Below are 99,854 nucleotides of genomic sequence, written 5' to 3' on the forward strand. Positions count from 1 at the left end.
GCGAGCAAGCCCGCTCCCACATTCGACCGCATTTCAAAGGTAGGAGCGGCGTGTATTACTTCTCGCGAATGGAGAAATTCGCCATATGCTCCAGGCCTTTGATCAGCGCCGAGTGGTCCCAGTTGCCGCCGCCAATCGCGGTGCACGTACTGAACACCTGCTGTGTACCGGCGGTGTTCGGCAGGTTGATCCCCAGTTCCTTGGCACCGGCCAGCGCCAGGTTGAGGTCCTTCTGGTGCAGGTTGATGCGGAAGCCCGGGTCAAAAGTGCCCTTGATCATGCGCTCGCCATGCACTTCGAGGATTTTCGACGAAGCAAACCCACCCATCAGAGCTTCACGCACCTTGGCCGGGTCGGCGCCGTTCTTGGAGGCGAATAACAGCGCTTCGGCCACCGCCTGGATGTTCAGCGCGACGATGATCTGGTTGGCGACCTTGGCGGTCTGGCCATCGCCATTGCCGCCCACCAACGTGATGTTCTTGCCCATGGCCTGGAACAGCGGCAGTGCGCGTTCGAAGGTCTGCGGCTCGCCACCGATCATGATGCTCAGGGTGCCGGCCTTGGCGCCGACTTCACCACCGGACACCGGGGCATCCAGGTACTGCGCGCCGGTCTCGTTGATCTTCGCGGCGAACGCCTTGGTGGCGGTGGGGGAGATCGAACTCATGTCGATCACCACCTTGTTCGGTGATAGGCCGGCCGCGACGCCGTCTTTGCGGAACAATACGTCGTCGACCTGCGGGGTGTCCGGCACCATCACGATGATGAACTCGGCTTCCTGCGCCACTTGCTGCGGGTTGGCCAGGGCCACGGCGCCTGCGTCGATCAGCGCTTGCGGCGCCTTGCCATGGTGCTCGGAGAGGAACAGTTGGTGACCTGCTTTCTGCAGGTTCGCGGCCATGGGTTGGCCCATGATGCCGGTGCCGATAAATCCGATTTTAGCCATGAAAAAATCCTCTTTTATTAGATGGCGTTGTGGGTCTTCAACCAACCCAAACCCGCCTCGGTGGTGGTCAACGGCTTGTACTCACAGCCGACCCAACCCGCGTAACCGATGCGGTCCAAATGTTCGAACAGGAAGCGGTAGTTGATCTCACCGGTGCCCGGCTCGTTGCGCCCTGGGTTGTCCGCCAGCTGGATGTGGTTGATCTCACCCAGGTGCGCGGCCATGGTGCGGGCCAGGTCGCCTTCCATGATTTGCATGTGGTAGATGTCGTACTGCAGGAACAGGTTGGCGCTGCCCACCTGTTCGCGAATCGACAGGGCTTGCGCCGTGTTGTTCAGGTAGAAGCCTGGGATGTCGCGGGTGTTGATCGCTTCCATCACCAGCTTGATGCCCACTGCTTGCAGTTTTTCAGCGGCGTACTTGAGGTTGGCGACGAAGGTTTTTTCCAGGGTTTCGTCGTCAACGCCGTGTGGCCGGATGCCCGCCAGGCAGTTGATCTGGGTATTGCCCAGTACCTGGGCGTAGGCGATGGCCAGCTTGACCCCGGCACGGAATTCTTCGACCCGGTCCGGGTGACAGGCCAGGCCGCGTTCGCCCTTGGCCCAGTCACCGGCCGGCAGGTTGAACAGCACCTGGGTCAGGCCGTGGGCGTCGAGTTGCGCCTTGATTTCGGCAGAGCTGAATTCATAGGGGAACAGGTACTCGACGCCTTGGAAGCCAGCGTCGGCGGCCGCTTTGAAACGGGCAAGAAAGTCCTGTTCGGTAAACAGCATGGACAGGTTGGCGGCGAAACGCGGCATAAGGTTCTCCTTAATCGAGCAGGGAAATGGCAGTCGGCGCATCGTTGCCGACCAAGGCCAGATCTTCGAATTCGTTGACGGCGTTGATCTCGGTGCCCATGGAAATATTGGTCACGCGCTCCAGAATAATCTCAACGATCACCGGCACCTTGAATTCTTCGATCATTTCCTCGGCGCGGCGCAGGGCCGGCGCGATCTGGCTCGGCTCGAACACACGCAAGGCCTTGCAACCCAGGCCTTCGGCGACGGCCACGTGGTCTACGCCATAGCCGTTGAGTTCCGGGGCGTTGAGGTTGTCGAAGGACAGCTGCACGCAGTAGTCCATTTCAAACCCGCGCTGGGCCTGGCGGATCAGGCCGAGGTAGGAGTTGTTCACCACCACGTGGATGTACGGCAGCTTGAACTGTGCGCCCACCGCCAGTTCTTCGATCATGAACTGGAAGTCGTAGTCGCCGGACAGCGCCACCACTTTGCGGCTCGGGTCAGCCTTGACCACGCCGAGGGCGGCGGGGATGGTCCAACCCAACGGGCCGGCCTGGCCGCAGTTGATCCAATGGCGTGGCTTGTACACATGCAGGAACTGCGCGCCGGCAATCTGCGACAGGCCGATGGTGCTGACGTAGCAGGTGTCTTTGCCGAACACCTGGTTCATTTCTTCATACACGCGCTGTGGCTTGACCGGCACGTTGTCGAAGTGAGTCTTGCGGTGCAGGGTGGCTTTGCGCTGCTGGCAGTCATTGAGCCAGGCGCTGCGGTCCTTGAGCTTGCCAGCGGCTTTCCACTCGCGGGCCACTTCAATGAACATCGTCAGGGCGGAACCGGCGTCGGACACGATGCCCAGGTCCGGGGTGAAGACGCGGCCAATCTGGGTCGGTTCGATGTCGACGTGGATGAATTTGCGGCCTTCGGTGTAGACCTCGACCGAGCCGGTATGACGGTTGGCCCAACGGTTACCGATGCCCAGCACCACGTCCGACTTGAGCATCGTTGCGTTGCCATAACGGTGGCATGTCTGCAGACCGACCATGCCGACCATCTGTGGGTGATCGTCCGGGATGGTGCCCCAGCCCATCAGGGTCGGAATCACCGGGATGCCGGTCAGTTCAGCGAATTCAACCAGCAGCTCGCTGGCGTCGGCATTGATCACACCGCCGCCGCTCACCAACAGTGGGCGCTCGGCCTGGTCGAGCAGCGCCAGGGCTTTTTCCACCTGCACGCGGGTGGCCAGTGGCTTGGCCAGGGGCAGGGGTTGGTAGGCGTCGATGTCGAATTCGATCTCGGCCATCTGCACGTCGAACGGCAGGTCGATCAACACCGGGCCTGGGCGGCCGGAGCGCATTTCATAGAAGGCTTTCTGGAAGGCGTACGGCACTTGGCCTGGCTCCAGCACGGTGGTCGCCCACTTGGTCACCGGCTTGACGATGCTGGTGATGTCGACGGCCTGGAAGTCTTCCTTGTGCATCCGGGCGCGGGGCGCTTGACCGGTGATGCACAGGATCGGGATCGAGTCGGCCGAGGCGCTGTACAGGCCGGTGACCATGTCCGTGCCCGCCGGGCCCGAAGTGCCGATGCACACGCCGATATTGCCGGCCTTGGTGCGGGTGTAACCCTCGGCCATGTGGGAGGCGCCTTCAACGTGGCGAGCAAGGACGTGATCGATGCCACCCACTTTCTGCAAGGCCGAATACAGCGGGTTGATCGCGGCGCCTGGGATACCGAAGGCGGTGTCCACACCTTCGCGACGCATCACCAGGACGGCGGCTTCGATTGCTCTCATTTTGCTCATGATATTGGTGCCTCTTGCGTTTTGTAATTGTATACAAGTGGTGTCTGGTCAAAGTGTATTCACGGCGAGCGGCGTAGGTCAATGCATTTTATAAACTGGCCTTTGCGTTCGTCGGAACGGCTTTTTTCGACGTATGGAGCCTTTGTGCGAAAATATTGTATACAAAAATAAAAGTCATTGTGTTCTATTTGTTTGATCGAGCATCTGATCATTCAGACCTCCACCGCTTTCCCAATAACAAAAGAAGGACGGCACCATGAGCGCTTTAACCTTGAAACTCGCCACCCAACTGGCCAGCCAGGCCCTCAGTGCAGGGCGCACCATCTCCGCTGCACCGCTGACCATCGCCGTGCTCGACAGCGGCGGCCATCTGGTCACCCTGCAGCGCGAAGACGGCGCCAGCCTGCTGCGCCCGCAAATCGCCATCGGCAAGGCCTGGGGCGCGATTGCCTTGGGCAAGGGCTCGCGCCTGCTGGCGCTGGACGCGCAGCAACGGCCGGCGTTTATTGCGGCGTTGAACAGTTTGGGGCAGGGCAGCGTGGTGCCCGCGCCGGGAGGCGTGTTGATTCGGAGTCAGGAGGGCGTGGTGCTGGGAGCGATCGGGATCAGCGGGGATACGTCGGATATTGATGAGCAGTGTGCGATTACGGCGATCGAAGGGGTGGGGTTGATGGCGGATGCGGGTGTGTCTGCCTAGTTTTTGCTGATTTTTCTGGCCCCTTCGGGAGCAAGTCTAAGCGTCGAACCGCCGCTCCCACACTTGATCGAGTTCCAGCATGAGAATGCGGTCCAATGTGGGAGCGGGCTTGCTCGCGAAGGGGGCAACTCGGTCTCGCCCCTACAACCAAACTGCATCCCACAGCGGATAGTCGCCAATCCGCTTCACCAGCCCCGCCCGCAGAGGATTGGCCACCACATACCGGGCCATCTTCACCAGATCATCTTCCTTGCGCAGCGCGCGGTCATGAAAGCTGGTTTGCCAAAGCCTGCCTTTGCGACCAGAAGCACCGTTTACGCTTCGGGTGCTTTTGGATTTTACTTGGCACATCAAGTCGCCCAGTGATCCTTTTTGTAACTCGACCAACCAGTGAAAGTGATCTGGCATTACCACCCAGGCCAGCGAGTTTGCCAGTTCTTGGTAGTGAGCAAGTCTGAATTGCCAAACCACCAGCCGACCCAGGTAAAAGTCACTGAATATCGGCACACGTTCGTGAGTATTGGTGGTGATCAGATAGATGCGATTGGGTTCGCTGAACCGCCCGATACGCAGGCGGTGTGAGTTGGCTAGATCAGGCATTCCTTGGCCTCTCTTTAGATGGTGTCCTGAGAGGCTAGATCTCGATGGCTGATACTGATTGGCAGGCTTTTGGCAGGATGTGTCTGGGAGGGCGCTTTCGCGAGCAAGCCCGCTCCCACGGGGGATCTTCAGTGTTTTGACAATTTATGTCTGGCGCAGACTCCACAGGCACCACATTTCCTCAGTCCGGCTCACAGCCCTTGAGCACCAGCCGGATGATGGTCTGCGCCGCCGCCTCATAATCTGCCTCATCCAGCTTGGCCTTCCCGGTCACCGCCGAGATCTGCCAGTCGAAATCCGCATACGTCTGCGTCGCCGCCCAGATACTGAACATCAAGTGATTGGGATCAATCGCCGCGATCAGGCCGCGATCCACCCAGTCCTGGATGCAGGCGATGTTGTGCTTGGCCTGGGCGTTGAGCTGTTCGACCTGGTCGGCGCTGAGGTGCGGGGCGCCGTGCATGATTTCGCTGGCAAAGACCTTGGAGGCAAACGGCAGGTCGCGGGAGATGCGGATTTTCGAGCGGATGTAGTTGCTCAGTACCACCGCGGGTTCGCCGTCTGGATTGAACGGCGTGGAAGCGGCCAGGATCGGCTCGATAATGCTCTCGAGCACCTCGCGGTAGAGGTTGTCCTTGGACTTGAAGTAGTAATAGACATTGGGCTTGGGCAGCCCGGCCTTGGCGGCGATGTCGCTGGTTTTGGTCGCGGCGAAGCCCTTGTCGGCAAACTCCTCGCTGGCCGCCCGCAGGATCTTTTCTTTGTTGCGCTCGCGAATGGTGCTCATAAACCTGGAGTTTCCTTGCCAAGACTGGCGGTTGCGCATGGTAGCACCGGCCATCTGCGAGCCTCAACAATCTGCCCGCAGGGCCTTGCGCCGCGCTATGCTCGCGTCATCCCACTCTTACGGAAGCCCGATTCATGGCAGGAAGCAGCTTGTTGGTGTTGATCGACGATATCGCCGCAGTACTCGATGACGTTGCCCTGATGACCAAAATGGCGGCAAAGAAGACCGCCGGCGTGCTGGGTGATGACCTGGCGCTCAATGCCCAGCAGGTTTCCGGCGTGCGTGCGGAGCGGGAAATTCCCGTGGTATGGGCGGTGGCCAAGGGCTCCTTCGTCAACAAGTTGATCCTGGTGCCGGCCGCGTTGTTGATCAGTGCGTTTGCACCCTGGGCGGTGACGCCGTTGTTGATGCTCGGCGGTGCCTACCTGTGTTTCGAAGGGTTCGAGAAGCTGGCGCACAAGTTCCTGCACAGCAAAGACGAAGACCAGGCGCAACATACGCAGTTGGTGGAGGCGGTTGCGGACCCGGCCACCGACCTGGTGGCCTTCGAAAAGGACAAGATCAAAGGCGCCATCCGTACCGATTTCATCCTCTCCGCCGAAATCATCGCCATCACCCTCGGCACCGTGGCCGATGCGCCTTTGATGCAGCAGGTGATCGTGCTGTCCGGCATTGCCATTGTCATGACCGTGGGCGTGTATGGCTTGGTGGCCGGCATCGTCAAGCTGGATGACCTGGGCCTGTGGCTTACTCAGAAGCCTGGCCAGGCGGCACGCAGCGTTGGTGGCGCCATCCTGCGTGCGGCGCCGTACATGATGAAGAGTCTGTCGGTGATCGGTACGGCGGCGATGTTCCTGGTGGGCGGCGGGATTCTCACCCATGGCGTGCCGGTGGTGCATCACTGGATCGAGACGGTCAGCCAGGGCGCAGGCGGGGTGGCGTGGTTGGTGCCGACGCTGCTCAATGGCGTGGCGGGGATCATTGCCGGGGCAGTGGTGTTGGCGGTGGTCAGCGGGGTGGGCAAGCTCTGGAAAACTGCTAAGGCTTGATCGCGCGACAATAAAAAAGGCCATTCAATCGAATGGCCTTTTTTGTGGGCGTTTACTCGGCAATCTGCAGCTTTCGCGATTCCGTATAGATGTAGCGCACCTTCTCGTACTCGAACGGCGAGTTCATCTGGCCATACCGGAAGCTGGTCTGATAACGCTTGTCCACTGCGCGCAATGCCCAGATTTCCGGATGGTTGGAGCTGACTTCGGACACGTTGAGGAAGTTGATCTGGGTTTCTGCGCCGTAGTCGACGATCAGGCCGGTGGTGTCGCGCAGGTTCGATGGGCCGAAGATCGGCAGTACCAGGTACGCGCCGCCAGGCACGCCGTAGAAGCCCAGGGTCTGGCCAAAGTCTTCGCTCTGGCGCGGCAGGCCCATGGCGGTGGCGGGGTCCCACAGGCCGGCGATCCCGATAGTGGTGTTGACCAGCAGGCGGCCGGTGGTTTCCAGGGAGCGATGCCCCTTGAGCTGCAGCAGGCTGTTCAACAGGTTGGGCACGTCACCCAGGTTGTTGAAGAAGTTGCTCACGCCGGTGCGCAGGAAACTCGGGGTGACGTAGCGGTAACCGTCGACCACCGGCAGGAACACCCATTGGTCGAAGCGGTAGTTGAAGTGGTACACGCGACGGTTCCACGACTCCAACGGGTCATACACGTTGAGCGCGGTGAGCGATGAACGTTCGAACTCGCGCTGGTCCAGGCCTGGGTTGAACTTGAGTTTGGTCAGCGGTTCCTTGAAGCCATCGGAATCGACTTTGACTGGCTCGTGGGCCTTGCTGTTGTCGGCATTGGCCACGCCTGCGCACATCAGGGCGGCAAGCAGCAGAAGATATTTAGCCACGGAAAAACTCCAGCATGGCGTCGGCGTTGACGCGGTAATTGAGGTTGCCGCAATGGCCGCCCAGCGGGTAGACGGTCAAGCGATCGCCGAAGGTTCTACGCAGGAAACCGAGGTCGCCCGGGCCGAGGATCACGTCGTCGGCGTTGTGCATCACGGCGATTTTCGGGCTGGTGTGCAGGTAGTCCTTGAGGGCGTACAGGCTGACCTGGTCGATCAGTTGCAACAGGCTGCCGCCGTCGGAGCGGGCTCGCCACATCGGGATCACCTGTTCGGTGAGGTAACAATCGAAGTCGCATTGCAGCGCACGCTTGAGGAACGGCGTGAGGCTGGTGCCTTCAGTGATCGGGTATTTGGGCGGGATGATCAGGCCGCGGCGGTTGATCAGGTCCGAGGTGAAGGCGATGTCGGCCGCCGAGAAGCGGAACGAGGTGCCGATCAGCATGGCCATCTGTTCGTTGCTCAGGTGCTGCTTGGATTGCTGGAAGTCGTAGAGCAGGGCGTCGTTGAGGTCGATGTAGCCCTTTTGCTGGAAGTAGCGGGTCAGTTTGTTCAGTACCAGCTCGTAGAAGGTGGTGGTGTTGTTGATGCCCTTCACCTCGGTCTGCACCAGCTTGTCGAGGTTGGTGATCGAGGTGTAGAGGTTGACCGGCGGGTTGAGCAGCAAGACTTTCTTGAAGTTGAAGCTGCGGCGGGTTTCGTCGAGTTTGCTGACAAACGCCGCATCTAGGGCGCCGAGGCTGTAGCCGGTGAGGTAGAAGTCAGTCACTGGCAGCGAGGCGTTCTGCGCGCGCACGGCCTGCATCACGCGGTACATGTCTTCGGCGTCTTCCTGGGTGATGCCCGGCGTGGCGAAGCGCGAGGCGGCGCTGATGAAGTCGAAGCTGGTGGGCGACGACAGTTGCACCACGTGGTAGCCGGCCTGGTAATACAGCTTTTTCAGGTATTCGTTGATGCTGCTGTCGAAGCGCGCACCGGTGCCCGCGATCAGGAAGATCAGCGGCGCGGCGCGATCCTGCTTGGCGATGCGGTAGGTGAGTTTCTTCACCGCCCAAAAGTTGTCCGGCAGGCTGAATTCGCGCTCGGGGCGCATGTTCAGGGTGTAATCGGACTGATTGATCTCGTCATCGCTCGGCAATTTGGGCCGAAGATCAGGCGGGGTGGTGGCGATGGTCGCTTCAAACGGGTTGGTCAAAGGGTAGCCATAGCTGGCTTGGTCAATGTCGACGGCCAGTGCTGACGCACTCAGAAAAAGGCTGCCCAGCAGGGCAGCACAGCGCAAGGAACGGAGCATGACTTAATCCCTAAGAGGAAACGTGCTTAATGAAGTTCGCAGGCTATGACCGCCGCCCTATCGCCGAAGTGCCATCACGCGGCACGAAAAGTCGGAAAATAACGTCGGAATCGGGGTAATAGTAGCCAGACGATACACTTTGACACGTGTGGGTAAACATTAATTGTGTGTATGCACCTTGCTAACGCCCACTGGCGCATTAAGCTGAGCGCCGTTTTTGCCTATCGGAGTGCCCCAATGTCCCGTCGTTTGCCGTTGATACTGCTGCTTATCGCCCTGCCGCTGTGGCTGGCCGCCAGTTATGGCGCGCGCTATGGCTTTATGGAAGATGGCCAGTGGGTGGGCATCTGCGCGGATGAGGCCAGCCGCTGGGAATGCCAGTTGCGTTCGAACCTGGGGTTGATGATTCACTTCAAGGTGCTGGGCTGGGCGGCGCTGATTACGTCGGTGTTGGCATTTTTCGTGCCGGGACGGGCGGGGTGGGGGCTGGCGGTGCTGGGGATGGTGTTCGGGTTGCCGGCACTGGCGTTGTACAACACCACGTTTGCGGTGTTTGCGGTGGTGATTGCGGGGTTGCGGTTGGTGCGTAAGCCTAAAGGCATGTGACCCACCTGTAGGAGCCGGCTTGCCAGCGATGGCGCCCCTGAGATCACATGTGATTTCAAAGGCCTCATCGCTGGCAAGCCGGCTCCTACAGTTAGATTTTGCGCTGGCGCAGGCAGCGCCACAAAGCCATGACCAATAATGCACTAATCACCGCCCAACCCCACGCCTGCTGATTCAGCAGACCTTCACGGTACAACTGCGGCGCAATGCCCGCACCGATGATAAAGGCCAGCAGCGCAATCTCCCGACGCGGTCCCGTCACCGGACGTATCACGTACACCAGCGCCGGCAACACCAGCGCCGCGCTCGGGAAGCTGCGGTAGCGCGGATCGAACACCAACGCCAGCATCATCACCGCCCCCGCAAATCCGGCAATCGCCACCAGCCAGCCTGCGCGTTGCTCCAGCCAGTTGAACGCCCGCTCACGCCAACCCTCCCTTGCGCTCAAGGCCAAGGCCGCATGGGCCAGCACCAGCAGGTTCAACACCAGCAGCAAGCCAGCCCACACCCATTCATCATTGAAGCGCGCCGTCACGCGGGTCAGCTCGGCCCAGGTGCCAATGGAGCAGGCTGCAACGGCGCCCAACAATGGCAGGGCAAGCGCGGCACGCGTGCTGCGTACGCGACCACCCAATGCCAGTGTGCCCAGCAGGATAATCCCGCCGACGCCCAACCACAGCGGCCAGTACGGCACATTGGTCACCGGCCCGGCGAGGATGCCCTTGTCCTGGCGATCCGCATCGAACAGGCCCCAGTAACCCCCTACGGCGCCTTCACTGGCACGCTTCCACGGCTGGTCAAAGGCTTCGATCAGGTTGTAGTGCCAGCCATTGGCCTCAGCCATGGCCACAAAACCACGCATGAATTTGGCCTCATTGACCCGGCTCGGCACGGCGGTTTCGCGCTGGCGGCCTTCGCTTGGCCAGCCGGTTTCACCGATCAGGATGTCCTTGGGGGCAAACTTGTTACCGAAGGTCTGGCGCACATCGCCCACGTGCTTGAGGGCCTGGTCGATGCCGGACGGGTCATCTTCCCAGTACGGCAGCAAGTGGATGGTGAGGAAATCCACTGCCGGGGCGATTTCCGGGTGTTGCAGCCAGAACTCCCATACGTCCGCGTAGGTTACCGGCTGCTTGATCTGGCTTTTGACGGTCTGGATCAGCTTTACCAGCTGTGTGGCGGTGACTTCCTTGCGCAGCAGCGCTTCGTTGCCGACGATCACCGACGTCACCACATCCGGGTGGGCGTTGGCCGAGGCGATCAATTCGTTGATCTCCTTTTCGGTCGCCACCGGGTCACTGCTTACCCAGGCGCCGGCCATCACCTTCAGCCCGTGCTTGCGCGCCATGTCCGGCAGGGCTTCCAGGCCGGTCATGGAATAGGTGCGGATGCACTCGAAGCGGGTCGCCAGCAGGGCGAGGTCAGCGTCCATGCGCTCCGGACGCAGCGTGAATGGCTGGTCGAACGGCGATTGGTCTTTATCGAAAGGGGTATAGGACGCGCACTGCATCTTGTGCGTGGCACTGGCGACGTCGGGCAATACCACCGGCCGGCCGAGGCCATACCAGTAACCGATCAGGGCCAGCAGGCCGAGGATCAAGGCGAAAAAATAGGGCAGGGCGGGGAAGCGGGCAGTCGCGGGCATGGTCGGCTTAACTGTAGGAGCAAAGGCGCGCATCTTAACCGGATTTGCCCCGTCCCAGTGGGGCTGCATAATTTTGACATGCAAAGTTCGGGCGGGATTTTGACGTCAAGTCCTACAAAGCGTCCTACTGGCTATGTGATGTCGTTTCCTGCTTGTATGAGGTCGCTGACAGAGCAGGTCGAAGGCCCCGGCAGGTTGATGATCGAAGTGTCAGCACTCCACTGATGTCACTGCAACCGGATCGATGCGCGTGAAGGGGGCGCGGTGCACCACATAACAACAGGTTGACGTCGCTCGGCATCCGCCGGGCGCAGCACTTTCGGGGAAGTACTATGAAGATGCGACGACTCTTGGGCGCAGCTGCCACTCTGGTAGTTGCGATGAGCTCCACACTGGCCAGCGCCGACAGCAAGACCCTGAGCATCGGCTATGTGGACGGCTGGTCCGACAGCGTGGCCACCACCCACGTGGCGGCAGAGGTGATCAAGGCCAAGCTCGGTTATGACGTGAAACTGCAAGCCGTTGCCACCGGGATCATGTGGCAGGGCGTAGCCACCGGCAAGCTCGACGCCATGCTCTCCGCCTGGCTGCCGGTCACCCACGGTGAATACTGGGCCAAGAACAAGGACAAGGTGGTCGACTACGGCCCCAACTTCAAGGACGCGAAGATCGGCCTGATCGTGCCGGAATATGTCAAAGCCAAGTCCATCGAAGACCTCAAGACCGACACCACCTTCAAGAACAAGATCGTCGGCATCGACGCCGGTTCTGGCGTGATGCTCAAGACCGACGAAGCCATCAAGCAATACGGCCTCGATTACAAGCTGCAAGCCAGTTCGGGCGCGGCGATGATCGCCGAGTTGACCCGTGCCGAAGACAAACAGGAATCCATTGCGGTCACCGGTTGGGTGCCACACTGGATGTTCGCCAAGTGGAAACTGCGTTTCCTGGACGACCCAAAAGGGATTTATGGTGCTGCTGAAACCGTCAACAGCATCGGCAGCAAGGGCCTGGAGAAGAAAGCCCCGGAAGTCGCAGCCTTCCTGAAGAAATTCCAGTGGGCCTCCAAGGACGAAATCGGCGAAGTCATGCTGGCGATTCAAGAAGGCGCCAAGCCTGATGCCGCCGCCAAGGATTGGGTCGCCAAGCACCCTGAGCGTGTCGCCGAGTGGACCGGTAAATAACCCCCGAAGCGTCTAAATAGTACCTTGCAAGCCTGCCTGGCGTTTTCGTCAGGCGGGCTTTGTCATTTGCGGTCCAAAGGCTGTCAATTCGATCAGTGCAAAACTGGCGACAACCCCGATGTCGTTCTAATACTAAGGTCGTCTGGAACCCTTTCCGCAGCCGCATACAGTGGATACGTTCCAATAATAAAAAAGCTGTGCTGCGAGGATAAAAACAATGAACGACAGCATTTACCTCTCGATTCAAAACAGCCCGCGTTTCAAGGAGCTGGTGAGAAAAAGGGAAAGGTTCGCCTGGATTCTCTCGGCGATCATGCTAGGGCTTTACTCCGCTTTCATCCTGTTGATCGCCTACGGGCCACAAGTACTGGGGGCCAAGCTCAGCCCCGGTTCGTCGATTACCTGGGGCATTCCCCTGGGCGTCGGGCTGATTGTGTCCGCCTTCATCCTGACCGGCATCTATGTGCGCCGGGCCAATGGCGAGTTTGACGACCTGAACAATGCGATTCTCAAGGAGGCTGCGCAATGATCCGGCGTCTACTGGCAATATTCGGCGCTTCGCTCTTTGCTCCGGCCGTTTGGGCGGCTGACGCATTGACCGGTGAAGTGCACAAGCAACCCCTGAACGTTTCGGCCATCGTGATGTTCGTCGCGTTTGTCGGCGCGACCCTGTGCATCACCTACTGGGCCTCCAAGCGCAACAAATCGGCGGCCGACTACTATGCGGCCGGCGGCAAGATCACCGGTTTCCAGAACGGCCTGGCGATTGCCGGTGACTACATGTCGGCGGCGTCCTTCCTGGGGATTTCCGCGCTGGTCTACACCTCTGGTTATGACGGCCTGATCTACTCGATCGGCTTCCTGGTGGGCTGGCCGATCATTCTGTTCCTGATCGCCGAGCGCCTGCGTAACCTGGGCAAGTACACCTTTGCCGACGTGGCGTCCTATCGCCTGGGCCAGACCCAGATTCGCAGCCTGTCGGCCTGTGGCTCGCTGGTGGTGGTGGCGTTCTACCTGATCGCGCAGATGGTCGGTGCGGGCAAGCTGATTCAGCTGCTGTTCGGCCTGGACTACCACGTTGCGGTGATCCTGGTCGGTATCTTGATGGTGATGTATGTACTGTTCGGCGGCATGCTGGCGACCACCTGGGTACAGATCATCAAGGCGGTGCTGTTGCTGTCGGGTGCCTCGTTCATGGCACTGATGGTGATGAAGCACGTCAACTTCGACTTCAATGCCCTGTTCTCCGAGGCGATCAAGGTTCACCCTAAAGGTGAGGCGATCATGAGCCCCGGCGGCTTGGTGAAAGACCCGATCTCCGCGTTCTCCCTCGGGCTTGCGCTGATGTTCGGTACGGCTGGCCTGCCACACATCCTGATGCGCTTCTTTACCGTCAGCGACGCGAAAGAAGCGCGCAAGAGCGTGTTCTATGCCACCGGTTTCATCGGTTACTTCTACATCCTGACCTTCATCATCGGCTTTGGCGCGATCCTGCTGGTCAGCACCAACCCGGCGTTCAAGGACGCGGCAGGCGCCTTGCTGGGCGGCAACAACATGGCGGCGGTGCACCTGGCCAACGCGGTGGGTGGCAGTATCTTCCTAGGCTTCATCTCGGCCGTGGCCTTCGCCACCATCCTCGCGGTGGTTGCCGGCTTGACCCTGGCTGGTGCGTCGGCGGTGTCCCATGACCTGTACGCCAGCGTGATCAAGAAAGGCAAGGCCAACGACAAGGATGAGATTCGCGTTTCGAAGATCACCACTGTTGCGTTGGGCGTGTTGGCGATTGGCCTGGGTATCCTGTTCGAAAGCCAGAACATCGCGTTCATGGTTGGCCTGGCGTTCTCCATTGCCGCCAGCTGTAACTTCCCGGTGCTGCTGCTTTCCATGTACTGGAAAAACCTCACCACCCGTGGCGCGATGATTGGCGGCTGGCTGGGCTTGATCAGTGCCGTTGGCCTGATGGTGCTGGGCCCGACCATCTGGGTCTCGATCCTGCACCATGAAAAAGCCATCTTCCCTTATGAGTATCCGGCGCTGTTCTCGATGATCATTGCGTTCGTCGGCATCTGGTTCTTCTCCATCACCGACAAGTCGGCGGCGGCAGAGAAAGAGCGTGCGCTGTACTTCCCGCAGTTTGTGCGTTCGCAGACTGGCCTGGGGTCGAGTGGGGCGGTTTCTCACTAAGGTTATAGCTGGATAGGAAAATACCCCGGTCGAAAGGCCGGGGTATTTTTTTGTCTATAAATTAGAGATTGATCTGACAAAACTGTTTCTCAAATCCTGCACAAATAAAAACGGCCTCCACTAAGGGAGGCCGTTTTCAGTGCAACTAAGCGAGGCTTACTTGCGATCTTCCAGCTTGGTGATGTCACGCGACTCGTAGCCGGTGTACAGCTGGCGCGGGCGGCCAATCTTGTACGGGCTGGAGAGCATTTCTTTCCAGTGGGAGATCCAGCCCACGGTCCGCGCCAGGGCGAAGATCACGGTGAACATGCTGGTTGGAATGCCGATCGCCTTGAGGATGATCCCCGAGTAGAAGTCGACGTTCGGGTACAGCGAGCGTTCGATGAAGTACGGGTCCGTCAGGGCGATCTCTTCCAGGCGCATGGCCAGTTCGAGTTGCGGATCGTTCTTGATGCCCAGTTCCTTCAACACTTCGTCGCAGGTCTGCTTCATCACGGTGGCGCGCGGGTCGCGGTTCTTGTAGACCCGGTGACCGAAGCCCATCAACTTGAACGGATCGTTCTTGTCCTTGGCCTTGGCGATGAACTTGTCGATGTTCGAGACATCGCCGATTTCATCGAGCATGGTCAATACGGCTTCGTTCGCACCGCCGTGGGCAGGGCCCCACAGTGCGGCGATACCGGCGGCGATGCAGGCGAACGGGTTGGCACCCGAAGAGCCGGCCAGGCGCACGGTAGAGGTCGACGCGTTCTGTTCGTGGTCGGCGTGGAGGATGAAGATCCGGTCCATCGCCTTGGCCAGTGTCGGGCTGATCGGTTTGATCTCGCACGGCGTGTTGAACATCATGTGCAGGAAGTTTTCCGCGTACGTCAGGTCGTTGCGCGGGTACATCATGGGCTGGCCCATGGAGTACTTGTAAACCATTGCGGCCAGGGTCGGCATCTTGGCAACCAGACGGATCGCGGAGATTTCGCGATGCTGCGGGTTATTGATGTCGAGGGAGTCGTGATAGAAGGCCGACAGGGCGCCAACCACACCGCACATGACGGCCATCGGGTGGGCGTCGCGACGGAAGCCGTTGAAGAAGGTCTTCAACTGCTCGTGAACCATGGTGTGGTTCTTCACGGTGCTGACGAACTGGGCTTTCTGCTCGGCTGTTGGCAATTCGCCATTTAGCAGCAGGTAGCAGGTTTCCAGGTAGTCCGATTTCTCAGCCAGTTGCTCGATCGGGTAGCCGCGATGCAGCAAAATGCCATTATCACCGTCGATGTAGGTGATCTTCGACTCGCAAGAGGCGGTCGACATGAAGCCTGGGTCGAATGTGAAACGGCCCGTGGCCGTCAGGCCCCGTACGTCGATAACATCGGGACCAACGGTGCCGGTTAAAATGGGCAGCTCGACGGGGGCTGCGCCCTCGATGATCAACTGCGCTTTTTTGTCAGCCATGTGGCCTCCTATTTATGCTTCAAATCATCAGACAGACCCCCCACGCAGGGCCCGCACCACTATATTGATATAAATCCAGATGTCAATTTGCCTAAAGTCTTGCAGCAGAAGGCTTTAACCGTACTTTTTCCTCGAAATTGCCTGCCATTTACGCCTTTTATTCCCCCAGCGCAATCCGCTATTAGGGTGAGGAGTGCGCGTTGTCATTAGTAACCTAACTGTCTATACTCGGCCACCGACCGCCAAGGGCTTTTGGGCTTGCTTTCATTGGGGGTCGCACTCCCTGGGTGGTGCTTACCTGACCAGTGCACTCCCCAACAACTTTGCCCTGATTGTTAGGGGCTCTTCAGTGTGAAAAAAAGCCGTGAATAGCCAACGACCTGTAAACCTAGACCTAAGGACCATCAAACTCCCCATCACCGGCGTTACGTCGTTCCTGCACCGTGTTTCCGGCATCATCCTGTTCCTGGGCTTGGGCATCATGCTTTATGCATTGAGCAAATCCCTGGGTTCCGAGGAAGGATACGCCGAGGTGAAGGCATGCTTGACCAGCCCGCTGGCCAAGTTCGTAGCATGGGGCCTCCTGTCCGCTCTGCTGTATCACCTGGTTGCCGGTGTGCGCCACTTGATCATGGATGCGGGTATCGGTGAGACGCTGGAAGGCGGCCGCCTGGGCTCGAAAATCATCATCGCCATTTCCGTGGTGCTGATCGTTCTGGCAGGAGTTTGGATATGGTAACCAGCGTTACGAACCTTTCGCGTTCGGGCCTCTATGACTGGATGGCACAGCGTGTGTCTGCGGTCGTTCTCGCGGCTTATTTCATTTTCCTGATCGGATACCTCGTCGCAAATCCAGGCATCAGCTATGAGCAATGGCATGGCCTGTTTTCCCACAATGCGATGCGAATCTTCAGTCTGTTGGCCCTTGTAGCCCTGGGCGCACACGCCTGGGTTGGCATGTGGACCATCGCGACCGACTACCTGACGCCGATGGCGCTGGGCAAGTCCGCGACAGCAGTACGTTTCCTCTTCCAGGCAGTCTGCGGCGTCGCGATGTTCGCTTACTTCGTCTGGGGTGTGCAGATTCTTTGGGGTATCTGATTCATGGCTAACATTCCAACTATTTCATTCGACGCCATCATCATTGGTGGCGGCGGTGCTGGCATGCGCGCTGCGCTGCAGCTGGCCCAGGGCGGTCACAAGACTGCCGTGATCACCAAGGTATTCCCGACCCGTTCCCACACCGTATCGGCCCAGGGTGGCATCACCTGCGCCATCGCCTCCGCCGACCCGAACGATGACTGGCGCTGGCACATGTACGATACCGTCAAGGGTTCTGACTACATCGGTGACCAGGACGCTATCGAATATATGTGTCAGGAAGGCCCTGCCGCGGTGTTCGAGCTGGACCACATGGGTCTGCCGTTCTCGCGTACCGAGCAAGGCCGCATCTACCAGCGTCCGTTCGGCGGTCAGTCGAAGGATTACGGTAAAGGCGGGCAGGCTGCCCGTACCTGCGCCGCTTCCGACCGTACCGGTCACGCGCTGCTGCACACCCTTTATCAGGGCAACCTGAAAGCCGGTACCACGTTCCTGAACGAGTACTACGCTGTCGACCTGGTGAAAAACGCCCAGGGCGAATTCGTCGGTGTGATCGCTATCTGCATCGAAACCGGTGAAACCACCTACATCCGCGCCAAGGCTACCGTGCTGGCGACGGGCGGTGCAGGTCGTATCTACGCTTCCACCACCAATGCCCTGATCAACACCGGTGACGGCGTCGGCATGGCACTGCGTGCTGGCGTACCGGTACAAGACATCGAAATGTGGCAGTTCCACCCGACCGGTATCGCCGGCGCCGGCGTGCTGGTTACAGAAGGTTGCCGTGGTGAAGGTGGTTACCTGATCAACAAGCACGGCGAGCGTTTCATGGAGCGTTACGCTCCTAACGCGAAAGACCTGGCGGGTCGTGACGTTGTGGCTCGTTCGATGGTTAAAGAGATCATTGCCGGTAACGGCTGTGGCCCGAATGGTGACCACGTGCTGCTCAAGCTCGATCACCTCGGCGAAGAAGTACTGCACAGCCGTCTGCCAGGTATCTGCGAGCTGTCCAAGACCTTTGCTCACGTTGACCCGGTGGTTGCTCCGGTGCCGGTTGTTCCGACTTGCCACTATATGATGGGCGGCGTGCCGACCAACATCCACGGCCAGGCGATCACTCAGAACGCCGAAGGCCAGGACGAAATCATCCACGGTCTGTTCGCCGTAGGCGAAGTGGCTTGCGTATCGGTACACGGTGCCAACCGCCTGGGCGGCAACTCGCTGCTCGACCTGGTGGTCTTCGGCCGTGCTGCCGGCCTGCACCTGGAAAAAGCGCTGACCGACGGCATCGAATACGATGACGCCACCGACGCCAACATCGAAGCTGCCCTGGCTCGTCTGAACGCTCTGAACGAGCGCACTGATGGCGAAGACGTGGCGACCCTGCGTCGCGAGCTGCAAAGCTGCATGCAGAACTACTTCGGTGTATTCCGTACCGGCGAATACATGCAGAAGGGCATCGCCCAGCTGGCTGATCTGCGCAAGCGCATCGCCAACGTCAAGATCAACGATAAGAGCCAGGCGTTCAACACCGCTCGTATCGAAGCCCTTGAGCTGCAAAACCTGCTGGAAGTCGCTGAAGCGACCGCAATCGCTGCCGAGGTTCGTAAAGAATCCCGTGGCGCCCACGCCCGTGAAGACTTTGAAGACCGCGACGACGAAAACTGGTTGTGCCACACCCTGTACTTCCCGGGTGACAAGCGCGTAACCAAGCGTGCCGTGAACTTCTCGCCGAAGACGGTTCCGACGTTTGAACCGAAGATTCGGACTTACTAAGGGTGGCTGCCATGTTGAAAGTCAGTGTTTATCGTTACAACCCTGATCAGGACGCTGCGCCGTTCATGCAGGAATTCCAGGTCGATACCGGTGGTAAAGACCTGATGGTGCTGGATGTATTGGCACTGATCAAAGAGCAGGACGAAGGTTTCTCCTATCGTCGCTCTTGCCGTGAAGGTGTGTGCGGTTCCGACGGCATGAACATCAACGGCAAAAACGGCCTGGCGTGCATCACGCCGCTGTCCGCCGTGGTCAAAGGCAACAAGCTGATCGTTCGTCCCCTGCCAGGTTTGCCGGTTATCCGTGACCTGGTCGTCGATATGAGCATCTTCTACAAGCAATACGAGAAAGTTAAGCCGTTCCTGCAGAACGACACGCCGGCTCCGGCCATCGAGCGTCTGCAGTCCCCGGAAGAGCGCGAGAAGCTCGACGGTCTGTACGAGTGCATCCTGTGCGCTTGCTGCTCGACCTCTTGCCCGTCCTTCTGGTGGAACCCGGACAAGTTCCTGGGTCCAGCTGCCCTGCTGCAAGCGTACCGCTTCCTGGCAGACAGCCGTGACACCAAGACGTCCGAGCGTCTGGCTTCGCTGGATGACCCGTTCAGCGTATTCCGCTGCCGCGGGATCATGAACTGCGTCAACGTATGTCCCAAAGGCCTGAACCCGACTAAGGCCATTGGTCACATCCGTAACATGCTGCTGCAGAGCGGCGTGTAACTGACGTTGTAGTAAAGGCAGGACCGTTGTGCCCGTAAATGCTACGGCGCAGGCTTCAACCGGCGCCGTAGTTTTAACTTGAGCAGCGACTTACAAAGCCGCGGCTCTTATTTTGAAGAAATGAGACAAGCAGGGGCATTCGGGTTGGTACCCGAACTATCAGCGTGATCCTAAGTGGCTTGTTTTGGTCGCTGCACTTGGCCTTTTGCAAGCAAACTCGGTGTTTTCGCCGGTGGTGTCCCCAAATCGAGGGTGACCAAGCATGCAAGAAAGCGTGATGCAGCGCATGTGGAACAGCGGCTATCTTTCAGGTGGTAACGCTGCCTATGTGGAAGAGCTTTATGAGCTCTACCTGCACGACCCTAACGCTGTGCCAGAAGAATGGCGCACCAAATTTCAGACGTTGTCTTCAGACGGCAACGCTGCCACCGATGTATCGCACGCCACAATTCGCGATCAGTTTGTGCTGCTGGCAAAGAACCAGCGCCGCGCCCAACCGGTTTCCGCCGGCAGCGTGAGCAGTGAGCACGAGAAGAAGCAAGTTGAAGTATTGCGACTGATCCAGGCCTACCGGATGCGCGGCCACCAGGCGGCCCAGCTTGACCCGCTGGGGCTCTGGCAGCGTCCTGCACCTGCTGACCTGTCGATCAATCATTACGGCTTGACCAATGCCGATCTTGATACGACCTTCCGTGCCGGCGACCTGTTCATCGGCAAAGAGGAAGCGAGCCTACGCGAAATTCACGAAGCGTTGCAGCAGACATATTGCCGCACCATCGGCGCTGAGTTCACGCACATCACCGATTCCGAGCAACGCCACTGGTTCCAGCATCGCCTGGAAGGTGTGCGTGGTCGTCCGGTGCTGTCCGCCGACGTACGCAGCCATCTGCTTGAGCGCGTAACCGCTGCCGAAGGCCTGGAAAAATACCTGGGTACCAAATACCCGGGCACCAAGCGTTTCGGCCTGGAAGGCGGCGAAAGCCTGATCCCGATGCTCGACGAGCTGATCCAGCGTTCCGGTTCCTACGGCACCAAGGAAATCGTGATCGGCATGGCCCACCGTGGTCGCCTGAACGTGTTGGTCAACACCTTCGGCAAGAACCCGCGTGAGCTGTTCGACGAGTTCGAAGGCAAGAAGAAGGTCGAGCTGGGTTCCGGTGACGTTAAATACCACCAGGGCTTCTCGTCCAACGTGATGACCACCGGCGGTGAAGTTCACCTGGCCATGGCCTTCAACCCATCCCACCTGGAAATCGTTTCTCCAGTGGTCGAGGGTTCGGTCCGTGCTCGCCAGGATCGTCGTAACGACACCACCGGTGAAAAAGTCCTGCCAATTTCCATCCACGGTGACGCGGCATTCGCCGGTCAAGGCGTGGTCCTGGAAACGTTCCAGATGTCGCAGACCCGCGGCTTCAAGACGGGCGGTACCGTTCACATCGTTATCAACAACCAAGTTGGCTTCACCATCAGCAACCCGCTGGATGCGCGCTCCACCGAGTACGCGACCGACGTTGCCAAGATGATCCAGGCGCCGATCCTCCATGTGAATGGCGATGATCCGGAAGCCGTGCTGTTCGTGACCCAGTTGGCCATTGACTACCGCATGCAGTTCAAGCGTGACGTGGTGATCGACCTGGTCTGCTACCGTCGTCGCGGTCACAACGAAGCGGATGAGCCTAGCGGCACCCAGCCGTTGATGTACCAGCAAATCACCAAGCAGCGCACCACCCGCGAGCTGTACGCCGAAAGCCTGACCAAGGCCGGTGTGGTTGACGACGCGCGTGTTCAGGCCAAGGTCGATGAATACCGCAACGCGCTGGACAACGGTCTGCACGTAGTGAAAAGCCTGGTTAAAGAGCCGAACAAAGAGCTGTTCGTGGACTGGCGTCCGTACCTGGGCCATGCCTGGACTGCGCGTCACGATACGTCGTTCGATCTGAAGACCTTGCAGGAATTGTCCGCCAAGCTGCTGGAAATCCCGGAAGGCTTCGTGGTTCAGCGCCAAGTGGCGAAGATCTACGAAGACCGTCAGAAGATGCAAGCCGGCGGCCTGCCGATCAACTGGGGTTACGCCGAAACCATGGCGTACGCAACCCTGGCGTTCGAAGGTCACCCGATCCGCATGACCGGCCAAGACATCGGCCGTGGTACGTTCTCGCACCGTCACGCGGTATTGCACAACCAGAAAGACGCGGGCACCTACATCCCGTTGCAGAACCTGTACGAAGGCCAGCCACGTTTCGACCTGTACGATTCGTTCCTGTCCGAAGAAGCGGTTCTGGCGTTCGAATACGGTTACTCGACCACCACGCCAAACGCGCTGGTGATCTGGGAAGCTCAGTTCGGCGACTTCGCCAACGGTGCCCAAGTGGTTATCGACCAGTTCATCACCAGCGGCGAGCACAAGTGGGGTCGCCTGTGCGGTCTGACCATGCTGCTGCCACACGGTTATGAAGGTCAGGGTCCTGAGCACTCCTCGGCCCGTCTGGAGCGTTACCTGCAGCTGTGCGCCGAGCACAACATCCAGGTGTGCGTGCCGACTACCCCGGCCCAGATCTACCACTTGCTGCGTCGCCAGGTGATCCGCCCGCTGCGCAAGCCGCTGGTAGTGCTGACACCGAAGTCGTTGCTGCGTCATAAATTGGCCATCTCGACCCTGGAAGATCTGGCGGATGGTTCGTTCCAGACCGTGATCCCGGAAATCGACACACTGGATGCGGCCAAGGTAACTCGCCTGGTCCTGTGCAGCGGCAAGGTCTACTACGACCTGCTGGAAAAACGTCGTGCCGAAGGCCGCGAAGACATCGCCATCGTGCGTATCGAGCAGCTTTACCCGTTCCCGGAAGACGACCTGATGGAGGCCATCGCGCCTTACACCAACCTCACCAACGTGGTGTGGTGCCAGGAAGAACCGATGAACCAGGGCGCGTGGTACAGCAGCCAGCATCACCTGCGTCGCAGCATGGGTAACCACAACAAGGCGCTGAACCTGGAGTACGCCGGTCGCGATGCTTCTGCTGCACCTGCATGTGGTTATGCGTCGATGCACGCCGAGCAGCAGGAAAAACTGCTGCAAGATGCTTTCACTGTTTAACGCCTTCGCGCTGACTGAAACCGAATTTTAAGGACACACAGATAATGGCTATCGAAATCAAAGCCCCGTCATTCCCGGAATCGGTTGCCGATGGCACCGTTGCCACTTGGCACAAGAAACCAGGCGACGCTGTAAAGCGTGACGACCTGATCGTTGACATCGAGACCGACAAAGTCGTTCTGGAAGTGTTGGCCGAAGCTGACGGCGTGCTGGGCGCAATCGTTGCTGAAGAAGGCGCTACCGTTCTGTCGAACCAGGTACTGGGCTCGATCGAAGAGGGCAGTGCTGCTGCCGCTGCTCCTGCTGCTGCACCGGCAGCCGCCGCTGCCCCTGCCGCCGCTCCGGCTGCTGGCGCTGAAGACCCGATCGCTGCACCGGCTGCCCGTCAGCTGGCTGAAGAGAACGGCATCAACCTGGCGTCCGTCAAAGGCACTGGCAAAGACGGTCGCATCACCAAGGAAGATGTGGTTGCTGCTGTTGAAGCCAAGAAAAACGCTCCAGCTGCCGCACCTGCCAAGGCTGCTGCCCCGGCTGCCGCTGCTCCAGTGTTCGCCGCTGGCGACCGCACCGAGAAGCGTGTACCGATGACCCGCGTACGTGCCACCGTGGCCAAGCGTCTGGTTGAAGCACAGTCGAACATGGCGATGCTGACCACCTTCAACGAAGTCGACATGACCGAAGTCATGGCCCTGCGTTCGAAGTACAAGGATCTGTTCGAGAAGTCCCACAACGGCGTACGCCTGGGCTTCATGTCCTTCTTCGTGAAAGCGGCCACCGAAGCGCTGAAACGCTTCCCGGCTGTCAACGCTTCCATCGACGGCGGCGACATCGTTTACCATGGCTACGCAGACGTCGGCGTAGCCGTGTCCAGCGACCGTGGCCTGGTGGTGCCGGTACTGCGTAACGCCGAGCTGATGAGCCTGGCTGAAATCGAAGGCGGCATCGCCGGCTTCGGCAAGAAAGCCCGTGACGGCAAGCTGACCATCGACGAGATGACCGGCGGTACCTTCACCATCACCAACGGTGGTACCTTCGGTTCGATGATGTCGACGCCGATCGTCAACCCGCCACAAGCCGCAATCCTGGGCATGCACAACATCATCCAGCGTCCGATGGCCATCAACGGCCAAGTCGTGATCCGCCCGATGATGTACCTGGCGCTGTCGTACGATCACCGCCTGATCGATGGTAAAGAAGCCGTGACTTTCCTGGTGACCATCAAGAACCTGCTGGAAGACCCGGCTCGTCTGCTGCTGGATATCTGATTGAAGCAGCTGCAAGTTGCGAGCTACAAGCTGTAAGAAAAAGCAGCTTGGCTTGCAGCTTGCGGCTAAAAGCTTGTCGCAAATAGAGGATCTATTTTCATGACACAGAAATTTGACGTCGTAGTGATTGGTGCAGGTCCTGGCGGCTACGTTGCTGCCATCAAGGCCGCACAACTGGGCCTCTCGACTGCTTGCATCGAAAAATACACCGACAAGGAAGGCAAACTGGCACTGGGCGGTACTTGCCTGAACGTCGGTTGCATTCCTTCCAAGGCGCTGCTGGACAGCTCCTGGAAATTCCACGAAGCCCAAGATGGTTTCGCGATCCACGGCATCAACCATGCTGGCGTTACCATGGACGTGCCAGCAATGGTCGGCCGTAAAGCCAACATCGTTAAAGGCCTGACTTCCGGCGTTGCCACCTTGTTCAAGGCCAACGGCGTGACTTCCCTGCAAGGCCACGGCAAGCTGCTGGCTGGCAAGAAAGTTGAAATCACCAAGCCAGACGGCTCGACCGAAATCATCGAAGCCGAGAACGTGATCCTGGCCCCAGGTTCGCGTCCAATCGACATCCCGCCTGCTCCAGTTGACCAGAACGTGATTGTTGATTCGACTGGCGCCCTGGAATTCCAGGCAGTGCCTAAGCGCCTTGGCGTGATCGGCGCTGGCGTGATCGGCCTGGAACTGGGTTCGGTATGGTCCCGCCTGGGTTCCGAAGTGACTGTGCTGGAAGCTCTGGACACTTTCCTGCTGGCTGCCGACACCGCAGTATCCAAAGAAGCGCTGAAAACCCTGACCAAACAAGGTCTGGACATCAAGCTGGGCGCTCGCGTGACCGGTTCGAAAGTCAACGGTGAAGAAGTTGTCGTCAACTACACCGACAAGGATGGCGAAAAAACCATCACTTTCGACAAGCTGATCGTAGCCGTGGGTCGCCGCCCAGTGACCACCGACCTGCTGGCAGCTGACAGCGGCGTGACCCTCGACGAGCGCGGCTACGTGCACGTTGACGATCACTGCGCGACCACCGTGCCTGGCGTCTACGCCATCGGCGACGTGGTGCGTGGCATGATGCTGGCGCACAAGGCTTCCGAAGAAGGCATCATGGTTGTCGAGCGCATCAAGGGCCACAAAACCCAGATGAACTACGACCTGATCCCATCGGTTATCTACACCCACCCGGAAATTGCATGGGTCGGCAAGAACGAACAGCAGTTGAAAGCTGAAGGCGTTGAAGTTAACGTCGGCACCTTCCCGTTTGCCGCTTCTGGCCGTGCCATGGCAGCCAACGACACCGGTGGTTTTGTCAAAGTCATCGCTGATGCCAAGACTGACCGCGTATTGGGCGTCCACGTGATTGGCCCAAGCGCTGCAGAACTGGTTCAGCAAGGCGCGATCGGTATGGAATTCGGCACCAGTGCCGAAGACCTGGGCATGATGGTCTTCTCCCATCCGACCCTGTCCGAAGCGTTGCACGAAGCAGCGTTGGCTGTGAATGGCGGCGCCATCCACATCGCCAACCGCAAGAAGCGCTAAGCGAGATAATAAGAAACCACGGCGGAGTTGCCCGTCGTGAGCCTTGCGCGCAAGACTCACCGCGGAATATCCGCTGGACGCAGTCTTGCGCAGCTTTACGGGCCTTGAGCCCCGCAAGTTGCGCAAGCAGCAGTCACAGGTGGCGCGGCACTCATAATGAGCGCAGCGCCGAATGCGCAGTACCTAACGAAGACGGTAAAAAGCATGAATCTTCACGAGTATCAGGGTAAGCAGCTGTTCGCTGAATACGGCCTGCCAGTTTCCAAGGGCTACGCAGTAGACACCCCGGAAGCAGCAGCAGAAGCTTGCGACAAAATCGGCGGCAGCGAGTGGGTTGTCAAAGCCCAGGTCCACGCCGGTGGTCGCGGTAAAGCGGGCGGCGTTAAGCTGGTTCGCAGCAAAGAAGACGCCAAGGCCTTCGCACAGCAGTGGCTGGGCAAGCGTCTGGTGACTTACCAGACTGATGCCAATGGCCAGCCAGTCACCAAGATCCTGGTTGAATCGTGCACTGATATCGCTAAAGAGCTGTACCTGGGCGCTGTCGTTGACCGTTCGAGCCGTCGCATCGTGTTCATGGCTTCCACCGAAGGTGGCGTGGACATTGAGAAGATCGCCGAAGAAACCCCAGAAAAAATTCTGAAAGCCACTATCGATCCACTGGTTGGCGCTCAGCCATTCCAGGGTCGCGAGCTGGCGTTCCAGCTGGGCCTGGAAGGCAAGCAAGTTGCCCAGTTCGCCAAGATCTTTGTCGGTCTGGCCAAACTGTTCCAGGATCACGATCTGGCCCTGCTGGAAGTGAACCCGCTGGTGATCAAGGCTGACGGCGATCTGCACTGCCTCGATGCCAAGATCAACATCGACGCCAACGCCATGTACCGTCAGCCTAAGCTGAAGACCTTCCACGATCCGTCGCAAGACGATCCGCGCGAAGCGCACGCTGCCAAGTTCGAACTGAACTACGTAGCCCTGGAAGGTAACATCGGTTGCATGGTCAACGGTGCTGGCCTGGCCATGGGTACCATGGACATCGTCAACCTGCATGGCGGCAAACCAGCCAACTTCCTCGACGTGGGCGGTGGTGCTACCAAAGAACGCGTAACCGAAGCCTTCAAGATCATCCTGTCCGACTCCAACGTCGCTGCAGTACTGGTCAACATCTTCGGCGGCATCGTTCGTTGCGACATGATTGCCGAAGGCATCATCGGTGCAGTGAAAGAAGTTGGCGTTAAAATCCCGGTTGTTGTTCGCCTTGAAGGTAACAACGCTGAACTGGGCGCTAAAGTACTGGCAGAAAGCGGTTTGAACATCATCGCGGCTACCAGCCTGACCGACGCTGCTCAACAAGTTGTCAAAGCTGCGGAGGGCAAATAATGAGCGTCCTGATCAATAAAGACACCAAAGTTATCTGCCAGGGTATTACCGGTTCGCAAGGTAGTTTCCACACCCAGCAAGCCATCGAATACGGCACCAAGATGGTTGGCGGCGTAACGCCAGGCAAAGGCGGCACCGAGCACCTGGGCCTGCCAGTGTTCAACACCGTGAAAGATGCTGTTGCTCAAACTGGCGCTACCGCCAGCGTGATCTACGTTCCAGCTCCTTTCTGCAAGGACTCGATCCTGGAAGCAGCCTTCGGCGGCATCAAGCTGATCGTTTGCATCACCGAAGGCATTCCTACCCTGGACATGCTGGACGCTAAAGTTAAGTGCGACGAGCTGGGTGTTACCCTGATCGGCCCTAACTGCCCAGGCGTGATCACTCCAGGCGAATGCAAGATCGGCATCATGCCAGGTCACATTCACTTGCCAGGCAAAGTCGGTATCGTTTCCCGTTCCGGCACCCTGACCTACGAAGCTGTGAAGCAGACCACTGACGCCGGTTTCGGTCAGTCGACTTGCGTCGGCATCGGCGGTGACCCGATCCCAGGTTCGAACTTCATCGACATCCTGAAACTGTTCCAGGAAGACCCGAAGACCGAAGCGATCGTAATGATCGGTGAGATCGGCGGTTCGGCTGAAGAAGAAGCGGCTGCCTACATCAAGGCACACGTGACCAAGCCGGTTGTTTCCTACATCGCTGGTGTGACTGCCCCTGCTGGCAAGCGCATGGGCCATGCTGGCGCAATCATCTCTGGCGGCAAAGGCACTGCAGACGAGAAGTTTGCTGCCCTGGAAGACGCAGGCGTTAAAACCGTGCGTTCGCTGGCAGACATCGGCAAGGCTTTGTCCGAGCTGACCGGTTGGGCTGTCAAGTAAGCCTCGCGCTTATCTGACGCGTTACCAACACAAAGGCCACCTTCGGGTGGCCTTTGTGCTTTCTGGGGGTTGCTGATCCATCATTTAAGTATGAAAACGCGACATTAAGATGTCGCTTATCGGACAGTCCGCCCCGCAACAGTGCGTTTGTCAGCCCAATTCTGTAACCTAGCCGCCTCTTTATGCGTGCGCATCTCAAAAGGAAGCCCCGCGCTAGACCGGTCGGCTCCCATAAGGGTCGGCAGTATTTCCCTCATCCATAGGGAATCCCTCTCTAAATTCCGATTCAGTAGTGTGGTATTTCCCGAAATGAAAGTGTTGAAAAGCCAGGATATCCTGGCGTTGGGCTTTATGACGTTTGCCCTGTTCGTGGGCGCCGGCAACATCATCTTCCCGCCTATCGTTGGTTTGCAGTCCGGACCTCACGTCTGGATGGCAGCGCTGGGCTTTCTCATCACGGCCGTCGGCCTGCCGGTGGTCACCGTGATCGCCCTGGCCAAGGTCGGCGGCGGTATGGATGCGTTGAGCAGCCCGATCGGCAAGATCGCCGGTGGCCTGCTGGCGGCGGCGGCGTATCTGGCGGTAGGGCCGCTGTTCGCCACCCCGCGTACGGCGACCGTGTCCTTTGAAGTGGGCCTGGCGCCGTTGACCGGCGAAAGCCCGCTGGCGCTGTTCCTCTACAGTTCGGTGTATTTCCTGGTGGTGTTCTTTGTCTCCCTGTACCCAGGGCGACTGCTGGACACCGTGGGGCGCTTCCTCGCACCGCTGAAGATCATCGCGCTGGCCATCCTCGGTATCGCCGCCTTTGCCTTGCCGGCTGGTGAAGTGGGCGTCGCTACTCCGGAATACGTCGCTGCACCGTTTTCCCAAGGCTTTATCCAGGGCTACCTGACCATGGATACTCTGGGCGCCCTGGTGTTTGGTATCGTGATCGTCAATGCCATCCGCTCCCGTGGCGTCGAATCGCCGAAGCTGATCACCCGCTACGCCATCATTGCGGGCTTGATTGCCGGCGTGGGCCTGGCCCTGGTGTACTTCAGCCTGTTCCGCCTGGGCTCGGGCAGCCATGCCGTCGCCGCCGGCGCGAGCAACGGCGCAGCAGTGCTGCATGCTTACGTGCAACACACCTTCGGCTCCCTGGGCAGCGGCTTCCTGGCGGTGCTGATCTCCCTGGCATGCCTGGTCACCGCCGTAGGCCTGACTTGCGCGTGCGCCGAGTACTTCAGCCGTATCCTGCCGCTGTCCTACAAGACGCTGGTGGTGATCCTGGCGCTGTTCTCGCTGTTCGTGTCCAACCTGGGCCTGACCAAGCTGATCGCGTTCTCGATTCCGGTGCTCACAGCGATCTACCCGCCGTGCATCGTGCTGGTGGCATTGAGCTTCTGCAAAGACTTTTGGCTGGAGCAGGGGCGCATTGTCGGTCCAGTGATGCTGGTGTCGTTCATCTTTGGTTGCATCGATGCGCTCAAGGGCGCTGGCCTGGCGGATTGGATGCCTGCGCAATTGGCCAACCTGCCGCTGAGCGAACAGGGTCTGGCGTGGCTGGTGCCGTCGGTGATGACACTGGCGGTGGCGTTTGTGGTTGATCGTATGCTCGGCAAGCGTAGCGAAGCCATCGCTTAACCCCTATTTCCCGCTGTACTGAAATGCCTCGTATCAATCGATACGGGGCATTTTTTATGGGTGAGAGGCAGTGTCTTTTTCTGTGCGCTAACGTCGAACTGACGCAACAGCTTTTCAGCCCTCTTTCTGCAAAGGACCCGCATGTCGTTCGTCGAAACCAATCAAATCCACCTGCTTGCCGCCCTCTGGTTCGTCCTGTGCTGGGGCGGCTACACCCGTTATGCCACTTGGAAAGCCCGCGACACGGCCTGCCTGGCCAGTGTGCTGCATCTGTATCGCGAAGACTGGATGCGCCGCATGCTGCTGCGTGATAACCGCATCGCCGACGCCAGTGTGATCGGCAACCTGGAACGCAATGCCTCGTTCTTCGCCTCCAGCACCTTGATCATCCTCGCTGGCATTCTCACCGTGCTCGGCGCCTCCGAGCGCGCGGTGTCGTTGCTGGCGGATATCCCCATGGTGCAGCAGGCGTCCCAGGGCATGTCGGAGATCAAGCTGCTGTGCCTGGCGCTGGTGTTCGTCTACGCGTTCTTCACATTCAGCTGGTGCATGCGCCAGTACAACTTCGCGGCGGTGCTGGTGGGCTCGGCACCGATGATTGGTGAGCGGCATGTCTCGGAACAGGAGCGCAATGCGTTTGCCCTGCGTGCGGCGCGGGTGATCTCCATGGCCGCCAACCAGTTCAACTTCGGCCTGCGCGCCTATTACTTCGGCATGACCATGCTGGCGTGGTTTGTCAGCCCGTGGTTGTTCATGTTGATGAGCAGCGGGGTGGTGTTGGTGCTGTACCGTCGGGAGTTTCATTCCGACGTGCTGCAAGTGATGGTGTACACGCAGACCGACACGCCGCCGTCGGAAATAGCTAAAGAAGTGGGCTAACTAAGGCCTTCAAATAAAAAACGCCAGACAAAGTAAAGCCCGCTATCTAAGCGGGCTTTCTTTTTGCAGCCAGGCTATTTCAAGCCGCGGTCTCAGGAACCGGTGGCTGGGGTCGCAGGTGCTGCTTCTTTTGCGGCGGCTGCGTTCGATTCAGCCTGAGCTTTGGCAGCATCGGCGTTTTCTTTCGCAGCGTCGTTCACTTTATCCTGAGCCTTCGCCATATCTTTCTGAGCTTGCTCAGAGTGCGCGGCAGCGTCTTGGGCTTTGTCTTCGGATTTCTTGTCGCAGGCAGCGAGACCGAGGGCGGCGGCGAGCATCATGGAAATAGCTAAAGTCTTGCGCATGGGTGTTTCTCCTTATTGAAGATATCTACTGGCCTTTCGAGCATGGCGGTTCGGCATTAGTTCCTTTTATTCCATAGATATATAAATTGCTGACTAACCGGAACTTTTGCCCGCTCCACCGCTTCTGCGGATCAACACTAATAAGAGTCTGGAACGAATGACCGAAAACCCCCTGTTAGAGCGCGCGGCGCGCTTTGTTTCGGCCTTGCGCCATTGTCAGGTGCTGGGCATTACCGCTCATCAGGCCAGCGAGGAGGGCATCACCTTGATCATGCCCTACGCCCCGCATTTAGTGGGCGATCCCCAGTCAGGCGTGATCCACGGCGGCGCGCTGACCTCCCTGATGGACACCGCCTGCGGCATGGCCACCCTGTGTGTGCTGCCGGAATTCGAAGTGTGCCCGACCCTCGACCTGCGCGTTGACTACATGCATCCCGCGGCGCCCCACAAACCCGTGTATGGCTTCGCCCAATGCTATCGGGTGACCACCGATGTGATCTTCACCCGTGGCTTTGCCTATCAGGACGACCCCCAGCAACCCATTGCCCATGTGGTGGGCACGTTCATGCGCATTGGCAAACGCCTCAAGGGCACCCAAGGATTGGGCAGTACGATCAAGGGAGAGCAGGCATGACGCACCGATTCAAGACCCGCCTGGAGCAGGCCCATGAGCGTGGCGATTACGAGGCGCTGCTCAATCTGATTCCCTACGCCAAGCTCATCGGCATTGAATGCACGCGGCTGGGGGATGAGCTGCTGTTCCGCCTGCCGGCCAACAAGGACAATATTGGTAACCCCATATTGCCGGCGCTGCACGGCGGGGTGATCGCGGGCTTTATGGAGCTGTCGGCGGCGCTGCACTTGTTAGTGTTCACGGGCGCGCCGGGCATCCCGAAAATCATCGATTTTTCCCTGGATTACCTGCGCGCCGGGCAGTTTCGCGACACCTACGCCAAATGCCAGGTGTGGCGCCAGGGCCGACGGGTGGCGAATGTGGCGATCACCGCCTGGCAGAGCACGGCCGCAGAACCTATCGCCACCGCTCGCGCGCATTTCAAGATCGAGGAATCAGGTCGCCCTTGAAATCCTGGTCTTAGCCCCCAACTTTGATGACAACCCGCCGCCAACCCTCAAGGGCGCGGCCACTGCCATCCAATTGGAGTTTGATGACCATGAGTGTGGAAACTCAAAAGGAAACCCTGGGCTTCCAGACCGAGGTGAAGCAACTGCTGCACCTCATGATCCATTCGCTGTATTCCAACAAGGAAATTTTCCTTCGCGAATTGATCTCGAACGCCTCTGACGCTGTCGACAAATTACGTTTCGAAGCCCTGTCCAAGCCCGAGTTGCTGGAAGGTGGCGCCGAACTGAAAATCCGTGTGAGCTTCGACAAGGACGCCAAGACCGTCACCCTCGAAGACAACGGCATCGGCATGAGTCGTGAGGACGCGATTACCCATCTGGGCACGATCGCCAAATCCGGCACCGCTGATTTCATGAAAAACCTGTCGGGCGACCAGAAGAAAGATTCGCACCTGATCGGCCAGTTCGGCGTGGGCTTCTACTCGGCCTTCATCGTCGCCGACAAGGTTGAAGTGTTCAGTCGCCGTGCCGGTCTCGACGCCAGCGAAGGCGTGCATTGGTCGTCCAAAGGTGAGGGCGAATTTGAAATCGCCACTGTCGACAAGGCAGACCGTGGTACCCGAATCGTCCTGCACCTCAAAGACGGTGAAGATGAATTTGCCGATGGCTGGCGTCTGCGCAACATCGTCAAGAAGTACTCCGATCACATCGCCCTGCCAATCGAATTGCCGAAAGAACAAGCGGCTGCCGAAGGCGAAGAGGCTCCCGCCCAGGAATGGGAAGTGGTCAACCGCGCCAGCGCGCTGTGGACCCGTCCGCGTACCGAGATCAAGGACGAGGAATACCAGGAGTTCTACAAGCACATCGGTCACGATTACGAAAACCCGCTGAGCTGGAGCCACAACAAGGTCGAAGGCAAGCTGGAATACAGCTCGCTGCTCTACGTACCGGCCCGTGCTCCGTTCGACCTGTACCAGCGTGAAGCGCCGAAAGGCCTGAAGCTCTACGTGCAGCGCGTGTTCGTGATGGACCAGGCGGAGTCCTTCCTGCCGTTGTACCTGCGCTTTATCAAAGGTGTGGTCGACTCCAACGATTTGTCGCTGAACGTGTCGCGGGAAATTCTGCAGAAAGACCCGATCATCGACTCCATGAAGTCGGCGCTGACCAAGCGCGTGCTCGACATGCTGGAAAAACTGGCGAAGAACGAGCCAGAGCAATACAAAGGCTTCTGGAAAAACTTCGGCCAGGTCATGAAAGAAGGCCCGGCGGAAGATTTCGCCAACAAGGAAAAAATCGCCGGCCTGCTGCGTTTTGCTTCGACTCACGAAGAAGGCGGCGAGCAAGTGGTGTCCCTGGCCGAGTACCTGGCACGCGCCAAGGAAGGTCAGGACAAGATCTACTACCTGACCGGCGAAACCTACGCCCAGGTCAAGAACAGCCCGCACCTGGAAGTCTTCCGCAAGAAAGGCATCGAAGTGCTGCTGCTGACCGACCGTATCGATGAGTGGCTGATGAGCTACCTCAACGAGTTCGACGGAAAGTCGTTCGTCGACGTGGCCCGTGGTGACCTGGACCTGGGTAACCTGGACTCCGAGGAAGACAAGAAAGCTGCTGAGGAAGTCGCCAAGTCCAAAGAAGGCCTGGTTGAGCGGATCAAGGCGTCCCTGGGCGAAGCTGTCAGCGAAGTGCGGGTTTCCCACCGTCTGACCGATTCCCCGGCGATCCTGGCCATTGGTGAGCAGGACCTGGGCATGCAAATGCGCCAGATCCTCGAAGCCAGCGGCCAGAAGGTGCCGGATTCCAAGCCGATCTTCGAATTCAACCCGGCTCACCCGCTGATCGAGAAACTCGACGGCGAGCAAAGCGAAGAGCGGTTTGGCGACCTGTCGCACATCCTCTTCGACCAGGCGGCACTGGCCGCTGGCGACAGCTTGAAAGATCCGGCCGCCTATGTGCGCCGCCTGAACAAGCTGTTGGTTGAACTGTCGGTTTGACCCTGATGTAGAAAAACCCGCTTCGGCGGGTTTTTTCGTTCTGGCGCTTAACTGTAGGAGCGAGCTTGCTCGCGAACAACGTCAACGATAACGCACCCATCCTGGGGAAACGCGGTGCCCTTGAGTTTTTCGCGAGCAAGCTCGCTCCTACAGAAGGCAACATTGTGAGTGCACCTCAACCGGAGAAAATGATGAGCCAAGTCACTGTACGTTCCGTGGTCTATCAGATTGATGGCCAGTCCTATGAAAGCCGTCTGGCGTTCGATGCCAGCCACAAGGGCCCCTTGCCTGGCCTGTTGATGGCGCCGAACTGGATGGGAGTGAGTGCGGGTGCCGAAGAGATCGCCAAGAGCGTGGCCAGCAAGGGCTACGTGGTGTTGATTGCCGACCTGTACGGTCAGACCGTGCGTCCGTCGAACGGCGATGAAGCCGGCGCGGCGATGATGCCGTTGAAGAATGACAACCCTAAACTGCTCAAGCTTATGCAGGCAGCCTTGGAGCAACTGCAAGGCCAAGCCGAAGTCGATACCTCCAAGCTGGCGACCTTTGGTTTCTGCTTCGGCGGCTTCTGCTCGCTGGAACTGGCGCGGACCGGTGCACCTTTGAAGGCGGCCGTTTCGTTCCACGGCACCATCGACACCCAGAACCCGGCCGGTGCCAAGCACATCAAGGGTTCAGTGCTGGTGCTGCATGGCGCGTCCGACCCATTGGTGCCGAAAGCGCAACTGCCGGCGTTCGAAGATGAAATGAACGCGGCCGGCGTGGATTGGCAACTGCTGAGCTACGGCGGCGCGGTGCATTCCTTCACTGACCCGCATGCCAATGTGCCGGGCAAGATGATGTATGACGCGAAGACGGCCAAGCGGGCGTTCAAGTCGATGCATGATTTGTTGGATGAAGTGTTCCAGGGCTGATGGCCTCATCGCAGGCAAGCCAGCTCCTACATGTGAAACGCATCTTCCTGTAGGAGCTGGCTTGCCTGCGATAGCTACCTCACCGGCAACTCAATTCTTTCAGATTCACCCGGAACGGTCGGCCAATCCCCCGCCGCCCAGCGCTGCCTGGCCTGTTCGATCACCGCCGGATCACTCGCGACGAAATTCCAGTTGATCCGCCGCGGCCCATCCAACGGCGCGCCGCCAAACACCACCAGGTGGCAATCGCTTTCGGCAAACAGTGTCATCTCTTGGCCAGCCGGCAGTACCACCAGGCTGTGCACCTCCAGCAACTGGCCGTCCAACTGCGCCTCACCCTCCAGCACATACACCGCACGTTCCTCATGCTCATCCGGAATCAGCAGCGTCGTGGCCGTCTGCATCTGTACCTCGGCGTACAGGGTGGGCGACAGTACCGGCACCGGCGACTTGAGGCAGAATCCATCGCCCGCGATCATACGGATCTGCACGCCCAGGTTGTCACTGACCGGTAGGCTCGCAGCCGGGTGATGGCTGTAATGCCCCGGCCCCGTCTCATGGTCCTTGGGCGAAGCCAACCACACTTGCAACCCATGCAGGCTGAAACCACTGGCCTTGAGCGCCTCGGGCGTACGTTCGACATGGGCAATCGCGCTGCCGGCCGTCATCCAGCTCACATCACCAGCCTGCACCACCTGATCCGAACCCAGGCTGTCCTTGTGCTGCAGCGCACCTTCAAACAAATAGGTGAGGGTCGACAGCCCGATATGCGGATGCTGGCGGATATTCATGCCATCGCCCGGTGCATAACGAGTGAGCAGCATATGGTCGAAGAACACAAAAGGCCCGACGCTGCGGCATTCCCGCGACGGCAGCGGGCGCAGGATCGGTTGGCCTTCGACATCTTCGGGGCGAGGGCGGATCACGGTGAGGGGGGTCATGGTGCGTCCCAGTCTGAGCGGGTTAGATGCTGCTGAGCATAACCCGCTCGGTAGGATGTTGCCGCTATTGGCTGAAGGCGCCTTCCGACAGCTTTGTCTCGATGGTGACTTCAGCGGTGGTCATCAGCTTGTGCACCGGGCAGCGATCGGCCACACGGTGCAGTTCGTCGCGTTGTTCGTCGGTGAGCACGCCCTTGAGCGTCAGCTTGACGTTGAGCTTGTATTTGCCCTTTTGCTCTTCGGTGGCGTCGTGGGTGACTTCCACAGTCACGCCGGTCAGCGGGATGTCTTTCTTCTGTGCGTAGAGCTTGACCGTCAGCGCTTTGCACGACGCCAGGGCAGCGTCGAAGTAGTCATGGGGGGAGGGCGCCGAGTCGTCGCCGCCCAGGCTTTTGGGCAGGTCGGTAAACAACTCATGGTTATTGATATTGACGCTATGACGGAAGTTGTCCTGGTTCAGGGTATTCACGGTAACAGGCATGGTAAACCTCACAGGGTGGCAGGATGAAGGTCATGCAGTTATAGAGCATGCTGGCAGTTCGGTGTTCCGCGTTTTTTTGCCGGATGAACCCTGGCAGCGTGAGCAAGGTCTACCCGTATCAGCCCTTATCGAGGTTTTATCGTGCCCTTGACCCGTCTGACGCTTGCCCTGTTGCTCACCGCCAGCAGCCTTGCTGCGCAGGCCCGCGACTATGCCTACAGCGATGCGCACCTGCATTACGTGGATTTCTTCCAGGAAACCGCGGGCATGGACAAGCTGCTCAAGGCCATGGCCGACAGCCGCATCGAGCATGTGATGATTTCCGGCATACCCGTTGCGAAAAAATGGCACGAAGATGAACCCAAGCGGCCGCGTTACTACGCCGGTGATGACGCCGATGCCTACTGGTACAGCGCCACCGACGTGATCGTCGCAGCAGCGGTCAATAAGCTGACCCCCGAACAGCGCCGCCATTTCCATCCCTTCCTGTCCGGCTTCAACCCCAACGACAAGAACTCGGCCGCCCATATCCAGCGCATGCTCGACCTCAATCCGGGGCTCTGGCAGGGCATCGGCGAAGTCTTCACGCGTCATGACGACCTCACGGCCATCACCGCTGGCGACACCCCGCGTGCCAACAACGAAGCCATGACCCGCATCTATCACCTGGCGGCAGAAAACGACCTGCCGGTGATGCTGCACTCCAACATCACTTCCAAGCGCGAGCGCAACCCGTTGTACCTGGCTGAAGTGGAAGAACCGCTGCGCAACCATCCGCACACCCGCTTTATCTGGGCCCACGCCGGCACCAGCAAGGAAATCCATCGTCATCAGGTGCGGATGGACTTTTTGCTGCCGACCTTGAGTCGCCTGCTGGAGGCCTATCCCAACCTGTACATTGACCTGTCCTGGAGCATGCTCACGCCGTATCTGCTGGATGATGCCGGCCAGCCTCGCCCCGAGTGGGTAGCGCTGGTGGAACGCTTCCCTGAGCGGTTTATGTTGGGTTCGGACGTCGTAGGGCGTTTCAATAAGTTGGGTAAGAAAATACGAAGCTTCGATCCCTTTTTGGATGCCTTGCCGGAGGCTGTCGCCCGAAAAGTGGCGCGGGACAACTTCCTGGCGATCCTGCCTAAAGCTACACGCGATGGTATGGCACGCTGATATCGCGTTTTCGTCTTACGCAAAGAAGGTAATAGGCCGATACCTTTCAAGAGCCAGCTGCAAATGGATGCAGCGCATTTGGAAGGAGCCAAGGCATGAGTATCAGAAGTCTGAATATCGCCCCGCGCGCAGGGCTGGGGTTTGGCCTGTTGGCGTTAATGGTGTTTGCCCTGGGCGGATTTGCCCTGTTGCAGATGGCCAATATGCGCCAGCAGTCGGACCAGGTGGAAAATAACTGGCTGCCCAGCGTGATGGCCGTGGGGGAGATGAGCCAGGACCTGCTGCGCATCCGGGCGCTGACCTTGCGCCTGCTGGTTAATCGCGATCCCCAGGCGCTGGCGCAGAATGAGCAGAAACTCATTGCCCTCAAAAACGGCCTGCACCACGCGCAGACGCTCTATGAGGCGCTGATCGTATTGCCCGAGGAGCGCACGCTGTTTGATCGCTTCAAGGCCCAGGAGCAGCAGTACCTGCAACGTCAGGAGCAGGTCGTGGGGTTTTCCAAGGCCAATCAGCTGGAAGACGCGATCAGGGTGGTCAACGGTGAGATGAACCAACTCGCTGATGAAATGGCCGCGACCCTGCACGATCTGGTCAACCTTAACAAAACCAATGCCAATCACGCCGCTAGCCTGGCGCAAAGCGTGTTTAGCCAATCGCGCAGCTGGGTGGTCGGCATGATCGTGCTTACGGCGCTGATTACCATCGGCCTGGCGGTGTGGCTGACACGCAGCATCGTGTTACCCCTGGCCCAGTCGCTGAAAGTCGCTCAGGGCGTGGCCAGTGGCGATCTGACTGGCGAGATCCATGTGAGTGGCAATGATGAGCCGGCGCGCCTGCAGCAGGCGCTCAAGGGCATGCAGGAGAATCTGCGCGATACCATCCGGCGTATTTCTGAATCGTCGAACCAGTTGGCGTCCGCCTCGGAGGAACTTAGCTGCGTGACTGAAGACGCCACCCGTGGTTTGCACCAGCAGAATCAGGAAATCGAGCAGGCCGCCACGGCGGTGAACCAGATGACGGCAGCCGTGGAGGAGGTGGCAAGCAACGCAGTGGCCACGTCCCAGGCTTCGCGCGAGTCCGACCGCATTGCCCAGCATGGGCGCGAGCAAGTGCATCAGGCCGTGGTGTCGATCGAGGCGCTGGCCACCGATGTGACGGATAACGTGACGCAGGTCGAGGACCTGGCGCAGAAGGTCTATGGCATCAGCAAGGTACTGGACGTGATCCGCTCGATTGCCGAGCAGACCAACCTGTTGGCCTTGAATGCCGCCATTGAAGCGGCGCGCGCCGGGGATGCAGGGCGTGGGTTTGCGGTAGTGGCCGACGAAGTGCGGGCCTTGGCTCATCGCACCCAGCAGTCGACTCAGGAAATCGAGCAGATGATCAGCGGGATCCAGCAAGGCACCGATCAGGCGGTCAGCTCGATGCAGCAAAGTAATACGCGAGCACGCTCGACCTTGGATATCGCCAAGTCGGCGGGCACGGCCTTGGAGGAAATCGCCTCGGCGTTCACCTTGATCAACGAACGCAACCTGGTGATCGCCAGCGCGTCGGAGCAGCAGGCGGCGGTGGCGCGGGAGGTGGATCGCAATTTGATGAACATCCGCGATTTGGCGCACCAGACATCGACCGGGGCGAATCAGACGAGTGCGGCGAGCCAGGAGTTGTCGCGGTTGGCGGTGGACCTGAACACGATGGTGGCGCGGTTTTCGGTGTAACCGTTTTTGCAGCCACCCACAAAAAAGCCCCGAACCAGTCGGGGCTTTTTCATGCAATCAAGCTACAGGTCTTACTGACCCTGCCAGCGTTTCAGCACCAGGGTAGCGTTAGTGCCACCAAAGCCGAAGCTGTTGCTCATCACGGTGTCGATTTTTGCATTCTCAACGGTCTTGGTCAGGATCGGCATGTCAGCCACCACCGGATCAATCTCGTCGATGTTCGCCGAACCGGCCATGAAGTTGCCTTCCATCATCAGCAGGCAGTAGATCGCTTCGTGAACGCCAGCGGCGCCCAGGGAGTGACCGGACAGGCTCTTGGTAGAGCTGATGGCCGGAGCCTTGTCGCCGAATACCGCACGCACGCCTTCCATTTCCTTGGCGTCGCCGACCGGAGTCGAGGTGCCGTGGGTGTTCAGGTAGTCGATTGGGGTATCTACAGTGGACATGGCCATCTGCATGCAACGGATGGCGCCTTCACCGCTTGGGGCAACCATGTCGTAGCCGTCGGAAGTGGCGCCGTAGCCGACGATTTCCGCGTAGATCTTGGCACCACGGGCCAGAGCGTGTTCCAGCTCCTCGACCACCACCATGCCGCCACCGCCGGCGATGACGAAACCGTCACGCTTGGCGTCGTAGGCGCGGGAGGCCTTTTCCGGGGTTTCGTTGTACTGGGTGGACAGTGCGCCCATGGCGTCGAACAGGAACGATTGGCTCCAATGTTCTTCTTCACCGCCGCCGGCGAACACGATGTCCTGCTTGCCCAGTTGTATCTGCTCAACCGCAGTACCGATGCAGTGTGCACTGGTGGCGCAGGCCGAGGAGATCGAGTAGTTCACGCCCTTGATCTGGAACGGCGTGGCCAGGCAGGCCGATACAGTGCTGCCCATGGTCCGCGTGACACGGTACGGGCCGACACGCTTCACGCCTTTTTCGCGCAGGATGTCCAGCGCTTCCATCTGGTTCAGGGTCGATGCGCCGCCGGAGCCGGCGATCAGGCCGGTGCGTACGTTCGAGACCTGGTCGTCGCTCAGGCCGGAGTCGGCGATCGCGTCTTTCATCGCCAGGTAGGCGTAGGCGGCAGCGTGGCCGACGAAGCGATAGATCTTGCGATCGATCAGCTCTTCGAGGGGCAGGTCGATGGAGCCGGAAACCTGGCTACGCAGACCCATTTCGGCATATTCCGGGTTGAAGCGGATGCCAGGGCGACTTGCACGCAGGTTAGCGGTGACGGTCTCTTTGTCATTGCCCAGGCAAGAAACAATGCCCAGACCAGTGATAACGACGCGGCGCATGCGGATAACCCTTAAAAGTTGTCAGTGGATGTGAATACGCCGACCCGAAGGCCTTCGGCAGTATAGATCTCGCGACCGTCGACGCTCACCGAACCATCGGCGATGGCCAGGTTCAGCTTGCCCTTGAGGACGCGCTTGATTTGAATGTTGTAGGTGACTTTCTTGGCGGTCGGCAGGACCTGGCCAAAGAATTTCACTTCGCCCGAACCCAGGGCGCGACCGCGGCCCGGCAAGCCTTGCCAGCCGAGGAAGAAACCGACCAGTTGCCACATGGCGTCAAGGCCCAGGCAGCCTGGCATCACAGGGTCGCCTTCGAAATGGCAGGCAAAGAACCACAGGTCCGGGGTGATATCCAGCTCGGCGACCAATTCACCTTTGCCGTACTTGCCACCCTCTTCGCTGATATGGGTGATGCGATCCACCATCAGCATGTTCGGGGCGGGCAGTTGCGCGTTACCTGGGCCGAACAGCTCACCGCGACTGCAGCGCAGCAGGTCTTCCCGGGTAAAGGCGTTTTGTTTGGTCATGCGAGCTCCTCAATAATCCCATGCGGCAGGGTAGGGTAAATCTTCCCGAACCGAATGAAGCGTTCATGCCTCATATCGGCAGCCTACACATAGACTATTGCGTTGTAGTGAAAGTCACAGCGGCAAGGCACTGAATGTACACTTGTTCACTGAAATTTTAAACCGGGCCTGTTTATTGGCCCGTTCGGGTGCCTAAGACTGCCGCACTTTCGCCTTTCACGCCAGTCGGAGTTGGCTGATGGCGCGGCGCTATTGCACCCAACGCTGCAGGATTTGCTGCAAATCCGTGCGTTTGAACGGCTTGGCCAGGTAATCGTTCATTCCCGCTGCCAGGCAGGCTTCACGGTCGCCCTGTAAAGCGTTGGCGGTCAGGGCGATGATCGGCAGATCGGCACAGCCCGGTAACTGACGGATCTGCCGGGTGGCTTCATAGCCGTCGATGACCGGCAGCCGACAATCCATCAGGATGGCGGTGAAAATCAGGCTCTCGGCGCTGCGGACCGCTTCGGCGCCGTCGGTGGCCAGGCTTACCTCGAAGCCCAGGCTGCGCAGCATGGCCTCAACCACCGTGCGGTTCACCGGGTTGTCCTCCACCAGCAGCACATGACGACCCTCACCTGCGCCGGCTTTGCCGTCGGCGTCGCTGGCAATCGCCGGCACGCTGTGCTGGTCGATGGCCAGGGGAATTTCCAGGGTAAACACCGAACCGCGGCCTTCTTCGCTCTGGGCGCGCAGGGTGCCCCCCATGCGTTCGGCCAGGGTGCGGGCGATGGGCAGGCCGAGACCGGTGCCGCCGTAACGTCTTGAAATGGAACTGTCGGCCTGCTGGAACGCGTCGAACATCGCCTCCAGGCGTTCGGCGGAGATCCCAATGCCACTGTCGCGCACGGTGCAGGTGAACCACACCAGTTCATGGTCGAGGGTCTGCCAATGGGGTTCGACGCTGACGCTGCCGTACTCGGTGAACTTCAATGCATTGCCGATCAGGTTCACCAGGATCTGGCGGATCCGTGTCGGATCACCTTGCACTCGCACGGTGTCCATTCCAGGTGGAATCGACAGCTTCAGCGTCAACCCGCGCTGTTGCGCATTGTGCTGGAAGGCCTGGGCGCAGCTGTTGATCAGGTCCGCCAGGTTGAACGGAATATGCTCCAGTTCCAGGGCGGCGCGTTCGATCCGCGAGAAGTCGAGGATATCGTTGATCACCTTGAGCAAATGCTCGGTGGACTCCGAAGCCAGTGCCGCGTATTCGGTCTGCTCCTCGGTCATCTCAGTGGTTTCCAGCAACTGCAACATGCCCAGTACGCCATTCATGGGCGTGCGCAGTTCATGGCTCATCATCGCCAGGAAATCCGACTTGGCGTTGTTGGCGCGCTCAGCTTCTTCGCGGGTCTGGATCAACTGGGCCATGGCCTGCTGCTGTTCGCGACTGGCCTGGTTGAGGCCTTCGGCAAGGTTGTTGATATGCCGCGACAGGTCGCCCAGCTCCGAGTCGTCCACGATCGGCAGCGGCGTCTTGTAGTCGCCTTGCTGGATTGCTTTTACCGCATGGCCCATGGCGCTGATCGGCTGCGACAGGCTGGCGGCCAGGCGCCGTGCCAGCAGGAAGGTAAACAGCAGGGCAAATAACGCGAGGATACCGGCCTTGAACAGAATCTCCTGCTGGCGCTGGCTGAACGCGTCGTTGGACATGCCGACAATCACGCGGCCCAGGTAATCCGCGCGCGGGGCCTTGGGTTCGTTGAGGTTGTCCTGGAAGAAATCGTTACCCAGTTGAATGTGTTGCAGACGAATCGGTGCCTGGAACACTTTCACCGACAGTGAGCGGTCGTGCTTCTCCGACGGTTGCTCGACATACACCAGGATGTTCTCGCTGCTGTCCTGGATCTCCAGGAAGCGTACATGGGGCGTGGCCAGCGTGGCGCGCAACAGGCTGTCGAGTACGTCATTGTTGCCGGAAATCACCCCGTATTCGGTGGCCGGCGCCAGTTGGTTGGCGATCAGTTGGCCGGTGTGGTCCAGTTCCTGGCGCAAATCCTGGATACGCACGAAGGTAAAGAAGCTGATCAACAGCAACGTCAGCAACAGCGCCGGGCCCAGGGTGATGAGCTGGGTGCGGGTGTTGATGTCCCAACGACGACGCAAGGTCATGGGCGTTTTTCTCCTTCGGCCAATCGGGTGGCGACGCTGGCTTCGTCCACCTGTTCGATCCCCAGTGAGCGCGCGACTTGCGGGTTGCCCACGACTTTGAAGCGATCCGGGTACAGCGAGCGCGGCCAGTTGGCCGGTGAATGGTCGAGCAGACGGTCAAGCACGGCCAGCCAGTCAGCCTGGTCGCTGTAGGTGCTGGCCAGGCTGCCGGCCCTTACGAAGCCCGCGTTCGGGCCTATCAGCGGCAATTGCTGGGCGTAACTGCTCAGCAACAGGTTCTTCGCGGTTTTCGGGTTGTACAACTGCGGGTCGTCGAGGCCGAGCAGCACGTCACTGTTGCGGAACAGGTTTTGGAGCGGTCGACTGTCATTAATGTTGTCCCAGAGCTGGGGCACGATCTCCAGGCCTAGCGAGGCGGAGTGCTGTTTCAGTTCGGGCAGCAGGAATTCGCTGTCGGCGCCATAAAGCACGCCGATACGTCGCGCCTGCGGCAGGATGCCCGCGATCAGGCGCAGTTGGCGATCCAGCGGCGGGTCGCTCCACAGCAGGCTGATGCGTGGGTGCGGCATGCTGCCCAGGCGCTGATGGGCTTGCAGGCGGCTGATGCGCAGCACCAGGGTCGGTGGACCCTGAGGCTCTTGCAGGCGCCAGTCGAGGCCGGGCAGGTCCAGCAGGATCAAGCGTGTGGTTGCCGGGAGGCGGCCGGGTGCCGGCAAGTCTTTGAGAGCCGTAAAGGTGACACGGTCGTCGGGGCGTTGCTGGGCCAGGGCCTGGGCAAAGGCTTGCACACCGGCACCGTCTTCAGCGGCGGTCAGCAGGATATCGGCGCTCCACGCCGGCGCGGCCAGCAGCAGGCAGGCGAGCAGCATGGCACGCCGCCAGAGCCGAGTGATCAACACGCCAGTCATCCGTGACGAGTCGCCCATGTCAGAACTCTAGCTCGGCACTGAAGTAGAGCGCGTGGCGATGGTCATAACGGTTGTCGGCCCAGGTAGTGGGCTGGTTGTCGAGGCGTTCTTGCAACATGCCGGCCAGCTCCACGTTGGCTTTGCCCAAGGCAATGCGCTTGGCGACCCGCAGGTCGACCCGTTCGAAGCGATATTGGTTGAGTGCGTCATCGCCATAGTAGAACAGCGCGCTGGACCAACCCTGGCCCCACTCACGCAACCAGCCGGCGGAGCCACTGTTGCGCGCGGTCTGTGCTTTGTCCAGCGGGTTGCTGCTGCTGGCATCGACGTAAGCATAGGTGAGCCGCAGGCGGTCGGCGTTGCTCACGCGCCAGTCGAACTGCGACTCGGCGCCGGTGAACCGTGAGCTGTTGGCGTTGCTGGCAATGTACTGATTATTGCGCAGCGGCGAGCTGATCATGTCGGTGATCTCGTCGTAGAACAGTTTCACGTCCATGTTCAGCCCGATGTCGGCAAAGAAGCCGTTGTACCCCAGTTCCCGTGACTTCATCATCTCTTTATCGAGGTTGCCCGGCCCCCGGGTTTTTACGAAGTATTGCCCGGTGGTCTGCCCGTAGGCCGGGGAGCTGAGGTTGGTGACGCGGTAGCTCCAGTTGACGTTGTTCTCGAACATGTCCGGCGAGCGGATCGCCTCGGAGTACACCGCACGCAGGCCGTGGCGCGGGTTGATCAGGTAGTTGACCGCCACCCGTGGCGTCAGCGAGTTGCCGCTCAGGTGGGTGTCTTCATACATGGCGCCGCCTTGCAGCAGCCAATGCTCGCTGGCGCGCCACTCCAACTGGCCGAACAGGCGCCAGGTGGTGTCGTCCAACGTGCCGTTGAAGTAAGTGTCGGAGTCGGCGCGGTCGTAGCGGTAGTTCATGCCGCTGACCAGGCGCAGGCTGTCGGACAGGCTGAGGGTGTCTTGAATCTCCAGGTCGTAGCGGCTTTCGCGGGTGCTCTGGTCGATGTCGCCGCACACGCTTTGACTGGCACCGTCGCGCCACTGTTGCAGCACCTGGTTGGCCAACGCCTGCTCGGCTGCGCTGCCCGGTGGTGCGCTGCCCTGGCTGTAGGTGTCCATGTGCCGGGCCAGCAGTTCGGCGTAGTTGGGATTCATCTGCCACAACTGGGTCAGCTCGGGGCTGAACGAGACCTTGGCGTCACACGCCTTCCAGATTTGCTGGCGGTCCCACTGCTGGGCGGAGCCCTGGATATACAGACTGTGATCCGGGTTGAAGTCGAAGTTCCAGCGCAGGGAGCCGGCATAATCCTTGGCTGTGACGTCTGAATTGTTACCGCCCTCGGTGATCCCGGCAAAGACCGGGCTGTAGGTATACGGTCGCTGGTTGGTGCCTTCCTTCGCATCCAGTTGCAAGTCGATGCTTTGCTGCGTGTTCAACGTCTGGCTGATCGCCAGGCTGAAGCGGCTGAGGCGGCGGCTGTCACGACGGTCGGCCCCGGATGCATCGCTGTCGAAGCCGTCGTCTTGCTGCCCGGACAGGGACAGGCGCAAGTCGCCGGTTTCCCAGCCCGCGCCCTGGCTGGCATAGAAGTCATTGATGCCGCGTTCGCCGCGCACCACTTTTACCCGCGTGCCGTGGCTGTTGGCCGGCGAGCGCGTAAGAATGTTCACCACCGCCATCAAGGCATTGGCGCCGTAGCTGACGGTATTGGGCCCACGGAACACTTCGATGCGCTCGATATCTTCCATGGCCACCGGAATGTCGCTCCAGTCCACGGTGGCCAGGCCCGCGCGGTACACGGATCGGCCGTCGATCAATACCTGCATGCGCCGCGCATCGCTGGCACTGGTGCCGTGGTAGTTCACTGCCGCCTGGTTGCCGGTCGTATAGCCGACCATCATCCCCGGCACCAGGCGCAGCAACTCACTGATGTCCCGCGCGCCACTGGCCTTGATCAGCTCGCTGTCGATCACGGTCATGCTGCCAGGCACGGCGGCGGCTGATTGCTTGAGGCGTGTGGCCGTCAATACCTGAGGCAGCGGCTGGCTGTCGAGGAACAGGTCGTCGGCCATGGCTGGCGCGCTGCACAGCAGCATCAACCACAGAGATGAACGGGGAGGAGGGCCCAAATACACGGCACGGCCTTGATAATTGCGGATAGCCGCCCATGTTAACTGAGGCGGGGCCTTTTGCCAGTCGCCGGACTTGCAATTGCTTCATGAAAATGTGGCATTTTCCGACAAACGCACGAATTGATACGGGGGCTGGCCGCCAGCGGGTCGGCCCGTATAATGCCGCCATCGCCACTGGTATGGATTAACGGATTGCATATGACTGAACAGCGCCCTATTGCGGTCCTGGGAGGCGGAAGTTTTGGTACCGCCGTGGCAAACCTGCTGGCCGAGAACGGCCACGCTGTGCGCCAGTGGATGCGCGACCCCGAGCAGGCCGAGGCCATTCGGGTGCACCGGGAAAATCCGCGTTACCTCAAAGGCATCAAGATTCATGCGGCGGTCGAGCCGGTCACCGACCTGCTGGAAACCCTCACGGCGTGCGACCTGTGCTTCGTCGCGCTGCCCTCCAGCGCCTTGCGCTCGGTGCTGGCGCCCCACGCCGAGCGTCTGGCGGGCAAAATGCTGGTCAGCCTGACCAAGGGCATCGAGGCGCAAACCTTCAAGCTGATGAGCGAAATCCTCGAAGAGATCGCTCCCCAGGCGCGCATTGGCGTGCTGTCCGGGCCGAACCTGGCACGGGAAGTCGCCGAGCACGCGCTGACCGCCACGGTGGTCGCCAGTGAAGATGAGGAACTCTGCGAACGCGTCCAGGCCGTGCTGCATGGCCGCACTTTCCGGGTCTACGCCAGCGGCGACCGCTTTGGCGTAGAACTGGGCGGTGCGCTGAAAAACGTCTACGCGATCATCGCCGGCATGGCCGTGGCGCTGGGCATGGGCGAAAACACCAAGAGCATGTTGATCACCCGCGCCCTGGCCGAGATGACCCGCTTTGCGGTGAATCAGGGCGCCAACCCGATGACCTTCCTGGGGCTGGCGGGCGTGGGCGATTTGATCGTCACCTGCTCCTCGCCGAAAAGCCGCAACTACCAGGTTGGGTTTGCCCTTGGTCAGGGCCTGAGCCTGGAAGACGCCGTCACGCGCCTGGGCGAAGTCGCCGAAGGGGTCAACACTCTCAAGGTGCTCAAGGCCAAGGCCCAGGAAGTCGGTGTGTATATGCCGCTGGTCGCCGGGTTGCACGCGATCCTGTTTGAAGGGCGCACCTTGAACCAGGTCATCGAGTTGCTGATGCGCGCCGAACCCAAGACCGATGTCGACTTTATTTCCACCAGTGGTTTCAACTGAGGAACGCGTCATGAACGATCCGAAAGCAGCTCCCAAGTACGAATCCATTGGCCTGCGCATCCTGTGGATGCTGGTGTTTGCCCTGGTGTGGCAGGTGGCGCAGTTCCTGCTCGGCGCGCTGGTGGTGGTGCAGTTGATCTACCGCCTGGTCTACGGCGCCCCGAACCTGGGCCTGATGAACTTTGGCGACAGCCTCAGCCAGTTCCTGGCGCAGATCGGCCGCTTCGGCAGCTTCCACACCGACCAGAAGCCGTGGCCGTTCGCCGACTGGCCGACCCCGCGCGCACCCGAGGGCGAAGCCGCCCACAGCGTGCCGCCGGCACCGCACCCGGTGCGTGATGAAGAGCCGAAACTGTGAAGCTGTGGATCCTGCGCCACGGTGAGGCCGAAGGGCACGCGCGCACGGACGCCGAGCGCAACCTCACCGAGCATGGCCGTGGCGAAGTGTTGCGCAGTGCTGCGCACCTGATCGGTCAGCCCCTCAGCGCGATCATCGCCAGCCCCTACGTGCGGGCGCAGCAGACCGCGCATCTGGTGCGTGATGCGCTGGGCTTCGAGCCGGAAATCCGCACAGTCCCGTGGTTGACCCCCGAGGGCAACCCGTTGCAGGTGCTGGAAAAGCTCAACACCGATGACAATGTGCTGCTGGTCAGCCACCAGCCGTTGGTGGGCAGCCTGATCAGCTTTCTGCAGCATGGTCACCAGCGCCAGCCGCAGCCGATGCACACCGCCAGCCTGGCGGAACTGGAAGGGGATTTCCCGCTGGCGGGGCTGATGAGCCTGGTCAGCGTTAAAAATCCGTAGGCTTTTTCGCGGCTTCTTGTGTGCTATATAGTCAACCGAGCAAGTGCTTGGTTGGCTATCATCGGACCACAAAGGAGCGCGTCCCATGCCCGTCGCTTTTCGTTTGCCGTTGCAAGTCTTCTACGAACGTGAAGCGCGACATCCGCGCAAAACTTTTCTGGTGCAGCCGGTGGGTGGTGGCCAGGTGCAAAGCCTCAGCTGGGGCGACGTCGGCCACCAGGCCCGCTGCGGCGCGCAGTGGCTGCGCGCCCGTGAGTTGCCCCAGGGCTCGCACATAGCGCTGATCTCGAAAAACTGCGCCCACTGGATCATTGCGGACTTGGCGATCTGGATGGCCGGGCATGTCTCGGTGCCGCTGTATCCCAATCTCACCGCTGATTCCGTCGCCCATGTGCTCACCCATTCCGAGGCGGCGCTGGTGATTATCGGCAAGCTTGATGACTGGCCGGCCATGGCGCCCGGTGTGCCTAAGGATGTGCCGACTATCAGCCTGCCCTTATGCCCGTCGGGCGAGTTCGATTTCAGTTGGGCCGACCTGCAAGCCTGTTCTCCGATCCAGGATGACCCAGCACCGGCTGTCTCGGACCTGGCGACCATTATCTATACCTCAGGCACCACCGGCCTGCCCAAAGGCGTGATGCACAGCTTCGGCGCGCTAGGGTTTTCCGCCACCCGTGGTACGGAGTTGTTTGGCCTGGGCGAGGGCGACCGGTTGCTGTCTTACCTGCCACTGTGCCATGTGGCGGAGCGGATGTTTGTCGAGATGGCGTCGATCTACACCGGGCAAACGGTGTTTTTCGCCGAAAGCCTGGAGACGTTTCTGACGGATCTGCGTAGGGCACGTCCGACCGCTCTGTTTGGTGTACCGCGTATCTGGACCAAATTCCAGATGGGCGTCTACGCCAGGATTCCCGCAAAGCGCCTGGACACCTTGTTGCGCCTGCCCTTCATCGGTAAGCGTGTGGGCCACAAGGTACTTGCCGGCTTGGGCCTGGACGCGTTGCGTATCGCTCTTTCGGGAGCGGCGCCTGTGCCTGAGGCGTTGCTGCGCTGGTATCAACGCCTGGGCCTGGACGTGCTTGAGGTGTATGGCATGACCGAGAGTTGCGGCTACTCCCATGTCTGCCGCCCCGGCCAGCAGACCCTCGGTTGGATCGGCTTGCCGTGCCCGGGTGTGGAAGTGCGCATCGACCCGGCGGGTGAAGTGCAGGTGCGCAGCGGCGCGACGATGCTCGGCTACTATAAGGACCCGCAGAAAACCGCCGAAACCATCACCGCCGATGGCTTTCTGCGCACGGGGGACAAAGGCGAGCAGGACGCCAAGGGGCGTTTGCGCCTGACCGGGCGGCTCAAGGAAATCTTCAAGACCTGCAAAGGCAAATACGTGGCCCCGGCGCCGATTGAAAACCGCCTGGCCGAGCATGCGCGTATCGAGCAGGTGTGTGTGGTGGGCGAGGGACTGATCGCGCCGATAGCTTTGTGCGTGTTATCGGATGGGGGTGAGGACTCGCCAGCCCTGCGTGCCAGCCTGGAGCGCTGGTTGGAGCAGGTCAACCAGGCACTGGATAAGCCTGAACGCCTGCGCCAATTGGTGGTGGTCAAAGATAGCTGGGCGGTGGAAAACGGCTTTCTGACGCCGACCTTGAAGATCAAACGCAACGTGATCGAATCGACTTACGGTGCACATTTCCAAACCTGGAGCGAGCGTTCCGAAACGGTTCTGTGGCAGGATTAGGGCCGTAATAAAACCAATAAGGACACTCTTTATGAGCCTGTGGCGCACCCAACCGAATATCGACCAACTCAACGCAATCCAGAAAAACACCATCGGTGAACTGCTGGACATCCGTTTTGAAAGCTTCGACGACGAATCCCTGACTGCAAGCATGGTGGTCGACCATCGCACCCATCAGCCGTACGGCTTGCTGCATGGCGGCGCCTCGGTGGTGTTGGCCGAGAGCGTTGGTTCCATGGCGGCCTACTTGTGTATTGACCCGAGCAAGTTTTATTGCGTGGGCCTGGAGGTCAACGCCAACCACCTGCGCGGTGTGCGCAGCGGGCGCGTGACGGCGGTGGCCAAGGCCGTCCATATTGGCCGCACCACCCAGGTCTGGGACATCCGCCTGACCAACGACGAGGGCAAGGCCAGTTGCGTGTCGCGCCTGACCATGGCCGTGGTGCCGCTGGGCGAGAACCCGCCGGCGCGATAGGCGTGGCGTGAGTGTCATCATTCCTGGCAGTTACAGTCATTGCTGTACCGGCCGGGCATGGTGACAATCAATCTCTGTTTTTGTAGATGGATCCGGTATGTCGCAGCACGTGTTTTTTGCCCACGCCAATGGCTTCCCCTCGGCCACCTACGGCAAGTTGTTCGCCGCCCTGGCCCCGGAATACGCGGTGGCTCATCTGCCACAGCACGGTCACGACCCCAGGTTTCCGGTGGACGATAACTGGCAGAACCTGGTGGATGAGCTGATACACCACCTGGAGCTGCAACCGGAACCGGTGTGGGGCGTGGGCCATTCCCTCGGCGGCGTGTTGCACCTGCACGCGGCCATGCGTTGCCCGCAGTTGTATCGCGGGGTGGTGATGCTGGATTCGCCGGTGCTGACCCGCGCCGATCGTTGGGTGATCCGCGCGGCCAAGCGCTTCGGGTTTATCGACCGCCTGACCCCGGCCGGGCGCACCCTGGGCCGTCGGGAAGAGTTCAGCGACCTGGACGCCGCGCGCAGCTATTTCGCCGGCAAGACCCTGTTCCGTGGCTTTGACCCCGAATGCTTCGACGCTTACCTGCAACACGGCCTGCTGCAAGTGGGCGATCGCCTGCGCCTGCGTTTCGATCCGGCCACCGAAATCAGCATCTACCGTGGCGTGCCCCACACCAGCCCCGGCCAAGTGCGCCAGTTGAAGGTGCCACTGGCGGTGGTGCGCGGCCGGCAGAGCCGGGTGGTGATGCGTCACCACGCCAGCGGCGTCGGGCGCCTGCCCATGGGTGAAATGCTCACCATGCCCGGCGGCCACATGTTCCCCCTTGAACGCCCCCAGGACACCGCGACCTTGATCAAGAACCTGTTCTCCCGCTGGGAAGCCCGCGAGCGCAATTGCGCATGAGTGCACCGGTCGAAGAAGTGCGCCTGAGCCTGCCCCATATCGAACTGGCGGCCCATCTGTTCGGCCCCGAGGACGGCTTGCCGGTGATTGCCCTGCATGGCTGGCTGGACAACGCCAACAGCTTTGCGCGGCTGGCGCCAAAACTTCAGGGCCTGCGCATCGTTGCGCTGGATATGGCTGGGCACGGGCATTCGGCGCATCGTCCTACGGGTGCCGGTTATGCCTTGTGGGATTACGTCTTTGACGTGCTGCAAGTCGCTGAACAATTGGGCTGGAAACGTTTTGCATTACTTGGCCATTCCCTCGGCGCCATCGTGTCCCTGGTGTTGGCCGGCGCGTTGCCGGAGCGTGTGACGCACCTGGGATTGATCGACGGTGTGATCCCGCCGACCGCCAGCGGTGAGAACGCGGCCGAGCGGCTGGGCATGGCCTTGCAGGCGCAATTGAACCTGCAAGATAAGCGCAAGCCGGTCTACAACACCCTGGACCGAGCCGTCGAAGCGCGCATGAAAGGCGTGGTGGCGGTCAGTCGCGAAGCCGCCGAACTGCTGGCCCAGCGCGGTTTGATGCCGGTGCCGGGTGGTTACACTTGGCGTAGCGACAGCCGTTTGACCCTGGCCTCGCCGGTTCGCCTGACTGAGGAACAGGCGATGGCTTTCGTGCGACGCGTCAGTTGCCCTACCCAGTTGGTGGTCGCTGCCGACGGCATGCTGGCGAAACATCCCGAATTGCTTTCCCAGCTACCCTTTACCGTGACGACGCTGCCAGGCGGCCATCATTTACACCTTAATGACGAGTCCGGCGCGGTCCTTGTTGCAGACTGTTTCAATCGGTTCTTCTCCGCGCCTTGACTTGGGGCGGTCAACTGCCGAGGCTGGGCGGATTGAAAGGGAGTCAACCATGAACAAACTCAACACCGCTGCGACCTCCGATGGCCAGGGCTCGTTGATCTTATGAGCGTGCGTAACGGATGTATCCGTATCCTGGGCTTGAGCCTTTTGAGCCCACTGGTATTCGCCGCCGACGTACCGGGCAGCCAGGACCTGCCCACCGTCGCCCGTCAGGTCGACTCGCAAATCGTCGACTACCGTCCCGGCGAAGAAAAAGAACGTATCTACCCCATGGGCGCGATCCGCAAGATCAGCGGCCAACTGCGTTATGAAGGCCAGGCCACCGCCCGCGGCCAGACCACCGCCATCACCTATGAACTGCCCGCCGAGCACAGCTCCAGCGCCGCGTTCAAGGCGACGCGCGAAGCCTTGCAGGAGAAGGGCGCGCAGCTGCTGTTCTGGTGCCAGGCACGCGATTGCGGTGAAAGCAGCCTGTGGGCCAATGAAGTGTTCGGCAACGCCAAGCTGGTCGGTGCCGACGGGCAGCAGGAATACCTGCTGCTGCGCCTCGCGGCTCCCCAGGAAAACTCCTTGGTGGCGCTGTACGGCATCACCCGTGGCAACCGCCGCGCCTACCTGCACGTAGAACAGTTGGACGCCAACGCGCCGCTGGCTGACCTGCTACCCACCTCAGCGACCCTGCTGCGGGAATTGAAAAGCACCGGCGAGCTGGATTTCCCTGCATTGGGCGGCGACCCGGACGACACCTGGCTGACCCTGATTTCCCGTGGGCTGAACCTCGATGCCACGTTGCGCGTCAGCCTGACCGGCCCAACCGCCGAAGCCTGGCGCCAGGCCCTGGTCGACAAAGGCGTGCGCGCCGCACGCATGGAAACCGGCACGGGTGACGCCAAGGGCCTGCACCTGCATCTGATACGCTAGGTGTAACAGGGCGAACGGACCCGTGCCGTTCGCCTAAGCTGTCTTCCTACAGTCTTCCTTTCGAGATCCTACATGCTCAATAACGATCGCCTACTGGTGCAAATCCTGCTGCTGGTGCTGTTCGGTGCCAGCTTCTGGGTGATGGCGCCGTTCTGGTCGGCGCTGTTCTGGGGCGCGGTGCTGGCGTTTGCCAGCTGGCCGTTGATGGTCCTGCTGACTCGCTGGCTGGGTGGCCGGGAATCCTTGGCAGCCGGCATCCTGACGTTGGGTTGGATGTTGTTGGTGGCGCTGCCGCTGGTATGGCTGGGCTTCAACCTCGCGGACCATGTGCGCGATGCAACCGCATTGATCAAGGATATCCAGGTCGACGGTTTGCCCGAGGCGCCTACCTGGCTCGGCTCGATCCCCTTTGTCGGCGAGCGGCTGGTGGGCATGTGGGACAGCATTGATCAGCAGGGCGCTGCTTTGATGGTCAGTATCAAGCCCTATCTGGGGCAGGTGGGTAATTGGTTGCTGGCGCGCAGTGCGCAAATCGGTGGCGGGATTCTGGAACTGACCCTGAGCCTGGTATTCGTGTTCTTTTTCTATCGGGACGGGCCGCGCCTGGCGATGTTCGTCCACCGCCTACTGGAACGCTTGATCGGCGATCGCGCCAGTTACTACATCGAACTGGTAGCCGGCACGGTGCAACGGGTGGTCAATGGCGTGATCGGCACCGCCGCCGCCCAAGCGCTGCTGGCGTTGATCGGCTTCTGGATTGCTGGCGTACCGGGTGCGTTGGTGCTGGGTATCGTCACCTTCCTGCTCAGCCTGATCCCCATGGGCCCGCCGCTGGTGTGGATCCCGGCCACGGCCTGGCTGGCCTGGAAGGGCGACTACACCTACGCGGTGTTCCTCGGCGTATGGGGCACGTTCATCATCAGCGGCGTGGACAACGTGCTCAAACCCTACCTGATCAGCCGTGGCGGCAACCTGCCGCTGGTGATCGTGCTGCTTGGGGTGTTTGGCGGCTTGATCGCCTTTGGGTTCATCGGCCTGTTTATCGGCCCGACCCTGCTGGCGGTGGCCTACAGCCTGTTGATGGATTGGAGCGCGACCCAGGCCCAGGGGCGACGGGAAGACAAACCGCTTTAAGCCCTGGGCAACCACATCACGGCGGTCAAGCCACCGCCGGGGGTTTCTTCCAGGTGCAGCCGACCGCCGAGGCGTTCGGCGGCTTCCTTGGAAATCGTCATGCCCAGGCCGACCCCGCCAGAGTTGCGATTGCGTGAGCCTTCCAGCCGATAGAACGGCTCGAACACCGCCTCGCGCTTGTCGACGGCGATGCCGGGGCCGTGGTCGATCACGCGGATCACCAAGGCCTCGCGGCTGTCTGCCAACTCGATGCGCGCCGTACCGGCATAGCGCAGGGCATTGTCGATCAGGTTGTTGAGGCACGAACGCAAGGCCATCGGCTGCACCTGCAGCGGCGCGCAGGTGCCGGCAAATTGTACGTCGCAGCCTTGGTCCTGGGCGTTTTCGCTCATGGACTCGACCAACGCCTGCACGTCCAGCCAGTGTCGGGTTTCGCTGGTGCGCTGTTCGTGCAGGTAGCTCAGGGTGGCGTCGAGCATGCCGATCATATCGTCCAGGTCCTGGCGCATCTGGCCTTGCAGCTTGGTGTCTTCGATCTGTTCCAGGCGCAGCTTGAGCCGCGACAGCGGCGTGCGCAGGTCATGGGAGACCGCGCCGAGCATGCGCGCGCGTTGGCTGACCTGTTCGCGGATGCGCCGTTGCATCAGGTTGAAGGTCGACGCGGCTTGCTGTGCTTCACGCGGTCCCGACTCGTCGAGGGGCGGGCTGTCGAGGTCCAGGCTCAAGCGCTCGGCGGCTTCGCTCAGGCGCTGGATCGGCCGGCTCAGCAGCTTGGCGCCGTACCAGGCGGCGATGATCAACGAGATGAACTGGAACGTCAGCGGCACCACCGGGCCGCCAAACCACGGTCGCTTGTGCTTGAGCAGAGGCTTCATCGTGCCGTCAGGCTGTTCGACAAAGGTTTCCTGGGGCGGCGGCGGGGGCGGGCCGTAATAACGAAACCAGGAGATCGCCAGCACGTGGGCCAGCACAATCGCCACCAGCAACACGCCAAACAGTCGACCGAACAGCGTGTTGAAGGCGTTGCGCATCAACCGATATCCCGCGCATCAAACAGGTAGCCTTCCCCGCGCACGGTCTTGATCAATTGCGGGGCCTTGGGGTCGTCCCCGAGTTTTTGCCGCAGGCGCGACACCAGCAAGTCGATGCTGCGATCAAAGGCTTCAATGGAGCGGCCACGGGCGGCATCCAGCAATTGTTCGCGGCTCAACACCCGGCGCGGACGCTCGATGAACACCCACAGCAGGCGGAATTCCGCGTTGGACAGCGGCACCACCAGGCCGTCGTCGGCCACCAGTTGGCGCAATACACTGTTGAGACGCCAATTGTCGAAGCGGATGTTGGCGCGCTGTTCGGTGCGGTCATCGCGCACACGGCGCAGGATGGTCTGGATCCGCGCTACCAGCTCACGCGGCTCGAACGGCTTGGACATATAGTCGTCGGCGCCCAGCTCCAGGCCGATAATGCGGTCCGTCGGCTCGCAGCGGGCGGTGAGCATCAGGATCGGAATGTCCGACTCCGCGCGCAGCCAGCGGCACAGCGAAAGGCCGTCTTCACCGGGCAGCATCAGGTCGAGCACCACCACATCGAAGGTTTCGGCCTGCATGGCCTGGCGCATGGCGGTGCCGTCGGTGACGCCAGTGGCCAGAATGCCGAAGCGGGCGAGGTAGTCGATCAGCAGTTCGCGGATCGGCACATCGTCGTCAACGATCAGCGCGCGGGTGTTCCAGCGCTTGTCATCGGCGATCACTGCGCCTTTTTGCTCGTCGGTCATGGAGACGGGAGGGGTATGCATAATGCGATCATCTGCCCTGTTGTTGCGGTCAGCATAGGCGCCCAGCCCCATGGCTGGAAGTGCTGGTCGGTGGGTCGTGCGAGCGAGGCTAGCCGTGGGGCGTGTTGGGGGCATGTCGTGAATGTATCAGCTTTGAAATAATTGGAGAAAATGCCCGCTCGAGGGCGGTTGGTCAGTATTTACCGATCATCGGATCCCGCAACGCCGCCGCTTGCGCTACAATCCGCGCCGATTTCGACTTGCCTGAGAGCCCATTCCAATGTCCGTCTGCCAGACTCCTATCATCGTCGCCCTGGATTACCCCACTCGTGACGCCGCACTGAAGCTGGCTGACCAGTTGGACCCGAAGCTTTGCCGGGTCAAGGTCGGCAAGGAATTGTTCACCAGTTGCGCCGCGGAAATCGTCGGTACCCTGCGTGACAAAGGCTTCGAGGTGTTCCTCGACCTGAAATTCCACGATATCCCGAACACCACCGCCATGGCGGTCAAGGCCGCTGCCGAAATGGGCGTGTGGATGGTCAACGTGCACTGCTCCGGTGGCCTGCGCATGATGAGTGCTTGCCGTGAGGTGCTGGAACAGCGTAGCGGTCCCAAGCCTTTGTTGATCGGCGTGACTGTGCTCACCAGCATGGAACGTGAAGACCTGGCCGGCATCGGTTTGGACATCGAGCCTCAGGAGCAGGTGCTGCGACTGGCGGCCCTGGCGCAGAAAGCCGGTCTCGACGGCCTGGTGTGCTCGGCGCTGGAAGCCCAGGCCTTGAAAGCCGCGCACCCGTCGCTGCAACTGGTGACGCCAGGGATTCGTCCGGCGGGCAGCGCCCAGGATGACCAGCGCCGTATTCTGACGCCGCGTCAGGCGCTGGACGCGGGTTCCGATTACCTGGTGATTGGCCGTCCGATCAGCCAGGCGGCGGATCCGGCCAAGGCGTTGGCGGCAGTGGTTGCCGAGATCGCCTGAACAACACCCCCTGTAGGAGCCGGCTTGCCGGCGATAGCGGCCTTTAGATCAGTGAAGGGCTCAAGGGCCTCATCGCCGGCAAGCCGGCTCCTACATAAGTTGGGTGTCAGTTGACCTTCAGTACCAACTTGCCGAAGTTCTCGCCGTTGAACAGCTTCATCAACGTCTCCGGGAACGTCTCCAGCCCCTCGACGATATCTTCTTTGCTCTTGAGCTTGCCCTGGGCCATCCAGCCGGCCATTTCCTGGCCGGCAGCGGCAAAGCCTGCGGCGTGATCCATCACCACAAAGCCTTCCATGCGTGCGCGATTGACCAGCAGTGACAAGTAGTTGGCCGGGCCTTTCACGGCTTCCTTGTTGTTGTATTGGCTGATGGCGCCGCAGATGACCACGCGGGCTTTCAGTGCCAGGCGGCTGAGGACGGCGTCGAGAATATCGCCACCGACGTTATCGAAATACACGTCCACGCCCTTGGGGCACTCACGCTTGAGGGCAGCGGGCACGTCTTCGCTTTTGTAGTCGATGGCGGCGTCGAAGCCCAGTTCATCCACCAGGAACTTGCACTTGTCGGCGCCGCCGGCGATGCCTACCACGCGGCAGCCTTTGAGCTTGGCGATCTGCCCGGCGATGCTGCCCACGGCACCGGCCGCGCCGGAGATCACCACGGTTTCGCCGGCCTTGGGCGCACCCGTTTCCAGCAGCGCAAAGTAGGCGGTCATGCCAGTCATGCCCAAGGCAGATAGATAGCGCGGCAACGGCGCGAGTTTCGGGTCAACCTTGTAGAAACCACGCGGCTCGCCCAGGAAGTAATCCTGCACACCCAAGGCGCCGTTGACGTAGTCGCCGATAGCGAACTTCGGGTTGTTGGATGCAATCACCTTGCCCACGCCCAGCGCGCGCATGACTTCACCGATACCGACCGGCGGAATGTAGGACTTGCCTTCATTCATCCAGCCGCGCATGGCTGGGTCGAGGGACAGGTATTCGTTGCGCACCAGCACCTGGCCCTCCTGGGGCGTGCCCACCGGGACTTCCTGATAGGTGAAGGTGTCCCGGGTGGCTGCGCCGACCGGGCGCTTGGCGAGCAGGAATTGGCGGTTGGTCTGGGCGGTCATGGCAGCGACTCTTCTGGAAATGAACCTGAAGTGATAGACCTTCAACGCGTCGGGAGCAAGGTACTCCGAGGGCGCGAATGCCGGTCGATAGGTGTTGCTGATGGTCGTGCGGTACCTCTTATCACTGCGATCCATGCAGCTTCAACCGGCGTTTTGATAGTGCTGACGCGTCCGACGCAGCGTTGGCTAGACTCGATCCACCGCTATTTTCTCCCACAGGACATCTTCTATGAGCATGACGTTTTCCGGCCAGGTCGCCCTGGTGACTGGTGCCGCTGCCGGTATCGGCCGCGCCACCGCGCTGGCATTTGCCGCCGAAGGCTTGAAGGTCGTGGTTGCCGACCTGGATGCGGCGGGCGGTGAGGGCACTGTCGCCCTGATCCACCAGGCCGGCGGCGAAGCGCTGTTTGTACGCTGCAATGTCACGCTGGAGGCGGATGTGCAGCAATTGATGGCCCAGACCGTCGCCGCCTACGGTCGCCTGGACTACGCCTTCAATAACGCCGGGATCGAGATCGAAAAGGGCAAGCTGGCCGACGGCAGCCTGGATGAGTTCGACGCGATCATGGGCGTGAACGTCAAGGGCGTGTGGTTGTGCATGAAGCATCAACTGCCGTTGTTGCTGGCCCAAGGCGGCGGGGCGATCGTCAACACCGCCTCGGTCGCGGGCCTGGGGGCGGCGCCGAAGATGAGCATTTATGCGGCCTCCAAGCATGCGGTGATCGGCCTGACCAAATCGGCGGCCATCGAGTATGCGAAGAAGAAAATCCGCGTCAACGCAGTCTGCCCAGCGGTGATCGATACCGATATGTTCCGGCGCGCCTATGAAGCCGACCCGCGTAAGGCCGAGTTCGCCGCCGCGATGCACCCGGTCGGGCGCATCGGCAAGGTCGAGGAAATCGCCAGCGCGGTGCTGTACCTGTGCAGTGATGGCGCAGCATTTACCACAGGCCAAGCCCTGGCGGTGGACGGGGGGGCGACGGCAATCTAGGACCTCACGCCGCCCTTCATTCGAAAAGGTTTGGGGGGCTGTGGGGCATTTCCATAGCTGGCACCGTGCCCTGTAAGAATGTGTATCAGCAGGTAAATAACTCAATAAAATCAATACTTTAATAAAGTTTGGCGAGCGGTTGAAATGGGCTTCTGTGCTTAACTGTTCTGGGTTGAATATCAGACAGTTGAAGTGAGTGGCGCATGGATTTAGGGATCGATCGACAAGCCCTTGTACCGGTGGTGCAGCAAATCATCAGCGCAGTGGCGCAATGGATTCGCACGAGTGGCGCAAGCCCCGGCACACGCTTGCCGTCCATTCGACAGGTGGCTCTCGACAACCTGCTCAGCCAATCCAGTGTGATCGAGGCGTTCGAGCGGATGGTCGCCCAGGGATTGTTGGTTTCCAGGCACGGTTCGGGTTTTAGCGTGGCCCAGCCGTCAACGTTGTATGAGGGGCAGTGGTATGAGGGCGCGGAGCGGGAATGGGGCGCCTTCGTCGACAGCCCACTGGGCGAGCTGAAGCTGGGCTGCGGCTGGTTGCCGGATGCCTGGCGTGAAAGCGATGACATCAGTTATGCGATTCGCGAGGTCACTCGAACCGACACCGCCGGGCTGTTCAACTACAGCACGCCATTGGGGTTGCCGGCGCTGCGCGAGCAACTGCTCAAGCGCCTGAGTCGGATCCACATTGCCGCTCACCAGGACCGTATCCTCATCACAGCAGGCGCGAGCCATGCTCAGGACCTACTGATACGCACCTTGCTCAGTGCCGGCGACTGCGTGGTGGTCGAAACGCCAGGGTATGGCAATCTCTACCGGCAACTGGCCTTCCAGGGAGTGAAACTGCTGGCAGTGCCACGTATCCTCGGTGGCCCGGACATTCCGGCGCTGGAAGCACTGCTGCAGCAGCATCGGCCCAAGTGCCTGTTCATCAACAGCCTGTATCACAACCCCACTGGCTCCAGCTTGTGCCGCCCGGTGGCCGAGCGTCTGCTGGCGTTGGCGCGACGCGACAACTTCCTGATCATTGAAGAGGATGTGTTCGGCGACCTGCAACACGCCAGTTGCACGCGGCTTTCGGCATTGCCCCATGACGACCGGGTGATCTATGTCGCCAGTTTTTCCAAGACGTTGAGCAGTGCCTTGCGTGTGGGTTACCTGAGTGCCAGCGCGGCGATCATCGCGCAACTGACCAGCCTCAAGACCTTGACCGGCTTCGGTACCTCACGCTTTGCCGAAACGGTGGTGGCCACGCTGTTGGCCAATGGCACTTATCGCAAATGGGTACAGCGTTTGCGCAAGCGGCTGAATACGCAAATGACGGCTACGCTGCAGGTGCTGGAAGACGAGGAGTGGGAGGTGTTCGCCGCACCTGCCGGCGGCATGTTTTTGTGGGCGCGGCCGAGGGTAGGTGATCCATTGCGGTTGCAGGCCTGTGCCCGGCGACTCGGGGTTTTGATGTCGCCGGGGGCATTGTTCAGCCCGACCAGCGAGCCGAGTGAGTGGCTGCGCATCAACGTGGCCTATGCTGCTGATCCACGGGCCTTGGCGTTGTTCCGCGCCATGGGGCCTGCCAGATCGACCTCGACCATTCTGAAAACGACGAGTGTGTAGCTTTTTGCCATTATTGTGGCGCCAACGACTTGTGTTCAGTGCCTTGTGGTTGCGAATCTCGCCTGTGTAAACCGGGCTCGATGGCAACCGCCATTGCAAGAGGATTCAAGTGCAATGATTTCGGCCGTGCAACGACAATTCGCCAACCTCGGTATGGCAAAAAAACTGGGCTTGGGTTTCACCCTGGTCTTGCTGCTGACGGCTCTGGTCGCGGCGATCGGGGTGTGGTCCCTGCAAACCGTTGGCCAGCGTTTCGAAGGGCTCAAGGCCATGTCGTCGCTTAACAGCGGCTTGCTCAAGGTGCGCCTGATCGAACAGGACTACGCGCTGCACGCCGACCCCAAGGCCGTCGACGCCCTGCATGAAAGTGTCGATGCCCTGGCGGCCCTCGCGGCCAGTCTCAAGGCCCAGTCGGCGGCCAACGTTCCGGTCATGACCGATGTCGAACAGGCCTTGGTCGCCTACCGTAAGGCGTTCGATGAGTTTGTCGAATTGACCCAGACCAAGGACCTGGCGTTGGAAATGGCCAGTTGGTCGGTGTCCAGCGTGGCCAATAACCTTGATGTGTTGCAGGCCGGGCTGGCGGATGACGGCGCCTATGGCCTGAAGGAAAGCCAAGGTAAGGAAGGCGCCGAATTTATCGAGCAGGCGGGGCAGGTCAGCCAGGTGTCGCGCCTGATGCTGCAAGCCATGAATGAAGCCCATGTGCGCTTGAACCAGAGCCGAAAAGTCGATGAGGACAACGGTGAGCAGGGCAAGATCGAGCAAGCCGACCAGGCCCTCGCCCAGGTCGATCAACTGAAAACCGCAGTCAAGGATTCCGGCTACCAGACCGTGCTCAACGAAGTGGCCGGGCATATCGCCGCGTTCAGTGAAAAGCTCGGCGAGTACACCGGGCTGCTGGCCCAGGAAAAGGTGGTCTACAAGCAGCTGCATGATCGGGCGGGTGAGGTTGTCAGTCGGGTCAACCAGGCCTACGACGCCGAAGACCAGTCGATGCAGGCGCAGTTGAAGAAAAGCGCGATGCTGATCATCGGCTCTTCGGCTTTGGCGTTGTTGGTGGGGTTGATTGCGGCGTGGGTGATCACCCGCTTGATCGTCGCGCCGTTGCGCAGTGTGATTGCGGTGGCCCAGCAGATTGCGGCCGGCGATTTGAGCGGGCGCATGGAGGTCAGCCGTCGTGATGAAATCGGCCAGTTGATGCAGGCGATGCAACAGATGGGTAATGGGCTTAGCCAGATGGTCAGCGGCCTGCAAGCCGGTATCGAGCAACTGGCCAGTTCGGCACATTCATTGTCCAGCGTCACCGAGCAGACCAACGTCGAGGTCAGCAGCCAGAAAGAAGAAACCGAACAGGTTGCGACGGCGATGAACCAGATGACCGCCACCGTGCACGACGTGGCGCGCAACGCCGAAGAGGCCGCGCAAGCCGCACAGACGGCAGATGATAAAGTCGACAGCGGCCAGCAGGTGGTGCGCCAGAGTTTGCAGCGCATTGAATTGCTGGCCACATCCAGCACCTCTGCCAGCGCCAGCATCGAGAGCCTGAGCGCTGAAATTCAAAATATCGGCACCGTGTTGAGCGTGATCAAGAGCGTGGCCGAACAGACCAACCTGTTGGCCCTCAACGCCGCCATCGAAGCTGCCCGCGCCGGCGAGCAGGGCCGTGGTTTTGCGGTGGTGGCCGACGAGGTACGGGCCCTGGCCAAGCGTACCCAGCAATCCACCGAGGAGATCGAACGACTGGTCAGCACCTTGCGCAGCGCGGCCCAGTCCTCGGTGCAGCAGATCCAGCAAAGCGGGGAGTTGGTGAAGCTGGCGGTGAGCGATGCCCTGGAAACCGAGAGTGCCCTGGGCAGTATCGCAGTGGCTGTGTCGTTGATTCAGCAGATGAACCAGCAGATTGCCGCAGCGGCCGAGGAGCAAAGCTCGGTGGCCGAAGAGATCAACCGCAGCGTCACCAGCATCCGCGCCAGTGCCGATCAGTCGGCGCTGAGCATGCAAGGTAACGCCGCGTCGAGCATTCAACTGGCGCAGTTGGGCGCGGAACTCAAGGGCATGGTGGGGCACTTCCGCCTGTGATCGCCGCGCGTTGGCAGCGACCACAGGGGAGGGCGATCAGGCGTTGTTGGCGAGGAAGGTCAGCAGGGCTTCGTTGATGAAGTCCGGGTTTTCCCTGGCGCTGATATGGCCGGCTTCCGGAATCAGGATCAGGCTGCAACCGATCAGGCCCGCCATCTCCTCGGACTCGGCGGGAGGGCGCGGTTTGTCCTGCTCGCCGCACATCAGCAACGTGGTGTCGGCGTCCAGGCGCGGCAGTTGCTCCAGCACGTCTTCGCGACTGAAGATCAGCCGGCCCAAGGGCACGATGCTTTGCAGCAGGCGCTCCTTGGAGTAGCCCTGCAATTGCTGGCGGAAGTCCTGGTACAGCGCTGATTCGCGGTCGATACCCGGGCGGAAGAAGATCGGCGCGACCACATCCAGCAACGGCTCGGGGATGGCACCGGCGTCTTCGATCATCTTGAACAGCGAGAAATAGTACTGGCGCGTGGCCTCGGGCTCGGCGCCCAGGTAGGTGTCCATCAGCACCAGGCTGTTGATCCGTTCAGGCGCCAGCAACGCCAGGCGCGCGCCCCACATCCCGCCGACCGAGAGCCCCACCAGGTTGATCGCTGGGATATCCAGCTGGTCAATCAGGGCCAGGGCCTGGCGTGCAAGGTCGTCTAGGGAGCGCGTTTGCGCGGGCAACGCACCGGATTCACCATGGCCCCACAGCTCGGGCACGATCACCCGGTACTGTTGCGACAGCGCTTCGATCTGCGGCGCCCACATGTCGGCGTCCCACAGGTAACTTGAGCCCAGCAGGACGACCGGGCCGGTGCCCTGGTCCAGGTAGTGCAGCGGTTGTCCATCAATGACGGCGACAGGCATAACAGGCCTCTGACTTCACGGAGTAAGGGGCACTTTTTTACGCTAGTCGGGGGCGGGGGGATAGATGCAAAGTGATGGCATGTGGCGAACCGGGTTCGCCACAGGGGGAGGGGCCAATCAGTCGTAGATGACTTTCTTCTTCCACTCGGCGTCGGCATCAACCACTTTGAGGCCTTCGGTCAGTTCGTTGACCTCGTCTTCGGCCGGTTTGCTGTTGGTCAACACCGTGGAGTTGGCGCGGGCAAGCTGCGCTTCCAGCTGTTGCAGTTGTGCGCTGTAGATCACCGGCTCCGGCTGTTTACGCAGGTATTGCACGCCACGCTCGAACGCCAGGCGTGCCTGGCCCGGCTGGCCTTGTTGCAGGGCGTGCTGGCCGAGGTTGTTGAAGAACTCGATGTGCAGCAACACCAGGATATGGCGGATTTCCCGGATCCAGTGCTTGGCCTCGTTGGCCGGCAGGAAACCGTCCTGGGCGGCGCGGGTGACCTGGCCGTGCAGGGCTTCGAGCAGGAAGCGCACATCCTTTGCCTTGGCTTCGGTCTGGATCGGCGCGGGCGGGTTGTTCACCGGGATCGATTCGCCCTGGGCCACCAGCGTATTCAGCTCGGCGATGCGGGCTTTCAGTGGTGCGCTGCCTTTGTTGAGGTTCAACAGGCGCTGGTTGACGTTGAGTTCCAAGCGGGTCATCAACAGTTTGAGCGCCGGGGTCATCAATTGGCCGGGGAAGGTCTCGGTGATTTCACCGCAGCGACGCAGGCGATCATTAAGCTCGATCTCGGTGCGCTTCTTTTCCAGCTTGTTGTTTTCCACCACGTGGTTCATGTAGCCAATGGCGATCAGTATTGCGATCCCGGCTATTACCAGCAGGGTGATCATGAGTGGTGTCACCGGTGTGACCTCTTTATAGGGTTTACAGTGGAGTGTAGTGACTGGGCCATCCGGCGGATAGAACTGATCGACCAATTGCCCGGGTAGTTTGCTTCCATATAGATAGGCGCTCCCTGCATGGATGCACATTGCCATCATTTGCTGGAGCGAACTATAGCGTCTTGTCGGGCGCCAGAATATAGGCGTCAAAGCCCGGACACGCACAATTCGCCCTCAGGCCCTGAAAGCAGGTCGAAGTCATTGATTTTAATAAATTTATCCTTGGGGGTTGACGACCTTTCAATCCATCCATAGAATGCGCGCCACTTAACGCGTAAAGCACACAGCGAAACGCGGTTAAGCAGTGAATGTTGTACGTGTGTCCCCTTCGTCTAGTGGCCTAGGACACCGCCCTTTCACGGCGGTAACAGGGGTTCGAGTCCCCTAGGGGACGCCATATGCGGGAATAGCTCAGTTGGTAGAGCACGACCTTGCCAAGGTCGGGGTCGCGAGTTCGAGTCTCGTTTCCCGCTCCAAGTTTAAGCAGTGTGGCTCTCGGGCGGCACTGAGTGAAACCAGGGCATGATCTTCGGATCTAACCTCTGGGCACTGAAATACACACCATGTGTTTCAGTTGTGTGTCCCCTTCGTCTAGTGGCCTAGGACACCGCCCTTTCACGGCGGTAACAGGGGTTCGAGTCCCCTAGGGGACGCCATTTGCGGGAATAGCTCAGTTGGTAGAGCACGACCTTGCCAAGGTCGGGGTCGCGAGTTCGAGTCTCGTTTCCCGCTCCAATTTAAGCAGTGTGGCCTTCGGGCGGCACTGAGTGAAACCAGGGCATGATCCTCGGATCTAACCTCTGGACACTGAAATACACACCATGTGTTTCAGTTGTGTGTCCCCTTCGTCTAGTGGCCTAGGACACCGCCCTTTCACGGCGGTAACAGGGGTTCGAGTCCCCTAGGGGACGCCATTTGCGGGAATAGCTCAGTTGGTAGAGCACGACCTTGCCAAGGTCGGGGTCGCGAGTTCGAGTCTCGTTTCCCGCTCCATATTCAATGAAAACGCCGATCAGCAATGATCGGCGTTTTTGTTTGTGCGTGATTTGTGAGAGGACGCTGGCGGTTCAATGCGCTGGCGACGTTTCCTGCCCAGGCATGAAAAACCGTGCGAACAACTCGGATTGAGACTTGATGCTCAGTTTGTTGTAGAGGTTGCGACGGTGAACTTTGATGGTCTCGGTCGACAGGTTCAGCTTGCCGGCGATCTCTTTGTTGGAAAAACCGCTCAACAGCAACCGCAGCACATCTTTTTCGCGCGCGGTGATTTGTACGCCAAGTTGCATGATCGCCTCAGACCACGGCGGCGGTTCGGCCTGGCTTTTTTCCGCGTCACTCTCAAAGCACATGCGTTGATGCATCAATGCCATCACCCAGGGTTTGATCATGTCCAGCGTAGTGATCTGCTGCGGGCTGTATCGCACGTTGCTGCCGAATGAAATGCACAGGGTTCTGTCGGCGTCGAGCTGCACGTTGTACTGCACCTCGTCCACGCTAACGTACTGAGCAAAGTACTGGTGGTAATACTCGGTGGTCAGGAAGTGCTCCGGCGCGATGTCGGACAGATGGAAAAAACCACTCTGCGGGTTTTCCCGGTTGGCGATGTAAAACGGGTCCAGCAGGTACAGCCCTTTTACATAGCGCTGGGTCAGGGCGCCCACTTCGTCTGCATCGGCGACTTCGGTCAGGCTGATAACCCGCACCTGTTGGTCGCTGAAGATCAGCACAACCCAATTATCGATCTGGACATATTCCTTTAACACGCGAACCAGCGAACTCCAGAACGCCGGGCGGTTCAGCTGCATGATCAGCGTTCCGGCGGACCGATGCCAGGCCAGGTTGTGAAGGTCGAGCGACATTTACTACCCCTTTAGGGTTAGGCATTCATGGGACTGGGCTAAGTACTTCTGGGTATTTACTAATCGGACGTGCCGCGTATATTCACCCACCAGTGGATGCAGGCCATGATGGCCTGTCGTTTTGACAAGGATAGCGAGATGAGTCAACCCCAATTGCGCGCCATTTTTATGGCTGCGCTGGTGTCTGTGTGTGCCAGTGCGCCGGTCTCGGCGGCCGAACCCCGGGTCAATCTGTATAACTGGTTCGGGCTGATCGCGCCGGAAACCCCCAAGGAATTTGAGCAGAAAACCGGTACCCGGATGCACCTGGATGCTTTCGACAGTGCCGAGATCATGCAGAGCAAGGTCATGGCCGGGCGCACTGGGTATGACGTCGTCGTTGCTACCTCGAATGTCTTGCCCAGCCTGATCCAGGCCGGTGTGCTGGCGCCGCTGGACCGTTCCCAACTGAGTAACTTCTCGCACATCGATCCCGAAATGCTGGCGCTGCTGTCCGCCAACGATCCGGGTAACCGCTATGCCGTGCCGTATTTGTGGGGCACCACCGGCATTGGTTACGACGTGGATAAGGTCAAGGCCGCCCTGGGTGACGATGCCCCGGTGGACAGCTGGGACCTGATCTTCAAGGAAGAGAACATCAGCAAGCTCAAGTCGTGTGGCGTGGCGATGCTCGACTCGCCGAGTGAAATCATTTCGATTGCCTTGCATTACCTCGGCCTGCCAAGCAACAGCCAGAACCCCGAGGATTACCAGAAAGCCCAGGCGTTGCTGCTGAAGATCCGCCCTTACGTTCTCTACTTCGACTCTTCCAGGACCGACGCTGACTTTGCCGACGGAAATATTTGCGTGGTGGTGGGGTGGGCGAGCGGAGCGCTGACGGCGCAAGCCATCAATGAGAAAAACAACACTGGCCGCAAGATTGCCTACAGCCTGCCGCGTGAGGGCGGGTTGGTGTGGTCGGAAAACTTTGTGCTGCTCAAGGATGCGCCGCATGCCAAGCAGGGCCTGGCGTTCATCAACTACATGCTCGACCCGCAAGTGATTGCCAAGAGTTCCAACCACACGCTGTACCCCAACGCCAACAAGGACGCCACCCAGTTGGTCGAGCAGAAGTTGCGCGACAACCCCTGGATTTACCCGTCCAAAGAGACGATCGCCACCTTGGTTCCCCTGGAACCGTTGCCCTTGAAATTGGAGCGAATCCGCACGCGTGTGTGGACCAAGGTGAAAAGCGGGACCTGATCGGGTGAATGAATAGGTGGTCCAGGCTGCAGAAGACGTGCCAGTGAAGGAGATCAATCATGGGCCAAGCCGAATATCAGCGCGACGTGAAGTCGGACGATGACAAGGCGTACAAGGACATCGAGGAACAGATCGGCCACTGTACGCCCGAGCAAGCCTGGGCCATGTATTACGTCTCCACGGGCATGGTGCGTGAGTACATTACGCGGGCGGTGATGGAGCATATCGGCCGGGGCAACCGGGCGCTGCTGCTGGAGTTCCCGGAGCTTGCCCGGACCGAGGAGCGATCACGCTTCCTGCTGCCGCTCTAACCGAATGCCGATCAGCGATGATCGGCATTTTTGTGTGCGCGCGGGCTTGCTGCTTTGGCCAGGCGTAATGTGGCCTCGCGGATCTCTTGCTGGTTCAGCGAGGCGAAACCCAGGCGCAACGCGTTCTCCGCCTGGTCCATCGGCGAGAACTGCCGGCCGCTGCGTACGACCAGCCCGTGATCAAGGGCTGCGTTCACCGTCTGGTCGACGTCGATTGTATCGTCGAAGCGTACCCACAGCGCCAGGCCGCCTTCGGGCTCGCGCACCTGGATCCGATCACAGAACGCCGCCTGCAGGCAGTCTTGCAAGGTCTCACGGCGAGCGCGGTATTCCTTTGATACCCGGCGCAGGTGCTTCTTGAGTTCGCCATCGTTGATCAAGTCGGCAAGCATCTTCTGCGCGACCGCGTCGGCATCGCCCAGCATCAGTGCAGCGTTGCGATGCAGGGCTTCGATCACCTGCGTAGGAGCCACCACATAACTGCAGCGAAACGTCGAGCCGAGGACCTTGGACAACGAACCGACATAGATCACATGTCGCTGCGCGCGATCGCTGGCCAGGGGCAGGTAGGGGCGTCCGCTGAAGTGAAATTCGTGGTCGTAATCTTCTTCGATGATGCAGAAGTCATGCAGCGCCGCCAATGCCAGCAACTGTTGCCGCCGCGCCGCGTGCAGGCTCACGGTGGTGGGGAACTGGTGGTGCGGCGTGAGGTAGATCATGCGCACCTTGTGTTCGCGACACAGGTGATCGATCTGGTCCGTGCGACAGCCTTCTTCGTCGATGTCCACCGTGACCAGTTGCGCACCCAGCCTGCGGAAAATTTCCCATGCTGGCGGGTAGCTCAGGCGCTCTACCAGCACCACGTCGCCGGGTTTGAGCAACAGGCTGGCGGTCAGGTACAGCGACATCTGCGTGCCTTGGGTCAGGCAGATGTTTTCGGCGCTGACCGTCAACCCACGGTTGTTGCGCAGCATCTCGGCCAGGGCGCAGCGCAGATGATAGCCGGTGCCCTCGCTGCCGTAGCGCAGCGTGTTGGACGCAAAGCTGCTACGCAGGGCGTTGCGGTAGTAGCGGTGCAACACGGCTTGGGGCAGCAGGCGGTGGTCGCTGGTGCCGTTGTCGAAAAACAGCGCGCCATGCCGATGGTTCAGCGCCGTCACCTGGGCGTTCTGGGCGAAATAGGGCGCGGCTGTCTGCGCCTGGATGGGCGGCGCGAAGGACGCTAGCGCGCGGCTCGGCAATTGCTTGGCCGTCAACTGCGCGTTGACGAAGGTTCCGCGTCGCGGCTCGCTGACCAGCCAGCCTTTGGTCATGGCTTCTTCGTAGGCCAGGATCACGGTCTTGCGGTTGACGTCGAGCAACTGCGCCATTTCCCGCGTGCCCGGCAGCAAGGTGCCGGGCGGCAATCGCCCTTCAACGATCGCGGTCACCAAGCCTTCAGCAATCTTACGGTAGGACGCCTGGCTTGCACTGTCGTCCAGCTTGAGCAGCGGGCGCCATTTTCGCATCTGGACCATCTGAAGTATCCAAAACTGGAGGTTTTAATGGGCCTAGTCTAGCGCAACAATCCAGCCTCACTCACCCCGAGGTTGTTATGAATACACGTCATGTCATCGAACTGTCCCCCTCGGGGAAAACCTTTGAGGCCGGTGATGAACTGTTGCTGGATGCGATGCTCGCCAATGGTCTGTCGGTGCCGTTTTCTTGCCGACGCGGTGCCTGCGGGTCGTGCAAGGTGGTAGTCGCAGAAGGGGCGTACCGGGCCAAACAGCTGGCGCCGGACGCTCCCGCACCGTGTTATCCGTTGGCAGCCAATGAAATGCTGCTGTGCCAAAGTCACGCCTGCGGCGACATGCGCCTGGAAATCCCCGGCTGGTCGCTGGACACACCCGCGCTGGTGGTCGAGGCGCAGGTCGTGAGCAAACGCGCACTGAGCCCCGACATCATTGAGCTGGTGCTGATGCCGGACAGGCCGCTGGCGGTGCGGGCGGGCCAATACCTCAAGTTCCGCATGGTCGACGGTGATTCGCGGTGTTTCTCGATCGCCAACCTGCCGGCTGAAGATGATGGGCGCTTGGTCTTTCAGATTCGCCAGGTGAGCGGCGGTCTCTTCTCCGAGACGCTGTTGGCTGACCTGGAGGCTGGCGATCTGTTGCAACTGGAAGGGCCATTTGGTGCCTGTACCTGGCAGGACAATGACGATGTGTCCGTGGTCCTGTTCGCCACGGGCACCGGCTACGCGGGTATCAAGCCCATCCTGCTGACCGCCCTAACGCGTGATGTTGACGTGACTTTGTACTGGGGCGGCGGGCAACCGGCAGATTTCTATGACCGTACGTTCCTGGACCAGTCGGTCATCGATCACCCACGCTTTCACTGGCACCCTGTGTTGGTTTCCCAGGGGCGAGTGCAGGAAGTTGCCTTGAGCCATGGGCATGACTGGGAAGCCGCCCAGGTGTATGCCTGCGGTAATGGCGCCATGATCAGCCAGGTGCGCACGGAGTGCCTGGACGCCGGCTTGCCCGGCCATCGATTCGTCGCGGAGGCCTTTGTGCCCAGTGGCCGGTCGAGTGCCGGCACGACGCCCAAGGCGCTGCACCCGATCTGGGAGAAAGTCGGCCCACGTTATTCACTGGACGGCATGCTGGCCGCGCGCGATCAGTCAATCCGCGCCTTGGCGGCGATTGCCAGCCGACTGCAGGTCGGCATGACCACCGGCGAAGCCCTCGACATGGCCGCCGACCAACTGCACGCCATGGGCGCCTCCCACACCTGGCACCCGACCTACATCCGTTTTGGCGATGACACGGTGCGCCCGCCCCGCGAAGGCATTGACCGCCAGCGCAGGCTGCGCGCCAGCGATATCGTCGTGGTTGATTTGGGCCCAGTGTGGGACGGTTACGAAGGCGATTACGGCGATACCTTTGTGTTCGGTGACGCGCCGCTGCACCTGGCGTGCAGGACCGCACTGCACGAGGTGTTCGACGAAACCCGCGACGCCTGGCTGAGGGGGCTTACCGGTCGTGAACTCTATGACTTCGCCGAGCAGAGCGCCGTAGCAAAAGGCTGGAGGCTGGCACGCAACCTCGCAGGGCACCGCCTTGCGGATTTCCCCCACGCGTTGTTCGAGAGCAAGGTGCTGGCGGACCTGGAAATTCCACCGAGTGAAATGGCCTGGGTCCTGGAAATCCAGCTGTGCCATCCGACCGAACCAATCGGTGGATTCTTCGAGGATATCCTGATGCTTGATGCTTGATGCTTGATGCTTGATGCCTGAAGGCATGAGCGGATGATGACGGCAGACTGCAAATCCGGCGACTTACAGCCAACCCGGTGGATAAGGGTGGCTTCGATAGAAGCCGCGCAAGGCCTGCACATCGCGTTCGAAGCCTTGCTGTACCCAGGCCTGGTAGGCTGCTTGCACGGTTGTTTCGCCGGAGGGCCAGGACAGGCAGTCGATAATTGCCGAGGCGGCCTGCATGCCCGAGATCAAAGCCTTGATCACACCATGGGAGGCGCAGGGGTCCAGCGTAGCGGCTGCATCGCCCACCAGAAAATAGCCGGGGCCTGCTGTCGTGCGGCAGTGTCGCCATGACACATCCGCGCCACGCGACCTGGCGATCACCGGGCACTGCTCAAGCCCTTCGGGCGCCTGGCGGCACGGACCCGCCTCGGTAAACGCCAAGTGGGTCCAGTGCAAGCAGTGCTCGCTCAGCCGTGCAATCCAGTGCCAGCCGTGGGGGTGGGCAAACAGCCCGAGTTTTTCGTCGGGAAGACGGCTCTCCTTGCAGTAGCCATATCGTGCAATCAAGCGCGGTGAAAAATGCCGCCAGGGTATCTGCAGTTGGCGTTGCAGCCAGCCGTGATGGCCTGTGGCGTCAACGACATAGCGGGCGATCCATTGCCTTGAGCCTGACTGGACGCCCTGAACGCGACCGCGTTGGTGCATGACGTGGCTGACACGCGTGGGGTGCGTAATGTGTACTCTCAGGATGCGCGCCTGCTCTAGCAGTTGTTGGTCGAGCAGCGCGCGTGGCATCTGGAAACCCAGCCACGCTCCGCCATGTCCCGCGCCGAACGCATTGAAGCGCGGCGGTCCCTCCCAGTGCACCCAGTGGCCTGGGTGTCGCCGGCAATCCAGGGCGACAATGCCCAGTTGCCGCAGCAGGGGTTCGACACCCGGATGGAGGGTTTCCCCCGGCTTGTCTCTGGGGAACGCAGCCTTCTCCAGCAGTGCCACTCGTAGCCCTTTTTGCGCACAGGTGATGGCTGTCGCACACCCTGCCGGCCCGGCGCCTATGACAACGACGTCAAAGTGATTCATCGTGACGTTGCCATGGCGCTCCATTCAGGCGGATAAGCACCGCGTCCGGGCTCATGTACAGTTCTACCTGTTGTTGTATCTCCACCTGACGAAGCTTGAAGTTATCCGCGGGGGTGCTGATCGTGCCGTGCTTGAACAATCTGTAGAACTGCACATCGCCCTCCAACCGGAAGTTGGCTTCTTGTTGCGCCTTCTCGAAGTCTTCATCCGGTAATTGCACCAGAAAAAACGACAGCAAAGGCCATTGTTTTCGCTGCTCTTTGTCTGATCCGGCGCCGACGGCCTGGTACGCGCGCCGCATCCCCAACACACGTTGATGGTACTGCTCGGTGCTGATGTGTCCGGTGATTGCCAGCGACAACTGACCGGCCAGCGCGGCTTGCGTGTAATCGCTGTACTCATAGGCGTCGTACTGGATCACGGGGCGCCCGTCGACCTCAACCGACGTAGGCCCGCGCCGGCCATCCCAGCCCGGACTGCCCGGCGATCCGATTTCGCTGTCCGTCAGCGGGATGGTCGTGGCTGACACACTGCGTGGTTCGAATGTGCGGGTCGAGTCCGGCGCTACGCCAGGCCAGTAGGAACCCAGCGCAGCACAGATACGTGCATCCTCGGTAAACGGGCTGGCCAATTGATAGCCGCACAGCACATTGGTGAATGGCGCATCCACCAGGCCTCGACCAATTTCCCAGCCAGGACCGAATACGCCGCTGGCGAAATCCGGCAGCCAGGATTGTCGCTGGGCACGCGCCACCTGTGGGCTTGTGCGGGGTGTTGTGAAGGACTGGGGATGGGAGACGATTGCGGTGACGCCCCGGTCCTCCTGGTCGAAGTAATGACCCTCAAGGGACTGATTGATATAGAAGCGCACGTCGGAAAGCGGATTGACTCGTGTATGCCACACCTCTGGGCAGGGCGGCGTCGGGCAGGGGAATACCTCAGGGTCGCTGGACCACTCCTTGAGTTCCCGTTGTCCGCACAGCGGGAAAAAATCCGGCGCACCGATGATGGAATAAGCGGCGACGCTGTCCAGCATCAACTGCGGGCAATGCGCGCGCACCCAGCCATCCGCCATGGCGTCCTGATAGTGCAGGGCACGATAGCCGCCAGCCTTGACCATCGCGTCGACATTTTCCAGATCATTGAGGTCTTCGATCGAACCGTCATCGCGTACACGGTGACGTCCGTGGATCAGGCCACCCGAGTTCGGCGGCATCATGAACGACAGCGGTTGCCCTTTGTAGTAAGCCGGTTCGACCAGGGTCTGCTTGGCATCAGGCATCAGCAACCCCGGCGCGAACGCTTCGATATCCGCCCAATGGCTCAGACCTTGGGTAATCACGAAAGGCGCGTTGAGAATGTCAGGCTCTTGCCAGCCGGTACCGCGAAAGCGCCTGTGGATCTGTCCGATCTTTTCATTGATCTGGTGGTTTTCCAGCAGCACCCTCAAGTCCAGTCCCGCGAGGCATTCCTCGCCATCAAACAACTTGTGCAACGGCACCCAGAACTCCAGGTCCTGGTCGATGGGCTGGGCGTTCATCGGGCCAAATTGCTCCGGCTGGCCAACCTGTCTTGCAGCAATAAAAGCGCCATAGCGCGCCGGGATAACGCGCATTTGATTGGGCTGGCCCTCGACGAAGGGCAAGAACCCTCGTCGTTGCGGATCGTACAGCGCGGCGGCGGTTCCAACCCTGGCGACGCCCGCGCGTGAAAAGCACAAGTCCGCTTGGCGACGGTGCACGGTTTCAGGTTGTGGCCTGTATTCGTAGGCGAACACGGCGATTGCCAGTATCTGATCACCGAACGCCTCCAGGGTCGGTGGAACGGCGCCGTAAACGTAATTGAGCACCTGTTCGATTTCCGCCGCAGTCGGGAAAACGGTCAGTGTTTCGCCCCTGGCTCCGGTGCTCACATTGGGCGACGCGAATGCATGAAACAGCAGACTTTCAGCCGGTCGCCCAGGGGCTATGCCGTGCATTGCGCTGACGGAAAAATCCTCGAAACCCGACAGCGTGCGATTGATCTGCAAAGGTTTGGCGAGTTCTTCACGTAACGTGGCTGACGTGATGTCCAGGCCGTGTTGCAGCAACAGGTCGCGCCACCCGAAGGGCGCCAGACGGGCACATGCACGTTCGACAGCGTTGAGTAACGACATACGCATTCCTCCGACAGAGTCAAAGGGCAGGGTACGCAAGAATAGTCAGCGGGGTAACTGACCGAACGGATAGGTCCGCGTCAGAAAGGACCCGCCAGGTTGGCGGGTCCGGCGAGGGTCAGAGCTTGGGCAGTTGGCCGATACGGCCCATCATTTCGGTGACGATCTGCAGGTCCAGCAGGAACTGGTCGACGGTCTTGAACTCGTTGTCAGTGTGCCCGGTGTACTTCACTTCCGGACGCGCCAGGCCGAATTGCACGCCATTCGGCAGCTCGTGCACGGAAGTTGCGCCGGCCGAGGTGCCGAACTTGTGCTCCATACCTAGATTTTCACTGGCCACGGCCAGTAGGGCTTTCACCCATTCACCCTCTGGGTTGCGGTACATCGGCTCGGCCACCGAGTAGGTGAAGCCCACTTTGACCTTGGTTTTCTTGTCCCAGGCGCTCAGTTTTTCGGCGATCTCGGCTTTGAGTTTTTCAGGTGACTTGCCCTTCGGCACGCGCAGGTTCACGGCCAGCTTGAAGGCTTTTTCATCCAGGCCGACAAAGGTCAGCGAAGTGGTCAGCGGCCCCATGAACTCATCAGAGAAGCCCACGCCCAACTTGCCGCCCAGGTAATCCAGGCCCCAGTTGTCAGACGCATAACGTGCAGCATCCGTGATGTGGTTGTGCTTGAGGGCGATCTTGCCATCGACGCTGTGGATCAACTCCAGCATGCGCGCCACCGGGTTGAGCCCGGACTCCGGCTCGGACGAGTGTGCGGACACGCCGGTGACGGTCAGCTTGACGTTTTTGCCGTCGACCTTGGCGGCCACTTCAAAATCGCCACCGTTGTTCTTGGCGTATTCAGCACCGGCCTTTTGCAGGCTGGCAGCCAACTCGGCAGGTTTGTCGCTGACAAAAGTCGCTACTGACGCCGACGGAATCTGGTTGGTCGCCATGCCGCCGGTCATCGAGATGATTTCCGCGCCCTTGCCTTCACCCTTGCGGCGCGGGAAGGTGGCCATCACCGTGCCGTAGCCTTTCTCGGCAATCACCACCGGGTAACCGCCATCCAGCGCCAGGTTGTATTGCGGTGTCGGGTTCTTTTCGAAGTAGTAGGGAATCGCGTCGCCGGAGGTTTCTTCGGTGGTGTCCACCAGCAGCTTGAAATTGCGTGCCAGCGGCAGTTTCTCTTCCTTGATCACCTTCATGGCATACATCGCCACGACGATGCCGTTCTTGTCATCCTCGGTGCCACGGCCGTACATGCGGTCGCCGATCAGCGTGACTTTGAACGGGTCGAGCTTGGTGCCGTCTTTCAATACCCAGTTTTCCGGCGTCACGGGCACCACGTCGGCGTGGGCGTGGATACCCACCACTTCATCACCGCTGCCCTCCAAGGAAATTTCGTACACACGGTTGTCAATATTGCGGAAGGTCAGGTTAAAGGCCTTGGCCAGTGCCTCGATCTTGCCGGCGATCTTGATGAATTCCGGGTTTTTGTACTGCGGCAGGCCGTCCACGTTAAAGGTCGGGATTTCCACCAGTTCGCGCAGGGTTTCGGTGGCGGCCTTGCCGTACTTCACTCGGGTGTAGATACCGAGCAGGCGATTGATCTCGTTCTGCTGATCCGCGCTCAAGGTTTTGTTATCAAGAAACGCACTGATCGCCGGGCCTACATCGCTGGTCTTACCCAGGTCGCCCTTGGCCAGGGCGTCGAGGAAACCACGGAAATCGGTGACGGACGTTTCGTTGAAATGCTTCAGAATCGCCGTGCTTTGGTCCGGGGTGATGTTGGCAAAAGCGGGGCAGGTGATGGCCGAAAGGCTCGCCGCGAACAGGGTGGCAGCTGCCAATTGCTTGAGTGGAAAGTGCATGGAGGGACGCATTCCTTTGCAGGTAGTGAGTAGGACGTTTCTGATCAATCTGTCAGAAACATTTCCACACACTACCACTACTCAGGTGCCTCTGGTCAATGCTGGCCAGGGTGGGGCTCTGGGTACTCCTCGGTCACGTTCAAGGCTCTAGCGTAGGGTCCGTCCCACAATTGCTCATGCAATGCCCCGACACGCTTGGCCATCGCTTCACTGCGCATCACCACTTCCAGATTGCGCGAATTATCCAGATACCCGCCCAGCCAGTTGCTGGTGCCGATCCAGGCAACCTGGCCGTCGATCTCCATGGTCTTGCTGTGGATCACCCGCGCATACGGGATAAAACCTTGCTTGGCCTCGGGGAGGGTGACGATTTTGATCTGGACGTTAGGCAGCACGGCCAGGCTTTTGAGGTAGGGCAGTTCCAGCTTGTCGGTGTTCCAGTTGGACACCATCAGCTTGATCGACACCCCACGTGCCGCTGCCGCACGCACGGCATTGTCGATCACTGCGTAGTACGGACGGGTTTTGTCCGGTCCGTAGGACAGTGGCGCATAGTCCAGCAGTTGCACGCGCACTTCGTGTTTGGCTTCGCTCAGCAGACGCGGCAGTTCCAGTTGTGAATCGCCTACTCCCGGTGGGTTGTAGCGTTGCGGGCTGGCGACCAGGTAGTTGCCGGTACGTGGCAGCTCTTTGCTGGAGGCAGGCAGCGGAACGGGTTGGTTGTCGGCCACGGCCTGCTGGGCTTTCCAGTCTTGCTCGAAGATTGCCTGCACCTGGCTCACCACCGTCGGGTCGGTGATACGCAGGCCGGTTTCGTGGATGTGTTCCAGCGAGCGCCAATCGAAATTCTGGCTGCCCACGAAGGCTTGCTTGCCGTCCACTACCAGGTATTTGGCGTGGATGATCCCGCCGCTCACGCGCGCGTAGGGCAGCACGCGAAAGGTCAGGTTGGGGATCGCCCGCAGGCGTTCCAGGGTGGAAGCTTCCGACAACCGGATGCCTTTTTCTTCCAGCAAAAAGCGAATCTTCACACCGCGTTTGCCGGCGGCTTCCAGGCGTTCGATCACACGGTCCATCACCGAGCCTGGGTGATCGGCGGCGTAGAACTGACCAATGTCGATACTGTTTTTTGCGCCGTCAAACAGCTCGCTCCACACCGGGCCGGGCTGGCGCAAGTCGTCGGTACCGAGGGCGGTGTCCACCGGCACGGTGTGCACCAATTCAAACCCCGGAATCGAAAAGTCCGCCTGGGCCAGCGGACTCATGAGCAAGCCTGCCAGGCCAGCGATGCGCAATTTCAAGGAAACGGACATAGGGATTCCCATCAGAAAAGAAAGCGGGCGCATTGCGCGCCCGCTGTTGCGTTTAGGCCGTGCGGCTGTGCAGCGGCGTCGGCACCAGGTGCGGTACTTCACTCTGCACGCGGGCGCCGGTGGCGGCGCGGATCAGCAGGATTTTCAGCTGGTCGTTGATGCGCTCCAGGCTGTCCTGGAAGAAGTTGTGGAACACCACGCAGAACAGCGCGATGGCGATCCCCAGGCCGGTGGCGAACAAGGCCGTGCCGATGCCACCGGAAATCTGCCCTGGGTCGGACACGCCCGCCGTGGCCAGCGCCTTGAAGGTGTCGATGATGCCGAGGATGGTGCCCAGCAAACCCAACAGCGGCGCGGCGGTGGTGATGGTTTCGATGATCCACAGGCTGCGGGCCAGGGGTGCACGGGTGGTCAGGTACTGGGTTTCGATGACGTCATCCAGGTCCTTGCGCGAACCTTGTGAGGCTTTCTGCGCCAGCACCGGCAACACCATGCTCAGCGGCAGGCTGTCACGGCGGGTCAGGCTTTCCGGCAAGTCGCGTTCGCTGTGCACATTGGCGCCCAGCACCTCGGTCAGCGCGCGGGCTTGGCGGCGTACGTAGGCGAAGTAAATCCCGCGTTCGATGGTGATAAAGATCGCGATGGCCATCGCGGCATACATCACATAAAAGGTGATGTCGTGGAGCAGGTTCATGTCCATGTTCATTTACCTCGCAATTAGAAGTTGGCTTCCAGGGAAACCGTCACGGTACGTTCCAGGCCCACGATGTAGGCCGGGTCGCCGTCGCGGAAACCGCTGTAGCTGGCCGCGTTGGTCTTGGTGGTGTACACGCCGTCCAGGTACTTCTTGTCGAACAGGTTGTCGACGTTCAGGCGCAGGGTGGCGTCCTTGACCACTTTCTTGTCCACCGGCAGGTAGATACCCGCGCCGGCGTTGAACACGGTGCGGCCGGAGATGGCTTCGTCGTTGGTCAGGTCGCCGTAGAGCTTGCTGGTGTACTTGCCGCCGAAGGTGCCGTAGAAACGGCCGTCGTCGTAGCCGATGTTGGCGGCCAGCATGTTTTTCGGCACGTTGGCGAACTGCTTGCCGCTGGTGGGCAACAGGATGGCTTTGCCGGCGTTGTACACGGTCAGGTCGTCTTGCTGCTCGGCCTTGGTGTAGGTGTAGGAGGTGTAGTAGTTGAAGTGATTGGGCAGCAGGCCGCTCCACTCCAGCTCCAGGCCGCTGTTGTTGACGGAGCCGGCGTTGATGTCGGCGAAGTCGCCGTTGATGTCGCGCGACGACACTTGGCGATCCTTGAACTGCATGTAGAACAAGGTGGCGGCCACGGTCATGTCTTCATCGGTGTAGCGCCAGCCCAACTCGTGGTTCCAGCTGGTTTCCGGCTTGGAGTCGATGGAACCCACGCCCTTGTCGTACAGCACATAGTTCTGCGGGATGCGCATGTTGCGCGACAGGCTGTAGAACAACTGATCGCGTTCATCCAGCTGGTATTTCAAGCCGGCGTTGGGCAGCAGCTTGTTGTAGGTCTGGTTACGTTTTTCCGGCTGCTCGGTGAGGCTGCCGTGGTTGGTGCCGTCACGCTTGACGTTCATGTAGGCCAGGCCGGCGATCAGGGTCCAGTCCGAGTTGATGTACCAGGTGTCCTGGGCCCAGACCTTTTGCGCCGGGGTGATGGTGAAGCGGTCGCGACCCTGGATGGTGTTGCCGTTGGCATCGACCACGGCCTCGTTGGAGTCCGGCCAGGTGTCGACGGGCTTGCCACTGGCCTTGAGCGGAATGAACGGCTGGGTCTGGCTTTGACGGGCGCGCTCGTACCAGTAGCCGACTTGCAGGCTGTGATCGCCCAGGTCCCAGTTCAGTTTGGTGGTGATGCCCGGACGCCAGGTCTGGGTGCGCGAAGGGCGGTAGTACACGCCGCTGTTCGGGGTGCCGTCGGCGTTGTATTGGGCGCCGGTCGGCAGGTTGCCCAGGTCGAACACGCCGCCTTGGTTGGAGCCTCGGTTCAGCGCATAGCTGGACGAGCCGACGCCGCTGCCGTTACCCCAGTAGTAATACGGGATCACCGACAGCGCGAGGTTGTCCGCCAGTTTGAACTGGGTGTTGAGCACGGCGGTGAAGGTCTGGAACGGGTTCTGCGCCAGGGCGTAGTAGCTGTTGTACTTGCCGTTGCTGCCCACGGTCGGCGTGGCCGGGTAGGGGTCGTACTTGCGGCCGTTCTGCTGGTACTGGGCCTTGGTCAGCTGGCTGTAGCTGTTGTTGTCTTGCTCGTGGTACTTGAGGATCAGGTTGGCGGTGTTGCCATCGCCGGCGTCGAAGAAGCTGTTCCACTCGACCTTGTCCGCGCGCACAGCGCCCGAGCCGCGCCACATCTGGCCTTCGGTGTGGGAGGCCGACAACCAGTTGCTCAGGCCATTGATCTCGCCGGTGTTGAGGCGGGCAAAGGTCTTGCGCGTAGCGTTGCTGCCCATCACCTGTTTGACGAACGCCCCGGTTTCCTTGGTCGGGCGAATGGTCACGATGCCGATGTTGCCGCCGCTGGAGCCGATGTGCGGGCCGTCGGCCTCCGACGAGCCTTGAGTGACAAAGATCTGCTCGATGTTTTCCGGGTCGCCCAGCAGGTTGGAGTACAGCGCGTAGTTGCCGGAGTCGTTGATCGGCATGCCGTCCACCGACATCCCCACCTGGTCGGAGTTGAGCCCGCGCATGGTGAAGCGAAAGCCGGACAGGCCGGTGTTGTCTTCGCTGGAAATGTTCAAGCCTGGTGTGTACTTGAGCTTGTCCACGGCGTTGCCGGTGGCGGTCTGTTTATCCAGCGCTTCCTTGGTCACGGTGGAGCGGCCCTTGATGCTTTCTTCCTGCACCATGTAGCCGCCACCTGCCGTGGCCTTGCCCTGAACCCCAATCGTCCCGACGTCGCTGTTGCTAGTGTCGGCCATGACCATTCCATGGCCCATGCTTGCGGCAACGAGTGCCAGATGAATCCGTGTGAACCTCATCTCTGTCGTCCTGGTGTCGGGTGCTTATTGCACGCTGTAGTTGAAGGTGGCGGTGAAGCGCTGCTCATTGCGGCCCCCGAAGGCTTGCTCGGGGAACGGCTTGACTTGCTTGATGCGACGCAAGCTGTTGGTGGCGGCCCGGTTGAGCAACATGCTCGAGGCCTGGGTCTGCAAACCGGAGTCGAGAACCCGACCCTGGCGATCGACCAGCAACCAGACCACTACTTCGCCGGTGGGGCGTTCGAGGGAGGCCTGGCGTCCGGTGGGGTACTGCTTGTAAGTGTCCAGCTCGTTGCGCAAACCCTTGAGGTAACCGCCTTCCAGGGCTTGGCCGTCGACCTTGGGTGGCGCAGGTGGCGCGGGTGTCGGCGCGGCCTGGGCCACGGGCGCCGGTGCCGGTTTGGCAGCGACCGGTGGTGGTGTCGGGGTGGGCGTTGGCTTGGCAACCACTGGCTTGGGCACCGGTTTCGGCTTGGGCTCAGGCTTGGGTTTCGGCAAGGGTTTAGGTGGCGGCGGTGGCGGGGCCGGTTCGGCCTCTTCATCCTCGATCACCGGCGGTGGCGGCTCTTGTTCCACCACCGGCTCGGGGATCACTTCCGGCTCTGGCTCGACCAGCGCCAACTCGACCGCCGACTCGTCATACACCGGCTCAACCTTCAAGGTCTGGGACTGGATACCCAGTGCAATCAGCACCAGGGCGATCAGGGCCGGGACACTGCCCAGCAGCTGACGCGCACGAAACAATACGTACATGATCAGGACTTACGCGTGGCAATGGACACGGAGGTAAAGCCACCCAGACGCAGGGTGTCCATCACCTCCACCAGGCGCGAAACTTCTACGCCTTTGTCGCTGTTGACGATGATGGTCGACTTGGTGTCAGGCTTTTCGGCCGCCTTCAGCGCCGGCACCAGCGCATCGACCGTGAGGTCCTTGCCATCCAGTTGCAGTTGGCCTTCCAGGCCCAGTGTCAGGATGAATTTGTTCTGTGGTTTGAGCTGCTGCGAACTGCTGGCGCTGGGCAGTTGCGTCTTCATGCCGAGGGCCGGAATCACGTTCAGGCTCACGAGTACGAAAAACACCAGGAGGAACATCATCACGTCGATCATCGGGATCAGTTCGATGTGCGCCTTGCGTTTTTTCGGTTCGTCCCAGGTTCTCATTCCGCTACCCCGTTATTGAATTAGGGGCGACACGCTAACAACCAAAAATGACCGATTGGTTAACTTTAATTGACGTTTTGACGGCTCTAGGACAAGTCTTTCAGGCGATTCTCAAGACATTTTTGTGACGTAACAGAATTGACATGCAGCAGGGGCATTCTCAAAAACTTTACATCGAGGGCCCCTGGAAATGAGCCGTGAACTGCCACAGATATCCACGCCGCGACTGTTAATGCGCGCACTGGAAAACCACCAGGCCGAGAGGCTGTGCACCCTCGCCAACGGCCCGAAAATCGCCGACAACACGGCGAGTATTCCTTCGCCTTACACCCTCGAAATCGCGCAGGAATTCATCGCTGGCATGCCGGAGAAATTTCGCTCGGCCCACCTGTTGAGCCTGGGCATGCATCGGCGTGACAGCGGCGAGTTGATCGGCATCGTCAGCCTGCGCATCAAACCGGATCACCTCTACGGACACCTGGGCGGCTGGGTGGCGGCGGACGCACGCAACCAGGGCTACGCGGCAGAAGCGGCGCGTGCACTGATGGACTACGGCTTTACCGAACTTGGCCTGCATCGCGTGGGCAGCCAGTGTTTCAGTCGCAACAAAGAGTCGGCACGGGTCATGGAGAAAATCGGCCTGCAGTACGAAGGTTGCCTGCGCGGGGCGTTCCTCAAGAACGGCGTGCATGAAGACATGCTGGTGTTCGCCACGCTGCGCGAGGATTGGGAGTTTCGGCTGTGAGTGGCGAGGTCGATCATGGCCGACGCCGGGTCCTTGCCGGGCTGGCGGTTGCCACCACATTTTCGATCCTCAGTCCGTTTGCGCGCAGCGCTGGTGTGGATTATCCGTTCACCCTCGGCGTGGCTTCCGGTGACCCGTTGCCCGATGGGTTTGTGATCTGGACGCGCCTGGCGCCGTTGTTCAACGCCGTGGATGGCCGAGGTGGCTTGAGCCGTTCCGTGCCCGTGCGTTGGCGGGTCGCCAGCGATGCCGCGATGACCCGCGTGGTGCGCCAGGGCGAAGTCATGGCCAGTGAGCGCTGGGGCCATTCGGTGCATGTGGAAGTCGCGGGATTGGAGGCGGGCCGCCCCTATTGGTATCAGTTCGAAGGGCTGGGCGCGCAAAGCCCGGTGGGGCAGTCGCGCACGGCACCGGCCGTGCATGCCATGGTGTCGGCGCGCCTGGGGTTTGTCTCGTGTTCCCACTGGGAGCGCGGCTATTTCAGTGCCTATCGCCACTTGGCGGAGGAACAGCCCGACCTGGTGTTCTTTCTCGGTGACTACATCTACGACAGTTCCTACGCGGCGGATTCGGGCAAGATCATCCGCCCCCACGGCAGCGGCAATGCGGTAAGCCTGAGCGACTATCGCAACCGCTATGCCCTGTACAAAACCGATCCGGATCTACAAGCCCTGCATGCCGCCGCACCGAGCGTGGCGACCTGGGACGATCACGAAGTACAGAACGACTACGCCAACCGTTGGTCCCAGGACCCGAAGATCCCGGTCGGGCAATTCCTGCAGCAACGTGCGGCGGCCTACCAGGCTTACTACGAACATATGCCGCTGCGTGCCAGCAGCTTGCCGAAGGGGCCGGACATGCGCATTTATCGGCGCCTGGACTACGGCCGACTGGCCCGTTTCCACGTGCTGGACGGTCGGCAATACCGTTCCGAACAACCGTGCATTCCGGCCAATGGCAGCCACCAGGGGCATATCGCCGATAACCTCTGCCACGACTTGCGCGACCCTGGCCGCACCATGCTGGGTTGGCAGCAAGAAGCCTGGCTGGACCAGGGGTTTGCCCAGTCGAAGGCGCAGTGGAACATCATCGCCCAGGACCTGCTGGTGGCACCGCTGACCCAGCGTGACCTGACCGACCACAAGCCGGGGCGTTGGACTGACGGGTGGGATGGCTATATGGCTAATCGCACACGGATGCTGGCGTCCATCGAACGTAACCGGGTCAGCAACCCGGTGTTCTGGGGCGGTGATATCCATTCGTTCTGGGTGACGGATTTGCATGCCGATGGCGACAACCCGGATTCGCGGGTGGTGGCCACGGAATTCGTCGGTACGTCGGTGACCTCCGACGGGCCGCCCTTTGATGCGTTCAGCAAGCTGCTGCCGCTCAACCCGCATGTGAAGTTTTTCGATAGCCGTCAGCGGGGATATGTGTCGGTTGAGGTGGAGGAGGGCAAGATGCTCACTAACCTGCGCGTCATTACCGATCCCCGCGACCCGGCGGCCACGGTGTCCACCCTCAAGTCGTTTGTGGTGGAGCCGGGGCGGGCGGGGGCGAGTGAGGTTTAATCGAGTTCGTAGCGCACGGACAGCGCGCCCTTTTTCTCTGACAAGGCCAGGATGGTCACCTGGCCCAACTCGCTCAGTGCTTGCACATGGGTGCCGCCGCAGGCATACGCGGGTAATTCGCCAAAACCGACTTCGCGGGTGCCGTCTTCCAGGTTCATGTGCCGTGGGTAATCCGCAGCGATCCATTGGTTGACCTGTTGCTGGATCGCCTCGGCGTCCATGGCTTGCGCCGCTTCGCCACGGATGAAGGTGATCTTGCCTTCGCCGGGCCAGTGATGGGCCTTGATCGGCATCCAACCCAAGGTCTCGCCCACATTGCCGATCAAGTGCCCGGCGGAATGCAGTCGGGTGTTTAGCATACGGCGCTGTTCATCGACCTTTGCGGTGATCGGACCCGGTTGCAATGGCCGGTCGACGTAGTGCACCACGCGGTCGGCTTCCTGGGTGACGCGCAGCACAGTGGCTTCACCGAGCCAGCCGGTATCGAAAGGTTGCCCACCGCCCTGTGGGTGAAAAATCGTCGACTGCAGGATGACTGCAAACTGGTCTTCGTGGGGAGTGCAGCTCACCACCTCCAGCTCGGCAGCCAAGTGGTCGTGGGTAAAAAACAGGCGCTCGGTCATCGTCTACATCCGCATCAGGGTTCTGCGCGCAGTATAAATAGTGCGCGAATGGATGATAATCCGCTCAATTATCAATGGACCTGTGCACCATGAGCATCAATCTTCCTTTGCCACTGCTGGGCGAAATGGCGATTTTCGTCAAGGTGGTGGAAACCGGCAGCTTCTCCGAAGCTGCCCGGCAACTGGGGGCTTCGCCTTCCTCGGTGAGCCGCAGTATCTCGCGCCTGGAAAAAGCCCTGGCGACGCGCTTGTTGCAACGCACCACGCGCAAGCTGCGCCTGAGCGAAGGCGGGGAAGAAGTGTTCAAGCGCTGCCAGGAGATGGTCGGCGCGGCGCGTTCGGTGATGGAGATCAGCGGCCAGTTCACCCATGAAGCCGAAGGGTTGGTGCGGGTCAGCGTGCCCAAGGCGGTGGGGCGGTTTGTGGTGCACCCGCATATGCCGGAATTCCTGCGGCGTTACCCCAAGGTGGATGTGCAGTTGATCCTGGAGGATCGGCAGGTGGACATGATTGATGACAATGTCGACCTGAGTATCCGCATCACCGACAGCCCTCCGCCGGGGTTGGTGGGGCGGCAGTTATTGCCCATCGAGCATCTGTTGTGCGCGACGCCGCAGTATTTGGCTGAACACGGGACGCCGGAGCATCCCCATGACCTGCTGGCACACAGTTGCATTTACTTGGGGGAAACGCCCGGAGATTCACGCTGGAAATTCCGCCAGGCCGGCAAGGCGGTGACGGTAGCCGTGCGTGGGCGTTATGCGGCGAACCATACCGGGGTTCGGCTGGATGCGGTGTTGCAGCACGTGGGGATTGGCAGTTTGCCGTACTTCACGGCGCGGCATGCGTTGGAGGAGGGGCGGTTGGTGCAGGTGTTGCCGGCTTGGGACTTTATTGCGTCCTACCATGGCGAGGCGTGGTTGCTGCATTCGCCTACGCGGTATTTGCCGCCGAAGTTGCGGGTGTTTATTGATTATCTGGTGGCGTGCATGGCGAAGGAGCCGACGTTGCGCAAACGGTAGGGATGCGGTCGAAACTGTAGGAGCCGGCTTGCCGGCGATTGGCCCTTGAACCCAGTGCAGGACTCAAGGCCGCCATCGCCGGCAAGCCGGCTCCTACAAGGGAATCAGTGCTTGCTCTGGTCAACCGGCATGGCCAGCAGCTGCTTTTCCTGGTTCCAGTCGAACGGTTCGTCGTTCTGTTCGGCTTCGAAGCGACGTTCTTCCAGGGCCTGGTACAGGTCCAGTTCTTCGTCGGGCATGAAGTGCAGGCAGTCACCGCCAAAGAACCACAACAGGTCGCGCGGGACCAGGTGGGCGATTTGCGGGTAGCGCAGGATGACCTGGCTCATCAGGTCCTGGCCCAGGTACTGGCTTTCGATCGGGTCGATCGGCAGCAGGGCGCGCAATTCGTCGAAGCGCTCCAGGAACAGGGAATGGCTTTCCTCGGGCACCTGTTCGGCTTCGCCGACGGCAACCAGGATGCTGCGCAGGTGGTCGAGCAAGACGAGATGATCGGCAACGACGTTGGACACGAGATAAGTCCTCTAAAGCAAAAACGGGCGCGAGAGTATATAGCTCTCGCGCCCGTTTTTATACGACCTTAGCTGTATAGGGTATGAGCGGTCAGCGGACTTTACCCTCAGCCTGGGTCAGCTCTTCCTTGCTGAAATCATCCACGTCGATCACCTTGCGCCGTGCCGCTTCGGCGTCACGCAGGGTTTGCGCTTCGGCCGGTTGCAACACGCCTGCGTGCAGCGCCGCGTCGATGGCATGCTCCCCGGCAGTCGGTTTGACCTGGCCGCTCTTGAGCGCGGTGTGCAGTTTTTTCTGCAAGGGATGGCTGGCGCCAAGCAGGTCGTAGGCATGTTGCAAGGCGCCTACCGGATCTTCCGCCGATTGCGGGCGGTAGCAGCCGGCCAGCAACTCTTCCAGGGTCGGGTCACCCTTGGCGCGGCCGATCACCGCCGCCACTTCGGCATCCAGCGCATCTGACGGCCCGGTATGACGACGGCCGAACGGGAACACGATCACCCGCAGCAGGCAGCCCAGCACCTTGTTTGGGAAGTTGCTCAGCAGTTCATCCAGCGCACGCTCCGATTCGCCAAGGCTTTCTTCCATGGCCCAGGCGAACAGCGGTTCCAGATGATCCGGCGAATCCAGGTCGTGATAACGCTTGAGGGCAGCCGACGCCAGGTACATATGGCTCAGCACGTCACCCAGGCGTGCGGACAGGCGTTCACGACGCTTCAGCTCGCCACCCAGCAACATCATGCTCAGGTCAGCCAACAGCGCGAACGCGGCCGCCTGGCGGTTGAGTGCGCGGAAATAACCCTGGCTCAGGCGGTTGCCCGGCGCTTTCTCGAAATGACCCAAACCGAGGTTCAGCACCAGGGTGCTGGCGGCGTTGCTCACGGCGAAACCGATGTGTTGCATCAGCAGCCCGTCGAACTCCTTCAGCGCCTGGTCATGGTCTTCGCGACCGGCCAGGGCCATTTCCTTGAGTACGAACGGATGGCAGCGGATCGCGCCCTGGCCGAAGATCATCAGGTTGCGCGACAGGATGTTCGCGCCTTCCACAGTGATGAAGATCGGCGCACCTTGCCAGTTGCGGCCCAAGTAGTTGTTCGGGCCCATGATGATGCCCTTGCCGCCATGCACGTCCATGGCGTGGCTGATGCACTCGCGGCCACGCTCGGTGAGGTGGTACTTGAGAATGGCCGACAGTACCGAGGGTTTTTCCCCCAGGTCCACGGCGTTGGCAGTGAGCATGCGTGCACTGTCCATCAGCCAGGCGTTGCCGCCGATACGCGCCAAGGCTTCCTGGATACCTTCGAATGCCGACAGTGGCACATTGAACTGCTCGCGCACCTGGGCGTATTGGCCGGTCACCAGGCTGGTGAACTTGGCCGCGCCAGTGCCGACCGCAGGCAGGGAGATCGAACGGCCCACGGAGAGGCAGTTCATCAACATCATCCAGCCCTTGCCGAGCATTTCCTGACCGCCGATGAGGAATTCGAGCGGAATGAACACATCCTTGCCGGAGTTGGGGCCGTTCATGAAGGCGGCGCCCAAGGGCAGGTGGCGACGGCCGATTTCCACGCCGGGGGTGTCGGTGGGGATCAGCGCCAGGCTGATGCCCAGGTCTTCCTCTTCACCCAGCAGATGGTCCGGGTCGTGGGCTTTGAAGGCCAGGCCTAGCAGGGTCGCGACCGGGCCGAGGGTGATGTAGCGTTTTTCCCAGTTCAGGCGCAAGCCGAGGGTTTCCTTGCCTTCCCATTCACCTTTGCAGATCACGCCGGTGTCGGGCATGGCGCCTGCGTCGGAGCCGGCCAGTGGGCCCGTCAATGCGAAGCACGGGATGTCATCGCCACGGGCCAGGCGCGGCAAGTAGTGGTTGCGCTGTTCTTCGGTGCCGTAGTGCAGCAGCAATTCGGCCGGGTCGAGGGAATTGGGCACCATCACGGTGGACGCCAGGTCACCGCTGCGGGTGGCGAGTTTCATCGCGACCTGGGAGTGGGCATAGGCAGAGAAGCCCTTGCCGCCATATTCCTTGGGAATGATCAGGGCGAAGAAGCCGTGGGTCTTGATGTGTTCCCAGGCGGCGGGCGGCAGGTCCATGGCCTGGCCGATTTCCCAGTCGCTGACCATGGCGCAGAGTTCTTCGGTCGGGCCGTCGATAAACGCCTGTTCTTCCTCGGTCAGTTGGGCCTTGGGGTAGGCCAGCAACTTGTCCCAGTCTGGGCGACCGCTGAACAGTTCGCCGTCCCACCATACGGTGCCAGCGTCGATGGCATCGCGCTCGGTCTCGGACATTGGCGGCAGGACTTTCTGGAACCAGCTGAACAGTGGCTTGGTGAAGTATTGGCGGCGCAGGTCGGGCAGCAGCAGGGGCGCGGCCACCACGGCGATCAACACCCAGAAAATCAGCAGCAGCCAACCCGGTGCGTGGCTCCAGGCGCCCATCGCCAGCAGGTAGACGGCAACCACGCCCAAGGCGGGCAGGGGCGCGACGCGGCGGTGTGCGAGGTAGGCAATGCCGACCACCAGAACCAGTATCCACAACAACAGCATATTCAATCCTCCGTGAAACCAGGGGCGAAACCACCAGGGAGCTTAGTCGGCATCCGAACAAGCGGGGTGATCAGGGTGTAACGAGATTTGGCCGATTCGTCGTTATCTCCCCGGCAGGCCTGTGGTTAGACTCCAGGCTTCCTTCGGAGATAAAGCTCATGGATACCTACCTGAGTCCCAGCCGCTTCATCGATAGTGACCACCCTGCGGTGGTGGAGTTCGCCGAAAAACACCGTGGAACCCGTACGGATTTTAGTGACCAGGCAGTCAGCCTCTACTACGCCGTACGTGAGGCGATTCGCTATAACCCCTACACCTTCAGCCGCGACCCAGACACATTAAGTGCCAGCTTCGCCTTGGCCACCGGCGAAAGTTATTGCGTGCCCAAGGCCACGTTGCTTGCCGCCTGCGCCCGCCACTGCGGGATTCCGGCGCGCATCGGCCTGGCGGATGTGCGCAATCATCTGTCGACGCCGCGCCTGATCGCCTTGCTCAAGAGTGATGTGTTCGCCATGCACGGTTACACCGAGCTCTACCTTAATGATCGCTGGGTCAAGGCCACGCCTGCGTTCAATCAGCAGTTGTGCGATGTATTCGATGTGCCGCCGCTGGATTTCGATGGCATCCACGACAGCGTTTTCCACGCGTTCAATCGCCAAGGCCAGCGTTCGATGGAATACGTGGTCGACCACGGGCAGTTTCCTGACGTGCCAGAGGCGTTTTTCTTCGCCCATATTCAGCAGTGTTACCCCCACCTGTTTGCCGAGGATTTGCCGCCGTTACTCGGCGACATGCAGAGCGATTTAAGCCGCGCGTGAACCGGCGTATGCTGCTGCCTTCATCAAGCCATGTTCATCAACGATAAGGCGCGGTCATGCTGAAAATCTGGGGTCGTAAAAATTCATCAAACGTCAGGAAGGCACTGTGGTGCGCCGAGGAGCTCGGCCTGGACTATGAAGCAATTGATGCGGGCGGGGCTTTTGGTGTGGTCGACACGCCGCAATATCGGGCATTGAACCCCAACGGCCGGGTGCCGATGATCGAAGACGGCGACTTCGTGCTGTGGGAGTCCAATACCATCGTGCGCTACCTCTGCGCCAAGCAGGCGTCCCGCTGGTATCCGACAGAGGTGAAAGCCCGCGCCAACGCGGAAAAGTGGATGGACTGGACCACATCGACCTTCGCCGAACCGTTCAAGATTGTGTTCTGGGGCGTGCTGCGTACCCCGGCGGAAAAACAGAACTGGGACAACATCCATGCCGGTCGCCAGGCCTGTATCGATGTGCTCAAAACCGTTGATGAAGCGCTGGCTACACAGCCGTATCTGTCGGGCAACGAGATCGGCATGGGCGATATTCCCCTGGGCAGCTTTATCTACGCCTGGTTCGAAATGCCCATCGAACGGCCTGCGATGCCCCATCTAGAGGCCTGGTATGCGCGCCTGCAACAACGTCCGGCCTACCGCAAAGCGGTCATGACTGCGTTGACTTAATACCCACTATTAATACGGGTGACTGTACTTGTGCGGCGCGGGCAAGCACCATGCTTGTCATGCGCCGCCGTTGAACTACCTGGGCTGCGCCCTCATCTACTCTTTCTATTCCCTTCTTTGGTGCGTAATCCGATATGAGTTCCGCTCTGTCCATCCGGCAGCTAACCAAAACCTACGGCAACGGTTTCCAGGCCCTGAGTGGTATCGATCTGGACGTTGCCGAAGGTGACTTCTTCGCCTTGCTCGGCCCCAACGGCGCCGGCAAATCCACCACCATCGGTATCCTCTCCACGCTGGTCAACAAGACCAGCGGCACGGTGAATATCTTTGGCCATGACCTGGACAAATCCCCGGCGGCGCTCAAGCGTTCCATCGGCGTGGTGCCCCAGGAATTCAACTTCAACCAGTTCGAAAAGACCTTCGACATCGTCGTGACCCAGGCGGGCTACTACGGCATTCCGGCGAAAGTCGCCAAGGAACGCGCCGAGCAGTACCTGACCCAACTGGGCCTGTGGGACAAACGCGACGTGCCTTCGCGTTCGCTGTCCGGCGGCATGAAACGCCGCCTGATGATCGCCCGCGCATTGGTGCATGAGCCGCGCCTGCTGATCCTCGACGAGCCCACTGCCGGCGTGGACATCGAACTGCGTCGCTCGATGTGGACCTTTCTCACCGAGCTGAACGAGAAGGGCATCACCATCATCCTCACCACCCACTACCTGGAAGAGGCTGAGCAACTGTGCCGCAACATCGGCATCATCGACCACGGCACCATTGTCGAGAACACCAGCATGCGTAATCTGCTGGGCCAGTTGCATGTGGAAACCTTCTTGCTCGACCTGAAAAACAACCTGTCGGCGCCGCCGCAACTGCTCGGTTACCCAAGCCGCCTGGTAGACAGCCATACCCTGGAAGTGCAGGTGGACAAGGCCATGGGCATCACCGCGCTGTTCACGCAGTTGGCGACCCAGAACATCGAAGTGCTGAGTTTGCGTAACAAAACCAATCGCCTTGAGGAGTTGTTCGTGTCCCTGGTGGAGAAAAATCTGGCGAAGGTGGCGGTATGAGTTCCGAACTGCAACCCAACCTCGTCGCGCTGCAAACCATCGTCTATCGCGAAGTGAAGCGCTTTACCCGGATCTGGCCGCAGACCCTGCTGCCGCCGGCGATCACCATGGTCCTGTACTTCGTGATCTTCGGTAACCTGATTGGCCGCCAGATTGGCGACATGGGTGGCTTCACCTACATGGAGTACATCGTGCCGGGGCTGATCATGATGTCGGTGATCACCAACTCCTACGGCAACGTGGTCTCCAGCTTTTTCGGCAGCAAGTTCCAGCGCTCCATCGAAGAATTGATGGTGTCGCCGGTGTCGCCGCATACCATCCTGATCGGCTACACCCTGGGCGGTGTGCTGCGTGGCTTGATGGTGGGCGTGATCGTGACCCTGCTGTCGCTGTTCTTCACCCACCTGCAGGTGCATCACCTCGGGGTCACCATTCTGGTGGTGGTACTGACGGCGACGATCTTCTCGCTACTGGGCTTCATCAACGCCGTGTTTGCGCGCAACTTCGATGATATTTCGATCATCCCGACCTTCGTGCTGACGCCGCTGACCTACCTGGGCGGGGTGTTCTACTCCATTACCCTGCTGCCGCCGTTCTGGCAGACCGTGTCGCTGGCCAACCCGGTGCTGCACATGGTCAACGCCTTCCGCTACGGCATCCTGGGGGTATCGGACATCAAGATCAGCGTGGCAATCACCTTCATGCTGGTGGCGACTGTGGTGCTGTACATTGGCTGCGCGAAGCTGCTGGTGAGTGGGCGTGGGATGCGTACGTAAGCGATGACCCGCAATAAAAAACGGCCTCAATTGAGGCCGTTTTTTTTAGGTGCCGAGCAGGGCCAGATCAATCAGTTCATGCAGCTCTTCAACCGGCAACGGTGCGCTGGAAAACAGGCTGCGATACACCGTGGGTGCCGCGATCAGGTTCAGCAGGCGATCCAGGCTTGGCAACACATCGACGCTGCCCTGATAGCGGTCGAGGATGACCTGCAACTGGCCCATCAGAATGTGGCTGCAATAGTCCCTGGGATGACTGCACTGCACGTCGCGCATCATGTTTCGGCCCAGGTCGGAACTCATTTCATCCAGGTACTGTTCGCCCCAGGCGCGCAAGTCACCACGCAGGCTGCCGGTGTTGGCCGGCTCACTGTCCGGGCGCAGGCGCTCCAACGCCACATCGGCGAGCAGGGCGGCGAGGTCGCCCCAGCGCCGGTAAATGGTGGAGGGCGTGACGCCCGCACGCGCGGCAATCATCGGCACGGTGACGCTGGAGCGCTCATGGGCCTCCAGCAGTTCGCGCGCGGCGTTATGCACTGATTCTTGGACCCGGGCACTGCGGCCTCCCGGGCGAAGGCCTTCTTTAATCGCCATGCCCAAAACCTTAACACAAAGAATTTGCTTTAAGCGCTTTCCAGTAGCACACTCGGCAAAAGCAAAATATTAGCTTTAGCGGAGCGTGCCCATGTCCAGTACTCCTTCACACCGTGCCAACCTGGCCTTCCTGGTGATTACGGTGTTGACCTTCCTCGCCGCGTCCAGCGCGCCGACGCCGTTGTATCAGGTGTATCAGGACAACCTGCACTTTTCGGCGGCAATGCTCACGGTGATCTTCGGCGTCTACGCCGTGAGCTTGCTGGCGGCTTTGCTGACCGTCGGCTCGCTGTCGGATCACCTGGGGCGCAAGCCGGTGATCTTCACGGCATTGCTGCTCAACAGTGTGGCGATGCTGCTGTTTATCAACGCCGACAGCACTGCTTACCTGATCGCCGCCCGCGCGTTGCAAGGTTTTGCGACCGGCATGGCAACGGCGGTGCTGAGCGCGACGCTGCTTGATACCGATCGCCTGCGCGGCCCGATGCTCAATAGCCTGGCGCCTTTGTTAGGCATGGCCAGTGGCGGCCTGGGCAGTGGCTTGCTGGTGGAGTACGCGCCTCGGCCAACCCAGCTGATTTATCTGACGATGCTCGCCTTGATGGTGGGCCAGGCGCTGTACGTGTGGCGCTTGCCGGAGACGGTCAGTCGGATTCCGGGTGCGTTGAAATCCCTGGCGCCGACCCTGCATGTACCCGAACAGGCACGCCATGCCTTGTGGCTGGCGATGCCGCTGAATGTGGCGGTGTGGGCTCTCGGTGGGTTCTTTTCGTCGCTGGCACCTTCGCTGGTGCGGGCGGCGACCGGTTCGACCTCGCACTTGATCGGCGGTGGGCTGGTGGCCGTGGTCACCTTGAGCGGTGCGGTGATGATCTACAGCCTGCGGGATCGCCCGGCGGACAAAGTCATGCGCCTGTCGGCCGTGCTGTTGGCGGTGGGCGTGGCCTTGCTGCTGGTGGCGGTGCAGAGCGCCAGCCTGCCGCTGTTCTTTGTCGCCAGTGTGATCGCAGGCTTTGGTTTCGGCGGTGGGTTCATGGGCAGTGTCCGCAGCATCGTCGGGCTGGCGTTGCCCCATGAGCGGGCTGGATTGATGTCGGCTTTCTACGTGCTGAGCTACCTGGCGTTCTGCCTGCCGGCGCTGCTGGCGGGTAACTTGAGCCATGTGTATGGCCTGATCGTGACCACGGATGGCTACGGCGCGGTGTTGATCGTACTGGCCCTGAGTGCCCTGGTTGGTCTGCTGATGCAGGATTCGGCGCGGGCCAGGGCGACGACGGGTAGCTGATGGGTAATAATCGGTGCCTCGTATCCGCCTGACCGAGAGGCAAGCATGAAGATCATCCGCAGCAAAGACTTCACCGGCAGCCGGGCCTGGGAGGCGCTGGATATCGCCAACATGAACGGCATCACCACGCGCCTGCACTGGACCGATCAGCCGTACCGCTGGCACATCAATGACGGTGAAGAAGTGTTTGTGGTGCTGGATGGCCGGGTGCAGATGCACTACCGCGACAACGGCTTCGAACAGGTGGCGGAGTTGGGCGTCGGCGACATCTTTTATGCCAGCGTCGGCACCGAGCACGTAGCTCATCCCCAAGGCCCTGCACGCATTCTGGTAATCGAGTGCGAAGGCAGCGTTTGACTCTATATCGGCAAAATAGATAACAGATAGAGATATTACCCGTTATATAGATATTCGATCAGGTTCTACCATGGTCTCAACCTCATGCGAGGAAGAGGATTGCCATCATGACCTGCTCGAATACCGTCAGCTACAAACCCTTCAGTCACTTGACCCGTCCACGGGAAGTGATCCGCCAGTTCACCCCCAACTGGTTTGCCGCCACCATGGGCACCGGCGTGCTCGCGTTGGCGTTGGCGCAACTGCCGTTCAATTTGCCTGGCTTGCACGCGATTGCCGAAGCGCTGTGGTTGTTCACCATCGGCCTGTTTGTGCTGTTCAGCGTGCTGTATACGGCCCGTTGGGTGATGTTTTTCCACGAGGCGCGGCGGATTTTCGGGCACTCCACGGTGTCGATGTTCTTCGGCACGATTCCCATGGGACTGGCGACGATTCTCAACGGCCTGCTGTTGTTTGGCCTGCCACGCTGGGGCAGCGATGTGATCCCCCTGGCGCAAGCGCTGTGGTGGCTGGATGTGGCCATGGCCCTGGCCTGCGGCGTGTTGATCCCGTTCATGATGTTCACTCGCCAGGAACACAGCATCGACCAGATGACCGCCGTCTGGCTGCTGCCGGTGGTGGCCGCCGAAGTCGCCGCTGCCAGCGGTGGTTTGCTCGCACCGCACCTGGCAGATGCCCATTCGCAGTTGGTGATGCTGGTGACCAGCTACGTGCTGTGGGCGTTTTCCCTGCCGGTGGCGTTCAGCATCCTCACTATCCTGATGCTGCGCATGGCCCTGCATAAACTGCCTCATGCCAATATGGCCGCGTCGAGCTGGCTGGCGTTGGGCCCCATTGGCACCGGGGCGCTGGGCATGCTGTTGCTGGGAGGCGATGCGCCGGCCATTTTCGCGGCCAATGGTTTGCCGGGTGTCGGCGAAATGGCCAACGGCCTGGGGCTGGTTGCGGGCATTACCCTGTGGGGCTTCGGCCTGTGGTGGATGTTGATCGCGGTATTGATCACCCTGCGTTACCTGCGCGCCGGCATCCCTTTCAACCTCGGCTGGTGGGGCTTTACCTTTCCACTGGGTGTGTACGCTCTGGGAACGCTTAAGCTGGCGAGCCTGTTGCACCTGGGTTTCTTCAGTGTTTTCGGCAGTGTGCTGGTGGCGGCATTGGCGCTGATGTGGCTGATCGTCGCCAAGCGCACGGTGCAGGGCGCCTATAAAGGTGAGCTTTTTGTTTCGCCATGCATTGCAGGACTAGCGAATAAGTAAGCCGGATTAGGTAAAGTCGTGGCCTGAATGCTTTTACAAAAACACAGGCCACGCAGGAACACGGACGATGAGCCACCCCTCGCAATTCACTTTGCTGCGCACACGGCGTTTCCTGCCGTTCTTCATTACCCAGTTGCTGGGCGCGTTCAACGACAACATCTTCAAGCAATCGCTGATCCTCGCCATTCTCTACAAGCTCACCATCGACGGTGACCGCTCGATATGGGTCAACCTCTGTGCCTTGCTGTTTATCCTGCCGTTCTTTCTGTTTTCGGCCCTGGCCGGGCAGTTTGGCGAGAAATTCAACAAGGATGCGTTGATCCGCGCGATCAAGATCGGCGAGATCGTGATCATGGCCGTGGGCGCGACGGGCTTCCTCACCAATCACCTGGAACTGATGCTGCTGGCGCTGTTTGCCATGGGCACACACTCGGCGCTGTTCGGGCCGGTGAAGTATTCGATCATGCCCCAGGCCCTGCACGAGGATGAACTGGTGGGCGGCAACGGCCTGGTGGAGATGGGCACGTTCCTGGCGATCCTGGCCGGGACCATTGGCGCCGGGATCATGATGTCGTCCACCCATTACGCACCAGTGGTGTCGGTGGCGATCGTCGGCGTGGCGGTGCTGGGTTACCTGGCCAGCCGCAGCATTCCACGGGCGGCGGCATCGACCCCAGGGTTGCCTTTGAACTGGAACATTTTCAGCGAATCCTGGGCCACCCTGCGTTTGGGCCTGGGGCAGACGCCGGCCGTTTCACGTTCCATCGTCGGTAACTCGTGGTTCTGGTTTGTCGGCGCGATCTACCTGACGCAGATTCCCGCCTACGCCAAGGAGTGGTTGTACGGCGACGAAACCGTGGTGACGCTGATCCTCACCGTGTTTTCGGTGGGTATCGCGCTCGGCTCGATGCTCTGCGAAAAACTTTCCGGGCGTAAGGTGGAAATCGGCCTGGTGCCGTTCGGCTCATTCGGCCTCACCGTGTTTGGCCTGCTGCTGTGGTGGCACTCCGGCGGCTTCCCGCAGAACGTGCAGGCCAACGACTGGCTCGCCGTGCTCAGCTATGGCCAGGCGTGGTGGGTGCTGTTCGATATCCTTGGTCTGGGCGTGTTTGGCGGCTTTTATATCGTGCCGTTGTATGCCCTGATTCAGTCGCGTACCGCCGAGAACGAGCGTGCGCGGGTGATCGCGGCCAACAACATCCTCAACGCCCTGTTCATGGTGGTCTCGGCCATCGTGTCGATCCTGCTGCTCAGTGTGGCCAAGCTGTCGATCCCCGAGTTGTTCCTGGTGGTGTCGCTGCTCAACATCGCGGTCAACACCTACATCTTCAAGATCGTCCCCGAGTTCACCATGCGTTTCATGATCTGGCTGCTCAGCCATTCCATGTACCGCGTGGAGCATCGCAACCTGGAGGCAATCCCGGACGAAGGCGCGGCGTTGCTGGTGTGCAACCACGTGTCGTTCGTCGATGCGCTGTTGATCGGCGGCGCGGTGCGTCGGCCGATTCGCTTTGTCACGTACTACAAGATCTACCGTTTGCCGGTGCTGAATTTTATCTTCCGCACCGCCGGGGCGATTCCGATTGCCGGGCGTCACGAAGATATACAGATCTACGAAAAGGCTTTCACACGGATTGCGCAGTACCTGAAGGACGGCGAGTTGGTGTGTATTTTCCCCGAAGGCAAGCTGACCGCCGATGGCGAGATGAATGAGTTTCGTGGTGGCGTGACGCGGATTCTGGAAGAGACGGCGGTGCCGGTGATTCCGATGGCGTTGCAGGGGTTGTGGGGGAGTTTCTTCAGTCGGGATCCGAAGAAGGGCTTCTTCCATCGCATATGGTCGCGGGTGGTGTTGGTGGCGGGGGAGCCGGTGGCAGTCGAGTTGGCGACGCCGGCGCAGTTGCAGGAGAAAGTCACCCAGCTACGCGGCACTGTTCTGTAGGCGCCCGGCTTGCGGGCGATGGCGATCTTCAGGCCGCCATCGCCCGCAAGGGTTATGTGGAGATTTTCAGGCCAATCAGCCCACAAATGATCAACGCCACGCTGGCCAACCGGAACAACGCCATGGACTCCCCAAACAGGATGATCCCGGCAATCACGGTGCCCACGGCGCCCACGCCGGTCCAGATGGCATAGGCCGTGCCCAGCGGCAGCTCCTTCATCGCCAGCCCCAGCAGGCCGAGGCTGACGGCCATGGCGGCAATCGTCAAAGCCGTGGGCAGCGGCTTGCTGAAACCGTCGGTGTACTTCAGGCCGACGGCCCAGCCAACTTCAAACAGACCTGCGAAAAACAGAATGATCCAGGACATGATGACCTCCTAACGTTAGGTGGGGTCGTCCCCGGATTAGGCGCTTTCAGCGTCGCGGGGTCGTCCCCGCGCAGCTCGGTAGAGTGCCGAAAAGTGCTCGACTGATCAAGTTTGCGGGGTGTTCTCCAGCACGCGGAGGTCTTCCTTTTCGCTCATGCGGCGGAAGTAGGTCGACAGCAACGCCCCGGAAATATTGTGCCAGACGCTGAACAATGCACTCGGCACCGCCGCCAATGGCGAAAAATGCGCGCTGGCCAAGGCGGCGCCCAGCCCGGAGTTTTGCATACCCACTTCCAGCGCCAGTGACTTGCGCTGTGCCAACGGCAACTTGAACACGCGGCCGGTGAAGTAACCCAGCAGGTAACCGAAGCTGTTGTGCAGCATCACCACCGCCATGATCAACAGGCCCGACTCGGCAATCTTCGCCTGGCTCGCGGCAACCACCGCTGCGACGATGATCACGATGCTGACCACCGACACCAGTGGCAATACGTCCACCGCATGACGAACCCGCTCGCCGAGCAGACGTTGCGCCAGTACGCCGAGCACGATCGGCAGCAGCACCACTTGCAGGATCGACCAGAACAACTCCATGAACGACACCGGCAGCCAGGCCGACGCCAGCAGCCAGATCAGCGCCGGGGTGAGCAGCGGGGCGAGGAGGGTGGTGACAGCGGCGATGGCCACCGACAGCGCCAGGTCGCCACGGGCCAACCAGGTCATCACGTTGGACGAGGTGCCGCTCGGGCAGCAACCGACCAGGATCACACCGACGGCGATTTCCGGCGGCAGGTGGAACGCCTGGCACAGCAACCACGCCACGCCCGGCATGATCACGAAGTGCGCGACCACGCCCAGGGCCACGCGCCATGGATGGCGGGCGACCTCGGCGAAGTCATCAATCTTGAGGGTCAGCCCCATGCCGAACATCACCAGGCCCAGCAACGGGACGATGGCGCTTTTCAGGCCGATGAACCAGTTGGGTTCGAGGAAGGCAACGACGGCGAAGATCAATACCCAGTAGGCGAAGGTATTGCCGACGAAGCGGCTCAAGGCGGCGAGTGCGCGCATGGGGGTGTCCTTGTTATTCGAATAAATGTAGGGGCCGGCAAGCCAGCTCCTACAAAGGGGGAGCGTCAGATGCCCTGCGGGGTTTCTTCGCCGCCGAGTGCTTCAACCAGCGCCGGGATGAAATCGCCGAACGTCAGCATCATCAGGGTAAAGCTCGCATCCAGTTGGCCCAGGGCCTCATCGCCGCCGTCCTGTTCCGCCTGGTCTTGCAGCAGGTCTTCGAACTTCAGGCGCTTGACGGTCATCTTGTCGTCGAGCATGAAGGACAGCTTGTCCTGCCAGGCCAGGGACAGTTGGGTCACGACTTTGCCGGTGGTCAGGTGCAGTTGGATCTCTTCACCGGTCAGGTCCTGGCGCTTGCAGCGCACGATGCCGCCATCTTCGTGGGTGTCGCGCAGTTCGCATTCGTCGAGGACGAAGAAGTCATCGGCTGGCTTCTGGGTGGTGACCCAGTCGGTCATGATTGCGGTGGGCGCGGTTTTCACCGTGAGCGGGCGAACCGGCAAGGTGCCGATCACTTCACGCAGGGTCGACAGCAGGTCTTCGGCGCGCTTCGGGCTGGCCGAGTTGACCAGGATCAAGCCCTGTTTCGGCGCGATGGCGGCGAAGGTGGAGGAGCGACGGATAAAGGCGCGTGGCAGGAAGGCCTGGATGATTTCATCCTTGATCTGGTCGCGTTCCTTCTTATAGACCTTGCGCATCTGCTCGGCCTCGATTTCTTCGACTTTCTCTTTCAGTGCGTCACGCACCACGCTGCCCGGCAGGATGCGTTCTTCCTTGCGCGCAGCGATCAGCAGGAAATCACCGCTGACGTGAACCAGGGGAGCGTCTTCACCTTTACCAAAAGGCGCGACGAAACCATAAGTGGTCAATTCCTGGCTTGCGCAAGGGCGCGCCAGTTTGGTGGCCATGGCCGCTTCCAACGCCTCGGCATCAACAGGCAGATCTTGGGTCAGGCGATAGATAAGCAGGTTCTTGAACCACATGGGGTGAGTCTCTCCTTTATACAAAGGGGGGCATTATTCTCTTGATAACGTCCCAGGCCAACCCTGCCTAAGCCATTGGAAGCTATCAAAAAAAAGATTTCAGAAAGTGCTTGCCAGACTTAAGGTCGCTCCGTAGAATGCGCGCCACACCGAAACGAAGGGTGATTAGCTCAGCTGGGAGAGCGTCTGCCTTACAAGCAGAATGTCGGCGGTTCGATCCCGTCATCACCCACCATTCGCTTCATGTGTTACGCGCAGCGGTAGTTCAGTCGGTTAGAATACCGGC

General features: G+C 60.4%; 89 protein-coding genes, 7 tRNA genes and 2 pseudogenes. 59 read left to right on the top strand and 39 right to left on the bottom strand.

The annotated features are described in order from the left end of the window. Positions 1-55: 55 nt before the first annotated feature. The 3 genes from CI807_RS16005 to gcl are packed head-to-tail and all read right to left on the bottom strand — an operon-like array spanning position 56 to position 3,532. The gene (locus CI807_RS16005; RefSeq protein ID WP_033897622.1) at positions 56-946 is read right to left on the bottom strand and encodes a 2-hydroxy-3-oxopropionate reductase; all 891 of its coding nucleotides are present in this window, start codon (positions 944-946) and stop codon (positions 56-58) included. A 17-nt stretch (positions 947-963) separates the two neighbouring features. Beyond that, a complete protein-coding gene (hyi, locus tag CI807_RS16010) occupies positions 964-1,746 on the bottom strand; it encodes a hydroxypyruvate isomerase (protein ID WP_095015313.1) in 783 nt (260 codons plus the stop codon). 10 nt (positions 1,747-1,756) lie between these two features. Beyond that, on the bottom strand, positions 1,757-3,532 hold the full coding sequence (gcl, locus tag CI807_RS16015; protein WP_095015314.1) for a glyoxylate carboligase: 1,776 nt from the start codon (positions 3,530-3,532) through the stop codon (positions 1,757-1,759). A gap of 256 nt (positions 3,533-3,788) precedes the next feature. On the opposite strand from gcl, the gene CI807_RS16020 reads away from it, so the two are divergent. Continuing rightward, positions 3,789-4,229: a heme-binding protein gene (locus CI807_RS16020; protein ID WP_044286883.1), complete on the top strand. Its 441-nt coding sequence runs from the start codon at positions 3,789-3,791 to the stop codon at positions 4,227-4,229. A gap of 141 nt (positions 4,230-4,370) precedes the next feature. On the opposite strand, the gene CI807_RS16025 is transcribed toward CI807_RS16020, so the two are convergent. Next, a complete protein-coding gene (locus CI807_RS16025) occupies positions 4,371-4,829 on the bottom strand; it encodes a transposase (RefSeq protein WP_095015315.1) in 459 nt (152 codons plus the stop codon). Positions 4,830-5,010: 181 nt separating this feature from the next. After that, on the bottom strand, positions 5,011-5,616 hold the full coding sequence (locus CI807_RS16030) for a TetR/AcrR family transcriptional regulator (RefSeq protein WP_095015316.1): 606 nt from the start codon (positions 5,614-5,616) through the stop codon (positions 5,011-5,013). A gap of 134 nt (positions 5,617-5,750) precedes the next feature. On the opposite strand from CI807_RS16030, the gene CI807_RS16035 reads away from it, so the two are divergent. Beyond that, positions 5,751-6,665: a DUF808 domain-containing protein gene (locus tag CI807_RS16035; protein WP_095015317.1), complete on the top strand. Its 915-nt coding sequence runs from the start codon at positions 5,751-5,753 to the stop codon at positions 6,663-6,665. A gap of 52 nt (positions 6,666-6,717) precedes the next feature. Here the strand turns inward: CI807_RS16035 and CI807_RS16040 are convergent, their stop codons facing one another. Both CI807_RS16040 and CI807_RS16045 read right to left on the bottom strand, forming a co-directional pair. Beyond that, positions 6,718-7,506 carry a VacJ family lipoprotein gene (locus CI807_RS16040; RefSeq protein ID WP_016979571.1) on the bottom strand — a complete coding sequence of 263 codons (789 nt, stop codon included), beginning with the start codon at positions 7,504-7,506 and terminating at the stop codon, positions 6,718-6,720. Next, positions 7,499-8,797 (bottom strand): serine/threonine protein kinase, encoded by a 1,299-nt coding sequence (locus tag CI807_RS16045; RefSeq protein WP_095015318.1) that lies wholly within the window; start codon positions 8,795-8,797, stop codon positions 7,499-7,501. The genes CI807_RS16040 and CI807_RS16045 overlap by 8 nt, the downstream gene beginning before the upstream one ends. 237 nt (positions 8,798-9,034) lie before the next feature. Between CI807_RS16045 and CI807_RS16050 the strand changes: the two genes are divergently transcribed. Then, positions 9,035-9,403: a hypothetical protein gene (locus CI807_RS16050; protein ID WP_095015319.1), complete on the top strand. Its 369-nt coding sequence runs from the start codon at positions 9,035-9,037 to the stop codon at positions 9,401-9,403. 91 nt (positions 9,404-9,494) lie between these two features. Here CI807_RS16050 and CI807_RS16055 read toward each other — a convergent pair whose 3' ends face one another. Beyond that, positions 9,495-11,048 (bottom strand): glycosyl hydrolase family 17 protein, encoded by a 1,554-nt coding sequence (locus CI807_RS16055; protein ID WP_095015320.1) that lies wholly within the window; start codon positions 11,046-11,048, stop codon positions 9,495-9,497. 332 nt (positions 11,049-11,380) lie between these two features. Here CI807_RS16055 and CI807_RS16060 point away from each other — a divergent pair, with 332 nt between their 5' ends. The 3 genes from CI807_RS16060 (at position 11,381) to CI807_RS16070 (ending at position 14,416) form a co-directional block, all read left to right on the top strand. Next, the gene (locus CI807_RS16060) at positions 11,381-12,232 is read left to right on the top strand and encodes a glycine betaine ABC transporter substrate-binding protein (protein WP_025857941.1); all 852 of its coding nucleotides are present in this window, start codon (positions 11,381-11,383) and stop codon (positions 12,230-12,232) included. 217 nt (positions 12,233-12,449) lie between these two features. Then, positions 12,450-12,761, top strand: a complete 312-nt coding sequence (locus tag CI807_RS16065; RefSeq protein ID WP_016972153.1) for a DUF485 domain-containing protein — start codon at positions 12,450-12,452, stop codon at positions 12,759-12,761. Then, a complete protein-coding gene (locus CI807_RS16070) occupies positions 12,758-14,416 on the top strand; it encodes a cation acetate symporter (RefSeq protein ID WP_028615711.1) in 1,659 nt (552 codons plus the stop codon). The genes CI807_RS16065 and CI807_RS16070 overlap by 4 nt, the downstream gene beginning before the upstream one ends. Before the next feature lie 156 nt (positions 14,417-14,572). On the opposite strand, the gene gltA is transcribed toward CI807_RS16070, so the two are convergent. Next, complete coding sequence (gene gltA / locus CI807_RS16075) at positions 14,573-15,862, bottom strand: citrate synthase (protein WP_016979565.1); 1,290 nt, start codon at positions 15,860-15,862, stop codon at positions 14,573-14,575. A 364-nt stretch (positions 15,863-16,226) separates the two neighbouring features. Between gltA and sdhC the strand changes: the two genes are divergently transcribed. The 11 genes from sdhC (at position 16,227) to CI807_RS16130 (ending at position 30,104) form a co-directional block, all read left to right on the top strand. Then, positions 16,227-16,601 carry a succinate dehydrogenase, cytochrome b556 subunit gene (sdhC, locus tag CI807_RS16080; RefSeq protein WP_016979564.1) on the top strand — a complete coding sequence of 125 codons (375 nt, stop codon included), beginning with the start codon at positions 16,227-16,229 and terminating at the stop codon, positions 16,599-16,601. Then, on the top strand, positions 16,595-16,963 hold the full coding sequence (gene sdhD, locus CI807_RS16085) for a succinate dehydrogenase, hydrophobic membrane anchor protein (protein WP_016974690.1): 369 nt from the start codon (positions 16,595-16,597) through the stop codon (positions 16,961-16,963). Before sdhC ends, sdhD begins: the two co-directional genes overlap by 7 nt. A 3-nt stretch (positions 16,964-16,966) precedes the next feature. Further along, a complete protein-coding gene (sdhA, locus tag CI807_RS16090) occupies positions 16,967-18,739 on the top strand; it encodes a succinate dehydrogenase flavoprotein subunit (RefSeq protein ID WP_016979563.1) in 1,773 nt (590 codons plus the stop codon). Positions 18,740-18,750: 11 nt separating this feature from the next. Continuing rightward, positions 18,751-19,455 carry a succinate dehydrogenase iron-sulfur subunit gene (locus CI807_RS16095; RefSeq protein WP_003172807.1) on the top strand — a complete coding sequence of 235 codons (705 nt, stop codon included), beginning with the start codon at positions 18,751-18,753 and terminating at the stop codon, positions 19,453-19,455. A gap of 262 nt (positions 19,456-19,717) precedes the next feature. Then, the gene (locus CI807_RS16100; RefSeq protein ID WP_068935263.1) at positions 19,718-22,549 is read left to right on the top strand and encodes a 2-oxoglutarate dehydrogenase E1 component; all 2,832 of its coding nucleotides are present in this window, start codon (positions 19,718-19,720) and stop codon (positions 22,547-22,549) included. A 44-nt stretch (positions 22,550-22,593) separates the two neighbouring features. After that, positions 22,594-23,814: a 2-oxoglutarate dehydrogenase complex dihydrolipoyllysine-residue succinyltransferase gene (odhB, locus tag CI807_RS16105; RefSeq protein ID WP_016979561.1), complete on the top strand. Its 1,221-nt coding sequence runs from the start codon at positions 22,594-22,596 to the stop codon at positions 23,812-23,814. 99 nt (positions 23,815-23,913) lie between these two features. After that, a complete protein-coding gene (gene lpdA, locus CI807_RS16110) occupies positions 23,914-25,350 on the top strand; it encodes a dihydrolipoyl dehydrogenase (RefSeq protein ID WP_016979560.1) in 1,437 nt (478 codons plus the stop codon). A 204-nt stretch (positions 25,351-25,554) separates the two neighbouring features. After that, entirely contained in the window at positions 25,555-26,721 is a 1,167-nt protein-coding gene (gene sucC, locus CI807_RS16115) for an ADP-forming succinate--CoA ligase subunit beta (protein ID WP_016979559.1), read from the top strand. Continuing rightward, the gene (gene sucD, locus CI807_RS16120; protein ID WP_032859181.1) at positions 26,721-27,602 is read left to right on the top strand and encodes a succinate--CoA ligase subunit alpha; all 882 of its coding nucleotides are present in this window, start codon (positions 26,721-26,723) and stop codon (positions 27,600-27,602) included. Before sucC ends, sucD begins: the two co-directional genes overlap by 1 nt. 309 nt (positions 27,603-27,911) lie before the next feature. Beyond that, entirely contained in the window at positions 27,912-29,225 is a 1,314-nt protein-coding gene (gene brnQ, locus CI807_RS16125; RefSeq protein ID WP_095015321.1) for a branched-chain amino acid transport system II carrier protein, read from the top strand. Between the two features lie 141 nt (positions 29,226-29,366). Further along, the gene (locus tag CI807_RS16130; protein WP_016979557.1) at positions 29,367-30,104 is read left to right on the top strand and encodes a DUF599 domain-containing protein; all 738 of its coding nucleotides are present in this window, start codon (positions 29,367-29,369) and stop codon (positions 30,102-30,104) included. A gap of 92 nt (positions 30,105-30,196) precedes the next feature. Here CI807_RS16130 and CI807_RS16135 read toward each other — a convergent pair whose 3' ends face one another. Beyond that, a complete protein-coding gene (locus CI807_RS16135) occupies positions 30,197-30,448 on the bottom strand; it encodes a hypothetical protein (protein ID WP_012723095.1) in 252 nt (83 codons plus the stop codon). Between the two features lie 157 nt (positions 30,449-30,605). Here CI807_RS16135 and CI807_RS16140 point away from each other — a divergent pair, with 157 nt between their 5' ends. The 4 genes from CI807_RS16140 (at position 30,606) to CI807_RS16155 (ending at position 34,439) form a co-directional block, all read left to right on the top strand. Further along, a complete protein-coding gene (locus CI807_RS16140) occupies positions 30,606-31,082 on the top strand; it encodes a PaaI family thioesterase (RefSeq protein ID WP_095015322.1) in 477 nt (158 codons plus the stop codon). Beyond that, positions 31,079-31,531 carry a PaaI family thioesterase gene (locus CI807_RS16145; protein WP_095015323.1) on the top strand — a complete coding sequence of 151 codons (453 nt, stop codon included), beginning with the start codon at positions 31,079-31,081 and terminating at the stop codon, positions 31,529-31,531. The genes CI807_RS16140 and CI807_RS16145 overlap by 4 nt, the downstream gene beginning before the upstream one ends. A gap of 89 nt (positions 31,532-31,620) precedes the next feature. Continuing rightward, the gene (gene htpG, locus CI807_RS16150; RefSeq protein ID WP_095017563.1) at positions 31,621-33,525 is read left to right on the top strand and encodes a molecular chaperone HtpG; all 1,905 of its coding nucleotides are present in this window, start codon (positions 31,621-31,623) and stop codon (positions 33,523-33,525) included. A gap of 191 nt (positions 33,526-33,716) precedes the next feature. Further along, positions 33,717-34,439 (top strand): dienelactone hydrolase family protein, encoded by a 723-nt coding sequence (locus tag CI807_RS16155; RefSeq protein WP_095017564.1) that lies wholly within the window; start codon positions 33,717-33,719, stop codon positions 34,437-34,439. A 74-nt stretch (positions 34,440-34,513) separates the two neighbouring features. Here CI807_RS16155 and CI807_RS16160 read toward each other — a convergent pair whose 3' ends face one another. Next, entirely contained in the window at positions 34,514-35,380 is an 867-nt protein-coding gene (locus tag CI807_RS16160; RefSeq protein ID WP_095015324.1) for a pirin family protein, read from the bottom strand. A gap of 64 nt (positions 35,381-35,444) precedes the next feature. After that, positions 35,445-35,861 carry an OsmC family protein gene (locus tag CI807_RS16165; RefSeq protein ID WP_033897639.1) on the bottom strand — a complete coding sequence of 139 codons (417 nt, stop codon included), beginning with the start codon at positions 35,859-35,861 and terminating at the stop codon, positions 35,445-35,447. A 141-nt stretch (positions 35,862-36,002) separates the two neighbouring features. On the opposite strand from CI807_RS16165, the gene CI807_RS16170 reads away from it, so the two are divergent. The 3 genes and pseudogenes from CI807_RS16170 to CI807_RS32120 all read left to right on the top strand — a co-directional run bounded on the left by CI807_RS16170 (position 36,003) and on the right by CI807_RS32120 (position 38,746). Further along, a complete protein-coding gene (locus CI807_RS16170) occupies positions 36,003-37,025 on the top strand; it encodes an amidohydrolase family protein (protein ID WP_095015325.1) in 1,023 nt (340 codons plus the stop codon). Between the two features lie 95 nt (positions 37,026-37,120). Next, positions 37,121-37,891: pseudogene (locus tag CI807_RS32115) on the top strand (MCP four helix bundle domain-containing protein); the annotation flags it as partial. After that, a complete protein-coding gene (locus tag CI807_RS32120) occupies positions 37,883-38,746 on the top strand; it encodes a methyl-accepting chemotaxis protein (protein ID WP_371858006.1) in 864 nt (287 codons plus the stop codon). The pseudogene CI807_RS32115 and the gene CI807_RS32120, both read left to right, overlap by 9 nt. Positions 38,747-38,817: 71 nt before the next feature. Here CI807_RS32120 and fabB read toward each other — a convergent pair whose 3' ends face one another. The 5 genes from fabB to CI807_RS16200 all read right to left on the bottom strand — a co-directional run bounded on the left by fabB (position 38,818) and on the right by CI807_RS16200 (position 45,764). Further along, entirely contained in the window at positions 38,818-40,038 is a 1,221-nt protein-coding gene (gene fabB / locus CI807_RS16180) for a beta-ketoacyl-ACP synthase I (RefSeq protein WP_016974674.1), read from the bottom strand. Positions 40,039-40,049: 11 nt separating this feature from the next. After that, complete coding sequence (fabA, locus tag CI807_RS16185; RefSeq protein WP_010211704.1) at positions 40,050-40,565, bottom strand: 3-hydroxyacyl-[acyl-carrier-protein] dehydratase FabA; 516 nt, start codon at positions 40,563-40,565, stop codon at positions 40,050-40,052. Positions 40,566-40,814: 249 nt separating this feature from the next. Continuing rightward, entirely contained in the window at positions 40,815-42,716 is a 1,902-nt protein-coding gene (locus tag CI807_RS16190; protein ID WP_095015327.1) for an ATP-binding protein, read from the bottom strand. Next, on the bottom strand, positions 42,713-43,642 hold the full coding sequence (locus tag CI807_RS16195) for an ABC transporter substrate-binding protein (protein ID WP_095015328.1): 930 nt from the start codon (positions 43,640-43,642) through the stop codon (positions 42,713-42,715). Before CI807_RS16195 ends, CI807_RS16190 begins: the two co-directional genes overlap by 4 nt. 1 nt (position 43,643) lies before the next feature. Beyond that, entirely contained in the window at positions 43,644-45,764 is a 2,121-nt protein-coding gene (locus CI807_RS16200) for a TonB-dependent receptor plug domain-containing protein (RefSeq protein WP_371857979.1), read from the bottom strand. A 195-nt stretch (positions 45,765-45,959) separates the two neighbouring features. Between CI807_RS16200 and CI807_RS16205 the strand changes: the two genes are divergently transcribed. From CI807_RS16205 to CI807_RS16245, 9 genes are all read left to right on the top strand, one after another. Next, on the top strand, positions 45,960-46,985 hold the full coding sequence (locus CI807_RS16205; protein ID WP_095015330.1) for an NAD(P)H-dependent glycerol-3-phosphate dehydrogenase: 1,026 nt from the start codon (positions 45,960-45,962) through the stop codon (positions 46,983-46,985). 10 nt (positions 46,986-46,995) lie between these two features. Beyond that, positions 46,996-47,343: a DUF4389 domain-containing protein gene (locus CI807_RS16210; protein WP_028615729.1), complete on the top strand. Its 348-nt coding sequence runs from the start codon at positions 46,996-46,998 to the stop codon at positions 47,341-47,343. After that, the gene (gene sixA / locus CI807_RS16215) at positions 47,340-47,789 is read left to right on the top strand and encodes a phosphohistidine phosphatase SixA (RefSeq protein ID WP_095015331.1); all 450 of its coding nucleotides are present in this window, start codon (positions 47,340-47,342) and stop codon (positions 47,787-47,789) included. Before CI807_RS16210 ends, sixA begins: the two co-directional genes overlap by 4 nt. Before the next feature lie 85 nt (positions 47,790-47,874). Next, a complete protein-coding gene (locus CI807_RS16220) occupies positions 47,875-49,524 on the top strand; it encodes an AMP-binding protein (RefSeq protein WP_095015332.1) in 1,650 nt (549 codons plus the stop codon). A gap of 31 nt (positions 49,525-49,555) precedes the next feature. Then, the gene (locus CI807_RS16225; RefSeq protein WP_016979541.1) at positions 49,556-49,999 is read left to right on the top strand and encodes a hotdog fold thioesterase; all 444 of its coding nucleotides are present in this window, start codon (positions 49,556-49,558) and stop codon (positions 49,997-49,999) included. A 97-nt stretch (positions 50,000-50,096) separates the two neighbouring features. After that, on the top strand, positions 50,097-50,900 hold the full coding sequence (locus tag CI807_RS16230) for an alpha/beta fold hydrolase (RefSeq protein ID WP_095015333.1): 804 nt from the start codon (positions 50,097-50,099) through the stop codon (positions 50,898-50,900). Continuing rightward, entirely contained in the window at positions 50,897-51,751 is an 855-nt protein-coding gene (locus CI807_RS16235) for an alpha/beta hydrolase (RefSeq protein ID WP_095015334.1), read from the top strand. The genes CI807_RS16230 and CI807_RS16235 overlap by 4 nt, the downstream gene beginning before the upstream one ends. Positions 51,752-51,853: 102 nt before the next feature. Continuing rightward, on the top strand, positions 51,854-52,672 hold the full coding sequence (locus tag CI807_RS16240; protein ID WP_095015335.1) for a DUF4892 domain-containing protein: 819 nt from the start codon (positions 51,854-51,856) through the stop codon (positions 52,670-52,672). A 72-nt stretch (positions 52,673-52,744) separates the two neighbouring features. Next, entirely contained in the window at positions 52,745-53,806 is a 1,062-nt protein-coding gene (locus CI807_RS16245; RefSeq protein ID WP_095015336.1) for an AI-2E family transporter, read from the top strand. Here the strand turns inward: CI807_RS16245 and CI807_RS16250 are convergent. Together CI807_RS16250 and CI807_RS16255 are read right to left on the bottom strand one after the other, a co-directional pair. Then, the gene (locus CI807_RS16250) at positions 53,803-54,837 is read right to left on the bottom strand and encodes a HAMP domain-containing sensor histidine kinase (RefSeq protein ID WP_095015337.1); all 1,035 of its coding nucleotides are present in this window, start codon (positions 54,835-54,837) and stop codon (positions 53,803-53,805) included. The two genes, CI807_RS16245 and CI807_RS16250, sit on opposite strands and share 4 nt — an antisense overlap. Continuing rightward, complete coding sequence (locus CI807_RS16255; protein WP_095017565.1) at positions 54,837-55,601, bottom strand: response regulator; 765 nt, start codon at positions 55,599-55,601, stop codon at positions 54,837-54,839. Before CI807_RS16255 ends, CI807_RS16250 begins: the two co-directional genes overlap by 1 nt. A gap of 259 nt (positions 55,602-55,860) precedes the next feature. Here CI807_RS16255 and pyrF point away from each other — a divergent pair, with 259 nt between their 5' ends. After that, positions 55,861-56,559: an orotidine-5'-phosphate decarboxylase gene (pyrF, locus tag CI807_RS16260; RefSeq protein WP_095015338.1), complete on the top strand. Its 699-nt coding sequence runs from the start codon at positions 55,861-55,863 to the stop codon at positions 56,557-56,559. A 106-nt stretch (positions 56,560-56,665) separates the two neighbouring features. On the opposite strand, the gene CI807_RS16265 is transcribed toward pyrF, so the two are convergent. Next, complete coding sequence (locus CI807_RS16265) at positions 56,666-57,673, bottom strand: NADP-dependent oxidoreductase (RefSeq protein WP_095015339.1); 1,008 nt, start codon at positions 57,671-57,673, stop codon at positions 56,666-56,668. Positions 57,674-57,902: 229 nt separating this feature from the next. Here CI807_RS16265 and CI807_RS16270 point away from each other — a divergent pair, with 229 nt between their 5' ends. The 4 genes and pseudogenes from CI807_RS16270 to CI807_RS32130 all read left to right on the top strand — a co-directional run bounded on the left by CI807_RS16270 (position 57,903) and on the right by CI807_RS32130 (position 62,362). Beyond that, positions 57,903-58,664, top strand: a complete 762-nt coding sequence (locus CI807_RS16270) for an SDR family oxidoreductase (RefSeq protein ID WP_016979533.1) — start codon at positions 57,903-57,905, stop codon at positions 58,662-58,664. Positions 58,665-58,867: 203 nt separating this feature from the next. Then, entirely contained in the window at positions 58,868-60,280 is a 1,413-nt protein-coding gene (locus tag CI807_RS16275; RefSeq protein WP_095015340.1) for a PLP-dependent aminotransferase family protein, read from the top strand. A gap of 1,023 nt (positions 60,281-61,303) precedes the next feature. Next, positions 61,304-61,504 (top strand): annotated as a pseudogene (locus CI807_RS32125) (HAMP domain-containing protein); the annotation flags it as partial. Between the two features lie 15 nt (positions 61,505-61,519). Beyond that, complete coding sequence (locus tag CI807_RS32130) at positions 61,520-62,362, top strand: methyl-accepting chemotaxis protein (protein ID WP_371858007.1); 843 nt, start codon at positions 61,520-61,522, stop codon at positions 62,360-62,362. Between the two features lie 36 nt (positions 62,363-62,398). On the opposite strand, the gene CI807_RS16285 is transcribed toward CI807_RS32130, so the two are convergent. Together CI807_RS16285 and CI807_RS16290 are read right to left on the bottom strand one after the other, a co-directional pair. Further along, positions 62,399-63,211, bottom strand: coding sequence for an alpha/beta fold hydrolase (locus CI807_RS16285; RefSeq protein WP_095015342.1), 813 nt, complete (start codon positions 63,209-63,211; stop codon positions 62,399-62,401). A gap of 117 nt (positions 63,212-63,328) precedes the next feature. After that, positions 63,329-64,099 carry a hypothetical protein gene (locus tag CI807_RS16290; protein ID WP_016979530.1) on the bottom strand — a complete coding sequence of 257 codons (771 nt, stop codon included), beginning with the start codon at positions 64,097-64,099 and terminating at the stop codon, positions 63,329-63,331. A gap of 360 nt (positions 64,100-64,459) precedes the next feature. Between CI807_RS16290 and CI807_RS16295 the strand changes: the two genes are divergently transcribed. The 6 genes from CI807_RS16295 (at position 64,460) to CI807_RS16320 (ending at position 65,131) form a co-directional block, all read left to right on the top strand. After that, positions 64,460-64,535 (top strand) — tRNA-Glu (locus tag CI807_RS16295). A 3-nt stretch (positions 64,536-64,538) separates the two neighbouring features. Further along, positions 64,539-64,614: transfer RNA gene (locus tag CI807_RS16300), tRNA-Gly, on the top strand. A 104-nt stretch (positions 64,615-64,718) separates the two neighbouring features. After that, positions 64,719-64,794: transfer RNA gene (locus CI807_RS16305), tRNA-Glu, on the top strand. A gap of 3 nt (positions 64,795-64,797) precedes the next feature. Then, positions 64,798-64,873, top strand: a tRNA-Gly gene (locus tag CI807_RS16310). Positions 64,874-64,976: 103 nt separating this feature from the next. Next, a tRNA-Glu gene (locus CI807_RS16315) sits at positions 64,977-65,052 on the top strand. A gap of 3 nt (positions 65,053-65,055) precedes the next feature. After that, positions 65,056-65,131 (top strand) — tRNA-Gly (locus tag CI807_RS16320). Between the two features lie 74 nt (positions 65,132-65,205). Here CI807_RS16320 and CI807_RS16325 read toward each other — a convergent pair. Further along, positions 65,206-65,997 carry a response regulator transcription factor gene (locus tag CI807_RS16325; RefSeq protein ID WP_095015343.1) on the bottom strand — a complete coding sequence of 264 codons (792 nt, stop codon included), beginning with the start codon at positions 65,995-65,997 and terminating at the stop codon, positions 65,206-65,208. Between the two features lie 138 nt (positions 65,998-66,135). Between CI807_RS16325 and CI807_RS16330 the strand changes: the two genes are divergently transcribed. Next, positions 66,136-67,239, top strand: coding sequence for a polyamine ABC transporter substrate-binding protein (locus CI807_RS16330; protein WP_095015344.1), 1,104 nt, complete (start codon positions 66,136-66,138; stop codon positions 67,237-67,239). Positions 67,240-67,298: 59 nt separating this feature from the next. Continuing rightward, on the top strand, positions 67,299-67,550 hold the full coding sequence (locus tag CI807_RS16335; protein ID WP_016979527.1) for a hypothetical protein: 252 nt from the start codon (positions 67,299-67,301) through the stop codon (positions 67,548-67,550). A gap of 11 nt (positions 67,551-67,561) precedes the next feature. Here CI807_RS16335 and CI807_RS16340 read toward each other — a convergent pair whose 3' ends face one another. Then, positions 67,562-69,067 (bottom strand): PLP-dependent aminotransferase family protein, encoded by a 1,506-nt coding sequence (locus CI807_RS16340; RefSeq protein WP_095015345.1) that lies wholly within the window; start codon positions 69,065-69,067, stop codon positions 67,562-67,564. A 77-nt stretch (positions 69,068-69,144) separates the two neighbouring features. Here CI807_RS16340 and CI807_RS16345 point away from each other — a divergent pair, with 77 nt between their 5' ends. Further along, positions 69,145-70,806, top strand: coding sequence for a M24 family metallopeptidase (locus CI807_RS16345; RefSeq protein ID WP_095015346.1), 1,662 nt, complete (start codon positions 69,145-69,147; stop codon positions 70,804-70,806). Positions 70,807-70,869: 63 nt separating this feature from the next. Here the strand turns inward: CI807_RS16345 and CI807_RS16350 are convergent, their stop codons facing one another. The 8 genes from CI807_RS16350 to CI807_RS16385 all read right to left on the bottom strand — a co-directional run bounded on the left by CI807_RS16350 (position 70,870) and on the right by CI807_RS16385 (position 81,363). Next, positions 70,870-71,898 carry an NAD(P)/FAD-dependent oxidoreductase gene (locus CI807_RS16350; protein ID WP_371857980.1) on the bottom strand — a complete coding sequence of 343 codons (1,029 nt, stop codon included), beginning with the start codon at positions 71,896-71,898 and terminating at the stop codon, positions 70,870-70,872. Beyond that, positions 71,861-74,029 carry a hypothetical protein gene (locus CI807_RS16355; RefSeq protein ID WP_095015348.1) on the bottom strand — a complete coding sequence of 723 codons (2,169 nt, stop codon included), beginning with the start codon at positions 74,027-74,029 and terminating at the stop codon, positions 71,861-71,863. The genes CI807_RS16350 and CI807_RS16355 overlap by 38 nt, the downstream gene beginning before the upstream one ends. Positions 74,030-74,147: 118 nt before the next feature. Then, positions 74,148-75,887: a dipeptidase gene (locus CI807_RS16360; protein ID WP_095015349.1), complete on the bottom strand. Its 1,740-nt coding sequence runs from the start codon at positions 75,885-75,887 to the stop codon at positions 74,148-74,150. 95 nt (positions 75,888-75,982) lie between these two features. Further along, on the bottom strand, positions 75,983-77,200 hold the full coding sequence (locus tag CI807_RS16365; protein WP_095015350.1) for a phospholipase D-like domain-containing protein: 1,218 nt from the start codon (positions 77,198-77,200) through the stop codon (positions 75,983-75,985). Positions 77,201-77,252: 52 nt separating this feature from the next. Next, positions 77,253-77,900, bottom strand: coding sequence for a MotA/TolQ/ExbB proton channel family protein (locus tag CI807_RS16370; RefSeq protein WP_028615752.1), 648 nt, complete (start codon positions 77,898-77,900; stop codon positions 77,253-77,255). 17 nt (positions 77,901-77,917) lie between these two features. Next, a complete protein-coding gene (locus CI807_RS16375; RefSeq protein ID WP_016979519.1) occupies positions 77,918-80,200 on the bottom strand; it encodes a TonB-dependent receptor in 2,283 nt (760 codons plus the stop codon). 24 nt (positions 80,201-80,224) lie between these two features. Further along, the gene (locus tag CI807_RS16380; RefSeq protein WP_038845191.1) at positions 80,225-80,953 is read right to left on the bottom strand and encodes an energy transducer TonB; all 729 of its coding nucleotides are present in this window, start codon (positions 80,951-80,953) and stop codon (positions 80,225-80,227) included. A 2-nt stretch (positions 80,954-80,955) separates the two neighbouring features. Further along, complete coding sequence (locus CI807_RS16385; protein ID WP_005786670.1) at positions 80,956-81,363, bottom strand: biopolymer transporter ExbD; 408 nt, start codon at positions 81,361-81,363, stop codon at positions 80,956-80,958. Between the two features lie 190 nt (positions 81,364-81,553). Between CI807_RS16385 and CI807_RS16390 the strand changes: the two genes are divergently transcribed. Both CI807_RS16390 and CI807_RS16395 read left to right on the top strand, forming a co-directional pair. Continuing rightward, positions 81,554-82,108, top strand: coding sequence for a GNAT family N-acetyltransferase (locus tag CI807_RS16390; RefSeq protein WP_095015351.1), 555 nt, complete (start codon positions 81,554-81,556; stop codon positions 82,106-82,108). Next, complete coding sequence (locus CI807_RS16395; protein WP_095015352.1) at positions 82,105-83,679, top strand: alkaline phosphatase; 1,575 nt, start codon at positions 82,105-82,107, stop codon at positions 83,677-83,679. Before CI807_RS16390 ends, CI807_RS16395 begins: the two co-directional genes overlap by 4 nt. Here CI807_RS16395 and CI807_RS16400 read toward each other — a convergent pair. Further along, a complete protein-coding gene (locus CI807_RS16400) occupies positions 83,676-84,302 on the bottom strand; it encodes a hypothetical protein (protein WP_095015353.1) in 627 nt (208 codons plus the stop codon). The genes CI807_RS16395 and CI807_RS16400 overlap by 4 nt on opposite strands. An 89-nt stretch (positions 84,303-84,391) precedes the next feature. On the opposite strand from CI807_RS16400, the gene CI807_RS16405 reads away from it, so the two are divergent. Next, positions 84,392-85,324 (top strand): LysR family transcriptional regulator, encoded by a 933-nt coding sequence (locus tag CI807_RS16405; protein WP_095017566.1) that lies wholly within the window; start codon positions 84,392-84,394, stop codon positions 85,322-85,324. 104 nt (positions 85,325-85,428) lie between these two features. Here CI807_RS16405 and CI807_RS16410 read toward each other — a convergent pair whose 3' ends face one another. Next, positions 85,429-85,836 (bottom strand): PA2817 family protein, encoded by a 408-nt coding sequence (locus CI807_RS16410; protein WP_016979513.1) that lies wholly within the window; start codon positions 85,834-85,836, stop codon positions 85,429-85,431. A 91-nt stretch (positions 85,837-85,927) separates the two neighbouring features. Further along, positions 85,928-88,375, bottom strand: a complete 2,448-nt coding sequence (locus tag CI807_RS16415; protein WP_095015354.1) for an acyl-CoA dehydrogenase — start codon at positions 88,373-88,375, stop codon at positions 85,928-85,930. Between the two features lie 158 nt (positions 88,376-88,533). Between CI807_RS16415 and CI807_RS16420 the strand changes: the two genes are divergently transcribed. The 4 genes from CI807_RS16420 (at position 88,534) to CI807_RS16435 (ending at position 91,710) form a co-directional block, all read left to right on the top strand. Next, positions 88,534-89,193, top strand: coding sequence for a transglutaminase family protein (locus tag CI807_RS16420; protein WP_095015355.1), 660 nt, complete (start codon positions 88,534-88,536; stop codon positions 89,191-89,193). A gap of 56 nt (positions 89,194-89,249) precedes the next feature. After that, on the top strand, positions 89,250-89,867 hold the full coding sequence (locus tag CI807_RS16425; RefSeq protein ID WP_095015356.1) for a glutathione S-transferase family protein: 618 nt from the start codon (positions 89,250-89,252) through the stop codon (positions 89,865-89,867). Between the two features lie 134 nt (positions 89,868-90,001). Beyond that, complete coding sequence (locus CI807_RS16430) at positions 90,002-90,934, top strand: ABC transporter ATP-binding protein (RefSeq protein ID WP_010211649.1); 933 nt, start codon at positions 90,002-90,004, stop codon at positions 90,932-90,934. After that, the gene (locus CI807_RS16435; RefSeq protein WP_012723134.1) at positions 90,931-91,710 is read left to right on the top strand and encodes an ABC transporter permease; all 780 of its coding nucleotides are present in this window, start codon (positions 90,931-90,933) and stop codon (positions 91,708-91,710) included. The genes CI807_RS16430 and CI807_RS16435 overlap by 4 nt, the downstream gene beginning before the upstream one ends. Positions 91,711-91,755: 45 nt before the next feature. Here CI807_RS16435 and CI807_RS16440 read toward each other — a convergent pair whose 3' ends face one another. Then, on the bottom strand, positions 91,756-92,304 hold the full coding sequence (locus tag CI807_RS16440; protein ID WP_095015357.1) for a TetR/AcrR family transcriptional regulator: 549 nt from the start codon (positions 92,302-92,304) through the stop codon (positions 91,756-91,758). Positions 92,305-92,395: 91 nt separating this feature from the next. On the opposite strand from CI807_RS16440, the gene CI807_RS16445 reads away from it, so the two are divergent. From CI807_RS16445 to CI807_RS16460, 4 genes are all read left to right on the top strand, one after another. Further along, positions 92,396-93,589, top strand: coding sequence for an MFS transporter (locus tag CI807_RS16445; RefSeq protein ID WP_095015358.1), 1,194 nt, complete (start codon positions 92,396-92,398; stop codon positions 93,587-93,589). 45 nt (positions 93,590-93,634) lie between these two features. After that, positions 93,635-93,946 (top strand): cupin domain-containing protein, encoded by a 312-nt coding sequence (locus CI807_RS16450; RefSeq protein WP_028615765.1) that lies wholly within the window; start codon positions 93,635-93,637, stop codon positions 93,944-93,946. Between the two features lie 107 nt (positions 93,947-94,053). Beyond that, entirely contained in the window at positions 94,054-95,202 is a 1,149-nt protein-coding gene (locus CI807_RS16455; RefSeq protein WP_095015359.1) for a TDT family transporter, read from the top strand. Between the two features lie 67 nt (positions 95,203-95,269). Then, on the top strand, positions 95,270-97,144 hold the full coding sequence (locus tag CI807_RS16460) for an MFS transporter (RefSeq protein WP_095015360.1): 1,875 nt from the start codon (positions 95,270-95,272) through the stop codon (positions 97,142-97,144). Positions 97,145-97,196: 52 nt separating this feature from the next. Here the strand turns inward: CI807_RS16460 and sugE are convergent, their stop codons facing one another. The 3 genes from sugE to rdgC form a co-directional block, all read right to left on the bottom strand. Continuing rightward, positions 97,197-97,511 (bottom strand): quaternary ammonium compound efflux SMR transporter SugE, encoded by a 315-nt coding sequence (gene sugE / locus CI807_RS16465; protein ID WP_010211634.1) that lies wholly within the window; start codon positions 97,509-97,511, stop codon positions 97,197-97,199. Between the two features lie 105 nt (positions 97,512-97,616). Then, positions 97,617-98,582 (bottom strand): bile acid:sodium symporter family protein, encoded by a 966-nt coding sequence (locus tag CI807_RS16470; RefSeq protein ID WP_095015361.1) that lies wholly within the window; start codon positions 98,580-98,582, stop codon positions 97,617-97,619. Between the two features lie 65 nt (positions 98,583-98,647). Next, entirely contained in the window at positions 98,648-99,568 is a 921-nt protein-coding gene (gene rdgC, locus CI807_RS16475) for a recombination-associated protein RdgC (RefSeq protein ID WP_010211632.1), read from the bottom strand. A gap of 159 nt (positions 99,569-99,727) precedes the next feature. On the opposite strand from rdgC, the gene CI807_RS16480 reads away from it, so the two are divergent. Then, positions 99,728-99,803: transfer RNA gene (locus tag CI807_RS16480), tRNA-Val, on the top strand. Positions 99,804-99,854 lie beyond the last annotated feature (51 nt).

This window comes from Pseudomonas sp. NS1(2017) (assembly GCF_002269425.1).
In the GTDB taxonomy this organism is placed as follows: domain Bacteria; phylum Pseudomonadota; class Gammaproteobacteria; order Pseudomonadales; family Pseudomonadaceae; genus Aquipseudomonas; species Aquipseudomonas reactans.

Coding starts and splice junctions, on each gene's coding strand:
- CI807_RS16005 (WP_033897622.1), bottom strand. CDS start 946: ATGGCTAAAATCGGATTTATCGGCACCGGCATCATGGGCCAACCCATG.
- hyi (WP_095015313.1), bottom strand. CDS start 1,746: ATGCCGCGTTTCGCCGCCAACCTGTCCATGCTGTTTACCGAACAGGAC.
- gcl (WP_095015314.1), bottom strand. CDS start 3,532: ATGAGCAAAATGAGAGCAATCGAAGCCGCCGTCCTGGTGATGCGTCGC.
- CI807_RS16020 (WP_044286883.1), top strand. CDS start 3,789: ATGAGCGCTTTAACCTTGAAACTCGCCACCCAACTGGCCAGCCAGGCC.
- CI807_RS16025 (WP_095015315.1), bottom strand. CDS start 4,829: ATGCCTGATCTAGCCAACTCACACCGCCTGCGTATCGGGCGGTTCAGC.
- CI807_RS16030 (WP_095015316.1), bottom strand. CDS start 5,616: ATGAGCACCATTCGCGAGCGCAACAAAGAAAAGATCCTGCGGGCGGCC.
- CI807_RS16035 (WP_095015317.1), top strand. CDS start 5,751: ATGGCAGGAAGCAGCTTGTTGGTGTTGATCGACGATATCGCCGCAGTA.
- CI807_RS16045 (WP_095015318.1), bottom strand. CDS start 8,797: ATGCTCCGTTCCTTGCGCTGTGCTGCCCTGCTGGGCAGCCTTTTTCTG.
- CI807_RS16050 (WP_095015319.1), top strand. CDS start 9,035: ATGTCCCGTCGTTTGCCGTTGATACTGCTGCTTATCGCCCTGCCGCTG.
- CI807_RS16055 (WP_095015320.1), bottom strand. CDS start 11,048: ATGCCCGCGACTGCCCGCTTCCCCGCCCTGCCCTATTTTTTCGCCTTG.
- CI807_RS16060 (WP_025857941.1), top strand. CDS start 11,381: ATGAAGATGCGACGACTCTTGGGCGCAGCTGCCACTCTGGTAGTTGCG.
- CI807_RS16065 (WP_016972153.1), top strand. CDS start 12,450: ATGAACGACAGCATTTACCTCTCGATTCAAAACAGCCCGCGTTTCAAG.
- CI807_RS16070 (WP_028615711.1), top strand. CDS start 12,758: ATGATCCGGCGTCTACTGGCAATATTCGGCGCTTCGCTCTTTGCTCCG.
- gltA (WP_016979565.1), bottom strand. CDS start 15,862: ATGGCTGACAAAAAAGCGCAGTTGATCATCGAGGGCGCAGCCCCCGTC.
- sdhD (WP_016974690.1), top strand. CDS start 16,595: ATGGTAACCAGCGTTACGAACCTTTCGCGTTCGGGCCTCTATGACTGG.
- sdhA (WP_016979563.1), top strand. CDS start 16,967: ATGGCTAACATTCCAACTATTTCATTCGACGCCATCATCATTGGTGGC.
- CI807_RS16095 (WP_003172807.1), top strand. CDS start 18,751: ATGTTGAAAGTCAGTGTTTATCGTTACAACCCTGATCAGGACGCTGCG.
- CI807_RS16100 (WP_068935263.1), top strand. CDS start 19,718: ATGCAAGAAAGCGTGATGCAGCGCATGTGGAACAGCGGCTATCTTTCA.
- odhB (WP_016979561.1), top strand. CDS start 22,594: ATGGCTATCGAAATCAAAGCCCCGTCATTCCCGGAATCGGTTGCCGAT.
- lpdA (WP_016979560.1), top strand. CDS start 23,914: ATGACACAGAAATTTGACGTCGTAGTGATTGGTGCAGGTCCTGGCGGC.
- sucC (WP_016979559.1), top strand. CDS start 25,555: ATGAATCTTCACGAGTATCAGGGTAAGCAGCTGTTCGCTGAATACGGC.
- sucD (WP_032859181.1), top strand. CDS start 26,721: ATGAGCGTCCTGATCAATAAAGACACCAAAGTTATCTGCCAGGGTATT.
- brnQ (WP_095015321.1), top strand. CDS start 27,912: ATGAAAGTGTTGAAAAGCCAGGATATCCTGGCGTTGGGCTTTATGACG.
- CI807_RS16130 (WP_016979557.1), top strand. CDS start 29,367: ATGTCGTTCGTCGAAACCAATCAAATCCACCTGCTTGCCGCCCTCTGG.
- CI807_RS16135 (WP_012723095.1), bottom strand. CDS start 30,448: ATGCGCAAGACTTTAGCTATTTCCATGATGCTCGCCGCCGCCCTCGGT.
- CI807_RS16140 (WP_095015322.1), top strand. CDS start 30,606: ATGACCGAAAACCCCCTGTTAGAGCGCGCGGCGCGCTTTGTTTCGGCC.
- CI807_RS16145 (WP_095015323.1), top strand. CDS start 31,079: ATGACGCACCGATTCAAGACCCGCCTGGAGCAGGCCCATGAGCGTGGC.
- htpG (WP_095017563.1), top strand. CDS start 31,621: ATGAGTGTGGAAACTCAAAAGGAAACCCTGGGCTTCCAGACCGAGGTG.
- CI807_RS16155 (WP_095017564.1), top strand. CDS start 33,717: ATGAGCCAAGTCACTGTACGTTCCGTGGTCTATCAGATTGATGGCCAG.
- CI807_RS16160 (WP_095015324.1), bottom strand. CDS start 35,380: ATGACCCCCCTCACCGTGATCCGCCCTCGCCCCGAAGATGTCGAAGGC.
- CI807_RS16165 (WP_033897639.1), bottom strand. CDS start 35,861: ATGCCTGTTACCGTGAATACCCTGAACCAGGACAACTTCCGTCATAGC.
- CI807_RS32120 (WP_371858006.1), top strand. CDS start 37,883: ATGCAGGAGAATCTGCGCGATACCATCCGGCGTATTTCTGAATCGTCG.
- fabB (WP_016974674.1), bottom strand. CDS start 40,038: ATGCGCCGCGTCGTTATCACTGGTCTGGGCATTGTTTCTTGCCTGGGC.
- fabA (WP_010211704.1), bottom strand. CDS start 40,565: ATGACCAAACAAAACGCCTTTACCCGGGAAGACCTGCTGCGCTGCAGT.
- CI807_RS16190 (WP_095015327.1), bottom strand. CDS start 42,716: ATGACCTTGCGTCGTCGTTGGGACATCAACACCCGCACCCAGCTCATC.
- CI807_RS16195 (WP_095015328.1), bottom strand. CDS start 43,642: ATGGGCGACTCGTCACGGATGACTGGCGTGTTGATCACTCGGCTCTGG.
- CI807_RS16205 (WP_095015330.1), top strand. CDS start 45,960: ATGACTGAACAGCGCCCTATTGCGGTCCTGGGAGGCGGAAGTTTTGGT.
- CI807_RS16210 (WP_028615729.1), top strand. CDS start 46,996: ATGAACGATCCGAAAGCAGCTCCCAAGTACGAATCCATTGGCCTGCGC.
- CI807_RS16220 (WP_095015332.1), top strand. CDS start 47,875: ATGCCCGTCGCTTTTCGTTTGCCGTTGCAAGTCTTCTACGAACGTGAA.
- CI807_RS16225 (WP_016979541.1), top strand. CDS start 49,556: ATGAGCCTGTGGCGCACCCAACCGAATATCGACCAACTCAACGCAATC.
- CI807_RS16230 (WP_095015333.1), top strand. CDS start 50,097: ATGTCGCAGCACGTGTTTTTTGCCCACGCCAATGGCTTCCCCTCGGCC.
- CI807_RS16235 (WP_095015334.1), top strand. CDS start 50,897: ATGAGTGCACCGGTCGAAGAAGTGCGCCTGAGCCTGCCCCATATCGAA.
- CI807_RS16240 (WP_095015335.1), top strand. CDS start 51,854: ATGAGCGTGCGTAACGGATGTATCCGTATCCTGGGCTTGAGCCTTTTG.
- CI807_RS16245 (WP_095015336.1), top strand. CDS start 52,745: ATGCTCAATAACGATCGCCTACTGGTGCAAATCCTGCTGCTGGTGCTG.
- CI807_RS16250 (WP_095015337.1), bottom strand. CDS start 54,837: ATGCGCAACGCCTTCAACACGCTGTTCGGTCGACTGTTTGGCGTGTTG.
- CI807_RS16255 (WP_095017565.1), bottom strand. CDS start 55,601: ATGCATACCCCTCCCGTCTCCATGACCGACGAGCAAAAAGGCGCAGTG.
- pyrF (WP_095015338.1), top strand. CDS start 55,861: ATGTCCGTCTGCCAGACTCCTATCATCGTCGCCCTGGATTACCCCACT.
- CI807_RS16265 (WP_095015339.1), bottom strand. CDS start 57,673: ATGACCGCCCAGACCAACCGCCAATTCCTGCTCGCCAAGCGCCCGGTC.
- CI807_RS16270 (WP_016979533.1), top strand. CDS start 57,903: ATGAGCATGACGTTTTCCGGCCAGGTCGCCCTGGTGACTGGTGCCGCT.
- CI807_RS16275 (WP_095015340.1), top strand. CDS start 58,868: ATGGATTTAGGGATCGATCGACAAGCCCTTGTACCGGTGGTGCAGCAA.
- CI807_RS32130 (WP_371858007.1), top strand. CDS start 61,520: ATGGTCAGCGGCCTGCAAGCCGGTATCGAGCAACTGGCCAGTTCGGCA.
- CI807_RS16285 (WP_095015342.1), bottom strand. CDS start 63,211: ATGCCTGTCGCCGTCATTGATGGACAACCGCTGCACTACCTGGACCAG.
- CI807_RS16325 (WP_095015343.1), bottom strand. CDS start 65,997: ATGTCGCTCGACCTTCACAACCTGGCCTGGCATCGGTCCGCCGGAACG.
- CI807_RS16330 (WP_095015344.1), top strand. CDS start 66,136: ATGAGTCAACCCCAATTGCGCGCCATTTTTATGGCTGCGCTGGTGTCT.
- CI807_RS16335 (WP_016979527.1), top strand. CDS start 67,299: ATGGGCCAAGCCGAATATCAGCGCGACGTGAAGTCGGACGATGACAAG.
- CI807_RS16340 (WP_095015345.1), bottom strand. CDS start 69,067: ATGGTCCAGATGCGAAAATGGCGCCCGCTGCTCAAGCTGGACGACAGT.
- CI807_RS16345 (WP_095015346.1), top strand. CDS start 69,145: ATGAATACACGTCATGTCATCGAACTGTCCCCCTCGGGGAAAACCTTT.
- CI807_RS16350 (WP_371857980.1), bottom strand. CDS start 71,898: ATGGAGCGCCATGGCAACGTCACGATGAATCACTTTGACGTCGTTGTC.
- CI807_RS16355 (WP_095015348.1), bottom strand. CDS start 74,029: ATGTCGTTACTCAACGCTGTCGAACGTGCATGTGCCCGTCTGGCGCCC.
- CI807_RS16360 (WP_095015349.1), bottom strand. CDS start 75,887: ATGCACTTTCCACTCAAGCAATTGGCAGCTGCCACCCTGTTCGCGGCG.
- CI807_RS16365 (WP_095015350.1), bottom strand. CDS start 77,200: ATGTCCGTTTCCTTGAAATTGCGCATCGCTGGCCTGGCAGGCTTGCTC.
- CI807_RS16370 (WP_028615752.1), bottom strand. CDS start 77,900: ATGGACATGAACCTGCTCCACGACATCACCTTTTATGTGATGTATGCC.
- CI807_RS16375 (WP_016979519.1), bottom strand. CDS start 80,200: ATGAGGTTCACACGGATTCATCTGGCACTCGTTGCCGCAAGCATGGGC.
- CI807_RS16380 (WP_038845191.1), bottom strand. CDS start 80,953: ATGTACGTATTGTTTCGTGCGCGTCAGCTGCTGGGCAGTGTCCCGGCC.
- CI807_RS16385 (WP_005786670.1), bottom strand. CDS start 81,363: ATGAGAACCTGGGACGAACCGAAAAAACGCAAGGCGCACATCGAACTG.
- CI807_RS16390 (WP_095015351.1), top strand. CDS start 81,554: ATGAGCCGTGAACTGCCACAGATATCCACGCCGCGACTGTTAATGCGC.
- CI807_RS16400 (WP_095015353.1), bottom strand. CDS start 84,302: ATGACCGAGCGCCTGTTTTTTACCCACGACCACTTGGCTGCCGAGCTG.
- CI807_RS16405 (WP_095017566.1), top strand. CDS start 84,392: ATGAGCATCAATCTTCCTTTGCCACTGCTGGGCGAAATGGCGATTTTC.
- CI807_RS16415 (WP_095015354.1), bottom strand. CDS start 88,375: ATGCTGTTGTTGTGGATACTGGTTCTGGTGGTCGGCATTGCCTACCTC.
- CI807_RS16420 (WP_095015355.1), top strand. CDS start 88,534: ATGGATACCTACCTGAGTCCCAGCCGCTTCATCGATAGTGACCACCCT.
- CI807_RS16425 (WP_095015356.1), top strand. CDS start 89,250: ATGCTGAAAATCTGGGGTCGTAAAAATTCATCAAACGTCAGGAAGGCA.
- CI807_RS16430 (WP_010211649.1), top strand. CDS start 90,002: ATGAGTTCCGCTCTGTCCATCCGGCAGCTAACCAAAACCTACGGCAAC.
- CI807_RS16435 (WP_012723134.1), top strand. CDS start 90,931: ATGAGTTCCGAACTGCAACCCAACCTCGTCGCGCTGCAAACCATCGTC.
- CI807_RS16440 (WP_095015357.1), bottom strand. CDS start 92,304: ATGGCGATTAAAGAAGGCCTTCGCCCGGGAGGCCGCAGTGCCCGGGTC.
- CI807_RS16445 (WP_095015358.1), top strand. CDS start 92,396: ATGTCCAGTACTCCTTCACACCGTGCCAACCTGGCCTTCCTGGTGATT.
- CI807_RS16450 (WP_028615765.1), top strand. CDS start 93,635: ATGAAGATCATCCGCAGCAAAGACTTCACCGGCAGCCGGGCCTGGGAG.
- CI807_RS16455 (WP_095015359.1), top strand. CDS start 94,054: ATGACCTGCTCGAATACCGTCAGCTACAAACCCTTCAGTCACTTGACC.
- CI807_RS16460 (WP_095015360.1), top strand. CDS start 95,270: ATGAGCCACCCCTCGCAATTCACTTTGCTGCGCACACGGCGTTTCCTG.
- sugE (WP_010211634.1), bottom strand. CDS start 97,511: ATGTCCTGGATCATTCTGTTTTTCGCAGGTCTGTTTGAAGTTGGCTGG.
- CI807_RS16470 (WP_095015361.1), bottom strand. CDS start 98,582: ATGCGCGCACTCGCCGCCTTGAGCCGCTTCGTCGGCAATACCTTCGCC.
- rdgC (WP_010211632.1), bottom strand. CDS start 99,568: ATGTGGTTCAAGAACCTGCTTATCTATCGCCTGACCCAAGATCTGCCT.